125 protein-coding genes and 1 pseudogene (2 of these 126 cut by a window edge) are annotated in these 115343 nt (G+C 43.1%); 31 read left to right on the forward strand and 95 right to left on the reverse strand.

Annotation, left to right across the window (positions count from 1 at the left end; genetic code table 11):
• Both ACE198_RS01940 and ACE198_RS01945 read left to right on the forward strand, forming a co-directional pair.
• On the forward strand, positions 1–398 hold the 3' end of the coding sequence (locus tag ACE198_RS01940) for an L-cystine transporter (RefSeq protein WP_098571442.1). 985 nt of this gene lie to the left of the window's left edge; the window shows 398 of its 1383 coding nt (coding positions 986–1383); its start codon lies off the left edge, out of view; it ends in the stop codon at positions 396–398.
• A gap of 511 nt (positions 399–909) precedes the next feature.
• Complete coding sequence (locus ACE198_RS01945; protein ID WP_375374541.1) at positions 910–1632, forward strand: DUF421 domain-containing protein; 723 nt, start codon at positions 910–912, stop codon at positions 1630–1632.
• Positions 1633–2056: 424 nt separating this feature from the next.
• Here the strand turns inward: ACE198_RS01945 and ACE198_RS01950 are convergent, their stop codons facing one another.
• Both ACE198_RS01950 and ACE198_RS01955 read right to left on the reverse strand, forming a co-directional pair.
• Positions 2057–2653 (reverse strand): class D sortase, encoded by a 597-nt coding sequence (locus tag ACE198_RS01950; RefSeq protein WP_375374542.1) that lies wholly within the window; start codon positions 2651–2653, stop codon positions 2057–2059.
• The gene (locus ACE198_RS01955; RefSeq protein ID WP_375374543.1) at positions 2653–3801 is read right to left on the reverse strand and encodes a processed acidic surface protein; all 1149 of its coding nucleotides are present in this window, start codon (positions 3799–3801) and stop codon (positions 2653–2655) included. Before ACE198_RS01955 ends, ACE198_RS01950 begins: the two co-directional genes overlap by 1 nt.
• A gap of 375 nt (positions 3802–4176) precedes the next feature.
• On the opposite strand from ACE198_RS01955, the gene ACE198_RS01960 reads away from it, so the two are divergent.
• Positions 4177–5661: an aldehyde dehydrogenase family protein gene (locus tag ACE198_RS01960; RefSeq protein WP_375374544.1), complete on the forward strand. Its 1485-nt coding sequence runs from the start codon at positions 4177–4179 to the stop codon at positions 5659–5661.
• 202 nt (positions 5662–5863) lie between these two features.
• Here the strand turns inward: ACE198_RS01960 and ACE198_RS01965 are convergent, their stop codons facing one another.
• From ACE198_RS01965 to modA, 4 genes are all read right to left on the reverse strand, one after another.
• Positions 5864–6418, reverse strand: a complete 555-nt coding sequence (locus ACE198_RS01965; RefSeq protein WP_375374545.1) for a DUF4865 family protein — start codon at positions 6416–6418, stop codon at positions 5864–5866.
• Between the two features lie 127 nt (positions 6419–6545).
• Positions 6546–7124: a hypothetical protein gene (locus ACE198_RS01970; RefSeq protein WP_375374546.1), complete on the reverse strand. Its 579-nt coding sequence runs from the start codon at positions 7122–7124 to the stop codon at positions 6546–6548.
• Positions 7125–7422: 298 nt separating this feature from the next.
• Positions 7423–8079, reverse strand: coding sequence for a molybdate ABC transporter permease subunit (gene modB / locus ACE198_RS01975; RefSeq protein WP_375374547.1), 657 nt, complete (start codon positions 8077–8079; stop codon positions 7423–7425).
• Between the two features lie 3 nt (positions 8080–8082).
• The gene (gene modA, locus ACE198_RS01980; RefSeq protein ID WP_375374548.1) at positions 8083–8874 is read right to left on the reverse strand and encodes a molybdate ABC transporter substrate-binding protein; all 792 of its coding nucleotides are present in this window, start codon (positions 8872–8874) and stop codon (positions 8083–8085) included.
• 126 nt (positions 8875–9000) lie between these two features.
• On the opposite strand from modA, the gene ACE198_RS01985 reads away from it, so the two are divergent.
• Positions 9001–9927, forward strand: a complete 927-nt coding sequence (locus ACE198_RS01985; RefSeq protein WP_375374549.1) for a substrate-binding domain-containing protein — start codon at positions 9001–9003, stop codon at positions 9925–9927.
• Between the two features lie 230 nt (positions 9928–10157).
• On the opposite strand, the gene ACE198_RS01990 is transcribed toward ACE198_RS01985, so the two are convergent.
• From ACE198_RS01990 to ACE198_RS02005, 4 genes are all read right to left on the reverse strand, one after another.
• Positions 10158–10649 carry a CBO0543 family protein gene (locus ACE198_RS01990; RefSeq protein ID WP_375374550.1) on the reverse strand — a complete coding sequence of 164 codons (492 nt, stop codon included), beginning with the start codon at positions 10647–10649 and terminating at the stop codon, positions 10158–10160.
• A 92-nt stretch (positions 10650–10741) separates the two neighbouring features.
• Positions 10742–11320, reverse strand: coding sequence for a CBO0543 family protein (locus ACE198_RS01995; protein ID WP_375374551.1), 579 nt, complete (start codon positions 11318–11320; stop codon positions 10742–10744).
• A 56-nt stretch (positions 11321–11376) separates the two neighbouring features.
• A complete protein-coding gene (locus tag ACE198_RS02000) occupies positions 11377–11553 on the reverse strand; it encodes a hypothetical protein (protein ID WP_180229960.1) in 177 nt (58 codons plus the stop codon).
• A 422-nt stretch (positions 11554–11975) separates the two neighbouring features.
• Positions 11976–12119, reverse strand: a complete 144-nt coding sequence (locus ACE198_RS02005; RefSeq protein WP_251459459.1) for a YwzD family small protein — start codon at positions 12117–12119, stop codon at positions 11976–11978.
• Positions 12120–12415: 296 nt separating this feature from the next.
• On the opposite strand from ACE198_RS02005, the gene ACE198_RS02010 reads away from it, so the two are divergent.
• Positions 12416–13627: a C40 family peptidase gene (locus ACE198_RS02010; RefSeq protein WP_375374552.1), complete on the forward strand. Its 1212-nt coding sequence runs from the start codon at positions 12416–12418 to the stop codon at positions 13625–13627.
• A gap of 70 nt (positions 13628–13697) precedes the next feature.
• Here the strand turns inward: ACE198_RS02010 and ACE198_RS02015 are convergent, their stop codons facing one another.
• A complete protein-coding gene (locus ACE198_RS02015; protein ID WP_375374553.1) occupies positions 13698–14513 on the reverse strand; it encodes a putative protein N(5)-glutamine methyltransferase in 816 nt (271 codons plus the stop codon).
• Between the two features lie 47 nt (positions 14514–14560).
• Here ACE198_RS02015 and ACE198_RS02020 point away from each other — a divergent pair, with 47 nt between their 5' ends.
• Positions 14561–15064, forward strand: coding sequence for a DUF3231 family protein (locus tag ACE198_RS02020; protein ID WP_375374554.1), 504 nt, complete (start codon positions 14561–14563; stop codon positions 15062–15064).
• A 41-nt stretch (positions 15065–15105) separates the two neighbouring features.
• Here the strand turns inward: ACE198_RS02020 and ACE198_RS02025 are convergent, their stop codons facing one another.
• Positions 15106–15627, reverse strand: coding sequence for a GNAT family N-acetyltransferase (locus tag ACE198_RS02025; RefSeq protein WP_375374555.1), 522 nt, complete (start codon positions 15625–15627; stop codon positions 15106–15108).
• 131 nt (positions 15628–15758) lie between these two features.
• Between ACE198_RS02025 and ACE198_RS02030 the strand changes: the two genes are divergently transcribed.
• Complete coding sequence (locus tag ACE198_RS02030) at positions 15759–16271, forward strand: GNAT family N-acetyltransferase (RefSeq protein WP_375374556.1); 513 nt, start codon at positions 15759–15761, stop codon at positions 16269–16271.
• A gap of 48 nt (positions 16272–16319) precedes the next feature.
• Here ACE198_RS02030 and ACE198_RS02035 read toward each other — a convergent pair whose 3' ends face one another.
• From ACE198_RS02035 to ACE198_RS02055, 5 genes are all read right to left on the reverse strand, one after another.
• Positions 16320–16841 carry a hypothetical protein gene (locus ACE198_RS02035; RefSeq protein ID WP_375374557.1) on the reverse strand — a complete coding sequence of 174 codons (522 nt, stop codon included), beginning with the start codon at positions 16839–16841 and terminating at the stop codon, positions 16320–16322.
• A gap of 17 nt (positions 16842–16858) precedes the next feature.
• On the reverse strand, positions 16859–17314 hold the full coding sequence (locus ACE198_RS02040) for a hypothetical protein (RefSeq protein ID WP_375374558.1): 456 nt from the start codon (positions 17312–17314) through the stop codon (positions 16859–16861).
• 9 nt (positions 17315–17323) lie between these two features.
• Positions 17324–17845 (reverse strand): CBO0543 family protein, encoded by a 522-nt coding sequence (locus ACE198_RS02045; RefSeq protein WP_375374559.1) that lies wholly within the window; start codon positions 17843–17845, stop codon positions 17324–17326.
• Between the two features lie 310 nt (positions 17846–18155).
• Positions 18156–18503, reverse strand: coding sequence for a hypothetical protein (locus ACE198_RS02050; protein ID WP_375374560.1), 348 nt, complete (start codon positions 18501–18503; stop codon positions 18156–18158).
• A gap of 77 nt (positions 18504–18580) precedes the next feature.
• Positions 18581–19048: a GNAT family N-acetyltransferase gene (locus tag ACE198_RS02055; protein ID WP_375374561.1), complete on the reverse strand. Its 468-nt coding sequence runs from the start codon at positions 19046–19048 to the stop codon at positions 18581–18583.
• A gap of 873 nt (positions 19049–19921) precedes the next feature.
• On the opposite strand from ACE198_RS02055, the pseudogene ACE198_RS02060 reads away from it, so the two are divergent.
• Positions 19922–20005 (forward strand): annotated as a pseudogene (locus ACE198_RS02060) (YjcZ family sporulation protein); the annotation flags it as partial.
• A gap of 117 nt (positions 20006–20122) precedes the next feature.
• Here the strand turns inward: ACE198_RS02060 and ACE198_RS02065 are convergent.
• Together ACE198_RS02065 and ACE198_RS02070 are read right to left on the reverse strand one after the other, a co-directional pair.
• A complete protein-coding gene (locus ACE198_RS02065; protein WP_375374562.1) occupies positions 20123–20914 on the reverse strand; it encodes a hypothetical protein in 792 nt (263 codons plus the stop codon).
• Between the two features lie 130 nt (positions 20915–21044).
• Complete coding sequence (locus ACE198_RS02070; RefSeq protein WP_251459468.1) at positions 21045–21641, reverse strand: YitT family protein; 597 nt, start codon at positions 21639–21641, stop codon at positions 21045–21047.
• Between the two features lie 204 nt (positions 21642–21845).
• Between ACE198_RS02070 and ACE198_RS02075 the strand changes: the two genes are divergently transcribed.
• Positions 21846–22466, forward strand: coding sequence for a DUF47 domain-containing protein (locus tag ACE198_RS02075; protein WP_375374563.1), 621 nt, complete (start codon positions 21846–21848; stop codon positions 22464–22466).
• Between the two features lie 32 nt (positions 22467–22498).
• Here ACE198_RS02075 and ACE198_RS02080 read toward each other — a convergent pair whose 3' ends face one another.
• Together ACE198_RS02080 and ACE198_RS02085 are read right to left on the reverse strand one after the other, a co-directional pair.
• Positions 22499–22729 carry a hypothetical protein gene (locus ACE198_RS02080; protein WP_098571463.1) on the reverse strand — a complete coding sequence of 77 codons (231 nt, stop codon included), beginning with the start codon at positions 22727–22729 and terminating at the stop codon, positions 22499–22501.
• Positions 22722–23585 carry a ParM/StbA family protein gene (locus tag ACE198_RS02085; RefSeq protein WP_098571464.1) on the reverse strand — a complete coding sequence of 288 codons (864 nt, stop codon included), beginning with the start codon at positions 23583–23585 and terminating at the stop codon, positions 22722–22724. The genes ACE198_RS02080 and ACE198_RS02085 overlap by 8 nt, the downstream gene beginning before the upstream one ends.
• Before the next feature lie 239 nt (positions 23586–23824).
• Here ACE198_RS02085 and ACE198_RS02090 point away from each other — a divergent pair, with 239 nt between their 5' ends.
• Together ACE198_RS02090 and ACE198_RS02095 are read left to right on the forward strand one after the other, a co-directional pair.
• Positions 23825–25360 (forward strand): multicopper oxidase family protein, encoded by a 1536-nt coding sequence (locus tag ACE198_RS02090; RefSeq protein WP_375374564.1) that lies wholly within the window; start codon positions 23825–23827, stop codon positions 25358–25360.
• A 120-nt stretch (positions 25361–25480) separates the two neighbouring features.
• Entirely contained in the window at positions 25481–25912 is a 432-nt protein-coding gene (locus ACE198_RS02095; protein WP_375374565.1) for a hypothetical protein, read from the forward strand.
• A 268-nt stretch (positions 25913–26180) separates the two neighbouring features.
• Here the strand turns inward: ACE198_RS02095 and ACE198_RS02100 are convergent, their stop codons facing one another.
• Positions 26181–26600 (reverse strand): hypothetical protein, encoded by a 420-nt coding sequence (locus ACE198_RS02100; RefSeq protein WP_375374566.1) that lies wholly within the window; start codon positions 26598–26600, stop codon positions 26181–26183.
• Between the two features lie 119 nt (positions 26601–26719).
• On the opposite strand from ACE198_RS02100, the gene ACE198_RS02105 reads away from it, so the two are divergent.
• From ACE198_RS02105 to ACE198_RS02135, 7 genes are all read left to right on the forward strand, one after another.
• Positions 26720–26857: a hypothetical protein gene (locus ACE198_RS02105; RefSeq protein WP_180229963.1), complete on the forward strand. Its 138-nt coding sequence runs from the start codon at positions 26720–26722 to the stop codon at positions 26855–26857.
• 168 nt (positions 26858–27025) lie between these two features.
• Positions 27026–28657, forward strand: a complete 1632-nt coding sequence (locus tag ACE198_RS02110) for an SWIM zinc finger family protein (RefSeq protein ID WP_251459473.1) — start codon at positions 27026–27028, stop codon at positions 28655–28657.
• 112 nt (positions 28658–28769) lie between these two features.
• Entirely contained in the window at positions 28770–29063 is a 294-nt protein-coding gene (locus tag ACE198_RS02115; protein WP_375374567.1) for an RNA polymerase alpha subunit C-terminal domain-containing protein, read from the forward strand.
• 265 nt (positions 29064–29328) lie between these two features.
• A complete protein-coding gene (locus tag ACE198_RS02120) occupies positions 29329–29508 on the forward strand; it encodes a hypothetical protein (RefSeq protein ID WP_375374568.1) in 180 nt (59 codons plus the stop codon).
• A gap of 225 nt (positions 29509–29733) precedes the next feature.
• The gene (locus ACE198_RS02125) at positions 29734–32706 is read left to right on the forward strand and encodes a DEAD/DEAH box helicase (RefSeq protein WP_375374569.1); all 2973 of its coding nucleotides are present in this window, start codon (positions 29734–29736) and stop codon (positions 32704–32706) included.
• Complete coding sequence (locus ACE198_RS02130; RefSeq protein ID WP_180229964.1) at positions 32703–32906, forward strand: hypothetical protein; 204 nt, start codon at positions 32703–32705, stop codon at positions 32904–32906. The genes ACE198_RS02125 and ACE198_RS02130 overlap by 4 nt, the downstream gene beginning before the upstream one ends.
• Positions 32907–33051: 145 nt before the next feature.
• Positions 33052–33198 (forward strand): hypothetical protein, encoded by a 147-nt coding sequence (locus ACE198_RS02135; protein ID WP_180229965.1) that lies wholly within the window; start codon positions 33052–33054, stop codon positions 33196–33198.
• A gap of 334 nt (positions 33199–33532) precedes the next feature.
• Here the strand turns inward: ACE198_RS02135 and ACE198_RS02140 are convergent, their stop codons facing one another.
• From ACE198_RS02140 to ACE198_RS02155, 4 genes are all read right to left on the reverse strand, one after another.
• On the reverse strand, positions 33533–34585 hold the full coding sequence (locus ACE198_RS02140) for a hypothetical protein (protein ID WP_375374570.1): 1053 nt from the start codon (positions 34583–34585) through the stop codon (positions 33533–33535).
• A gap of 130 nt (positions 34586–34715) precedes the next feature.
• Positions 34716–35480 carry a class I SAM-dependent methyltransferase gene (locus ACE198_RS02145; protein WP_375374571.1) on the reverse strand — a complete coding sequence of 255 codons (765 nt, stop codon included), beginning with the start codon at positions 35478–35480 and terminating at the stop codon, positions 34716–34718.
• Between the two features lie 273 nt (positions 35481–35753).
• The gene (locus tag ACE198_RS02150) at positions 35754–36584 is read right to left on the reverse strand and encodes an aldo/keto reductase (RefSeq protein WP_375374572.1); all 831 of its coding nucleotides are present in this window, start codon (positions 36582–36584) and stop codon (positions 35754–35756) included.
• Between the two features lie 47 nt (positions 36585–36631).
• The gene (locus tag ACE198_RS02155) at positions 36632–37891 is read right to left on the reverse strand and encodes an MFS transporter (protein ID WP_375374573.1); all 1260 of its coding nucleotides are present in this window, start codon (positions 37889–37891) and stop codon (positions 36632–36634) included.
• A gap of 195 nt (positions 37892–38086) precedes the next feature.
• Between ACE198_RS02155 and ACE198_RS02160 the strand changes: the two genes are divergently transcribed.
• Positions 38087–38458, forward strand: coding sequence for a winged helix-turn-helix transcriptional regulator (locus ACE198_RS02160; protein ID WP_098571473.1), 372 nt, complete (start codon positions 38087–38089; stop codon positions 38456–38458).
• Positions 38459–38629: 171 nt separating this feature from the next.
• Here ACE198_RS02160 and ACE198_RS02165 read toward each other — a convergent pair whose 3' ends face one another.
• The 5 genes from ACE198_RS02165 to ssb all read right to left on the reverse strand — a co-directional run bounded on the left by ACE198_RS02165 (position 38630) and on the right by ssb (position 43384).
• The gene (locus tag ACE198_RS02165; RefSeq protein WP_375374574.1) at positions 38630–40315 is read right to left on the reverse strand and encodes a hypothetical protein; all 1686 of its coding nucleotides are present in this window, start codon (positions 40313–40315) and stop codon (positions 38630–38632) included.
• Between the two features lie 423 nt (positions 40316–40738).
• The gene (locus ACE198_RS02170; RefSeq protein ID WP_375374575.1) at positions 40739–41878 is read right to left on the reverse strand and encodes a 3D domain-containing protein; all 1140 of its coding nucleotides are present in this window, start codon (positions 41876–41878) and stop codon (positions 40739–40741) included.
• Positions 41879–42007: 129 nt separating this feature from the next.
• Positions 42008–42436 (reverse strand): hypothetical protein, encoded by a 429-nt coding sequence (locus ACE198_RS02175; protein WP_375374576.1) that lies wholly within the window; start codon positions 42434–42436, stop codon positions 42008–42010.
• A 353-nt stretch (positions 42437–42789) separates the two neighbouring features.
• Positions 42790–43014, reverse strand: coding sequence for a hypothetical protein (locus ACE198_RS02180; protein ID WP_142332953.1), 225 nt, complete (start codon positions 43012–43014; stop codon positions 42790–42792).
• The gene (gene ssb, locus ACE198_RS02185) at positions 43007–43384 is read right to left on the reverse strand and encodes a single-stranded DNA-binding protein (RefSeq protein ID WP_375374577.1); all 378 of its coding nucleotides are present in this window, start codon (positions 43382–43384) and stop codon (positions 43007–43009) included. The genes ACE198_RS02180 and ssb overlap by 8 nt, the downstream gene beginning before the upstream one ends.
• A gap of 246 nt (positions 43385–43630) precedes the next feature.
• On the opposite strand from ssb, the gene ACE198_RS02190 reads away from it, so the two are divergent.
• Positions 43631–44065 carry a YwpF family protein gene (locus tag ACE198_RS02190; RefSeq protein ID WP_375374578.1) on the forward strand — a complete coding sequence of 145 codons (435 nt, stop codon included), beginning with the start codon at positions 43631–43633 and terminating at the stop codon, positions 44063–44065.
• 52 nt (positions 44066–44117) lie between these two features.
• On the opposite strand, the gene ACE198_RS02195 is transcribed toward ACE198_RS02190, so the two are convergent.
• The 5 genes from ACE198_RS02195 to spoIIID all read right to left on the reverse strand — a co-directional run bounded on the left by ACE198_RS02195 (position 44118) and on the right by spoIIID (position 47681).
• Positions 44118–44456: a hypothetical protein gene (locus ACE198_RS02195; protein WP_251459481.1), complete on the reverse strand. Its 339-nt coding sequence runs from the start codon at positions 44454–44456 to the stop codon at positions 44118–44120.
• A gap of 138 nt (positions 44457–44594) precedes the next feature.
• On the reverse strand, positions 44595–45029 hold the full coding sequence (fabZ, locus tag ACE198_RS02200) for a 3-hydroxyacyl-ACP dehydratase FabZ (RefSeq protein WP_098571481.1): 435 nt from the start codon (positions 45027–45029) through the stop codon (positions 44595–44597).
• Between the two features lie 74 nt (positions 45030–45103).
• Complete coding sequence (locus ACE198_RS02205; RefSeq protein ID WP_375374579.1) at positions 45104–45802, reverse strand: DNA-directed RNA polymerase subunit beta; 699 nt, start codon at positions 45800–45802, stop codon at positions 45104–45106.
• Between the two features lie 418 nt (positions 45803–46220).
• On the reverse strand, positions 46221–47222 hold the full coding sequence (gene mreB, locus ACE198_RS02210; protein WP_098571483.1) for a rod shape-determining protein: 1002 nt from the start codon (positions 47220–47222) through the stop codon (positions 46221–46223).
• Between the two features lie 186 nt (positions 47223–47408).
• Positions 47409–47681, reverse strand: a complete 273-nt coding sequence (gene spoIIID, locus ACE198_RS02215; RefSeq protein ID WP_088090148.1) for a sporulation transcriptional regulator SpoIIID — start codon at positions 47679–47681, stop codon at positions 47409–47411.
• Between the two features lie 646 nt (positions 47682–48327).
• On the opposite strand from spoIIID, the gene ACE198_RS02220 reads away from it, so the two are divergent.
• Positions 48328–48648: an MGMT family protein gene (locus ACE198_RS02220; RefSeq protein ID WP_251459483.1), complete on the forward strand. Its 321-nt coding sequence runs from the start codon at positions 48328–48330 to the stop codon at positions 48646–48648.
• Between the two features lie 53 nt (positions 48649–48701).
• Here the strand turns inward: ACE198_RS02220 and ACE198_RS02225 are convergent, their stop codons facing one another.
• The 3 genes from ACE198_RS02225 to spoIIQ form a co-directional block, all read right to left on the reverse strand.
• Positions 48702–51542 carry an Ig-like domain-containing protein gene (locus ACE198_RS02225; protein ID WP_375374580.1) on the reverse strand — a complete coding sequence of 947 codons (2841 nt, stop codon included), beginning with the start codon at positions 51540–51542 and terminating at the stop codon, positions 48702–48704.
• Between the two features lie 223 nt (positions 51543–51765).
• A complete protein-coding gene (locus ACE198_RS02230; protein ID WP_375374581.1) occupies positions 51766–53763 on the reverse strand; it encodes a penicillin-binding transpeptidase domain-containing protein in 1998 nt (665 codons plus the stop codon).
• A 282-nt stretch (positions 53764–54045) separates the two neighbouring features.
• Positions 54046–54903, reverse strand: coding sequence for a stage II sporulation protein SpoIIQ (gene spoIIQ / locus ACE198_RS02235; RefSeq protein ID WP_375374582.1), 858 nt, complete (start codon positions 54901–54903; stop codon positions 54046–54048).
• A 149-nt stretch (positions 54904–55052) separates the two neighbouring features.
• Here spoIIQ and ACE198_RS02240 point away from each other — a divergent pair, with 149 nt between their 5' ends.
• Positions 55053–55469, forward strand: a complete 417-nt coding sequence (locus ACE198_RS02240; protein ID WP_098571488.1) for a VanZ family protein — start codon at positions 55053–55055, stop codon at positions 55467–55469.
• 322 nt (positions 55470–55791) lie between these two features.
• Here the strand turns inward: ACE198_RS02240 and spoIID are convergent, their stop codons facing one another.
• Entirely contained in the window at positions 55792–56829 is a 1038-nt protein-coding gene (gene spoIID / locus ACE198_RS02245) for a stage II sporulation protein D (protein WP_251459487.1), read from the reverse strand.
• Here spoIID and ACE198_RS02250 point away from each other — a divergent pair.
• Complete coding sequence (locus ACE198_RS02250; protein ID WP_375374583.1) at positions 56828–57097, forward strand: hypothetical protein; 270 nt, start codon at positions 56828–56830, stop codon at positions 57095–57097. The two genes, spoIID and ACE198_RS02250, sit on opposite strands and share 2 nt — an antisense overlap.
• 179 nt (positions 57098–57276) lie before the next feature.
• Here the strand turns inward: ACE198_RS02250 and murA are convergent, their stop codons facing one another.
• The 5 genes from murA to ACE198_RS02275 all read right to left on the reverse strand — a co-directional run bounded on the left by murA (position 57277) and on the right by ACE198_RS02275 (position 60560).
• Positions 57277–58587 carry a UDP-N-acetylglucosamine 1-carboxyvinyltransferase gene (gene murA, locus ACE198_RS02255; protein WP_251459488.1) on the reverse strand — a complete coding sequence of 437 codons (1311 nt, stop codon included), beginning with the start codon at positions 58585–58587 and terminating at the stop codon, positions 57277–57279.
• Between the two features lie 32 nt (positions 58588–58619).
• Positions 58620–59399: a YwmB family TATA-box binding protein gene (locus ACE198_RS02260; protein ID WP_251459489.1), complete on the reverse strand. Its 780-nt coding sequence runs from the start codon at positions 59397–59399 to the stop codon at positions 58620–58622.
• A gap of 174 nt (positions 59400–59573) precedes the next feature.
• Positions 59574–59816, reverse strand: coding sequence for a DUF1146 family protein (locus ACE198_RS02265; RefSeq protein ID WP_026568263.1), 243 nt, complete (start codon positions 59814–59816; stop codon positions 59574–59576).
• A gap of 162 nt (positions 59817–59978) precedes the next feature.
• Positions 59979–60161, reverse strand: a complete 183-nt coding sequence (locus ACE198_RS02270) for a hypothetical protein (protein WP_098571492.1) — start codon at positions 60159–60161, stop codon at positions 59979–59981.
• 78 nt (positions 60162–60239) lie between these two features.
• The gene (locus ACE198_RS02275; protein WP_375374584.1) at positions 60240–60560 is read right to left on the reverse strand and encodes a YflT domain-containing protein; all 321 of its coding nucleotides are present in this window, start codon (positions 60558–60560) and stop codon (positions 60240–60242) included.
• 196 nt (positions 60561–60756) lie between these two features.
• Between ACE198_RS02275 and ACE198_RS02280 the strand changes: the two genes are divergently transcribed.
• Positions 60757–61011: a GlsB/YeaQ/YmgE family stress response membrane protein gene (locus ACE198_RS02280; protein WP_098571494.1), complete on the forward strand. Its 255-nt coding sequence runs from the start codon at positions 60757–60759 to the stop codon at positions 61009–61011.
• A 114-nt stretch (positions 61012–61125) separates the two neighbouring features.
• Here ACE198_RS02280 and ACE198_RS02285 read toward each other — a convergent pair whose 3' ends face one another.
• From ACE198_RS02285 to ACE198_RS02300, 4 genes are all read right to left on the reverse strand, one after another.
• A complete protein-coding gene (locus ACE198_RS02285; RefSeq protein WP_375374585.1) occupies positions 61126–62583 on the reverse strand; it encodes an alpha-amylase in 1458 nt (485 codons plus the stop codon).
• Between the two features lie 27 nt (positions 62584–62610).
• Positions 62611–64110, reverse strand: coding sequence for a cardiolipin synthase (cls, locus tag ACE198_RS02290; RefSeq protein ID WP_375374586.1), 1500 nt, complete (start codon positions 64108–64110; stop codon positions 62611–62613).
• Positions 64111–64232: 122 nt separating this feature from the next.
• Entirely contained in the window at positions 64233–65237 is a 1005-nt protein-coding gene (locus tag ACE198_RS02295; RefSeq protein WP_375374587.1) for a CheR family methyltransferase, read from the reverse strand.
• Entirely contained in the window at positions 65234–67942 is a 2709-nt protein-coding gene (locus tag ACE198_RS02300; protein WP_375374711.1) for a CHASE3 domain-containing protein, read from the reverse strand. Before ACE198_RS02300 ends, ACE198_RS02295 begins: the two co-directional genes overlap by 4 nt.
• A 290-nt stretch (positions 67943–68232) precedes the next feature.
• Here ACE198_RS02300 and ACE198_RS02305 point away from each other — a divergent pair, with 290 nt between their 5' ends.
• On the forward strand, positions 68233–68691 hold the full coding sequence (locus ACE198_RS02305) for a Dps family protein (RefSeq protein WP_251459494.1): 459 nt from the start codon (positions 68233–68235) through the stop codon (positions 68689–68691).
• A 292-nt stretch (positions 68692–68983) separates the two neighbouring features.
• On the opposite strand, the gene ACE198_RS02310 is transcribed toward ACE198_RS02305, so the two are convergent.
• The 4 genes from ACE198_RS02310 to ACE198_RS02325 form a co-directional block, all read right to left on the reverse strand.
• Positions 68984–70126: a PP2C family protein-serine/threonine phosphatase gene (locus ACE198_RS02310; protein ID WP_375374712.1), complete on the reverse strand. Its 1143-nt coding sequence runs from the start codon at positions 70124–70126 to the stop codon at positions 68984–68986.
• A 95-nt stretch (positions 70127–70221) separates the two neighbouring features.
• Entirely contained in the window at positions 70222–71016 is a 795-nt protein-coding gene (sigB, locus tag ACE198_RS02315; protein WP_375374588.1) for an RNA polymerase sigma factor SigB, read from the reverse strand.
• Positions 70982–71464 (reverse strand): anti-sigma B factor RsbW, encoded by a 483-nt coding sequence (gene rsbW, locus ACE198_RS02320; protein WP_098571500.1) that lies wholly within the window; start codon positions 71462–71464, stop codon positions 70982–70984. Before rsbW ends, sigB begins: the two co-directional genes overlap by 35 nt.
• Positions 71464–71793: an anti-sigma factor antagonist gene (locus ACE198_RS02325; protein ID WP_375374589.1), complete on the reverse strand. Its 330-nt coding sequence runs from the start codon at positions 71791–71793 to the stop codon at positions 71464–71466. The genes rsbW and ACE198_RS02325 overlap by 1 nt, the downstream gene beginning before the upstream one ends.
• 262 nt (positions 71794–72055) lie before the next feature.
• On the opposite strand from ACE198_RS02325, the gene ACE198_RS02330 reads away from it, so the two are divergent.
• Positions 72056–72217, forward strand: coding sequence for a hypothetical protein (locus ACE198_RS02330; protein WP_375374590.1), 162 nt, complete (start codon positions 72056–72058; stop codon positions 72215–72217).
• 87 nt (positions 72218–72304) lie between these two features.
• Here the strand turns inward: ACE198_RS02330 and ACE198_RS02335 are convergent, their stop codons facing one another.
• Positions 72305–73234, reverse strand: a complete 930-nt coding sequence (locus ACE198_RS02335) for a magnesium transporter CorA family protein (protein WP_375374591.1) — start codon at positions 73232–73234, stop codon at positions 72305–72307.
• A 160-nt stretch (positions 73235–73394) separates the two neighbouring features.
• Between ACE198_RS02335 and ACE198_RS02340 the strand changes: the two genes are divergently transcribed.
• Together ACE198_RS02340 and ACE198_RS02345 are read left to right on the forward strand one after the other, a co-directional pair.
• Positions 73395–73667 carry a hypothetical protein gene (locus ACE198_RS02340; protein ID WP_375374592.1) on the forward strand — a complete coding sequence of 91 codons (273 nt, stop codon included), beginning with the start codon at positions 73395–73397 and terminating at the stop codon, positions 73665–73667.
• A 55-nt stretch (positions 73668–73722) separates the two neighbouring features.
• Positions 73723–74448 (forward strand): TrkA C-terminal domain-containing protein, encoded by a 726-nt coding sequence (locus ACE198_RS02345; protein ID WP_375374593.1) that lies wholly within the window; start codon positions 73723–73725, stop codon positions 74446–74448.
• 205 nt (positions 74449–74653) lie between these two features.
• On the opposite strand, the gene ACE198_RS02350 is transcribed toward ACE198_RS02345, so the two are convergent.
• Positions 74654–75949, reverse strand: a complete 1296-nt coding sequence (locus tag ACE198_RS02350) for a hemolysin family protein (RefSeq protein WP_375374594.1) — start codon at positions 75947–75949, stop codon at positions 74654–74656.
• 69 nt (positions 75950–76018) lie between these two features.
• Positions 76019–77524 carry a mechanosensitive ion channel gene (locus tag ACE198_RS02355; protein ID WP_375374595.1) on the reverse strand — a complete coding sequence of 502 codons (1506 nt, stop codon included), beginning with the start codon at positions 77522–77524 and terminating at the stop codon, positions 76019–76021.
• Positions 77525–77764: 240 nt separating this feature from the next.
• Between ACE198_RS02355 and ACE198_RS02360 the strand changes: the two genes are divergently transcribed.
• Genes ACE198_RS02360 through ACE198_RS02370 form a run of 3 tightly spaced genes read left to right on the forward strand, consistent with a single transcriptional unit; the run spans position 77765 to position 78851 of the window.
• On the forward strand, positions 77765–78055 hold the full coding sequence (locus tag ACE198_RS02360) for a hypothetical protein (RefSeq protein ID WP_375374596.1): 291 nt from the start codon (positions 77765–77767) through the stop codon (positions 78053–78055).
• Positions 78056–78082: 27 nt separating this feature from the next.
• Positions 78083–78253 (forward strand): CsbD family protein, encoded by a 171-nt coding sequence (locus ACE198_RS02365; protein ID WP_098571507.1) that lies wholly within the window; start codon positions 78083–78085, stop codon positions 78251–78253.
• A 37-nt stretch (positions 78254–78290) separates the two neighbouring features.
• Positions 78291–78851, forward strand: a complete 561-nt coding sequence (locus ACE198_RS02370) for a general stress protein (protein ID WP_375374597.1) — start codon at positions 78291–78293, stop codon at positions 78849–78851.
• Between the two features lie 330 nt (positions 78852–79181).
• Here the strand turns inward: ACE198_RS02370 and nuoN are convergent, their stop codons facing one another.
• From nuoN to rho, 39 genes are all read right to left on the reverse strand, one after another.
• The gene (gene nuoN / locus ACE198_RS02375) at positions 79182–80696 is read right to left on the reverse strand and encodes an NADH-quinone oxidoreductase subunit NuoN (RefSeq protein WP_375374598.1); all 1515 of its coding nucleotides are present in this window, start codon (positions 80694–80696) and stop codon (positions 79182–79184) included.
• Between the two features lie 6 nt (positions 80697–80702).
• On the reverse strand, positions 80703–82211 hold the full coding sequence (locus tag ACE198_RS02380; protein WP_375374599.1) for an NADH-quinone oxidoreductase subunit M: 1509 nt from the start codon (positions 82209–82211) through the stop codon (positions 80703–80705).
• Positions 82208–84079, reverse strand: a complete 1872-nt coding sequence (gene nuoL / locus ACE198_RS02385) for an NADH-quinone oxidoreductase subunit L (RefSeq protein ID WP_251459515.1) — start codon at positions 84077–84079, stop codon at positions 82208–82210. The genes ACE198_RS02380 and nuoL overlap by 4 nt, the downstream gene beginning before the upstream one ends.
• 69 nt (positions 84080–84148) lie before the next feature.
• Positions 84149–84463 carry an NADH-quinone oxidoreductase subunit NuoK gene (gene nuoK / locus ACE198_RS02390; protein WP_026568243.1) on the reverse strand — a complete coding sequence of 105 codons (315 nt, stop codon included), beginning with the start codon at positions 84461–84463 and terminating at the stop codon, positions 84149–84151.
• The gene (locus ACE198_RS02395; RefSeq protein ID WP_098571512.1) at positions 84460–84978 is read right to left on the reverse strand and encodes an NADH-quinone oxidoreductase subunit J; all 519 of its coding nucleotides are present in this window, start codon (positions 84976–84978) and stop codon (positions 84460–84462) included. The genes nuoK and ACE198_RS02395 overlap by 4 nt, the downstream gene beginning before the upstream one ends.
• Positions 84975–85394: an NADH-quinone oxidoreductase subunit NuoI gene (gene nuoI, locus ACE198_RS02400; RefSeq protein WP_251459517.1), complete on the reverse strand. Its 420-nt coding sequence runs from the start codon at positions 85392–85394 to the stop codon at positions 84975–84977. The genes ACE198_RS02395 and nuoI overlap by 4 nt, the downstream gene beginning before the upstream one ends.
• A 115-nt stretch (positions 85395–85509) precedes the next feature.
• Entirely contained in the window at positions 85510–86514 is a 1005-nt protein-coding gene (gene nuoH, locus ACE198_RS02405) for an NADH-quinone oxidoreductase subunit NuoH (RefSeq protein ID WP_251459519.1), read from the reverse strand.
• Positions 86514–87614 (reverse strand): NADH-quinone oxidoreductase subunit D, encoded by a 1101-nt coding sequence (locus ACE198_RS02410; protein WP_375374600.1) that lies wholly within the window; start codon positions 87612–87614, stop codon positions 86514–86516. Before ACE198_RS02410 ends, nuoH begins: the two co-directional genes overlap by 1 nt.
• 3 nt (positions 87615–87617) lie before the next feature.
• On the reverse strand, positions 87618–88940 hold the full coding sequence (locus ACE198_RS02415) for an NADH-quinone oxidoreductase subunit C (RefSeq protein ID WP_375374601.1): 1323 nt from the start codon (positions 88938–88940) through the stop codon (positions 87618–87620).
• Between the two features lie 3 nt (positions 88941–88943).
• On the reverse strand, positions 88944–89456 hold the full coding sequence (locus ACE198_RS02420) for a NuoB/complex I 20 kDa subunit family protein (protein ID WP_088090195.1): 513 nt from the start codon (positions 89454–89456) through the stop codon (positions 88944–88946).
• Complete coding sequence (locus ACE198_RS02425) at positions 89447–89821, reverse strand: NADH-quinone oxidoreductase subunit A (RefSeq protein ID WP_098571517.1); 375 nt, start codon at positions 89819–89821, stop codon at positions 89447–89449. The genes ACE198_RS02420 and ACE198_RS02425 overlap by 10 nt, the downstream gene beginning before the upstream one ends.
• 612 nt (positions 89822–90433) lie before the next feature.
• Positions 90434–90838, reverse strand: coding sequence for a F0F1 ATP synthase subunit epsilon (locus ACE198_RS02430; RefSeq protein WP_375374602.1), 405 nt, complete (start codon positions 90836–90838; stop codon positions 90434–90436).
• Between the two features lie 21 nt (positions 90839–90859).
• A complete protein-coding gene (atpD, locus tag ACE198_RS02435; RefSeq protein ID WP_098571519.1) occupies positions 90860–92281 on the reverse strand; it encodes a F0F1 ATP synthase subunit beta in 1422 nt (473 codons plus the stop codon).
• Positions 92282–92479: 198 nt separating this feature from the next.
• Positions 92480–93337, reverse strand: a complete 858-nt coding sequence (gene atpG / locus ACE198_RS02440; protein ID WP_098571520.1) for an ATP synthase F1 subunit gamma — start codon at positions 93335–93337, stop codon at positions 92480–92482.
• Positions 93338–93438: 101 nt separating this feature from the next.
• Positions 93439–94950, reverse strand: a complete 1512-nt coding sequence (gene atpA / locus ACE198_RS02445; RefSeq protein WP_251459528.1) for a F0F1 ATP synthase subunit alpha — start codon at positions 94948–94950, stop codon at positions 93439–93441.
• Positions 94951–95157: 207 nt separating this feature from the next.
• Complete coding sequence (locus ACE198_RS02450) at positions 95158–95694, reverse strand: F0F1 ATP synthase subunit delta (protein WP_098571522.1); 537 nt, start codon at positions 95692–95694, stop codon at positions 95158–95160.
• The gene (locus ACE198_RS02455) at positions 95691–96221 is read right to left on the reverse strand and encodes a F0F1 ATP synthase subunit B (protein WP_098571523.1); all 531 of its coding nucleotides are present in this window, start codon (positions 96219–96221) and stop codon (positions 95691–95693) included. Before ACE198_RS02455 ends, ACE198_RS02450 begins: the two co-directional genes overlap by 4 nt.
• 99 nt (positions 96222–96320) lie before the next feature.
• Positions 96321–96545: a F0F1 ATP synthase subunit C gene (gene atpE / locus ACE198_RS02460; RefSeq protein WP_026568218.1), complete on the reverse strand. Its 225-nt coding sequence runs from the start codon at positions 96543–96545 to the stop codon at positions 96321–96323.
• A 75-nt stretch (positions 96546–96620) separates the two neighbouring features.
• The gene (atpB, locus tag ACE198_RS02465) at positions 96621–97334 is read right to left on the reverse strand and encodes a F0F1 ATP synthase subunit A (protein WP_098571524.1); all 714 of its coding nucleotides are present in this window, start codon (positions 97332–97334) and stop codon (positions 96621–96623) included.
• Between the two features lie 22 nt (positions 97335–97356).
• A complete protein-coding gene (locus ACE198_RS02470) occupies positions 97357–97731 on the reverse strand; it encodes an ATP synthase subunit I (protein ID WP_098571525.1) in 375 nt (124 codons plus the stop codon).
• 2 nt (positions 97732–97733) lie between these two features.
• Positions 97734–97958, reverse strand: coding sequence for an AtpZ/AtpI family protein (locus tag ACE198_RS02475; protein ID WP_098571526.1), 225 nt, complete (start codon positions 97956–97958; stop codon positions 97734–97736).
• Between the two features lie 360 nt (positions 97959–98318).
• Positions 98319–100535 (reverse strand): S8 family serine peptidase, encoded by a 2217-nt coding sequence (locus tag ACE198_RS02480; protein ID WP_375374603.1) that lies wholly within the window; start codon positions 100533–100535, stop codon positions 98319–98321.
• Between the two features lie 294 nt (positions 100536–100829).
• Positions 100830–101459, reverse strand: coding sequence for a uracil phosphoribosyltransferase (gene upp / locus ACE198_RS02485; RefSeq protein ID WP_098571528.1), 630 nt, complete (start codon positions 101457–101459; stop codon positions 100830–100832).
• A gap of 134 nt (positions 101460–101593) precedes the next feature.
• Entirely contained in the window at positions 101594–102835 is a 1242-nt protein-coding gene (gene glyA, locus ACE198_RS02490) for a serine hydroxymethyltransferase (protein ID WP_375374604.1), read from the reverse strand.
• Positions 102836–103118: 283 nt separating this feature from the next.
• Positions 103119–103685, reverse strand: a complete 567-nt coding sequence (locus tag ACE198_RS02495) for a TIGR01440 family protein (RefSeq protein ID WP_375374605.1) — start codon at positions 103683–103685, stop codon at positions 103119–103121.
• Between the two features lie 49 nt (positions 103686–103734).
• Positions 103735–104181: a ribose 5-phosphate isomerase B gene (gene rpiB, locus ACE198_RS02500; protein WP_098571531.1), complete on the reverse strand. Its 447-nt coding sequence runs from the start codon at positions 104179–104181 to the stop codon at positions 103735–103737.
• A 172-nt stretch (positions 104182–104353) separates the two neighbouring features.
• A complete protein-coding gene (locus tag ACE198_RS02505; RefSeq protein WP_375374606.1) occupies positions 104354–104791 on the reverse strand; it encodes a low molecular weight protein arginine phosphatase in 438 nt (145 codons plus the stop codon).
• A gap of 69 nt (positions 104792–104860) precedes the next feature.
• Positions 104861–105418, reverse strand: a complete 558-nt coding sequence (locus ACE198_RS02510) for a manganese efflux pump MntP (RefSeq protein WP_375374607.1) — start codon at positions 105416–105418, stop codon at positions 104861–104863.
• Positions 105419–105635: 217 nt separating this feature from the next.
• The gene (locus ACE198_RS02515; protein WP_375374608.1) at positions 105636–106679 is read right to left on the reverse strand and encodes an L-threonylcarbamoyladenylate synthase; all 1044 of its coding nucleotides are present in this window, start codon (positions 106677–106679) and stop codon (positions 105636–105638) included.
• Between the two features lie 184 nt (positions 106680–106863).
• Entirely contained in the window at positions 106864–107310 is a 447-nt protein-coding gene (locus tag ACE198_RS02520) for a GNAT family N-acetyltransferase (RefSeq protein ID WP_375374609.1), read from the reverse strand.
• A 131-nt stretch (positions 107311–107441) separates the two neighbouring features.
• The gene (gene spoIIR / locus ACE198_RS02525) at positions 107442–108401 is read right to left on the reverse strand and encodes a stage II sporulation protein R (RefSeq protein WP_375374610.1); all 960 of its coding nucleotides are present in this window, start codon (positions 108399–108401) and stop codon (positions 107442–107444) included.
• Positions 108402–108526: 125 nt separating this feature from the next.
• Positions 108527–109441: a peptide chain release factor N(5)-glutamine methyltransferase gene (gene prmC, locus ACE198_RS02530; RefSeq protein ID WP_375374611.1), complete on the reverse strand. Its 915-nt coding sequence runs from the start codon at positions 109439–109441 to the stop codon at positions 108527–108529.
• On the reverse strand, positions 109434–110507 hold the full coding sequence (prfA, locus tag ACE198_RS02535) for a peptide chain release factor 1 (protein WP_375374612.1): 1074 nt from the start codon (positions 110505–110507) through the stop codon (positions 109434–109436). Before prfA ends, prmC begins: the two co-directional genes overlap by 8 nt.
• A 165-nt stretch (positions 110508–110672) precedes the next feature.
• Positions 110673–112187 carry a DHA2 family efflux MFS transporter permease subunit gene (locus ACE198_RS02540; RefSeq protein ID WP_375374613.1) on the reverse strand — a complete coding sequence of 505 codons (1515 nt, stop codon included), beginning with the start codon at positions 112185–112187 and terminating at the stop codon, positions 110673–110675.
• A 20-nt stretch (positions 112188–112207) separates the two neighbouring features.
• A complete protein-coding gene (locus tag ACE198_RS02545) occupies positions 112208–112831 on the reverse strand; it encodes a TetR/AcrR family transcriptional regulator (protein ID WP_098571539.1) in 624 nt (207 codons plus the stop codon).
• A 128-nt stretch (positions 112832–112959) separates the two neighbouring features.
• Complete coding sequence (locus ACE198_RS02550) at positions 112960–113469, reverse strand: hypothetical protein (protein WP_375374614.1); 510 nt, start codon at positions 113467–113469, stop codon at positions 112960–112962.
• A 363-nt stretch (positions 113470–113832) separates the two neighbouring features.
• Positions 113833–114450, reverse strand: coding sequence for a thymidine kinase (locus tag ACE198_RS02555; protein ID WP_375374713.1), 618 nt, complete (start codon positions 114448–114450; stop codon positions 113833–113835).
• A 110-nt stretch (positions 114451–114560) separates the two neighbouring features.
• Complete coding sequence (gene rpmE / locus ACE198_RS02560; protein ID WP_026568199.1) at positions 114561–114776, reverse strand: 50S ribosomal protein L31; 216 nt, start codon at positions 114774–114776, stop codon at positions 114561–114563.
• A gap of 241 nt (positions 114777–115017) precedes the next feature.
• Positions 115018–115343, reverse strand: partial view of a transcription termination factor Rho gene (gene rho / locus ACE198_RS02565; protein WP_375374615.1) — the final stretch only. Its footprint extends 940 nt past the window's final position; only the last 326 of its 1266 coding nucleotides appear in the window; its start codon lies beyond the right edge, outside the window; it ends in the stop codon at positions 115018–115020.

Here is a 115343-nt window from a genome sequence, read left to right on the forward strand (position 1 = left end):
GGATTGCAAACTTTGCCGCATCATTCGGGCTTTCCATCGGCCAAAACGGATGTGCTGGTATTTACCCAGCGATGCTAGCCGTGATGGTTGCGCCTTCTGCAGGCATCAATCCGTTCAGCCCATCGTTTATTATTACGCTTATTCTAGTAGTCGCGATTAGTTCATTTGGGGTTGCTGGTGTTGGCGGCGGCGCTACATTTGCTGCATTGATCGTTCTATCCGTATTAAACCTGCCAATCGCGATTGTCGGATTATTAATCTCTGTTGAGCCGTTAATCGATATGGGCCGTACAGCCTTGAATGTCAGCGGAAGCATGACCGCCGGCGTGTTAACTGGTAAAATCACAGGTGAATTAGAGAATGAAGTCTACCAACAGCCTCGAGCAATCGAAGCTTAATAGAATTCGCTCATTGGATTGATAGATTCGCTCATTGAATGCGAAGATTCGCCCAGTGAATTGATATATTCGCTCATTGAGTGCAATAATTCGCTCATTAAGATGACTGGATAGCCTTAACAGGGCTATCCTTTTTTTGTTTATAGGGTACGATGTCCGTCCCCGTGGTTTTTTGGACAGTAATTTTTAGCGGAGGGGTTATACTAAACTATTAATTTCCATGGATTCGCAACGAAATAGTGCAGTTTTCACAAATAAGCTCTCTCTTTTTACGAATATGAGGGCTAAAAGCGGATAAATTTAACCACCTAGGAATTCTATCAGCGAATAATTGAAGTTTATCAGCGATTATTACCATTTTATCAGCGAATTCTCAGATTCTATCAGCGAATCCCTCATCCTACGATAAATAGTAAACGATGGGGACTCTCCTTTATATAATTTCTAAGTTTATTCTCGCTTAGACTAGGAATAATGGTAAGGAGGGTTTTAAGGAGGCTAAGCTTATAAAGTGACGTTCTTAAATGATTATTTATGGACACCTTTTATGGTGTTTTCTTTAGGATTTTTATTGGTGAAATTTGCTGGAAAGAGGTCAGTCGCACAAATGACAGCCTTCGACCTGATGTTTATACAGATTATGGGCACTGCCATCACTGAACCTATTGTTTCAAAAAACAATTGGTCCGCTGCTTGGTATTCTTTTTCAATTGCACTTTTATATATCATTTTATCCAGACTAGCACTGGTCAATAAGTTGAAGTATTGGATTTCACACAGCCCTACCGTTTTGATTCGCAAGGGGGATATTGACGAACATGGGTTAGCAAGAGTTCGATTAACGGTGAATGAACTTCAGGGTATTCTCAGGACAAAGGGATATACAGATATACTAGATGTGGAGATAGCGGTGATGGAGGAATCTGGACAGGTCAGTATCATCCCAAAGTCGGATAAAAGACCCTTACAGCCCAGCGACCTAAATATTCAACCCAGCCCTACTTTTATATCGATTCCCTTAATCATGGACGGGGATATCATTCAGCATAACTTAAAGTTTGTGCATAAAAGCCTAGATTGGCTGTATTCTCAAATGATGATCCATCAACTCGGGAAAGAAGATCTACATAAAATCACATTAGCTACCTATAATCAAAAAGGTGACGTTGAGTTTGATATTAAAAAGGAACATGATAAGAGTATTAATACCTACAAGCCAGGGAATGAAAACTAAGAAGCGGTTAGGGGGTCAGGTTGAGTTCGCGGGCCGGGTAAATAGACGGAGAAATTCCGCTTATTTTGTAATTTTGATTAAAAAAGGCATAAATAGACGGAGAAATTCCGCCTATTTACTCGAAAAGTTCTAAAATGGGGAATTTTCCTTTGCATAACCGGAAAATTTCCGCTTATTTCCCCCTGAAACGAGCTCCATTTTGCATTTAGCCGGAAATTTTCCGCTTATTTTCCTTTTGCTGGCTACTCGATTAAAGACAAGGCATCTTATTTAAAAGAGAGTGAGGTTTTCGTAGTCCTAATAAAGAAACTCGCCAATTTATTTCAATGGCGAGTTTAATCTTTTTATATACCCATACGACTGGGCGGAACCCTATTGCATGCTATCTTTGCCCTTTTATTTTCCGTTCTCATTTATAGGAACATTACATAGAGCTAATTAAATCTGCTATTAAAATATAGCGCTGCGGTGCGTCTCCAATGTATGAAAATGGATAACAGGTCGTAACCGTCAGAGTAGCCCTCGGTTTAGGGACAATCACAGTCCGATCATCGGCATCAACAATTCGTGTTCTTCTGACTTTATAGGTAAACTTGCCCGCAGATGTCCTTACAATGAGTAAATCACCTTTTCCGACTTTCCCCAGTTGTCTAAACACCGTATCCCTGTGTCCTGAAAGAACAGAATTATCCTTTTCACCAGGCAGCACGCTACCTGCAAAATGGCCGACTCCTTTTTCCAGTTCATCTTCATTTGCCCCATGAAAAATCGGCAAGGTCTTAGAAAGCTTCGGGATGTCCAAGTCTCCAATCCGATCCCCTATGTTGTAACGGATGGAATAAAGAGGCTTCGAACCAACTTTTTCTTGTACTACTTTGGGTGCCATTTTTTCCTGTTTGTGTTGGAATTGACCCTCATTTGTTTGTTGAAAAAAGGGCTTGATGTTTGATAACACTATCCCTAATCCTACTAGGACTAGGAAGATGCTCATCCACTTTCGAGCCGGGATTTTCCTTTTCATTAGGCTTGCTCTTTCCTCTGACGGTAAAAAGCGGCACCTACTAGAACCAATAATGAGCCAAACAGTACCCACTCGATATAATGGCCGGCTGTATTCGGAAGTTTACCACCTTTAATCGTTCGTGGCTGCTTTACCTTTGTACCTTTTACAGCGGTTTCGATCTTTTTTACATCCTTTACCGTTTCATCAATTAATTCCGAATTAAGCATGTCTGCAAGGAATAATACATCTGCAAGAAACTTACCCTTATTATTATAAAGCTCGATCAGCAAGCCATAACCTTGAGCATCTTCCATTTGAATAAGCTCATTCATGGTAACGGGTTTCTTTTTACTGTCCTTTACTAGATAAAACTTCGGCTTTAATTCAACGATGTTAAAGATTTCGTCTACAATGCTGGCCAACTCGGCGGCCTGTTCATTTGTCAGCTCGCTAGCCGTTTCTAACTCAATAAATGGTTCAAGACGTTTCTGAAATGATTCCATTTTTTCTTGAACCACCGCTTCATCTAGTTTGAGGCTTTCAAAATGGGCCATCAATGCCATGATTTCTGTTTCTGTAATGCCTATTTCAGAAACAATATCCTCTATTCCATTTCCGCCGCCCAAATACAAAGCTACAGCCATATCCAGATCTTCAATCGTTTCATAATCGTCCAGTGAATCGTCATTCTTTTTCAATAAATCCTTCAATTCCTGAAGGGTCAGATCATAATCTTCAAGCAGTTCATTGAGGTTTTCATCAGTAATCGGGGTGCCGATGTCTTCTGTATAATAATAAATAGTTTCCTCAAGGGCATTCATATATCGAAAGACATCCTTAATCGTTTCACCCTTTTCCATTTCCCCATTTTCAATTAGGAAAGCAACAAGGTCTGCTTCATTTTGAAACTCGTAATCTTTTATAAATTTTTGTAGATTTTCTTCAGTAATCGGCTCACCTAGTGTTTCTTTTAATTCATCAATCGTAGAAAAATCTTTCAAACTCAAATCATAGAAATATTCCAGATAGGAATCTAACTCTTCTTCTGTCCAATTATTTTCAGTTAGAAATGCATTTAGCTGGTCTGGTGCGACCGCATTACCAACAGCTGGAAAACAACCAAACAGAAGGACGACTGCCAATAAAATCCTTTGAAATTTCTTCACTTTTTTATTTCCCCCTATATTTTTGTAGAAAAAAAGTGTTCCAACTTTTTATTTTAGAGGAAAGATGAGGGGAAAAATAGTGTTTTTTTGATGAAATATAAGGAATTAAAGTAGAAGATTGTAAAAGAGGTTTCCTCACTTTCTGAATCTATTATGTTTTTTTGTTTAGTTCTGTAAAGTTTTGTTGATATTTATCCATATATGGAGAGTTTTGGCGGTTAAATACGCCCCAATTGACTGTTTTTATCAAAAATTATCAGAATATTTATGTAATTAATAGTTGTTTTCATATTTTCATAGTGTTATCATTTTCCATGGGAACACTTTCCATTCCATCCGTTAAGCGAAAAAAACTTATTTTTAAGGAGGAATTATATGACTCAATTAGCAGTAGCTTTAAAAGAAAAGGTAGAAAAGTTCCTACGCGGGAAGAAAAAATTATTTATTAATGGTGAATTTGTTGAGAGTCAGTCACAAAAAACCTTCGATACATATAACCCGGCCACCGGTGAAGTACTAGCAAATGTTTATGAAGCAGGTGCAGCGGATATTGATCTTGCTGTAAAAGCGGCACGTAAAGCATTTGATGAAGGCCCATGGTCAAAAATGAGCGCTGCGAATCGAAGCCGCCTTATGTACAAGCTTGCTGATTTGATGGAAGAAAACAGTGAAGAGCTAGCCCAGTTAGAGACGTTGGATAACGGGAAGCCGATTCGAGAAACGACTAATGCAGATATTCCTCTAGCAGTCGAGCATATGCGCTATTATGCAGGCTGGTCTACGAAGATTGTTGGACAAACCATTCCTGTTAATGGACCATTCTTAAACTATACTCGTCATGAAGCTGTAGGCGTTGTTGGGCAAATTATCCCTTGGAACTTCCCTCTCTTAATGGCTATGTGGAAGCTCGGAGCTGCACTTGCAACTGGCTGTACCATTGTTCTAAAGCCAGCTGAGCAAACGCCGCTATCAGCGCTTTACTTGGCTGAATTAATTCAGGAAGCGGGATTCCCTGCAGGTGTGGTCAACATCGTTCCTGGATTTGGAGAAACGGCAGGTCAACCGCTTGTTGACCATCCTTTAGTGGATAAAATTGCTTTCACTGGTTCCACTGAAGTCGGAAAAGCAATCATGGCAAATGCTTCTAAAACATTGAAGCGTGTGACACTTGAGCTTGGAGGAAAATCACCAAACATCATCCTTCCTGATGCTGATTTATCCAAGGCCATTCCAGGTGCGCTTAACGGTGTTATGTTCAACCAAGGGCAAGTTTGCTGTGCCGGTTCCCGCGTGTTCATTCAAAAGAAACAATTTGATAATGTCGTTGCTGATATGGCTTCCCATGCGAAATCCATTAGACAAGGTGCCGGAATTCATGCGGATACAGAAATTGGACCGCTTGTTTCATCCGAGCAGCAAAACCGTGTCCTAAGTTATATCGAGAAGGGACTAAACGAAGGTGCACAGCTTGTAGTGGGCGGTGATCGTCCGCAAGAGCAGGGTTACTTTGTCTCCCCTACTATCTTTGCCGATGTACGCGATGAAATGACGATTGCCAAGGAAGAAATCTTTGGACCTGTTATTTCCGCTATGCCATATGACGATTTGGATGAATTAATCAATCGTGCGAACAATAGCGAATATGGACTGGCAGCTGGCGTGTGGACACGCGATGTTGCGAATGCCCATTATATTGCCAACAAACTCCGCGCTGGAACGGTTTGGGTCAACTGCTACAACGCATTTGATGCCGCTTCACCGTTTGGCGGATATAAGCAATCCGGTATTGGACGTGAAATGGGATCCTATGCCCTTAATAACTACACAGAAGTTAAGAGTGTCTGGATTTCCATGCAATAGTTAGTCATACAAAAAGAAGGTGCTGAATTCAGTTAACGGGTTCGGTTGAGAGGTACAACTCTAATTCTCAACCTATTTAACACCTTAATTAGCAAAGTTTTTAACATTAAATTAGCAATAAAAAAGCAATGGAATCATTCTTCCATCGCTTTTTTATTTTCAATTTTTTATTGAACCACAAGAGAGGCAATTAACATTACTTCTAATAAGGAATTTCCTCTTGTGATATATGAAGTATAGAATAAATTTCTCCAGTTAGTGTTCCTAAGTTGTTTAAATCTCTTAAGAAGTAAAACACCTCGTACGTCCATTTGTCTGGATTATAAATAACTATAAATTCTGTATTATCAATCTTTGGAATTTCTTCATCCATTTTTTCTTTTAAGTTATTTAAACTTGCTTGTGGTTGTATTTCCCCTGAGATTTGAAATACATATTTATTCTCTTTGATTTTAGATGTCGTTGTATCAATTAATGGAATTCCGATATTTACCCGTTGCCATCCAAAAGAGTTTAATATATTGTCATAAAATCCATTAAATAAAAACTTGTTTAGACCATTGCTATCTTTCCAAAGATATAATGGGCAATAACTATTTTGTAAATTATTATTAACTCCTTTTTCTGTTACTAAATAAAGTTTAAATTTTAAGTCATCAAATCCGTCTGTTTTATACCCATTATTTCTTACTCTGTCTTTGATTATATTCATATCATAATCACTTGGTAATATAATCTTATATTGTGTTGATATCATTAATTATTCCATCCCCTGTCTCTTATGTATTAGCACAATTAAAACACAAATTGTCAATTTAGAACCCGTTGGAATTGACTCCATTGCTTTTTCGTTTTATTGTTGCTGTTGTTCTTTTGTAAAAACCCTATCGAATAAAGTCTTTTTTTAAATCAATCTCCTTAAACCAAAACTCTAAGGCATCCATTGGTTCATCCCTCGTATGAGCATAATAGATTTTTACTTCGTGTGGTTTTACGTTTTCTGGGAGAACAAATGAAAAACTAAATTCTTTGGATGTCTCTATATCAAATATTTGTGGAGCTGATACAGGAGGATGTTCATTTTTTATCCATTCTTGAACCGACTCTTCAAAGTAATTCCTGTCCATTTTTTCATAATCCTCAGATCTATTTCGCTTAACATCCGTTACTTCCGCATTATCAGGAACATAAAAAACAATAAAATCAGTGGGAAATCTATAAGCATCTAATGGTTTTTTCCAAACTCCTGTCACTGTATATGATTGATTTTCCTTTTGGACAGTAAAATTCAATGAATCGGGAGTTGTATGATACCAAGAGTTAAAAAACACATATCCGACAAAGAGTAAAACTAAAATTACAGGAGCCAAAAGTATAATTGACACTATTCTTCTGGTTTTCCAAAACCGAACCGCTAAAATAATAACACCAATAATGATAATAATTGCAAGGACAATCGACATTTAGTTGCTCCTTCTATATTTTTTATAGCTAAATTAATTTTATCAAAGAAATCTTACTTTAAGAAAAAGTAGTTCCCATTCGTAGCTCTTTAGCACACATTTTTTGCAGAGGGTCTGCCCCTAGGCAGACTCTTTCCAATTACATGGCTAATTTCTAGCTAAAACAAAATACTCTTATATATCAACAAAGAAAAGAAGCCCATTACTAATACGAAATGGGCTCCCAATGATATTGCTAATTCAATTTTTCTACCATAAAACCGAACCCGTTAGAATTCAGTCACCTTCTTTTTCACCTTCAAGATTTCATGGTGTGGACGAACAGCAACATAAAAAATGAAATACCGATCATACTCAATACCCATAACCACGCCAATTCCATATTGCCGGAATCAATGGCTACGTAAATAGCGGTTGGAATGGTTTGGGTTTTGCCTGGAATGTTTCCAGCAAACATTAAAGTCGCGCCAAACTCCCCTAACGCTCTCGCAAAACTCAATATGGCGCCCGAAAGGATCGCTTTCCGTGCAAGCGGCATCGAAATAAGCATAAATAATTTGAACTCATTTGCCCCGTCCACCCGAGCCGCATGCTCAATTTCTCCATCAATCGCTTCAAATCCTGTCTTAGCCGATTGATACATAAGAGGAAAAGCGACAACAGAAGAGGCAATGACAGCCGCCCCCCACGTAAACATCACAGGTTGGTTAAACAAGTCTTCTATGATTTGTCCGATGGGACTATTCCTTCCAAATATCACAATTAACAAGAAGCCAACGACAGATGGAGGCAATACTAAGGGTAAAAGGAATACCGTTTCCACTAAGGTCTTCCCTTTAAACTTCGTATGAGCCATCACCTTCCCAAAAAATAATCCTAAAATTAATACCCATACCCCTGAAACGGTTGCGATCTCGATGGATAGTTTGACTGGTGACCAAAACTCAGTTGTCATTGTCTATTCTTTTACTCCTTTGAATCCAAACTTCTCGAACGTTTTCATCGCTGCTTCATTTTGAAGATAATCATAGAATAGTTGGGCTTCTTTAGGATGCTTGCTGTTCTTAATCACACCTAATGGATAAATAATGGGAGCGTGAGTATCTTCCGCTGCGGTTGCTACCACTTTTACTTTTTGAGAAACCAAAGCATCTGTTTTATAGACAATTCCTGCGTCCACATTGTTCGTCTCTACATATGTAAGCACCTGTCTGACATCCTTGGCATATACCACTTTGCTCTCCATCGCTTTCCACACATTTACGTTTTCTAATGTTTCTTTCGCATATTGTCCTGCTGGCACTGCTTCAGGGGTACCGATGGAAATTTTATCTGTTTTGGTCAGGTCCTCGAATCCTTTAATCTCTTTTTTTGCATCGTTTGGCACCACTAATACGAGTTCATTTCCAACTAGATCTGTCCCTTTTGACTTGTCGATAAGTCCGTCTTGCACCAGTTTATCGAATTTGTCCTCTGCCGCAGAGAAGAAAAGATCGACAGGCGCCCCTTGAGAAATTTGCTGCGCGAGTGCCCCTGATGCTCCAAAGTTATAGTTTACTTTCACATTAGGGTGTTCCTTCTCAAAGGTGGCTGTAATCTCATTTAAGGCATCTTGTAAACTAGTAGCTGCTGAAATCGTCAACTCCACTTTCTTATCTGAAACTTTTTGATTCTGCTCTTCTGGTTTCGCTGAACATCCAGATAAGACCAGTAATAATAGAATCAATGAGTAAATTAAAGGTTTTTTCACTTTCCCTCTCCTTTTTAATTGATTATATTTAGTTATAACTTATTATAATTAGTTATAACTAAAATAAATAGATAAAGAATCGTTTTTTTATCTGTTTCAGTTAAAATAAATGATGGAGGGATGCAAATGTCAAAGGAACTTTCCTATACGATTGAAGAGGTATCGCAGCTATTAAAGGTTTCGAAATTGACCCTTTATGACCTGGTGAAAAAAGGGCAGCTACCTGCATTCCGTGTAGGCAGACAGATGAGAATTGATTCAAATGACTTGGACAATTATATAAATAATCATAAAACGAATCAGACTACTACCTTCCCACCCTCTGGTGCCGATTCTCATAAAAAGGAATCCCCTAACATTGTCATTAGTGGACAAGACCTCGTTTTAGATATCCTAGGTAAACACATCGAGAAAAGTTCTGCCTATAAACCATTAAGATCTTTTACGGGAAGTTTAAACAGCCTCATCTCCATGTACAATGGTGATGGCGACATCGTTAGCTTACATCTGTTTGATGGGGATACAGGCGGGTATAATCTACCCTATATAAAAAAAATATTAGTGGGCTTTCCTTTTATTTTAATCAACCTTCTTTCGAGAAAAGCAGGTTTTTACGTTAAACAAGGCAACCCTTTACATCTCACCTCTTGGACGGATTTAAAACGAGAAGATGTGAAAATTATTAATCGCGAGAAAGGGTCCGGAGCACGAATCCTGCTTGATGAACAACTCAGAATCAACGAGATTCCTTCTAGGTACATAAAAGGTTATGACCACGAAGAAAGCAACCATTTAAGTGTGGCTTCCGCTGTCTCGACTGGCGCAGCCGATTTAGGCGTGGGAATTGAAAAAGCCGCGAAAATAGTTGGAGTTGATTTTGTTCCATTAATAACAGAACAGTATGACCTGGTTATCATAAAAACCCCTAAAACGGAACCACTAATCCACACAGTCAAGGAAATTTTATCATCGAGTCACTTTCAGTCTGAAATTAACTCTTTAGGGGACTATGATACATCCCAGACAGGGAAAGTTATTTATGAAACCTATTAATATGGGGGCCCGGGGATCAGGCTAAGTACCCGGGCTGATCAATAGACGGAAAATTTCCGCTTATTTTGTTTTTTTTATTAAAAAAGGTAAAAATAGACGGAGAAATTCCGCCTATTGGCTCGGAAAACGTTAAAAATAGGGAATTTTTCTATGCATAAGCGGAAAATCTCCGCTTATTCCACCCCGAAGCGAGCTCCATTCTGCACTTAACCGGAAAATTTCCGGTTATTTTACTTTTCCAGGTTTCGGTCCTCTATTATTTTCCTGTGTAAAGGAAGGAAAAAGCTAAATACCACAAAATACAACGGTATTGAAATGTAGAAACTCCAGCCATGAGGCTTTATATATCCCACTTTCCTCATTCCCCATTCAATTAACGTAGCAATGATGGTAAAAATAATCACTAGAGTCCATTTATTTGTTTTCTTTAAATAGTTTAAATACATAACAGACAGCGCCGAAGGAATGAAACTGTAGCTTAAAAACTCACCTATTCCTGTTACGTTCGGGTGGCCAAAATCAACTAGATCCAACATTCTTCCAATTAAAGAATCACCAATCCAGGCAATATATCCAACGACTCCAAATGTAATATACCATTCTCTCCACCCGATTTCTTTCTTGGGCATAAAAAGAGCAAATAAAAACAACAGCAACGATACACTGATCGGCAGCCAATTCCCTTGAGCATGTAAATCCAGATTCTTTATCAAAGAACTCACACAAATCACCTCATATTTATTATTTCCCAATATAAGGTGATTATTTCCAAGTTTTTGGCCATAGAAAAAGACCGCCACGGCGATCCTTATCATCATTTGTTGAATTTCTTCTGAAGCCATAAAAATACGTTAGTAATCAATTTTGCTGCTATAAATCCTAACACATATATAATCAAAAGATAAAAGTAATTCATATTTCCATACATCCGGAACAATCCTAGCCCGGCAAGCAGCGGTTTAAAAACAAGCGAAAAGAATACTGCTGTGATTATCGAATAAACGTAGAAATTTTTTTTATGATTTAGCGTCCATTGGTATACCAGCATAAAAGTAACCGGCACAATACTTGAATCGATAGAAATACTAGGAAGAAACGGTATTAGTGGAAATGGATAATTCCATTTCCCGCTATTTATCGCAAATAAGTCTATGTACGCAGCTAATACGTGAATGCTATAACCGTAAAATGCGATTAAAAACATCTTACTCTTATCAATTTTGAAGACTAGAAAGATGAGTGGTACCACAAGTAAAGCCACCATTATCCAATATTCTAAAGAGGTATATAGTGCATGGTCTCTCCAATAATCGATAAAAGCATTTGTAGACTCTTCTCTCAGTTTCACGGCTTTATCAAATTGAATGATTCGCGGGTCTGACAATTTTATCATCCTTTTAAATCGGTAATAATGTTTATGATTACCAGTAAAAAAGATAATATGCCTTACTACAAATTAATCCGATCGTTATTATACCTTTCTAATTGTTCTTGTAGTATTAATATATAATTCGTCATTGCCATTCTGACTATCGAGGGATAGTAACGACTGTTAAGTTCTTGCTCACACTCCTCTAAATCCATCTTTTTGACCGCAATGATTTTATTTAATTCTTCTATACTCATTGATCTCCACCCCTACAAAACTAGTTTTATAGTATAAGGATAGACAATAATTTCATAGTTTATACCAATCATTCTTGTTTGATTCCGATCCTAATTTTATCCAGGAAATGTCGTAAGTTTTCTTGAAATAGGTCATAAGTGTTTTGATTTATGTTTTAAATCTTACACCAGGTCAAAAATAATTTCACACAAAAGAAGGCAGTCACCTTCTCTAGCTTTTTTTGCGACTCGCTGGCACCATTCACTTCCTATGGTTACCATTGAGCCCATTTTTTCAGCCTCACGGGCACCATTCGCTTCCTTTGGCTACCGTATAACCATTTTTTCCACCCACCCCCGCGGGCACTTTTCTCCCTAAAACACACAAATGGCCACCGAGATACCCTCGGCGGCCTATATCATTCTTATATTTATCTATATATTTAACCGACCATTAAGTTTTTCAAGTCTGCTTTTAGGTCTGCGATTAGTTTTTCTAGGGTGATTTCATGCTCGTTAACGCCCGTTTCGTAAGCTCTTCTCACGATTTCCGAGAAATTATCTATTTTGGAGCTTTTAGCTTCCATCGACCGATCCACCTATTTTTTCCTCCTTTAGTTTAATCTAATTGACAATTTTACTAGATTAGCAGAAAGATGTAAATGTATTTCCAGCGAATTTTGTTATAATTTAATGAATTTTGTAAGGATTTGTTCTAATTGGTGAAGAAATAGTCGAGTTTCCGTCTTGATTATTTTAATAATTCAGGAAATACATCAATTTTTGCTAACAATTCAGGAAATATTTACATTTTTTTCTTCGTAACACTAGCAAACTATGGTAAAATTAATAAAACTGTGAAAAAAATAGAGGTGATTTGCTAGTGAAGAAAACGATTGTTCGAGCCTTATCGACAGCTGCCCTGCTTTCGACTGTATTTGCAGGCACTGCCATGGCCGATACATATAAGGTTCAAAAAGGCGATACCTTAGGGAAAATCGCACAAAAATACCATACGAGTGTCAAAGAAATCAAAACAGCAAATGGGTTGAAGTCGGATTTTATCTCTGTCAATCAAATGCTCCAGATCACGGTAGCAAGGAAAATGACCCAAGCATCACAACCCACCACTTACACCGTTGTAAAAGGGGATGCCTTGATTAAGATTGCCAACCGTTATCATGTGACCGTGGCAGAACTAAAACAGTGGAACAAACTGAGTAATACGGTGATCTATGTCGGGCAAGTGCTAAAGGTGTCAGCGCCGAAACAAACCACGACAACAACCAAACCGATAACAACGACTCCAGCCAAACCGCAGACAACCACGACAGCGACTAGTGTGTATACTGTCCAAAAAGGTGATTATCTTGGCAAGATTGCCGGGAAACATTCAACCTCCGTGACGAACTTAAAGTCATTGAACAAACTAAAATCCGATATGATTTATGTCGGTCAAAAACTGAAAGTTCCTGCCCAAAAAGCAGCTGTGACTCCAGCAATAACGAAACCTGTGGCAACCACACCGCCGAAAACAACGACGCCCGCAACAACTGTCAAGGGGACGACAGATTACGTCGTTCAAAGTGGGGATACACTGGGAAAGATCGCTGGCAAATATAAGCTGACCGTCAATGAGTTGAAGGCGCTCAATAAACTTACTTCCGACAATATCTTCGTCGCCCAAAGGCTAAAAGTTCCTGGGACAAAGACTGAACCAACCGTTACTACGAATGTCTCTGCGAAGATGATCGAAAGTGCCAAGAAACTGATTGGGATTCCTTATGTCTGGGGCGGCAGCACGCCCAAGGGATTTGACTGCAGTGGTTTCGTCTATTACGTGGCTAATCAAGCTGGGATGAAAATTGGCCGTTATTCAGCGGAAGGTTTCTATGACCGCACCTATTATGTCAACACACCGAAAGCCGGGGACATTGTCTTTTTTGAAAATACATATAAAGAAGGTATTTCACATCTAGGAATCTACCTAGGAAACAACCAATTCATCCACGCTAACGATGGCGGTGTAATGATTTCCAATTTACAAAGCAAGTATTATCAGGACCACTTCGAGAGCTTTAAACGATTTTACTAATAAGATATGGACAGTTCCTTACCAACGTTCTAGGCTGTTCAACTAAGCCGCCTTTTATGGGCGGTTTTTGTCATACAAATGATGTATTAGTCCCAATCACAACAGTAGCGTCCCATTCTACGGCTCTCACTATTTTCGTAGTCAATCCTATATTTGTAAAAATCTCAAAAGATTGTGGTGCCTGCCTTTCGCTCGTCTCGATTAATAGATGCCCTCCCGGCGCGAGCCAGTAAGGGGCTTCTGTTACCACTCTTCGTAAAATATTTAAGCCATCCTCCCCTCCGTTCAGAGCCAGATATGGTTCATAAAGGCGAGCCTCCAGAGGAAGCAGCTCGATCGCATTCGTAGGAACATAAGGTACGTTAGCCACAAGGATATTAATGTGACCTTTCATCCATTGTGGTAAAGCCTTATACAAATCCCCTTCAAAAACTTGACCGCCGAATTTCGTTACGTTTCTTCTTGCACATCGTATGGCAATGGGGTCAATGTCCGAACCATACAACATAATTTCCCCATTGGCCGCTGCCAGTGCGGCACCTATTGCCCCTGAACCACAACAGAGGTCAACGACGATATCACCAGAACAAGCTAGCTCTTGAGCCTGCTGAACAAGAAATTTGGTCCGTTGCCGCGGTACGAAGACTCCTCGTTCCACCTCGATCCGAAGGCCGCAAAACTGCGCCCATCCAATTACATATTCAAGCGGGAACCCATCTGCCCGCCATTCCACCTTTTTCAAGAGGTCCTCTAATGATTGCGCCTCTGACACAAGTATCTGTGCCTCCTCTTCCGCAAAAACACAGCCCGCACTCCGGAGCTTGTTGACTATATGTGTGACCGTATCGTTGTCTACTGTTTTTTCTATTTCAATCACCCTTTTCATTTTGGTTTATCACTACTTCAATGAAATAGAAGAATATCCTGCTTCTCGTGAGTTTTTTGAAGCGGGATACGAAGTCATGCGACACGCAAGTAAGCTCTTTTTTTATTGGGAATTTTTCGATAGATGAGTCTAGTGTTTTTATCCAAATTGCTTTAAACACTTCTAAAGATGATGATGTCGTCAAGTGCTTAAATGAAAGTTTAAAACAATGCCAAACACAAGGTCAGAGGTTTAAAAAATTTATGATTAAAGAAGGCATTCACTTACCACCAACAAGTGAAGAGCGTCCTCTTTCAAATCCAGATGGAGTTCCTTTGGGGACAAAACTGACAGACGATGAAATCATGAATGGATTAAGTATTAAAACGGTTACATCCATTGTCCATTGTGCGACAAGTGCCGCACAATCGATCAGAAATGATGTAAGTGCGATGTTTACTCACGCTATGTTGGAGAAAATGCAATTTGGCGCTTCCCTAAAAGATTTAATGAGAAAAAGAGGCTGGATCAAGGTCCCGCCCTATTACTATCCTCCTGGGGCACCAAAATAATTTATCTGGTGCCTTCTTTTCTGATTCATTCGGGCTATGTATCATAGATACTTTTCCATACGAATATCCGTCCACATTTTTCCTTGCCAATAGGTAAAATTGTCGATGCGGCCAATTTCAGTATAACCCAGCTTTTGATAGAGCTTCTTTGCCCGCTCGTTGAATTCAAACACGCCTAATTCCATTCGCTTCATTCCCTGCGCCTTAACCTGTTCCTCTAAATATCGAATGGCTGCATGACCAATCCCTTTGCCTTGCCCTGCGGATTCACCAATCGTAATGCCCAGCCAGGCGGTTCCCGGCTCTTTTTTGAAGAGGTGCGGCGGATCGATCATATAATTCAATTCCCCCACCAGCTGGTCATCGTGGTAAATTAGATAGATGTGATGGTCTTCCATCCGTTTCGTTACCTCCTCAAGGGACAAGGTTTCGCGGCGATCCAAATCGGCTTGGTTTTGGTTGTGGCGCGTTAACGCAATTATGGCCGGATCGTTTTCCCAGCGATTCATTGCTTCTACAATACTTGCAGTAGGTTTTGTTAATTTTATAAACGTCGTTGTCATTGGCGATCTCCCCTTTGATGTTTCCTCCCATCAGGAGGAACTGACCCTATCATTTGTCACTATCTTCCTTTTCAGAATACATGATATTGTATGATTTAGATAGAATTTCACATGAACTGAGGTGCGTTTTAATGAAAGTAATGGAAACAGATCAATTAGTACTCCGCTGGTTAACACCAGATGATGCCGAGTTTATTCTCGAGCTGTTGAATGATCCCTCGTGGGTGCGTTTCATCGGTGACCGCGGGGTGCGGACGATAGAAGATGCTAGAAACTATATCGTAACAGGGCCGATGGAAATGTACTCCCGACTGGGATTTGGACTATTTTTGACGGAATTAAAGGATGAAGCTAGGACGCCGATTGGGATATGCGGATTGATCAAACGAGATGGGTTGGATGATGTGGATCTTGGCTTTGCCTTTTTAACCATGTTCCAGGGAAAGGGGTATGGCTTTGAGGCGGCGGCCGCCACGCTTGGGTATGCAAGAGATGGACTCGGTCTGAAGCGGGTTGTAGCCATCACTTCTGAGGACAATGTCGGGTCCGCGCGGGTTCTTGAGAAGATTGGAATGAAGTTTGAAGGGATGATTCAGCTGCCGCATGATGCGGAGGAATTGAGGTTGTTTGGGGTTGGGGTGTAATCCAGCCCCTTTTCACCCTCGAGGTAATTTTATCACTCGCTTTACGATTTAGGTATTCTCATTAAATTCAGATTCCATCTTTTTTTTATGCTGAGAAAGCAGGAACTCATAATAAATTAAGAATAGAGATACGACCAGCAAATAGGTAGGAAACGAATAGATCAATTTCCAACCACGGTAAGTAAAGACATTCAATTTTACTAGGACAAACTCAAAACAAAAAGCAAAGAGTGCCCAGCAAAGAATATAAAGTGCAATCTTCAGTTTCTTCGGTCTAAACCATTCATAAAAATACACACAAAGATATCCAAATGGAATATAAACTCCGCTTAATAGAATATCAAATACCTCATACTTCTCCGAATCCGTGATTTGATAGGCATCAAAAGGAGAGATGGCAGCAATGCTATGGTCGATTATATTAGGAATAGCCAGACTTAATAGCACGATTAAGTAAGAAACTTCCGTTGGCATTCTTTTGGGCAGCCTCACCAAGAATATACTCAAAACCAAGGCAATGATTATGAACCATTCATTTTCATCAAAGTGTTTTGGTAAATATAAAAACATGCTCCCCTAAACTCCTCTTAAAAAAATTTTCTCCTAAATTTCGTCCATAAAAAATAAGAAACAAGAAGAATAAAGGCCTTTTCAATAAAAGAATAGTAAATATTCCAATTCAATTTAAGAAGAACTCCCATTTGGATTAAAGCGTATTCATCCATCATTAAAATAAAAATCGCCACAGTTAGAGTGATAAATTTTGCTGTCTTTCGCTCGAACCTCAACGAAATCTCAAAAAAGATGATTATCAGAAGCGGAATAAGAATTAATCGATCAAAAGCATACGTCCAAAAATCCACTAATTTTGTCGATACTTTTAACCACATTAAATTAACATAAATAATCCAAGATAACGGGTGTATGAGAAGCCAAACAACAAGCCAATTAAACATGATTTCAAATAGGTGCATTTTTTTGGGTGCAACACAAAAAGAAATGAGAATTAGTAAAGTGATGGATGATATAACGGATATACTCATAAACTCCCCTTATTTCAACAAGTTATGGGATAAATGAAACACATTCCACAAAATAATGAGCCATGTAATGGAAAAAGCCCAAGCCAACAGTGGTTTATTATGATGAATCCAAAGAATAACAAACATAACCATATCAAAAATCAACGACCACCACATATTCCATCCGTTGTAATGCTTAATCGCATTATAGTGAAAATTAATGAGCTCCATAGTTAAATAAATGAACACCCAAAATAGGATCCAGAAGATTTGCTTACCCTTTTCAAACGGCATCCGCCCAAGATAAATCAAAATGGTAGAGGGATAAATGACCGCCATGACAAGGAGATTGATGACTAGATGGCCGTAAAATATCTCTTCTGCAAATAATGGTTCTTGATATTCCCACATACGATGGTCATGAAGTATCATGTTCTTCAAAAGGTCGCCGCCGATAAAAAATAGGATGGTAGGGTAATACCTCTTCCAATTTCTCCAATCCCCCCATCTTATAGCTGCAAGTAAAAATAGGATTGCAAGGAAAAGATGCATAGTATCCCCCCACTCTTTTTTTCAATATGTTAATTATTTCTAAAAAAGAAAGTCATTAGTCAAAGAAGTTTAAAATAATTACATAACCCTATGGTTTAATCGTTTCCAGTGAAATTTCATCTTCATTAAAGATTTGCAAAAAAATAGCCCTCCAGACTGTTGGAAAACAATCCTCGAGGGCATCAAGTCATATATCAAAGGGGGTCTTGAAAAAAAGATTATCTTTATAATAGTGAATGATTCTTAAGAAAATCTTAACCCCCCGCCCTCTACAGTATATTTCGCCACTTAACTTATTGCTTTTCCGCCACTACTTTTTAAATTTGTCAGTAAATTTGCTAAAGAATGGCGCCATTTCTTTAAATAATGGTTTATATTGTTCGGTTGTTGTCACAATGGTGTCATACGTATCAAATAACAATTCTAGATCCACATTGTTCATGATGTTTTCCACTTTATCATGAAAGGACTGTTCCTGCTGCTTGTGCTCATCCTGCTTTTTTCCGCGCCCAAAAAACCAATTATCGTAACGGTTTGTTCTAGGTTTCGAGCTGTCTTTAGATTGAGATGTGCCTCTTGACTGGCGGTCGCCAAACATTACCTTTGAAAAATGGTCCCTGTCTCTTGTCGACTTTCGCTGCTTTTCATTATCCTCCAATAATTTTCCTCCTCTCTACCTCTCTCTAAATAAGCTATGATACGTTCTGTATCAAAGTGTGGATACATGCCCCAAATTTATAAATAGTAACTCATGACAATCAGCTCACCTTTTCGTCCCATTCGACGTTCGCCTTCGTCAATAAACCCACACTTTTCATATAATGCCTGTGCTGCTTCGTTTCCCACGTTTACCGCTAAGACAATTTCGTTGATTTCATGATAATTTTCTTTTACAAATGCAGGTAACTGCGTTAGTGCTTTCTTCGCAAACCCCTTGCCTTGGTGACGGAAATCGGTTGAAAAAGCTCTTAACAAAATCGCATATTCATTGTCCGAATAGGGTTTGACCCCCTCATTACGATGTAAAACGAAAAAAGTAACGAGTTCATCGTTTTCCATGGCTAAGATGGAAGAACGCTCGGAATCTTCGTTAGATCGTTTAATACAATCCTTTGGCTTAGCCGTAAAACGAAGTTGTTCCTCGTCTAATTGATACTGGTCGATTGCATCCTTGAAGCGCTCATGATAAACATAAAATTGCATTCTAGAATCCCCCCTCGATTGAAATCCCTATTTATATAGTAATTATAATACCTAAATTGAAGATTTTTCCAATGGGAATGGATGTTGTTTTTTCTATTTTATTATTTTGGAAAAATTTTTACCCTTTCTACACGCTTGTCCAGTTCTCTTTTATCAACTTTGCATAGCTTATTAGGGAGAGACAGGAATCTCTCATCCGCTGCCAAGCTAAACATTTTTTCACCTCTGGGTGAAGCGTATGTCCTATACATACGCTTCTTTTTGTTTTTCGTCATTAACCGTTCTTTGTCATCTTTGCTATCTTCTTTAAAGGCCGCCGCATTTTCTAATAAACCTGCTAATCAATAAATGAATTTTATGAAAGGAAGAGCCTATTTTAACTGAATGTTGATTTCGCTGTGTTTGAAAAATAAACGGAAAAATTCCGGTTAAATTGGGAAATACCCGTATTTCCTTAAAAATAAGGGAAGTTTTTCCGCTTATCTTATCCAAAACTTTGGATTTTGTCTTATTTTGAGCAGTTAAGCGGAATTTCTCCGCTTATATCTGCTTCTAAAGCTTCCTCCATATACATTAGCCGGAAATTCTCCGCCTATTGAATCTCAAACCTACTTGAAAATGAACAGAGCCATGGGATAAAAAAATTATAGCCTAGTTTGAGTGGGTTTTCCTGTATCATTCCTTATTCCCAACTTCATACAGTATATTTGCGGATTTTTTGAATGATTAGTAACTTGTCCAATCACCTTCTACAGTAAAAAATATAATAACCTTGAGGATGATTTTTACATCCAAATTATTAGTAAAAGGTGGTGAACATCTATGAGTTGTGGATTCGGATACGGCGGCGGTTACGGCGGCGGCTATGGCGGTGGTTATGGCGGCGGCAGCACTTTTGTTTTAATCGTTGTGCTTTTCATCTTGTTGATCATTGTAGGAACTTCTTTCTGGGGCTAGTCTAACATGCCGCTTGATGGAAGGAAAAAAGGACAGATGGGCGTCATCTGTCCTTTTTCCTATTCTTAACTTGTATTCTCAGCACACCCTCAGATGGTTGGAATCGGGGTTACCTCTCTATTTCTTCCCCAAAAGCATACCATTTTCCAGCAGATGTTTAGCTTTCTGATAATCATCGAAGTCCGCTTTTATATCTGCCTCTAATTTCTCTTTAAAATGGCGGTATGATACCTCCCACTCCACTAAGCTTTCAAAAAGTTTGGAAAAACTAGGTTTCATACTTTCCCAATTGGAGTAAATGTGATTACACCTTTCTAACAAATCTTCACGGTAGTAGAGCTGTTCATCCAACCCCATCCCTTTCGTTTTTTCCATCCCAACGATCTCTTGAGAAGCATTGGTTGCCATTAATTCATCCTGGATTTGTGGCTGCTCCTCCACTACCAAACGGTGGTCTGAACCAACTGCAAGCTCTTCCTGAGTCACATCCGATTCCCATAGTTCACCGTAGATTTCCGTTTGCTCCCCTTTTTCCATGCGATGGTCATAAACAACTTCAAGATCTTCTTGAGTACCGTCCAAGTCCAATAATACGTCGTGGCTTTTTGGCTGCGCCTCCACTACCAAACGATGCCCGGAATCCACATCCATCACTTCTTGAGGGGCATCCATACCTTTGAATTGCTGTTCCCACTGTTCATAAAGGCTTTTTGCTGTCAGATAGTCCTCGAATTCCACGGTTTCATCTTCCTGTAATTTCTCTCGTAATTGGCGGCAAGCCCCTTCCCACTCCTCTACACGATCCGTATCCAAGCAGTCTGAAACATGCGGTTTCACACTATTCCAATAAGAACTAAAGCTATTACACCATTCCAACAATTCATCACGGTATTGTTTTCGATCTTCCATTTCGGCACTTACCCCTCACATCTTTTTTTCTATGCTGGCTTTTCATGACTACAAATTCATCCTATGTTCCATGATTGTCCAGGGTTTAGACATATACCCATATGTAAAAAAACAACATGATTAATTATGATTACTTTCCTCCAATCAAGGAAGTTGTTAGACCAACAGTGGTAATAGCTACACATGAATAAAGAACGGAGTCTAATGATAGTAAAACCAAACTTGCCAAAACAATGAGACCATCAATGGCGATAATGACAAAAGCTATATTAACAGAATAAGTTCGAGAAATAATTTTAGCGAGTAAGTCGGTCCCTCCAGTACTTGTCTGATATCGGAGCATTAAACCAACACCCGTTCCAATGATGACACCTCCTATTAGTGCACTTAAAAGGTGGGAAAGGTAAATTTGGAATCGAAGTGGAGCAAGCAAATCAATGAACAACGAAGAAACTAACAATCCTTGTAAACTACTAAAGAAATACCCCCTTTTATTCATTGAAGCGTATATACAGATGGGGAGACTCAAAGCAACCATTGTAATCCCTGCCTGAAAATCAAAAAAGTAATGAAGGATTAATGCAATTCCAAGGATTCCCCCGTCAATTAAATGGTTAGGCACCAAAAACCCATTTACCCCAATTCCTAACAGCAAGCTGCCAATAATAGTAGCCATTAATCTCTGAAAAATATCCATCACCTTGTCCTGTCTTTTTAATCTATACATATGCCGTCATCTAAAAATTCAGAATTGATGATCATTCACCCTTAGTTATAGGAAACTAAAGTTTGTCGCTTTTTTTGTCGAATAAATAAAGAACATAAGCCGGAACGCCTTGTCCAATTGCTGCATTTAATATAGTAATTGCTTGAAAGTACTTGGTTAAAGGGTTTTATAACCAATAATCGGACAATTTGGGGTGGTAAATTGATGGCAAGGGCAAAAAGAAAAGACAAGTTCTTTAACTATTTACTTCGTATGTCTTTAAATTTAAAAGCAAGTGCGAACTACTTTGCGGATTATAACTTAAAAAGCGTTAGTGATCTTGTCATTTTTTCTGAGAAGATGAAAGAATTTGAGACTTATGGGGATACCATGGTACATGATCTCATTGGTGAACTAAATAATGCCTTTATCACTCCTATTGAACGCGAAGATATTTTAGCTCTTTCCATCAGCATGGATGATATTTTGGACGGGTTATACCATACAGCTGCTCTATTTGAAATGTACTCTATAATAGAAATAGACGAATATATGCTTACATTTGTGGATGAGATCAAAAATTGTGTAACCGAAATCGATGCAGCTATTGAACTCCTATCAGCAAAGAAAATGCTGCATTTAAGAGAACACACCATCAAAATTAAAGAAATGGAGTCTGATTGCGACCACATTCTGCGTGATGCCATTAGGCAATTGTTTACCACCCAGAAGGACCCGATCCGAATTATTAAACACAAACAAATCTATGAAGGTCTAGAAGAAATCGCTAACAGCTGTAAAGCGGTGGCAAATACGTTGGAAACCATCATTATGAAGAATGCTTAGGATTCCAAAAAAAAGACCCCTTATGGGGGGGATCATAGACCGAAACTTTTCAACTTCGATTTGTCGATTGGCTTTTCCTGTTTCATACCCTTTTCATGTTCTTTACGAATGATACCAACACCTTGTTCCATATCCCGTTGGATCAGACGTTTGATATATGTGGCAAACTGAATATACTGGTTACAATGCTCGAGAAGCTCTCTTTCATAGGGATCATCCAGGTTGAAAGGGACTGACTTGACCTTGCGATTCAGTTCATTCATCAGCAAAGACCACTTTCCCCATAGAGTAATATCCGAAAGCGTTGGCATATTGCGGACTGTATACTTTGGTCCCGTTCGCTCGGTAGAGGACGGGTTTGATTAGCTCGATATTTTTAAAATGCCTTTTAATATACGGGTAAAGATATTCAGCAATTCCTCCGCAAAGATAGGTCGGGTCGAACAAGTCCCATTTGCCTCGAATCTCCGCCAAGATCGCCTCTGCCATTTGCTTTTCTGTTATGTCCATATGTGTTTCAGCCCCGAAAGCAAGGGTCCCGCTTTTTCTGTCAATAAAATAACCATCTTCCACTCTTAAATAGTTAAAGGTACTACTTCCAGCGTCGATAATGTTCGCAATGTCATCCGGCCGATCCTCCATGCTGAAGTACGCCCCCGACCCTTCAGGTGCGACCTTCACATCATCGATGAAAAATGTTTTCCTTACATTATTCACCGTGATCGTGTGTGTCCCTTTCAGCATTTTCTCCATCATTTCCCTGTCCTTATCCACCATGCCGCGGATTGGCTGCCCAATCACGATACAATTCCCTCTAATTCTTCCATATTGATGAACGGCCACCAGTACTCTGATCTTTGTTTCTTCATGCGCTTTCGAAATATCTCTCGGCTCTCTTATGGCATGGCATTCCCGCCAAGCAATATTCCCCAAGAACAACTTCTCGTCTTCATACTCGACGATGTAGTCCCCGGCTTCCATTTGGTTGGCTTCCCCATTCACCAAATGGAGATGGCGGTAAGGTCCTACTGTTGACCTAAACTTAAACACCTGGTCCCTCGTTCTCCCTTTCACCTCGTAGGCGCCTGCATCGATCGCTAAAATCCATTTGTGCTCCATTTTCCCTACCCCTTTGAACAATATTGTGATGATGCCTATATGTGTCATATATCTAACCCAATTTCAAACCTAGTATATGTGCGGAGTACCACATGTGACACACTCGTGTCATACAAACTAATCATGTTATGCTTTTTCCCTTTTGGATTAGGCCATTTCTGCCAATTTTGATATATTCTCAAAATCTGCGTCATAAATTACTGTGATGACAACCTGATTAAGTGAAGGGAGTGTATCTTTTGAAAAATCTCTCTAAATTTATCGACGAACTCCCAATTCCTCCGATTTTAAGACCCCGATGGAAAGGGCCGAACTATACGTATTATGAAGTGAAGATGACGGAATTTAAGCAATCACTCCATCGTGAATTGAATGATACAACCGTTTGGGGCTATGAGGGCAGCTATCCAGGTCCGACGATTGAGGTGGAAAGCGGCGAAAATGTGTATATCAAATGGATCAACGATCTCCCAGATAAGCATCTCCTGCCGATCGACTACACGGTTCACGGCGCCCATAAAGATGTGCCGGATGTCCGCACGGTCGTCCATGTTCACGGAGCTTGCGTGGAATGGGAAAGCGATGGCTACCCGGAGGCTTGGTTTACTAAGGGATTCGAAAAAGTGGGGCCTTATTTTAAAAAGCAAGTCTATCACTATACGAATTGCGATCATGCCTGTACGCTTTGGTATCATGACCATACCCTGGGGATTACGAGGCTTAATGTTTATGCCGGATTGGCCGGATTTTACTTAGTCAGGAGCCAGCGGGAGCGGTCATTGAATTTACCAAGCGGCAAATTTGACGTGCCGCTGCTGATTCAAGACAAGACTTTCCATCACGATGGTTCGCTTTTTTATCCAAAGCAGCCGAAAAAACCCGTCCCGGGAGTAGAAACATCGATCGTTCCTGAATTTTTTGGCGATACCCTTTTGGTGAATGGCAAAGTATCTCCTTTTTTAAACGTAGAGCCCCGTAAATATCGCTTTCGGCTTCTCAACGGCTCTAACAGCCGCTTCTATCGATTGAAGCTGGATTCGGGCCAGCGCATGTATTTGATTGCGGCCGAGCGAGGTTTGATGGAGCAGCCGATGGGGGTCAACGAAATCCTCTTAGCCCCGGCCGAACGGGTCGAGGTGATCATTGATTTCACCAATCTGGAGGGCAGGAAGATTATCATGACTAACGATGCGCCAGCAGCCTTTCCAAGCGGCCATCCAGTCAATGAGCAAACGGGGAGCGTGATGCAGTTTCGAGTAACCCTCCCCTTGTCTAGTGTGGATACAAGTGTGATTCCGGCTTATCTGATGCCCTATCGGTTGATGAATGAACAGGACGCTTCCAAGTCACGATACTTAACTTTGAATGACAGTATGGACCAGTACGGTCGTCCATTGATGTTATTGGATAACAAGACATGGGATGACCCGATTTCTGAAAATCCGAAGCTGGGCTCCACCGAAGTATGGTACCTGATTAACTTATCTCCGGATTCCCACCCGATTCATTTACACTTAGTTGAGTTTCAGGTCTTAGATCGGCGGGGGTTTGATGTTGACAGGTATACCAAGGAGAAAATAATCCATTACACTGGACCAGCGATACCGCCCGAACCCCATGAACGCGGCTGGAAGGATACGGTTCGTGCGGACCCGAATCAGGTCACGCGGATAATGATGAAGTTTGGTCCTTTTACCGGGTTATATGTCTGGCATTGTCATATGCTGGAACATGAGGATTATGAAATGATGCGGCCATTTATTGTGCTCCGCTGAGCTGAGGCAGTGTGTATTTTCCACACTGCTTTTTGCATGCTTGCAAGCAAAATTGATGAATTTTTTAAGGGCATTCCCCCAGTTATTTGCATAAGGATATAGTGAATGGAGTGAAATACATTGAATGCTCAATCAGAAAAGGCAAAGGCAGCCATGGCCAAGGAAAATAGTCAATCTGATAATGAAGAAGTGATTGCACAACTTGAGAAACAAGTTTCCATTGCCGTCTGGATTCAATTTATTGGTCAAATCATGGAGGCATTTTATTTATCTAAGATCATGTTGGTTAGTGAGGAAGTCAGAGAGAATGCCAATGAAAGACAGATTTTACTGGGGGCATGGATTCAAACCGCAGGACAACTTTTTGAAGGTGTGGGTACCACTCAACAGCTGTATACGGATGAAGAAAAATCGCTCACGTTGGAAGCGCAGCGAGTCACCAATTTCGGGGATTGGCTGCAATCGGTAGGAGTCGCTTTGGAAGCAAATGCAGGTACACAAATCATTCTTGAGGAAATAAGGAAAGCGGAAGAAGAGGAGTACATTCCCTAGCCTTAAACTATATTGTAAAAAGGAAATGGTTATGAATGAATTCATTGTTATTTCAAGCAAATGATGTCAGACGGATATTTTTACGGCCTCATCTTTTTGGTTACCATCCTTTCCATTATGGAAGCCCCTTTTTCCTAGGGGGATGGTATGGCAGTCCGTATTCATTTGGTTATGGTTACCCTTATTATGGGTATGTTTATCCATATTATTAGTGGGAGTCTCTAAAAATCCAGGTGTTCTGAACCTGGGTTTTTAGAGGTAAACTGAATCATTTTTTAAAAAGTTTATTTAAAAATCTCTTCGCCAGCAGGAACACCCACGCAATGGCTGCGAAAGCGATGAAAAATACGACGTATCCCCATAATCCAACAATCGCATCTTGGAATTCCATGTTTCCTCTATTGGTGATCGCTTGTTGTATTTCGATCGCAAAAACTAAAACGACCATAAATGTAAACGTATAGAGGAATGATAGAATCGTAATCCCAAACCGCATTTTAGAGACAATTTTTGAAAAAATAAGGACAACCCCAAATACTAAAATGCCGATGATCCCCATAATCCAAAAGTGTAAGTCTTTATCATCTAACCCAAGATTTAAATAATCATTTGTATATAATTGAATAAAATCATGGATATTATTTAATAGCTCTGTAAGCATGAGAATGATGTCTTTCAATGTAACCACTCCTTCCCTCCATTGTAGAACACTATTAATTTCAATGCTAACCCATATTTTTTCCAGGTATAAGAGAATGATAGTTTGGCCATAATGATGATAGATTCAAAATCGAAGGGGGAACGAGGATGAAGGAGAATAAATTACTATTATCAGAGTTTGCCAATGAGGATGGTTTCGAACTTAACCGCTATATAACGCACTTATTTGAATATTTTTCTAGTTTATCCAAAACTGAAGTGGCAAAGATCGAGCCAACCCCGTGATTGTGAGGGGTGGCTCTTTTTTTGGTGATGATTCTTTTTGGATGTCCATTTGGTGTCAGGCACCATGTGAAATTTTCACATGGTGCCTGACACCGATTTTTTGGGTATAATAGTGGAATATGGTTTTTTATTTATAATTGACTGGATTTGGTAAAGGGGGTTGTGGCTTTGGAGTCGACGCCTGCAAGTGAGAAGATTGAGCTTTTTGGGGATCAGGTGCGGGAATTGCTGCACCCAACAGTGACGGAGGATGCCCGGCTGGTTCAGAAGGGTTTGATGTTGTACCGGCAAGGGCTGGTGAAGCAGGTACAGATATGGGAGAAGCAGATTACGGCGATGGTTCAGGATGTGACGCCGTGTTATGTGAAGTTGAATTTTGAGTATTTGTCACAGAGTGAGTGTACGTGTCCAGCGGAGGGCTTTTGCCGGCATCAGATGGCGGTGTTTTTTGGTGCGTATGCCAGGGTTGGTAGTGTGACTGATTGGGTAGCCGAGTGGCGCGAGCCGATGCAGGAGTCGAAGTCATTTTCTGACTGGGGGTTGCAGACGGCGAAGGATTTGATTAAAGCGAATGGGTCATCAAAGCCAGATTATGGGCGCTGGGTTCATTCGTTTGAGGTCAGTTTTGATACGCTGCTGGCAACGAAGAAGTACACGAGTCCATATGTGATTCCGGAGTTGTTTGGGATTTATGAGCGCCGGATTCATGCGAGTGCCCCAGTGGAGCAGGAATGGCGCTTGCTTTATGAGTTGGTCGGGATTGTCGTTTCGTTTCGGAAGTTGGCTCGGCTGAGTGATCAGCTCGATCATGATGATGATACGGTGAAGCGGGCTTATTTGCATTTGTTCCATAATTTGATGGACGATGCCGAGGAGCTATCGATTAAGATTGGCACGCAGTCGCTGCCATTTGATTTTGATGAGTTTGTTGACAAATTGCGGGCGGACACGTTTGAACTGCTGACCTGTACACAGGGGTTGGAGTATGAGCGGATTTTCTTGTACCGGCTGTTGTGGATTCATTTTTTCAAAAAAAAGGCGTGGCGTGAAGAAGAGTTGGTGAAGATTCAGGCACGGCTGAAGGAGCTGCAGGATTGGGAGAGTCCGGCGCCAATGATGCTGGCTGGGATTCATTTGAATTTCTTGCTGGGGGATGATGAGGCGGCCCTGAAGTTGGTCCGGCCATTTAGTGATGCCGAGATTGCTCCCTATCTGGTGTATTGGATTGAGTATTTATCGGGGCAGAAGGCGTGGAAGCGGGTCGGCGCGGTGGTTGAGTTATTTCTGCAAAAAGTGAAGGGATATTTGGAATGGCTTGGCGGTTATCATAGTTGCGCGACGTTTGTGCGGAGTGCGCTGCGGGCGGTGGCGCCATATTGTGCGGAGAGTGACCGGGTGGATTTATATGAACGGGCACTGCTGGCAATGCTTCCCTATAGTTTTGGCGATTATGAGCATGTATTGTTTGAGCGGAAGCAGTATGACCGCTGGGGCGAGCTGCAGGCGTTTATTGGTTTGGATTATTATGAGTTGCCGAAGGACCGGTTGAAGCTGATTGAGAAGGAGCGGCCCGAGGTGCTGCTCGGGATGCTGCATCAGACGGCGCAGAAGGAAATCGATCAGAAGAACCGGGCCAGTTACCGCTTGGCCGTGCGGCACTTGAAGAAACTACGGACGCTTTATAAGAAATTGAAGCGGGTCGATGATTGGGAGTATTTCTTGGAAACGTTACTGGAGCGGACGAAACGGCTGCGGGCGTTTCACGAGGAGTGCAAGCGGAGCAAGTTGATTGAGGGGTAGCGGAAAGAAGGTGCCGATTCCTGCTGGCACCTTTTGTTTTTGGATTAGTTCTTTCGGATTCGCATGATTTGAAAAACCAACCGATATTCCATGAAAAAGGAGACATTTTACAATGGCCACTTCCGAAAAAAGTTTAAGGACTTGCGATCAAGGACACAAATTTTATAAAAGCAGTGACTGTCCGACCTGTCCCACATGTGAGAATGAACGCAAACCTGCAGATGGATTTCTTTCCGTATTCTCCGCACCAGCAAGGCGGGCATTAGAAAACAATGGGATCACTACTTTGCAGCAACTATCAACGTATACCGAAAAAGAGATTTTGCAATTTCACGGTATGGGGCCAGCTTCTTTACCTAAGCTTAGAGCTGCTTTGAAGGAACATGGGTTATCATTCAAGGGGTAGTATCGCAACAGGTGCTGGATTATTGACATATCGCCATGCCTTGATGCATATATGAGCTCGCCGCCAATGTGCTGCGGGCTTTTATTTTGTTTTTATTTACTAGAGCTATGCTTCGGTATCACCTTAAAGTGATCTATTTTAACCCCGCGCCTCCCGCTTGCAAGATAATTCAGGCATCGCCCTCCTCTAACCACACATTTTTGGGTATAATAAAGGAATATGGATTTTTCTGTGAAAATTATTGGTGCCCCCTTTGTGACATTAGTTGGTCATTGTTGGTTTCATTGTTGGCGTCATTGTTGGTGTCATTGTTGGTGTCATTGTTGGTGTCATTGTGGGTGCCTTTGTGGATGTCGTTGTGGGTGTCAGGCACCGGCCGTGGACATTTCTCGTAATTTTGTCCATATGTCACGGACGTTTTCTGGTTTTTATGGATTTTATTTAGGATTATGGATATTGATTTATATATTATTTTTGTTTTGTGCAGTTTCCGTTGGATTTAGTGCAATTTTATTTTAGTTTTGTACGAAATTTAGGGGCTTTTGTGCAACTTTTTATATGTTTTGTACGATTTTTAAGGGGTTTTGTACAATTAGACATTATTTGGAAACCAACAGCTAGTAAAATAGCCTATGATGTTCTCTCCCCCACTAAAAGGAGTTTTGTATCGATGCTTAAAACAAGGTTTATGAAATTGCTGACAACTAAAATCGGGGAAGGGCGTTTTCTTCTTACTGCTGAAGATGAACAAGGTCGTGTGATGAGCCCATTTAGGTGGAAGAATCTCGTTTTCAGCAGTCATGAGGAAAGCTTCTTTGGTACGCTCCTTGAGACGGAGACTATTGATGGTGTCGAAGGTGTCGTTGTGAGCAGTTGGCATTTGGTCTCGCTTTTTGCCAAGGAGTCATTTAATCGATTTATCGAATGGGATTGGAATGAACAATCTGAGATTTGTCTTGCAGCCAGCCTTGCGCTTTATGAAGGGATTCTCGAAAAAGATTGGCTGCCGGACTTTTCGGTTTGGGAGCATGGCGATTTCCGCTGGAAACTTCCTGAGCGCGTCAAGGACGAGTTCGACTCATCGTTTTGGGAGCAAATGATTGAAGAACCCGATATTGATGATGAATCGACCGATCTCAACCTTGGGACGGCCGGTTCCCCTCTTGGAACAACGAAAAACTACATTTCCGATTTGTATAATGATGCCCTTGATGGCTACTTGACGCGGAATGCCGCGATGAAGGAGCTATTTGGACCGAAGCTCGACTTGCTCCGCAAGCAAAATATTTCCGGCAGCGAACTCGCTCGTTATTTTGATGAAGAAAGCTGGCTGGAATGGGTCGGGATTAAGGAAAGCGACACGCCGTTTACTATTGGGCTCCGACTGGATGAGCCACTGGATGGTGAAGGCGCATGGAGCCTGGATTTATTTTTACGAGGAAAGAAAAATGTTGATGATGTTTATGATGTTGAGGGTTCCGCGAAGATCCCAGCGAAGTGGCGGCCATTTTTGGAAAAAGTAGACCGTGAGCGGGAACGCTGGGTCCGCCTAATTCCGTGGTTAGGCGAAGACGGCTTTTTCAAAACGCATCTGAGTGAGGAAGAAGCGTGGATGTTTTTGACGGAGGCGAGTGAGACGCTGGTAGCCTTGGATGTCGAAATTCTCCTCCCTTCTTGGTGGCAGGCGATGAAAAATGCCAACTTGAAGGTGAAAGCATCGCTGAAAGGTACTTCGAGCCACCGGCCATCCTTTGTCGGACTTCAAGCCATGCTTGATTTTAACTGGCGCTTTTCGATGAATGGTGTCGACTTGTCCGAAGATGAGTTTGGGCAACTTGTCGAGGAGAAAAGACGACTTGTCTTTATTCGAGGGCGCTGGGTGAAGCTGGATCCGCAGTTTATTCGACAAATTCAGGATATGATGAAACGGGCCGAAAAGGAAGGCTTGCATGTCCGCGATTTGCTTGAACAGGAATTGATGGAGTCAGAAGCAGTCGAAGATGAGCTCGAGAATCCAAAGGCCTTTGCCAAAATTCAAATTGAGTTGAACCGCCAATGGAAGCAGATGGTCAAACAGTTGTCGGAAGTGAACGAAATTCCACTCGAGGATGTGCCGTCTGGTTTGCAGGGTGAACTCCGTCCATACCAGCAGCTCGGTATGAGTTGGCTCTGGTTCCTGCGCCAGTACGGATTTGGCGCCACCCTAGCGGACGACATGGGACTCGGGAAAACCGTCCAGCTCCTCTCCTATTTATTGAAGGTGAAAGAAGTGGCCGGGGATGAGTTGACGTTGGTGCCTGACACCCAAAAAGAGGTGAAAAAGCGCCGCAAAAAAGAGGAAGATGCCACTGCCGCGCCTGTTACGGCGAAGGTTCCGACCAAAGCGGCGCTGATTATTTGCCCGACTTCTGTGCTTGGAAACTGGCAAAAGGAGATTGAGCGGTTTGCGCCGGAGATGAAGGTGTATCTGCATTACGGGTCGAATCGTCTGAAGGAGGAAGCTTTTGTCGAGAAGGCGAAAGATGCCGATATTGTTTTGACTTCATATGGGCTGAGTCATATCGATTTGGCGGAGTTTGAATCGCTGATTTGGAGTTCGATTGCCATCGACGAGGCACAAAATATTAAGAATGCCCAGACTAAGCAGTCAAAGGCTGTCCGCAAGCTGCGCGGACGCCACCACATTGCTTTGACAGGGACACCGATGGAAAACCGTTTATCTGAGCTGTGGTCGATTTTCGATTTTACCAATCATGGCTACCTTGGCAGTTTGGGGCAGTTTCAGAAAAAGTTCGTGATTCCGATTGAAAAAGATGAGAAGAAGGAAAAAGTGCAGCAGCTGCAATCGTTGATTCGGCCATTCTTATTGCGCCGCACGAAAAAGGATGAGGAAGTTGCGTTGAATCTCCCTGACAAGCTGGAGCAAAAGGAATATTGTCCGCTTACGGCTGAACAGGCGTCGCTATACGAGCAGCTGATCCATGATACGTTTGCAGAAATTGAGAAACTATCTGGCTTTGAGCGTAAGGGGTTAATTTTACAAATGTTAAGCCGGTTGAAGCAGTTGTGCAACCACCCTGCCCTCTATCTGAAGGAAAAGTCGGCTGGACGCGAACTGCTTGAGCGTTCGAATAAGTTGGAAAAGCTTGTCGAACTGATTGACGCGGTTTTAGAACAGGGAGAGAGCTGTTTGATTTTCACCCAGTATATCGAAATGGGTGAAATGATTCGAAGCGCGCTAAAGAAGAAATTTGGCATCGAGGTGCCATTTTTGAACGGTAGTGTACCGAAGGCGAAGCGCGACGAGATGATTGAGCGGTTCCAGAACCAGGAATTCCCGGTCTTCTTGCTGTCACTGAAGGCCGGTGGAACCGGGCTGAATTTGACGGCAGCCAATCATGTCATCCACTATGATCGCTGGTGGAATCCAGCCGTTGAAAATCAAGCCACTGACCGCGCCTACCGGATCGGGCAATCGCGTTTCGTCCACGTGCATAAGATGATTTGTACCGGAACACTTGAGGAAAAGATCGACGCAATGCTCGAGAAAAAGCAATTCCTGAATGACCAGATCATCCAAAGCGAAAACTGGATCACCGAATTATCGACCGATGAACTTAAGGACTTGGTGTATCTGGGGTGATGTTAGTGGTGGTGTCAGGCACCGTTCGTGGACATTCCACCCTTTTGTCCATGCTGGGAGGACAACTTGATGGTGTCAGGCACCATTTGTTTGTTGAGGATAGTGACAATAATGATTTTGGTGTCAGGCACCACTACTATGTTATAAAGAGGATAAGGCCGCAATGGTTTTGTCCTTTTTTTGTTGGTGTTTATGCTTGAAACGGTGGTAAGATATTTACCTAAACTCTCTCATTTTTCTATATAATTTTGCTATTCCGTGTATTTTGTAACCGCTTTTATGTGAATAGATTCACAAGTATAATAGAGACATAAGAATCCAATAACCCAATCTAGGGAGGAAAAAATGATGCTTACGGACTTTTTATTTGAACTCAAAAACTGGTGGTTTGGCGAGTCATTTGATGAAGTTGAGGAATTTGAACGACTTGAGTCGAAGCATACCAGGGTTCACCATGATGAGAATATTTATGAAATCATTCGTGTTCATTAATCCAGCTTAAACGGCAGCGAAGCCCTCTTCCAAATAGAGGGCTTCGTTTTATTTTTCCGAATTTCAGGTGCGAAAGTTGAAATTCCACATTTAACTATTTCGCTGAATCTTAAAAAATAATAAATCTACTAAAAAGAAGCAAGAAAAAGCTCCAAGACCAAAAAATAAGAGGTTCGGTGCAGGAGATTTTACAAAAGAATAAACCACTATTGTGCATAATAGGAGAAAAATTGTTGAAATAATTGACTTTATTAAAGCTCTTTTAACGATACTCTTCCTTTGATTCACCAGTTATCACCTATCCTATAAAAATTAAGAGACTAGTAAACCATAATCACTTTTGGATTTTATTCGTGAGTGCTTGATAGAATTTCTGTGGTTCATCGAGACGGAGATGTGCCTTACTTACTTTTTTCTTAAAGCCATAAATGAAGCTTGCTTCGATTGGATGATAAAACTCCACTTCAAACTGGGGTTTTTCCTTGAAAAAATCTGTTAGGACCGCGTCGAAAATAAGTTTTGACTCCTCTTTTGTTATTGTTTCAGGTCCATCATACGGGTGAATTTCTTTAATTTCCTCTAGCGGCACGATTAACTGTTTCATGATACCAACCTGCAGATACAGATGCCGGTCCGTGATCATGATTGGGCAATGCCGAATTGCTTGGATTTCTGCTAGAAAGAATAACAAGGTATACACATTTAATACGAGCGCGATGATGGCAACCAAAGGACTCCACGAATGAAGGAGAAAATGAAAACCAACAGATTCCAAGACCAGTGCATGGATCAGCATGACGTATAACGTAATTGTGCCGGTTTTTTTATGGCAGGTGTACATACGTTCATCAAGTGTGGCTGGTTTTCTATGCCAAGAAACTAGACTGTAATAATACATCTTCACGTCAGAGAAAAAGATTTCTTGGGCCTTGGATGGCTTGAGGTGCTGATCCCATGCTTGTTTCATTCGATACGAGAAAGTAGGAATTTCGCTCTCATACTTACGGTAACTTTTGACGATCGCAGGGATTTTTGCCAGCAATTGAATGACGACGTATAGCTCGAGCAGGAAAAAAGCAGCCTCACCGGCCAATAAAATATATTTTACAAAGGAATACGCCGACAGGAGTTGATGCGGAATGACTAGGACCGCGACGCCGTATCCGGCAATCATCACGGGGAGTATATATTTTAGGGAGTATCGTTTTCTGATGATGAAGAAGTACACGAGTAATGGTATGGTGATGATGAAGTCAAATAAGGAGCCTAAGGCCATTCCTGTTGGGGGTGGTCCTAAACTTTCAAGACGGTAAATCAGGAAGTTGGAACATACGACTAAGGTGAGAATGAAGCTGAACCAAAGCCATTTATTTTTTAGTAGAGTCATCTTTTCTAACCTCCTTTGCTGATTTTGTTTTAACATAAATATCCATTTCCAAAGGTTATTTTGCATCATAAATATCATGAATATCTATGGAGCTCAAAGTAAAAAGGACCTTTTGCTGGCCCCCTCGCGATTACTCTTTTATCCCTACTACCCGAATCCGCTTATAATCCGCGATCCATGCACCGTTATGGTATAAAACTTCTCTTAAATTTTGGGTGGATTCTGTGATGATGCGCTCTTTGGCCTCGGGTGTGAGGCCGTCCAACATACTCGTGGCGAACATCTCGATCCAGTTACGCAACCCGTTTTCTCCGTTTAGTGGAGTTGGGCGATCAAAGTGTTGGGCGTGAGTGACTCGAAATCCAACTTGCTCCATCAGAGATGTGTATTCACCGATACTGGGGTAATACCATGGAAATTGCTCAGATTGATAGCTCGTTCCTAATTGTTGAATTAGTTCGTCGGTGATTTTTTGGACGTTGCCTTTCCCTCCGAATTCTGCGATAAATCTGCCACCCGGTTTTAAGGCTTGGTAAATGGATTGCAGGGCTTGTTTCGGAGTTTTCACCCAATGCAATGTGGCATTAGAAAAAACGGCATCGAATTCGTTCCTGTAATTCAGGGCTACAACGTCCTGCACCCTAAAGGTAAGTCCAGGATACTTATGTTGTGCCTGCTGGACCATGTTTTCGGATTTATCAATCCCAATTATGGCTGCTCCCTGTTGATTCATTTGGTTGGCCAGATCCCCTGTTCCACAGCCAAGATCAAGAATTTTTTCACCAGGCTTTGGTGCAAGCCATTGGAGCAGCGCCCCGCCAAAATGAGAAACAAATCCATGTTCCTGATCATATAAATCAGCATTCCAATTATCTTTCTTTACTCTACTGGACAACCTTCTCCACCCCTTACTTTCAATTTTTTAATAATTATAACAAATCATTGGGAAAAATAACTGTAAATGTGTCCATGCGCGGTGCCTGACACCAGGTTTCGGTAAATGCAGAAGGGCTCAATTTACCGTTAATAAACGATTTTTCCCTTGAACGGGAAATGTAGCAGGGCTCCTTTTACCGCAAGAGACGACTTTTCCCCTAAAAGGTAAATGAGAGAAAAAAACGACCAATTTTCGAATGAAAATTGGCCGAATGGCAATAGTTCTCTATGATTAGAAACCAAAGTTGTCGGGGTCTGGACCGACGCGGTGGTATTGGTTTAGCTCGTTGATCTGCTGCATGTCCTCTTGTGTTAGTTCAAAGTCGAATACTTGTGAGTTTTCGATGATCCGGTGTTCTTTTGTTGATTTCGGAATGGTGACGACGCCGTTCTGCAAGTCCCAACGCAAGATGATTTGGGCAACTGATTTATTGTATTTAGCAGCAATATCCACTAATGCTTCATTGTCCAATAATTGACCTTGCATTAATGGTGACCAAGCTTCCATCTGGATTCCGTTCTCGCGGCAGAATGCTTGGACTTCATTTTGAGTTAAGCGCGGGTGATATTCGACTTGGTTCACCATAGGCTTGATCTCTGCATCCTTCAAAAGGTCTTCCAGGTGGTGGACTTGGAAATTGCTGACCCCAATGGCTCTCACCCGTCCTTCTTTGTAAAGAGTCTCTAACGCTCTCCACGCCTCCTTGTATTTTCCAGCTACCGGCCAGTGGATGAGGTAGAGGTCTAAGTATTCCAAACCTAGCTTATCTAGACTTGTTTGGTACGCTGCCAAGGTTGATTCGTAGCCAAGGTCGGCATTCCAAACCTTTGAAGTGACGAATAAATCTTCTCTAGCGATGCCTGATTCCTTAATCCCTTGTCCTACTCCCTCTTCGTTTTCATAAATGGCCGCCGTGTCAATGCTCCGGTAACCATGTTTGATTGCCATTTTCACCGCGTTCACCAACTCCGGTCCTTCCTCTACCTTAAAGACACCCAGACCAAACCATGGCATTTTTACTCCGTTATTTAAAGTTGTAGTACTTTGTAAATTGTTTAACATTTTTTTATCCTCCAATTGTTTTTAGTTTAATCACACAACCGTCCTTCTCAAGAGGACATTTGTGTTTTTGTGGTGCCTGACACCATTGATTCCATTGATTCCATTGACTCCATTGATTTCATTGATTCCTGGTCTTTCTTTTCGAGCGCTCGGCTCACCCCTGTTAGGATGGCCGCGACTAGGACCATTAATGCACCGATCCAGGTGGTGTGAATGAGTCCGATTGAATCAGTGATGGCGCCTCCTAGGTAGGAACCGATGGCGATTCCTGCATTGAAAGCAGCAATGTTGATGGCGGATGCTACATCGACGGCACTTGGGACGTATCGTTCAGCAAGGATAACCACGTATACTTGAAGTCCTGGCACGTTCATAAAGGCTAGCAGTCCCATAAAAATAATAGTGATTAAGCCCGCGATTTTGAACGGCGCGGTGAACATTAGGACAAGCAGTACAACAGCTTGAACGATAAACATATAGAATAGGGATTTAATCGGGTTGCGGTTCGACAGCTTGCCGCCGACCGTATTTCCAACGGCGATCGCCAATCCGTACACAAGTAAGATAATTGCAATCGAACTCTCGTTAAATCCTGTTATCTCCTGTAGTAATGGTGACAAATAAGTAAAGACAACAAATGTGCCGCCATACCCTAGGGCCGTGATGATGAATAAAAGTACGAGCCGGCCATTGGTCAGGAGCTTGAATTGATCTCGAACGCTGGTCTGGTTCCCTTTTTTCAATAAAGAAGGTATGAGAATCCAGTTGGCGATGAAGCCGATGATTCCAACGATGACGATGAGGATGAAGGCAAGCCTCCAGCCATATTGTTGACCGATGAATGTTCCAAATGGTACGCCGGTGACGGTGGCCACGGTAAGGCCGGAGAACATGATTGAGATAGCGCTCGCGCGGCGGTTGGCCGGGACGAGATCGGCAGCGATGGTGGAACCGATTGACATGAAAACACCATGTGCTAATGCGGAAATCACACGGGCTGCGAGCAGGACGCTGATCGTTGTTGCGCTTGCGGCGATTCCGTTACCGATGATGAAGACAATCATGATCCATAGTAATAGAGTTTTCCGTGACATGCGCGATGTCATTGATGTCAGTACTGGCGCTCCAACCATTACCCCGAGGGCGTATAGGGAGACGGTCAGTCCAGCAGTGGTGACGGGTATATGCAAGTCTTGGGCGATGAGCGGCAGCAGGCCGACGCTGATAAATTCAGTGGTTCCGATTGCGAAGGCGCTGATGGCTAAGGCCAGTAGTGCGAATGTGCTTTGCTGTTTATTTAAAGACATAAATTTTCCTCCTCATTTGTGTAGGTTTATTTAAAAAGGTATGATTATTTTCATCCGGCAAATGTTATTATGGAGGATATACAGAATTATCGGAAGTACGCACTTTAAAGTTATATAGGTACCTAGTAGTGCTATAGGTACTTTTTAGTGCCTATCTCCTGACTGTCAGTTTGTGAAATGAGGAGGAAGATATAGATGGAGAAGAAAAAATATAATATATCGGTTGAGGCGACGCTTGAGGTAATCGGCGGGAAGTGGAAGTGTGTGATTCTCTGCCATTTGACGCATGGGAAAAAGCGGACGAGTGAATTGAAGCGCCTGATGCCGAATATTACGCAGAAGATGTTGACACAGCAATTGCGAGAGCTGGAGGACGATGGTGTGATTAATCGGATTATTTATAATCAGATTCCCCCGAAGGTAGAGTATGAGTTAAGTGAGTACGGCCGGAGTCTGGAGGGAATTCTGAATTCGCTTTGTACATGGGGAGAGCATCATATCGAGAAGGTATACGGAGACAAGTTCTCTGTCCTCGAGGAAAATGTTTTGAATGATCATCTGAAATAGATAGTGGCAATAGTGTTAATGGTGTCATTTTATGGTGTCAGGCACCATTTGCCCACTAACCCCAGTGGCAACAGTGTTTTCGGTGTCAGGCACCATGGACCATTAACTATTGACCACAGCACTCATAAACACGCCAAAGGCCGCATTTCTGCGGCCTTTGGCGTGTGTTTTTTATGCTTGAATATGCGGTCGGTCTTTTAGATGGTCGGTGTGCTCCAGCATGTGCATGTGAAAGAGTTCGTAGCGGACCCAGCGGAGTGGGAATGAAAACGCGACTTCATTTTTCTTGTTGTAGATGAGAACGTGTTTTTTGTTATGTTCTACTTTTTTGATTTCATGCAAGCCGATAGTGTGCTGCTTCGATCCGTTTTCCATCACAAGCTGCTGGCCAACGACTCTGATTTTTCTTTTCTTATTTGCGGTAAGTTCATAAAGACACATCCCAGCGCCGATAATGGTTAATGCTACTAAGAAAAGAATCCCGTCTTTCGGAAATCCTGTTACCGCCTCTTTAATCCAGTGAACCACCGCGAGGCTCAGGAAGAACCAGGCACCTCGACTTAGCGACGGCGAGCTTTCAAAGTAGATACTGGACTCATGTTCTTCCTTTTCCTCTGCTCTCTTTTTGAAAAAAGCTGCTTTATGTTCTTCGATGCTGAGTGAGTCCCATTCAACAAAATCAGTATAGCTGCCATCCCATAGTTCGGCCGTATCGTCTCCATCCTCAAGCGCATAGCCGCCTGCCCAGCCCGCGTATCGGGTCCCGATATGCACGAAACTCAGCAAATAATAGCGTATCGGCTGGCGATATGTGTTTTCGGTTTCGACTGTATCGATGATCTGGATGTCCTCCGGATAGCGGATGACTCCCTCCTCTTCCTCTGGCAGGTTGATAATCGTTGAAAAGAGTCTCGTCTTCGCCAAATGCGGCTGCTTTCCTTCCGTGATGGGATACAGATGCTCTAAATTTCTCGCCCTTAACTCCCAATAAACCATTTCTGCACTCTCAATATGCTCCGCTGCTTCTACGAGTGTGTTCTGTTGATACGGGAGGTTTTTGGCCACACATACCAACAGCGCCTGCGTTTTTATCAACGGATCGCGGAAGTTCATGGCCTGCTCCAGCTCAGCACCGATGTCGGCTGAAAAATAATATTCCATCAAGCTAATAAATAATTTCATTTTTGTTCGAACGGCAAAATAGCTGTCCTTCCAAGCCGTATAAACATATTTGCTTGAAAAATCGTCGTCAAATTTCAGATACTCCAGTTTCTCTATGTGATAATCGTTGAGCAATGACGGGAGGATGACGTCTTTCCTATAACCTTTTTCTATACCGGAGTCGTTCAGCGATAATACTAAATGATAAAACAACCATTTATAATGCTCTGTATGGAGCTTGTCGAGGGTTTTATCAAGGATTCCCTTAATCAGCATTGGATAGGGTTCCAGGTCATTGACGGGAATATGGAATTCTTCGGTCTCGATTAACTCGACGATTTTTTCCTCGAGTACATAAAAAATATCCTCATCTTCTGTTGTGAGCAGCATTTCAATTGCCCGCTCTTTGGCCTGCAAGTCAAGGCCGTCAAAATGCTTGATGAGCGCTTCCACCACTTCCGGCATTGGAAAATCACAGACAAAGTCAATAAGATAAAAGGAGGGGTTGTCCCAGCGGTCGACAGGCTCTGGGAATCCGGATGCTGCCGTTTTGATTATATCCTTTAACACATCAATTTGAATCTCGAGTCCCTCGTCCTGCTTATATTGAAAAAGCTGGTCAAGCGCTTCAAATCTCTTTTGCGGAATTTCACTTTTTACCTGCTTTAAAATCGAACGCAGTTTTAATTCAATCACTAAACCGATCCCTCTCTCATACTACCAATTTGTAACAATATGAATTTATTTTATTTCATAAACACAAAATCATCAACGTGTCAGAGGAAGAAATTTGGGGTGTTGGCACCATTGGTGGTTGTATAAATCCTGTAGCTATAGTGCTTTGGGTGTCAGGCACCATTTGCTGTATAAATCCAGTAGCTATAATGCTTTCGGTGTCAGGCACCATTTGCTGTATAAATTCAATAGCTATAGTGCTTTCGGTGTCAGGCACCATTTTCCATATAATTCCAGAGGCTATAGTGCTTTCGATGTCAGGCACCATTTGATTAGCCCACTGACAATATTGCTATAGTCGCACCCGCACTGCACCGAACCACAACACACCGCACCGAACCCGACAAAAAAAAGACCTAACAGTTTCCTGTTAGGTCTTGAGAATTAGTCTAATACGATGATTTTTACGGTTTTTCTGCCCCACTGGATGCATTTGGATGTGGTTGGCATTAATACGTCGATTTTATGGCCTTTGATTGCGCCGCCTGTATCGCCTGCGATGGCTACGCCGTATCCTTCAACCCAGACCTTTTTTCCAAGCGGAATGACTCTTGGGTCGACGGCAATCAATTTCATATTTGGATGCTTCCCAATATTGTAGCCTGCTGCCGTGATATTCCCTGACTCTTCCGGGCTGTATGCTGTCGCGGTCACATACATTTCCTTCCCTTTGACGGCACCAGTTGTTTCGTTATTTGAAGATGGCGCCGGCGCCGGTTTTGCTTTTGAAGCTATAGGACGCGGCTTCGCGGACTTCGCCTCTTCTTGTTCACTTTTCATTTTCGCTTGAATAGCATTCAATTGTGATTGGATGCCTGCCTTTTCCTGTTCAGCAAGCTCCATTTGTTTAAGAATTTGACTATATTTTTGTTGCATTACGGTTAAGGTTTGTTGACTTTTTTGTCTGTTTTGATCAAGTGTTTGCTGTTGTTTCGCAAGTTCACTTTGATCTCCTAATAAAATTTGTTCTTGTCTATCAATCTCTTTTTTATCTTCTTCAATCTGCAGCAGATCTGCCTTTTGGGACGTCAAAATATCTTTATCCGCATCCATAATGGTTGAAACCGCACTTGCGCGTTGAATAAACTCTGAGATACTATCAGACTCGAAGAAAAGATTGACGATTACATTGATGTTGTCATTTTGTTGAAGTGAGACAGCTCTCTGCTTCATAATTCCTTTGCGGGCAAGAATTTTGTCTTCTAGGACGACTATTTCTTGCTTCTTTTTTTCAATGAGTTGGTTCGTAGCATCTATTTTTTGTTGCGTTTTGGCCATTTCTTCTTTGTTTTTTGAAATATTACTGTTCAGGGCATTCAATTCTTGTTGAATTTTTGCAATTTCTTGATTAACATTTTGCTTTTCTTGCGCCTTTTGCTCTACTAAACTTTGTTTTTCAGCTAGTTCTTCTTTAGCATTATGTAGGGCTTCCGTGCTTGTTTGTGCATATGTAACCATAGAACCTGATACCGATAATACGATTGTAAGTAACATGAGAATGATACGCTTTCTTGTCGTTTGCATACACTTTCTCCTTTCCTTAGTACTCTATTTATACCAGAAGAATGTGCCAGTAATGTTACAAAAAGATTAAAAGTACATCACTTTTTGTCATATTACACATATTAGTGTCAATTCTGTGGCATAACAGCGTCAATTTTTTTGGGGTGGAACGTCACATTTCTCCTCCATTTTCTTACTTTCTGCCAGCGTACCGCTTGGTTTGGACTTTGCTCGTCTTTTTTTGCCATTCGGAAAGTCCGCTAAAAAAGACACCCTGTTCCCTTCTTTAATGGCAAAGCGGGTGAGAATCTCAAAGACTTCTTTCTCGGTTAGATCATTGTTTTCTTTATAGATTTGTAAAGAATGCTTCTCGTACATAATATGAATGTCAGAATTAAAACTAAGGATAGGAATAATTGCTTTTTTATGAAATGGAATCGATTGATAAGGCGTAACTTCATATGTTTGGAGTGACCGAGTTGAGAGCTGTACTGCATCAAAAAAACTTGGTTTGTAGTTGAACCTCTTTTTCCTCCTGCTTGATGGATTGACAATGAATATTATTGAGTTTTCCTCCACAAAGATACAAACCTCCATAAAATACAATAATTTACATACTCTAACATTATTCGACGATAATCTACAATTTCCTTTAATGTTATTTTATGCCACCCTAACTTTTTTTTGGGACGTTCACTATTTTTTCATAAATGATTATTTCACTTATAAATCAAAGAAGCCGCTGATGAGTTCAGCGGCTTCTTTTAAAAAAAACAGGGGGGTTTTTCTATTAGTTTACCCCGGTGGAATATTTTTATACGTGTCAATCAAAAAAAATTCCGGCAAGTAACTGCCGGATAAACGGAGATCAATTCGGAGATGGCATTGATTTTTTATCATAAAGGCAGTTGCGGGGATAAATTTTTGAAAACCTATAAACGAAATGGAGTAATTGATGAAGGTTCTTGTGAATGGGAGGAGTAAATTCTGATGAGGTCGTCTCTTTCCTTGATTTCATGCTGCTGTTCCTTAATGATCCATTCCAACTGGCTGACACGTTTTTGGAGGCCGTCAAGATTTTTATTTGAATTTCCAACCATTTTGATTAAACTTTCCAGTAATTGCTCGAGGTTTCTAGTCATTTCATTGTTAGACACCAATCGTCACTTCCTCCTTTTTTAGAGGAGTTTCCACTTCATGCGGCTGCGGTTTGGAGCTTAGGAACTGGACCGTTTCCGCGACTACCTCTGTGACATATACCTTTTTTCCTTCTTTGTTCTCATAGTTCCGCGTCTGCAAACGCCCCGTGATTCCGATGACTGCACCTTTCCGGCAGTATTGACACGTATTTTCAGCTGCTTTCCGCCAAAGGGTACATTGGATAAAGTCAGCCTCTATTTCGCCGTTTTGGTTCCGAAAGTGACGCGACACAGCCAGGGTAACTTGGGTTACAAACGTCCCTTCTGTCGTCTGTTTTAATTCCGGATCCCTTGTTAACCTGCCAACCAGTGTGACTTGATTGATCATACCTTCATCTCCTTCTTTGTTTGACGGTATTAGCATAGCCTTACGGTGTCCTCGTTGTAAAACAGGGAAACAACCATTATTCGTCTGCTTTTTAGGAGATAAACGGTTTTTCAAAGGCATTTTTGTCAAAAAAGGCGTGTAGATTTTCGGAAAAAACTTATCTTCTAAATTTCGACAAAAACTTTTCGACATTTGCTTTACGTGCACATATGTTATAATTTTGAAAAAGGAAATCAGGAGGTTATGATGAAATCTTTTAAGTTGTACTCATTAGATGTAGTGGAAGATGATGCTTCGATTGAAGTTCCGTTAGTAGATGGCTTAATTCTCAATAAGGAAGACGAGCGCTCCACATGGCTGCTTGAGGCGTATACAGATTTATCCCTCTATGATTATTTCAAAGCAATCTCTGAGCAAAATCGCGACATTATTGTTGAGGCTGTGATTACCAAGAAGGAAAACGCACCTGCTTATTTTCAAACCAAAATTGTCTCGTTAACTAAATTTGAAAAGCATATTAGCGTTTTGTTCGAGGGAAAAATCCGCCGGAATAAAAGCGACTATTCTGAGCTTTTGCTCGAAAGTCTGCTTCAAAAAGGATTAGAAGGCTCCGCGCTGCTCAACGAATTTAGAGAAAAGATCCAAAGCAAACCGAAGTTAAAAGTGAAGTCGAACAAATAAATCATGCGTAAAGGGACAGGCTAACGGCCCGTCCCTTTTTTATTGCTGTGCATTACTCGTCTTTATTATCCGCGTCTTTTCTGTCAATATCATCTTCAATTATCTCTTCTTTTTTGGTATTGCTATCCTTCATTGGGTCTTTGTCGGTATCCGTATTTTTGTCCTCTGTGTTTGGATAATGATTGTTTCTGTTGTCTAAATCAAGGTTGTCATTATCATACTTGTTTAAATCGTTACGGTTTAAATCGTTGTCATTTAAATCATTATCATTTACATTGTTATCGACGGCTGGCGGCGGCGGATTTTGGTCATCGTTATCATTATTACATGCTGTTAACATTCCCGCGGATAAAATCGATCCTGCGAGCATAAGAAATAACTTTTTCTTCAAGATGATAAACCCCTTCCAAAACAAATTTTGACCTACCTATGGGTCTAATTTTAGGATGTCCAATGTGTATCGAATGATGGCTAGCATTTTTTTACATAAAAAAACGACCAGAAATTCCTTCCGGCCGTTTCGTTTCGTTTATTCTTTTTTCTCGCCTAAGGCAAAGGTGATTTCAGCTTCACAGGCCACTTCGCCGTCAACGGTTGCAACGGCTTTTCCTTTGCCAACTGGTCCGCGCAGACGGATGATTTCTACTTCCAGACGAAGCTGGTCACCTGGTTTGACCTGCTTTTTAAAACGGCAGCCATCAATTCCAGCAAAAAAGGCTAAGCGGCCGCGATTTTCTTCTTTTTTCAACATGGCGACAGCCCCAACCTGTGCGAGAGCTTCGACGATTAATACACCAGGCATGACTGGGTAATCAGGAAAATGGCCATTAAAGAACTCTTCATTGGCACTAACGTTTTTAATCCCAACTGCGCTCTTTCCTTCTTCTACTTCTAAAATTCGATCCACCAAAAGGAATGGGTACCGATGTGGGATGATTTCTTTAATTTGTTCGATATCTAACATGGATTAGTACCTCCTACTAGTAACAAGTATTTATTTCTTATTTTACTACTTAAGGTATACAAAAAGGAAGGGATTTACCTCCCTTCCTCCACTTTTCTTTTTCCTTTTTCAACTAAATCAACAATATGTGTCCATGTGGATTCCTTGAAAACATCTTTAACGTTCCCGCCGCCAAGGACCCCATATCCAATCATAGCGCCTAGCGATATGCTTATGAAAGCAAAGATCACTAAAAGAATCAGGCGCAGCCAAATGGGAATGAGGCGAATTCTGACTCGTTGATGTTTTTCAGAGACATTCTTTTCTTTGTCTCTCTTGGTGGCATTTTTCGTTTTTTTTGCCTCACGGCTTTGGTTCTTCACCTTGGATTTCTCCTGTTTTTCACGTTTATCGGCTTTCGCTTGTTTGGCAGCATCCCTTGTACCTTTTACGGCTGCTTTTGCTGGTTTCGCTGCGGTCTTCGTGACTGCTGATACTGCTTTTACCGCACCCTTTGCGATGGCTACCGCAGGTTTTGCCGTGTTTTTTGTTCCTTTAACAACTTCCTTGGCTTGGATCACAGGAGCATCCTTTATTTGCCGTCCCTCTCTGTTGGCCGTGCCCTGTGTTCTGTGTGCTTCGTCCCCGGAATGGTTCGCTGCGTCCTGTGCTCTGTGAGATGCGTTATGGGATTGTGTCGGAGCGTCCTGGGATTGTTTCTGCATCTCGGCCGCCTTGGCCCGTTTGTATTCTTCTCTTGTTCTATATTCTTGGTTTGGATTATTTACAGACATTTGTTAATTCCCCTTTTACTGACGTCCGCCCATTTATGTTTATCTGCATGGGAGACCCCGGACTCAGTGAATTATACATATTATATCCAATTTTTCTGTTCAACTCTTATAACTGGATATTTGGATTTATTTTTACAATACGTCATTCATTATTCTATTATAAAAAATAAATTCAAAATACTCATCAATTTTAACAGGAAATAGTACTAAAAGGTAGAATTTACTATATCCTAAAGCTTTTTAGGAATTGTAGTCCAAAGAAAAAAGCCCAATGACTGAGGCTTGTCCCGCCTGCTTCATTAGACTTTTTGTATCCTGCTCTTTTAAGGTATGATGTCTTACAACACTAGACCTAAAAGGGCCGCTCAGATTCTTTGTCAACTTCATTCCACTAGCAGGGACAATTTTTCAGAAAGGATCATCCAAACTTCCGACTTGGAATCTTGTCGATATTGTCAAGCATGATTCCTGTTCCAATTGCGACACAATCCATTGGATTTTCGGCCACTAGGACGGGAACTTTTAATTCGTCCGCGAGCAGCATGTCGATGCCGTGCAGTAATGCACCGCCTCCTGTTAAAATAACGCCGCGGTCAATAATGTCAGCTGATAGTTCTGGAGGAGTACGTTCCAGCACGCTTTTTGCAGCCTGAACGATCACCGCAACTGATTCACGTAATGAACCTTCGATTTCTTCCGAACGAACTGTAATGGTGCGCGGCAGACCGCTTACCATGTCACGTCCGCGGATTTCCATTTCTTCCGAGCGTGAACCTGGGAATACAGTCCCGATGTTGATTTTAATATTTTCTGCTGTACGCTCACCGATTAAGAGCTTGTATTCGCGCTTAATGTAGTTGAGAATTTCCATGTCGAACTTGTCACCGGCCATTTTGATGGAGGAAGAAGTCACGATATCGCCCATTGAAAGAACTGCTACATCCGTCGTTCCCCCTCCGATGTCCACTACCATGTTTCCACTCGGTTGGAATATGTCCATTCCCGCACCAATCGCTGCCACCTTTGGTTCTTCTTCTAAGTAAATCTTTTTCCCGCCGCTCTTTTCAGCTGCTTCTTTGATTGCCTTCTGCTCCACACTTGTAATATTCGTTGGGCAGCAAATCAGAATGCGCGGCTTCGATAAAAACCCTTTAACATTTAACTTATTAATAAAATGCTTTAACATTGCTTCGGTTACATCAAAGTCAGCGATCACGCCATCTTTTAGCGGGCGGATCGCGACGATGTTCCCAGGTGTCCGACCAACCATACGGCGAGCTTCTTCACCAACAGCAAGTACGCGATTTGTATTTTTGTCAATTGCCACTACGGACGGCTCATTTAATACGATTCCACGGCCTTTTACGTGAATTAGCACGTTAGCCGTTCCTAAGTCTATCCCAATATCTCTTGCAAACATTCTCTTTTCTTTCCTCCTTAAAACGGAATCCACATACTTTTCCTAATTGTATATTGTACCACACTCATTAAGATTTCCATACTTTTAGCATAGAAAAGTTGTAAAATCTTGCAGATGGATGTCGGATAGGAGGATTTCCAGAGAATGCCTTGATGCCTATTCTTTTTTCAGTCGATTCATGGATGTTTATTTTACAGTTTCACCTTCCTTCTCTTCTTTCTGATATTTCATTTTTGTTGCCTCTCCCCCTCGGAGATGACGGATTGATTTATGATAGTCTAAAATACCTTTAACCTCGTTTGCCAGCTCTGGATTAATCTCAGGAAGTCTCTCTGTAAGATCCTTATGGACTGTACTTTTGGATACGCCAAACTCCTTCGCAATTACGCGAACCGTTTTCCTCGTCTCCACGATATACTTTCCAATCTTGATAGTTCTCTCTTTGATGTAATCGTGCACACTCTCGCCCTCCCTAAATTGGATGTGAGAAGTGTGAAATGAGACCCGCTTATCACTTCGACGAATTCTGCTTCCGTTTTGGTGTCTGTTTTGGGCTGCTTTGGTGTCAGGCACCACTAAAAGACATTTGTCCATTAGTGGAGGACACTTTCCTTGATGGTGTTAGGCACCAAACGGCAGAAAGTAAGTTACCTTCTGTCTATACGATGAATAATCATGTCCCCGACTGAATGTCCGCTAACTTCAAACGACTCTTCACCTCAAACACTCTCTTTGTAAAGGTTTGTAACCATTTTATTAGCTTGGATACGGGAATATGCTAGAAATACTCAATCGGGACAAGGTGTTAGTCAAAGTTTTTTGATAATTGGACTTCTTACTTTTTTTCGACAGACGCGCGATCGGTCCAGAATCCCTTCGTTATGCGGTTTTGAATTGGAAATATCCGGAGCTTGATTTTATTTCCCAAGAAATTTGTCGATAAAAAAATTATTCAAAAATGGCGATTATGATTGGAATGGAGGTTAAAAAGTGGTTTGGAAGCCAGTACTTTGCATCATTTGGGACAGTTTTTTCTAAAAGTATTGTTAAAATTATTATATCTTTGATACCTTTTTGATATGTGTTTTTTGAAAGGAAGGTACCTATGACACCTTTTACTGAAAATGTGGTGGAAATTATTCGCAGCATCCCCGAAGGTAAGGTGGCGACGTATGGTCAAATCGCTCGGCTTGCTGGAAGCCCGCGTGCGGCCCGCCAAGTCGTCCGCGCCCTACACTCTATGAGCAAGAAGTACCACCTCCCTTGGCACCGCGTCATCAATGCTAAGGGGCAAATTGCCCTTCAGGATGACGAATCGTATCAGGAGCAACGGTTGTCGTTGGAAGCGGAAGGCGTGGAGATCGGCTTGAATGGAGTAATTGATTTGGAGAGGTATCAGTGGAAGCCTGCCCCAACCTCCACCTGAAGAAGAACAAAAGAAAAAAGGGGCGATCCGCCCCTTTCCCACTTTTATAAAGTTTAATACACTTTTATCGTTCGGATAGCACTAATGAATCCTTTAGCATTCTTTGCCGTTACCGACACCTTCGTTCCTCGTTTTTGCCTCGGGATCCTTACTTTAAAACTCCCATAACTATTTGCCTTCGCCGAATAGGTTTTCGTTCCAATCTTCACCTTCACGACGGCCAGCTTTTCTGTTTTTCCAGTAACAGAGGTTGCGGTATATTTGACCGCATTCACAACAGGAAGATTAGGGGCCACACGTGCGACCGTGAGTGATTTTGCATTGCTTACCTTCCCAGCTGTATCTTTTGCTGTAATTTTGAGCGCTGTCCCGCTGTTTTGAATCGGTATCGCCACCTTGAAATTACCGGCGCTATCGGCCTTTCCACTATAAATCTTACTACCAATTTGAACAGCAATACGCGCATACTTTTCCGACTTGCCAGTTACCACCGCTGATTTGTTATTAACGGCATTGACCACTGGGATGTTAGGAGCCACTCTCGTCACCTGTATTGTCTTTGGTGCGCTCGTTCCCCCTGCATCCGTCGCAGTCACGCTTAAGACCGTTCCGCTGTTTTGGGCAGGAATTGTCACCGTAAACTTTCCATTCGCATCGGCATTACTTTTATAGGTGGTTGCTCCTGCTTTTACCGAAATCACAGCGGATTTTACCGTTACACCTGTCACGGTAGTAGCTTTATTACTAACAGGATTCACCGTCGGGCTATTGGGCGGTACTTTTCCGACCACGAACTTTTGTAAACTTCGATTTGACGCGCCATCTACGATCGTCACGTAAAAAGTGGAACCTGGTGTTGGCGGTGTAATCTGAAAGGAAAATTTCCCGTCAGGACCCGCATAACCGAAATAAGTATGGCCAACCATAGCAATCGTCACAGAGGCGCCGGCTTCGGTTACACCAGTAATTTGGGTAGTTCGATTTGTCACTGTATTTATCTTAATTGGCGGCGGGGTTATGTCAATGAATTGAACCTCTACAGGTGCGCTGAGATTATTCGCAGCATCCGAAGCGATCACACGCAGATAAGTGCCTGACACCTGCTTGCCTATCGGAATCGTAAATTGGCCATCCACTGAGCTGGCATCGCCCTCGGCAATCAAGACGCTCCCATTAAAAATAGAAATATGAGCACCTGCTTCTGCCACGCCGGTTATTTCTTCCTTTGTCACCTGATTTGGCGTGTCCAGTAAGAGTTTCAGCGATGGAGGGGTTACATCTTGTACCGTAAAGAAAATCGATTCCCCTTGATTCTTGGAGGCATCTTCTATCCTAACTTCGATTTTCGTTCCTGCAGGCTGCTTCTCAAAAATAATCCAAAAATAATCGGAAGACACATAGCATGAACCGAGGATGGTTTGTCCTGACATCACGCGAATGAGTGCCCCTTTTTCTGCGTATCCACTTATAGAATCCGTCTGGTCCGTGATCGAATCTTGATTTAACTGCGGTGCGGCGGGCGCTGTTGTGTCCGCCACTATGACTGTCGCAGCTGGACTAATGTTTCCTGCTACATCCGTAGCGGTGATTTGAATCATCGTTCCTGCAGTCTGTTTTTCAATTCCGATTGAAAAATGGCCCTGTTCATCTGCCGTGATTTTTCCAAGGGAAACGGCTGTTTTGGCCTCAACCGTGGAAAATGGTTCGGCAATACCGGTGATGACTTCCGAATGCTCGGTCACTGCATCGACAACAGGCACTTCAGGCGGGATTTCATCCACAACCGTGACAACGGTCTCTGGACTGATCCGGCTGTAGCTATCCGTTGCCTTGATTGTCAGCTCCACTCCACTTTTTTGCGGAGGAATTGGAATCTGGAATCTTCCTGTTTCGCTCGATGCGCCTTCACAAATTTTCTCGGCTCCCCGGTATACCTCCACCTGACTATCCCGGTCGGTAATCCCACTCACCGTTGTATCCCGGTCACTTATTTTTTCAACCAACGGCTTTTCTAGCGTTCCAAGTGGATAACTGTTTTCAAACGGTTTATAGGCCACTGTACCAATGTCTAACTTCCCCAAGGAGTTACTGTAATCGTTCCCGTCCGTAATTCCACGCTCGATTCGAAGGGGGTCGGTTACACCCCAATAATTATCATTCGCATCGAAGAGCAAGCGATTATATCCTGAGACCTGCACCATCACTTTCGTGTGCGGCCATCCAAAGAAGTTATTCTGATTAATGTGGATATTGGGAATCCCGCCATCCCCATAGTCACCTCTTACGGTCAGATCATAATAAGAGTCGATTGGATTCATAAAGGTATTCTTTTTGATAAAAATTTCCCCTGGTCCATTCGCAACACTTAAGTCCGCTTTTTCACTAAAAAAGTTATGTTCAATAGTTGTCTCCAATGGCGATGAGGAGATAGAAATTGAGCCATTTTTGTATTGGTTATGGCGGAGGATGGCATTTTTGCCCATGGTCGTCACAAGAAACCCGCCATTGGACTTTGGTTGACGATAATGGTCCGCATATTCAATTTGAATCAAACTTCCATTAAATGTCGTTCCTTGTACATACACATCCTGCAAACGGATGCGTTCTTGCTCGGTCCCAACCGCCTTCAATTGGCCTCGCACCGTAATCCATGATCCATTTTGCCCAATCAACTCTACTCCCGGCTCAATCGTAAGGGTGACGCCTGAATTGATTTCGATCATACCCGTTTGATAATAGGGGGAGTCTTCTTTGGTTAACACTCTATCTTCACTAATTACGCCTGATATCGTGCTGCCGCTGCTAGTAGATTCCGCGTGGTTCTTCATCGGGAATAAGGTAAGCAATAAAAGGGTAGATAGGAAGATTTGCAGAAATTTCTTGTAAAATATCATCCGATTGGTCTCCATTAATAGTTTTATACTAATCATTATCATGGGCAGTATCCGAAATTACAATATCCTTTTTCTACTTTCTTTATAGTAAAATCAACAAAAAAAGACCACAAAACAAAAAAACACACCAAGCCCCTTGGTGTTAACTCCCAACTATTTATTGTGGTGCCTTTATTGTGGTGCCTGACACCAACCCCGGTGCCTGACACCACACAGTACTCATCTACCGTACCAACTCAAAAACCTTTTTCACTTTCTTAACCGGGATCTGCGACCCGCCCCGCTTCTGGACATTCTCGACCATCATGGCAACCATTAGACTCGGTGAATTTGTGTTATATCCAATGAACCAGCCATTTTCCGTGCCGGTTTCACCTTGCTTTTGTTTAATCTCCGCTGTTCCCGTCTTGCCCGCCAGCGGGTTCTCCTTCATATCGGCAGCATGTGCGGTTCCGGCGGCATCGCTAACCACCTTCCGTAAATCCGCCGCAATCACTCCGGCATGTTCCGCGGAGACCACGGACTCCTTCCACACCTGTCCTTGCTGTTCATCCGTTAAGAGGATTGGCTTAATCATATTGCCATTATTGATAAATGGTGTGTATGCTGACAGCAAATGCACGATGCTCATTTGAATCTGCCCTTGACCATACCCCGTATCGGCAAGCGATATATCTCGGTCCAGCGCGCCAATCGTGGATTTCTCGAGCGGGAAAGGAAACGCCAGCTCTTCTTCAAAGCCAAATTTCTTCAGCCCATCCGCGAACGCGGCTTTCCCCGTTTTTAACGCCGCTTGGGCAAAATAAATATTATCACTAAATACGAATGCCTTTTCCAGATTAACCGGAGCTGAACCGGCGTGGACTCGCGTTACAAAATAACCGCCCCACGACTTATCCTTTTGCCACTTCTTCCCTACTATCGGTACCGCCTGCTCCGGCGTGATCGCTCCGTTTTCCAATGCTATCCCTGCCGTGATTGCCTTCATGACAGATCCCGGTGCAAAGGTTTGTTTAAACCGCGTTGAGAGGGGCTTTTTCTTGCTTTCCTGCAGTGCCTTCCATTCAGCCGCCGAGAAGCCGAGCATCGCTTGATTCGGGTCAAATGAAGGCGTGCTGACAAGCGCCAGCGTTTCCCCCGTCACCGGGTTCATAGCGGCTCCCGTGCCCGCTTCCTTGCCAAGTTGGTCATAGATTGCTGTCTGAACATCCACATCAATCGTCAGCTTCACTGCTTTTCCATCCTCCACTGGCTTTTCAGCGAGCACCTCCTTGCCGCCATTCTTCTTGTTAATGGTAATTGTTACCCCAGGCTTGCCCCTTAACTGCTCGTCATACACTTGTTCAAGTCCTCTTTTGCCAATCATATCACTGCTTGTGTATCCCTTATATTTGAGTTTCTCCAACTCATCTGCCGTGATCGCCCCAACATATCCAATAAGCTGTGCCGCGGCTTTGCCATACGGATAGATACGTGCTTCCACCTTTCGCGTTTGCACCGGCTCGAGGGCAATCAACTGGGCAATCCGGGCCTCATCCTCCATCGACACCCGCTTCAACGGCACGAACAGCTCCGGCTTTACCCAACTTGCACTTATTGCCTTCTTAATCTGATCAGGGCTCATTTTTAATAGCGAGGACAGTGGCTCTAGCATCTGGTCCGTCACCTTCCCTGCCACCACACCGACCTCGTACACTTGGCCGTTCACAGCCAGCCCAATCTCATTGCGATCGAAGATCTCTCCTCTTTTTGGGGCAGTCGTATTAATGCCAATTTTATCTCCTTCTTGCAATTTCGGAAAAATGTACCCTGTATTCCAGTCTATATACCAATTCTTCTTGTCGGCTCGCTCTTCTTTCTTTAAGTTAGCTTTGTGGGTGAATTGAATCGGACCCGCCACGCTATTCATGCTTGCCTTAAATGAATATTGGGCTTGTTCCTTTTCCCCCTGTTTATCTTCTTTTGGTTTTTTAAAGTCAATCTTGAGGTCTGTTATCTGAAGATCTTTGTAGATTTTTTGATAGCGGCTTGTAAATTCCTCTTTGGTGATTTTCTTCTTCGCATTAGTAGAAAGATAATCATACATCTGATCAAACTTCTGCCCATTCCATAACGCTATGTACTTCGCCAAACGATCCTGCGGCGTCGGCTCCTTACTACAGCCAGCCAGAACCGCCATCATCAGCAGCACCACCAGCATGGCCCCTACTAACTTCCTCAACAAAATCCCTCCCTTAAAAAGTTTGGTTTACGGTGTCAGGCACCACCCAAAGACACTTTCTCCATTTTGTACACCAGTGGCGGACACCACTATTAATTACTTTTGGTGTCAGGCACCAATAACCAATATTTATTATTATACCTTGAATATACAGAAAATGGTGTTGTGCCCATTTATTATGAGTAGAATAAAGTGTGAATTAGTTCGAGCTTGTGCGAATTAATGTGAAATGAGTGCAAAAAAAAGAGGAAAGAATTCCCCTTCCCCTTTGTAACGTTATAATTATGAGTTTGTTTTTTCTGTTGAGTTAGTAGAATTGTCATCCGCATTTTTATCTTCGTCGGAAGATTTTTCTTGATCAAGGGAATTGTCTGGATCCTCAATCATTTGCTCTTTTTCTTTCATTTGTGGAGTTTCTACTGATTCGCTTGCATTTTCATTCGATAGTTTTGCTTCCTGTAAAGTGCTTAACGATTTGTTAAAATAGTCACTAGGGTTTACAGCAATACCATCTTTACGAATTTCAAAATGTACATGTGTTCCAGCTTTTTCATTGAACAAGCTTTGTCCAGCCTTGGCAATCACTTGTCCCTGTTTTACCTCGTCGCCAACCTTGATCTTTATGTCTTTAACGGATTGATATTGTGTTACAATACCTTTGTCGTGTTCCACTTCAATGACGTTCCCAAGGACTGCATCTTCTTCAACACGTGTAACAGTACCGCTTAGTGATGCAACAACATCAAACGATTCGCCGTCTTTCACGGTCACATCGATACCAGTATTTGGTTGGTAAGTATTGTTGTAGAATACCAAAGCCGCTTCCTGGTCTTCTGTTTTTCCATTGAAATCATAGAATTTCGTTTTTACAACAGCTGCATCCGCATTTTCCACTGGCATTTTGAAGTCTTCAAATGTTTTGCTTACTTCAACAGCTGGTTCTTGACCCTTTTTACCAGCAATATCCGTGGATTTGTAATCGTACTTGTCTGTTGCGTTGTTGCTTGTTTGATACCATAGTACCGCGGTCAAAATGATTGCTGCACTTGCAATATAGATGGCTGGAAATACCCAACGCTTTTTGAAAAAGCGTTTTACGCTGGAACTTTGAGAAGATCGTTTGTTTTCTTCCTCTCTCATTTTCATCACCTCAGCAATCATTCTGAACAGATAAGTAGAATTATATACACTAGTGAAAAAAATTTTTTTGAACTTATTTTTCAACAATGATTTAATTTTTATGCATGAAGTTGGAAAAAATTTTTTCGAGCATATTGGGAGGAATTTATATGAAAATTTTTAAATGGGTATTGCGGGTGCTCCCGTTTGCCTATATGGCGGCCATTTTTATTATGTCGAGCTTGCCTGCGGACCATTTTGTGAAACTGCCTGATTCCAAAATCGACCACACCATTAAGGAATCGTTACATTTAATAGAGTTTGCCATTTTGTATGTATTGCTCGTGCTAGCGATGTTAACCCGCCGAGGGGCGTTCACGCCTGCCTTAAACATAACCTGCGCTGTTATCGCTGGCCTCTATGGAATCAGCGACGAAATCCATCAGTCCTTCTACGCCTACCGCTCGGCGTCCTGGTTCGACTTAGTCAAAGACTTCACCGGGATCTTGGTTTGTTTTTACTTTATCCGAGGGGCATTGTTTAAGGGGAAATTTAAGGGACTTGGGAAGGTACTAGGCCGTGTATAGTTTTAGGAAAATAAATTCTTCCCGTAAAGGTTAAGTTCATAGATTTAAGAATTTGATTGGCACTTTTAGGGGATTCAATCCCCTGATAACGTCTCAATTCTGAGTTTGTAATCGAGGGCTTGATTACAAGAAAATATCGTGATAGCTTGGATATGGGCTGTTTTTGATTTGCACTCGCAATTCGGGCACACCCATGTTCCGTACATATTTCATGCCGCTAAACAGTTACATGCTGGACAAGGCACAACTGGGAGGAGATCATTATTGTATCCTCCCAAAATACAAAAAAACCAGGCATCTCAGCCTGGTCCATTCATAACTACTATTTCTTCGCCGTAACCGTATCAAGCATATGATCCGCCGCTGTAATCTTCACGCCCTTGTAGTAATGCTTCACGATCTCCTGATAGTTCTTTCCTTCTTTAGCCATCCCATTCGCCCCATATTGGCTCATTCCGACGCCATGGCCAAATCCCTTCGTCGTAATCACAATATTGTCGCCCTTGCGCTTCCACGAGAAATCAGACGAGCGCAGTTCCAGTTTTTCACGAATTTGTATCCCTGATAGGACTTTCCCGTTGAAATCGACCTTACCCACACGCTTACCAGCCGTTCGGTCCACTATCTTGCCAATTGTTGATCCGGAGCCAAGGTTCACACCAAGCCGTCTTTCAAACTCATGAACAGACATCACTTTTTGACTGTTATATTTCGGGGACTTTTTATCCCACGGACTGGATACACTTCTTAAATAAGGAAATTTTCCTTCCCAGACATCTTCCGAATTTTCCGTATAGCCATTCCCTGTGGAGAAGAACAAAGCATCGATTGGCTTGCCGTCATAGGTCAATATTTGACCCGCAGTAGCCCGAACAGCATCTACGATCTTCTTCTTTTTCCATTCATAATTTGCGCCCCAATCCCGCCTCTGCTCTGCATCATTCATATAAACTTGGTGGATAACGGTGTCCGTCACCTGAGCACCTTTGGGAACGCCCAGTGTATCTTTATTAATTAATCGGTTAACGATATACGTTCTCGCTGTTAATGCCTGGGCCTTGAGTGCTTCCTCTTTGAAATCAACGGGCATTTCAGCTGCCACCACGCCAACGAGGTAATCTTCTAATTGGACACTTTCAATGGTTGATCTTGCAGTCCGGAAGACGGCGACATCCACATCAGGGTCAGAAGAAGCCGGCACCACTTTTGCTTCTTTTGCGGGGGTCTTTGTTAAATCCTCCCCTAACTTTCCGCTCGCTTGATGTTCATCAGAAAACGGTAAAACAAGGACTGCGGGAATAATCAGTGTCAAGGCAATAAGGACTGCTGCTGCTACGACGAATGGTTTGATTTTTATCATGATAGTGCCTCCAGTTTGCAAATTCACAGCCACACCAAAACATACAAAGGCGGGATGCGTCTCAATTAATACATATGGAGGCGGACAAGCATTTATTACGGATTTTTGCAGAAAACTGAACAGGGTAGTAAACGTGGTGTCAGGCACCGCCCGTGGACAAATCATGGTTAAATGTCTTTTTGTGGTGCCTGACACCATCCGTGACACCATCCGTGGACAAATCATGGATAAATGTCTTTTTCTGGTGCCTGACACCACCAATCCATAGACAAATGTCTTTTACTAGTGCCTGACACCATCAAAACTACACACCAGTCACCACAAAAAAAAGCCACTAAACGCAAAAAAAGGCCCAATTCTACATCAGGGCCCGTTGTTTTGCGATTGCACGTTGTTACGTGGATTTCAGACTTTCCTGATTGGAAAATCAATCAGATCTGAAATCATTTACGCATTCATATCCGATACAAGGTTCTGAACTTCTGTGAACGTTTCGTCAGCTTCGTTGATTCGTTCGATGTCAGCGCCTAGTCTTGCTAGTTTGCCGTGGAAGTCTACATAGCCGCGGTCTAAGTGTTTCAACTCAGTCACGCGAGTCATGCCTTCAGAAACTAAACCAGTTAAAATTAATGCAGCGGCGGCACGAAGATCTGTTGCTGATACTTCTGCACCTTGTAAGTTTGAAGAACCATTTAAAATAACAGAACGGCCTTCAATCTTGATGTCTGCGTTCATACGGCGGAATTCCTCGACATGCATAAAACGGTTTTCGAAGACCGTTTCAGTTATCATCGAAGTACCATTGGCACGAAGCAGCAATGCCATCATTTGTGATTGCATATCTGTAGGGAAACCAGGGTGCGGCATCGTCTTGATGTCAACAGCCTTCATACGATCGGTTCCAATGACACGGACGCCATCTTCTTCCTCACGAATCGTGATACCCATTTCTACCATTTTTGCAATCAAAGATGATAAATGTTCAGGAACAGCGCCTTTTACCAATACATTACCACCCGTAATCGCTGCAGCTACCATAAAGGTACCAGCTTCGATTCGGTCAGGAATAATATTGTGGTCTGCACCAAATAACACGTCTACCCCTTCAATACGAAGAGTTCCAGTGCCGGCGCCGCGAACTTTAGCGCCCATTTTGTTCAAGAAATTGGCAAGGTCAACGATTTCCGGTTCTTTTGCCACATTCTCAATAATTGTCGTACCTTCCGCAAGAGTGGCAGCCATCATGATATTCTCAGTGGCCCCAACACTTGGGAAGTCTAAATAAATCTTTGCACCTTGTAAGCGGCCGTTTACTTCCGCTTCAATAAAACCGTTTCCTACCTTAACCGTTGCTCCCATGGCTTCAAAGCCCTTGAGATGCTGATCGATAGGACGGGATCCAATGGCACAGCCACCCGGTAAGGCCACACGAGCACGGCCATTACGAGCGAGTAATGATCCCATGACAAGCACAGACGCGCGCATTTTTCGAACGTATTCGAATGGCGCCTCATCTTTTAACGCTTTGGATGCATCTACTTCGACTGTATTGTTTTCAAACGACACTTCAGCATTTAGGTTGCGTAAAACTTCATTAATTGTGTATACATCGGAGAGTGTAGGTACATCACGTAATACACTTTTTCCGTCACTTGCTAATAATGTTGCAGCGAGTACAGGCAGAACGGCATTTTTTGCGCCTTCAACTTTAACCGTTCCATCAAGCCTTTTTCCGCCGCGGACGATGATCTTTTCCAAGAGTATTCCCCTCCGCGTCCATTTTCTCTATATTAATATTCAATCGTAATGATTGGTGTGCCAACTACGATGGTAGTTTTAGCGCCCAATCCTTCGGAGCGTATGCCAATTTGTAAATTCATGTTCTCTCGTTGATTCTCTATGGAGCCTGTAAACATCGGCGAATTCGCCGAAACAGACATGAAAGTCTCCTCTTTTAACGCTTCGATTTCTTTTGCTTTAAATCTTGACATCATTTGATTCATTGTCTTAGGTAAAGACTTATCAATCTTATCACCGACTGTACCTTTCATACAAGAGAAAACTGTTGGATTTCCTCGAAATATGTCAGTTAGCCTAGTTTTAAATTGACTAGTAGTGAAAAAGGCCTTTGTCGCCGAATTCCACTCCTTACCAGAGATACTATATACTATATACGCATTAACAGGTTGTTTTGTGTGGGTTGCCATAATTTGAAGCATTTCGTTGTGGTGTTTAGATGTTGGAGATACTGCTGTTAATTCCCATTTTTGGCTGGTATTTTTAACAGACCATTCCCAATCAGGAAACTTAGCTTGAAGCTCTTTAGCGTAGTCCTTTACTTCCTGCAAACTTTCCATGCCATCCAAATGCTCTCTTGCATAAAAAGTCCATTCATCGAGCAAAATATTTTCGGCTTGTAACATCGAGCCGATTTTAATTAAGTCCATTTCTTTTTCAAAAAAGGAACTAGTTCCGCCGCTATTTGCTTCACTTGTTTGGTTCCCCATAACAACCAAAATTACACTAAGTATGATAACTACGCTCAAAAGGATTTGACTCTTTCTCTTCATCTCTACTCCCCCTTACTACCATTGTTACCAGGTAGAGGAGTAGCATACTTGGGAAATGTCGTCACTTTTAGACAAAGTTCCATGCTTTATTGATGTTATTTTTTCCACACAAAGACGATTGTACTCAATTTCTAGACAAATAGGAACATGTACGAAGAACTAAAATTTTTCCAATTAACTATTTTGCATGATCAAAGGCAGTTGTCTAGACCATTGGAGATAATCAAGGAAAAAGTTACTAACAGATGAACCAATGATGATGGCTAATAATATGTAAAGTAACCGCGCCTGAAAAACATGACCCGCTTTCAGCAATTGATCCAACCGAATCGCTTGCAGGGCCCACCAGGAAATCGCTATAAAAATTAAATGTGACACAATACTTAACAATGCCATTTGACCAAAATCATTTATCACCCTACACCCTCCTTTTTTCACACAATGTTTATTCTATCACAAACTTCACCTTAATAGTTTCCTTTTCTATCCATTTTTCAAAAAATACTTTTTAATAAAAAATTCGCCTTCCACTGCACTATTAGAAGGCGAATTTTAGGCTGACACGACCCACATATTTAACTAATTAACCTGATTCCAAACCCTGCCGATATTTAATGGGACATATACCTTGTCGCCGTGTATTTGCTTGTGCACGATTGGATTTTCAAAGTTGGTATCAGGACATTGTTCCTTTCGCACTTTGCGGCGTGCTCGAACGTTCCCTCCAAAAAAATCAGCCAAGTTCACTTTTGAAATTTTCATCACCTTAACTCCTTTCCATTTGTTGTATGTAAGAGAAACAAAAGGAGATCCTTTTGTCCCCCGCCTGAAGCTTGAATTTTATTTGGCTGCTACAACCACGACTCGACCTTTGTCTAATTCCTTTTCAAATTGCTGCGCTTCTGTATCGGATAATCCTAATGATTCCATTTTTGAACGAAGCTCGTCCCCGCGGGAACGAAACACATTTGCGATGGAATCCAAGAATCCTTGTTCGCTTACCCCGATCTCATTGGTTTCCAGCGCCTCCGACAAATCCTCGGAACGTTCTTTGCTGTGAGCCAACAAGTAAACTTCATCTTTACTGAACCCTTGATTTAATAATTGTTCAATTTCCTGTTTGGCTTGAAGACCATTTTCCACTAGTTTGACCTGTCTCATTCTAACTACCTCCTAAATAAATTTCGTTAGTAAGTTGAAATGCTGCTTGATGTTAACTGGGTGTATAACCCTTTTTTAAAAATTGAAACCTTTATGCTGAAAAAATGATTTTTTTATCAAAAAATGTTTGGCCATTGCAGGAGCGGGTATTACATGATTAAGTTCCACATTACTTATTAGAAAGGGATGAGTTTTCATGGGATTTATTTGGTCTTTAATTATCGGAGGAATTATCGGGTGGTTAGGAGGTCTCGTCATCGGACGTGATATTCCAGGAGGTGTCATTGGAAATATCATCGCTGGATTTATTGGAGCTTTTCTCGGATCCTTGATATTAGGAGATTGGGGTCCGGAAGTCGGAGGATTTTATCTGATTCCAGCCATCTTGGGCGCGATTCTACTCACATTAATCGTCGGCTTCCTTATGAAAGGCATGAGACGGGAAGCTTAAATAATTGGTTCACTCAGGGAGACTGCCGCCACGCAGTCTCTTTTTATGTTTTTCCCAAAAGAAAAACACCTCAAAAAAACAAGGTGCCTCCGGTCCGACTTTATTTTAAAATAGCTACTCTTCCGGTTGTGCCCACACTGACACGCTGCCGCCGTTAACAAGGAACGTCGCAAATCCATCTTCTTCTATTTGAATAGGCTCGTCGCGTGATCCGGTGAGATCCACCCACACTTCCCCTGCCCGGTCTTCACCGACGAACATTCTCTTTTCACCATCATCCTGATTTGAAATGAGGACCGCGCAGCCTGAACGCTCCAGTTCCGCCTGGCCGCGACGGACCCAGCCAATCAAATTGGCGTCGTCGAAATAATCTTCTTGTTCGCCATAAGCTTTATGAAAACGAGCATATAGCAGCGGATCGATCGCCACCCTCTTTCCTTCAATAGGCTCTTCTCCCCCAATGCCAAAATAATCTCCGTAAAAAATACATGGATGGCCATCTTTGCGGAGCAGAATCAGCGCATATGCAGACTGCTTAAACCAATCCTCCACCCAGGATTCCAGAGCCTCGTTTGGCTGGGTGTCATGATTATCCACAAAAGTGACTGCATGTTCCGGATTCGTTTGAACCAACGTATCATCGAAAATGGTCGTCAAATCAAAATCAGCCCCGGCCATTGCTGCTTCATGAAATTTATAATGAAGGGGAACGTCAAATAACTGGAGCTTGTGCTCAACATTTTTCAAAAACGTTTGGCAGGCAGAAAGCTCCGCGACCCAAAATTCGCCTAGAAAATAAAAGTCTTCTCCTTGCTGCTTCCGAACAGCATCGATAAATTTTTTAATAAAACGAGAATCAATATGTTTAATTGCGTCTAAGCGGTAACCGCTGCATTGTAAAGTATCGGCAAGCCAGATTCCCCACTGGATCATTTCTGCCTGTACATCTGGTTGATGGTAATCAATATTGGCATACATTAAATAGTCGTAATTACCAAATTCCTTATCGACATGGTCATTCCACTTTTTATCCTCGCCGACCATCCGAAAAATTCCGGTTTTCTTCGATTTTGCATCATAGTCGATACCATTAAAATGTTCAACTCCCCATTTGAACGCTGAATACTTTTCCTTCCGATTCGGGAAGGTGAATTTGGTATACCCCTCTATTTCAAACGGCTCAGAAATCTCTTCGGTTCGGTCCTCCTTGCTCACTTCAACGACTTGAAATCTCTCGGTCTTATCCGCCCCGCCTTTATGATTCATGACCACATCTGCATAGACATGAATCCCATGCGCAGACAATGCGGCAATCGCGGCTAGTAATTCTTGCTTCGTTCCATATTTCGTCCGAACTGTCCCTTTTTGATCGAATTCACCCAAATCATAAAGATCGTATACCCCATAGCCCGTATCTTCTGCCGATTGACCTTTCGTTACGGGTGGAATCCACACCGAATCGATTCCTATCCTCTTTAGCTCAGGAGCGATCTTTTTCAGGCGTTTCCAATGGGTACCATCGGCTTCAATATGCCACTCAAAGAATTGCATCATCGTCTGGTTTCGTTTCATGGTTTTTCCCCCTTTATCTTGGCTATTTTATAAAACACCGGAAAATAGGCGGGCAAAGGATTCCTTTACCCTTTCAGTCAGTCCTCTTTTGTAAAATTCCACTGGGCGGATTCTCAGACACTCCTTCAAGTCTTCTTCATAATGCGCCACTAGGTCTTGGATGGATTTCGCCCCGATTAAAAATAAATTCACCTCAAAGTTGAGACGAAAGCTGCGCATATCCATATTGGCTGTGCCAATCGTGGCAAGATCGCCATCCACAATCATCACCTTCTTATGAAGGAATCCCTTTTGGTACGCATAAACCTCGACGCCGGCACGCAACAATTCCGGCAAATAAGAACGCGTTGCATATTGGGTGAGAAAACCATCATTGGTGTCAGGCACCATGATTCGTATTTGAATCCCTTTATGTGCGGCAATCCGCAATGCGGTTCGAATGGCTGGATTGGGGACGAAGTACGGCGACGCTATCCAAATGGATTTTGTGGCGCAGGAGATCATCGCATAATAATGGTCACTCATCCGTTTTGTTTCTGGGCCGGTCGCGACGACATGGACGAGACCATCGCTGGGGGCAGGGTTTGGTTTCATATAGCGTTCATCCGTCACCAGCATCTCCCCGCTCACATACCGCCAATCTACTAAAAACACGGCATGCAAGGTTTGGACTGCTTCCCCTTCAAGAAGGACATGGGTATCACACCAGAATCCAATATTCTCGTCTTCCCCTAGATATTCGACTCCAACGTTCAGTCCACCGACAAATCCGACTTTCCCGTCAATGACAATGATTTTACGATGATTCCGAAAGTTAAACTTTTGATTAATCAGACCGCTTTTCAACGGCAAAAAAGGCTGGACCTTGATTCCTGCATCCTTCATTCTATTTATTGCTCCGCTTGAAAGTGTGATACTTCCCACCGCATCGTACATCAAACGCACTTCTACCCCTTCTTGTGCTTTATCCGTTAAGATGTCGATGATCTCATTCCCTAGCCGGTCATCTCGGAAGATGTAATATTCGAGGTGGATAAAGTCCTTAGCTTCGATTAGTGCGTTTTTGATTTCACGGAACGTTTCCTCACCATTTTTTAAAATTTTGGTTTGAGTATGGGAATTCGTAGGTGTGGAAGTCGCCCGATCCAAATAGTGTGTAAAATGGTGCTGGTGATAATTTAACTGGGAAAAATCGATCTTCTTGTGTTTTTGACTCATTCTTTCAAACACTTCACGATCCTTGATTCGCTTACTTTTAAAAAGATAGCCTTTTAATAATAATTGTCCTGAATAGACATAAATGATATAGCCAAGGATGGGCAGGAACACTAAAATATAAATCCATAAAAGCGTGTTTTGTGCGGTCCGATTTTCAAGCATTAATGAAAATACAGTAATCAAGATCATTCCTCCGTAGAGCGCGATGGAAATCACTTTCGACAGGAACGGAACGTCGGTAAAAAACACTATATAGGCTAGCCCAACCATAAAAATGATAAAAACCCATTCCATTCTCCGTTTTTTCATCACATCGTTCTCCCCCCAAATTTATCTAGATCCCCATATGGGGTAATACCCGATTTATCCGGATATTAATCATACTGATATTAAAAAAAAAGGTGCCTGACACCCAATGTGGGTGTCGGCACCTATGCTTTTCTGTATATTCGTTCATGTGGATTAAATTCTTGGTATTGCTTGCCCTTTGGCATAAACAGGATGGATTCTTTACTGCCAAGGCCGATGAATCCACCTTCAGCAAGACTGTCGTAAAATAGGCCATGGACTTTCTGCTGCAAATCATTGTCAAAATAGATCATGACATTACGGCATAAAATCACATGAAACTCATTAAACGAACGGTCGGCCACCAAATTATGCTGAGCAAAGATAAGGTTCTCTTCTAATTTAGGAGAAAAATAAGCAAACTGGTGATCCGTCGTATAGTACTCGGAAAAGGCCTTTTTTCCACCTGACTTTAAATAGTTCTTCGTATATTGCTGCATCTTCTTGAGAGGAAACGCTCCTTTTTGAGCAGCAGAAAGGGCTTTTTCATTAATATCAGTTGCGTAGATGGTTGTTTTTTTCGCGAGCCCTTCTTCCAGCATCAAAATGGCCATCGAATAGACCTCTTCCCCCGTCGCGCACCCAGCATGCCAAATCCGAATCTCTGGAAGCTCGCGCAATAATGGAACGACCTGGTTACGAAAGGCAGCGAAAAAAGTAGGATCTCGGTACATTTCCGTCATCCGAATCGAGAGATCATTCAATAATCGCTCCAAATACGCTTGATCGTGAAGGACTTGTTCCAATAAAGCCGTGATCGACGGAAGCCGCTCTGCTTTCATCCGATTCAAGACCCTTCTCGTTAAAGAGGCACGGACATACCCCCTGAAGTCATATCCGTACATTTGATATAAACCCTCAAGCAGCAAATTGATTTCGATATTCTGCAACTCCGTTGGCACTATTGTTTCTGTGAGTACATTGGAATCTTGCGGGTTTACCGGGTTTACCGGGTTTACTGGGTTAACTGGGTTTACTGGATTCACTGGGTTCACTTGGTTTACCGGGGGCACCGGTTGTATCGGGCTGGTCGGGTTCATCGGGTTTACCGGATTTACCGGGTTTACCGATTTTTTCATGCTCGTCAATCCTGATCCACCTGCTCTGTCAACCACACCCGCATCAATGAGAATAGCTGGTCGATTTTTAATGGCTTCATAATATAATCAGACGCACCTGCCTCCATACACTTATCACGTTCTCCTTTCATGGCTTTAGCGGTCAGCGCAATAATGGGCAGACTTTCCATCTGCAGGTCATGACGTATCGCCTTCATGGCCTCATACCCTCCCATCACCGGCATCATGATATCCATGAACACCAAGTCAAAGTCGGCTTGTTCTTGTAAAATTTCAATGGCGCGCTTTCCGTTCTCAGCCACTTGGACCACCACTCCTTTTTTCTCAAGCGTTGTCACAAGCGCATATACATTCCGTCCATCATCCTCAACAAGAAGTACCTTTTTCCCTTTAAACAAGCGTTCATCCGAAGTTTCAGCCTCCGTTCGATCAACGCGCGGCGGTTCTGATTCTTCTATAAATTCCTGTTCCTCGGTCAGCTCACTGGCACTTGCCGCCACTTCCTCCAACGCCAAGACTTCGAACAAATTATGGCTGACAGGCGCAAGACGGCTCGGTATATATAAGGTGAACGTACTTCCCTTATCTTGCTCGCTTTCGACTTCAAGCAGCCCGCCAAGCAAACGGGTAAATTCCCGGCAAATCGATAACCCCAGTCCCGTTCCGCCATATTGCCTGTTTGTGGTCCCGTCGACCTGTTGGAAGGCATCGAATATAATTTGCTGTTTATCTAATGGAATGCCAATTCCTGTATCAGTGATAGCGATGGCCAGCACGACAGCATCCTCTTGCAGGTCAGGCAATTCCGCGACTTTTTCAAGCGGAGCAAATTCAATTCGTACCGTAACGCCGCCCTGTTCCGTAAATTTAAAGGCATTGGATAATAAATTTTTCAAAATTTGCTGCAATCTTTGTCCATCCGTCGAAATGACCGGAGGCACATCTGGATGTGTGATCACATCAAAGGTCAAATTCTTTTTTCGCGCCACTGGCTCGAACAGATTTTTGAGCGTCTGTGGAATTTCTGTTACGTTGACTTCGTCCGTCAAAATTTCAATTTTTCCTGCTTCAATTTTTGATAAATCGAGAATATCATCAATCAGCCGCAGCAAATCTCCGCCAGCCGTATGGACTACACCCGCGTATTCTTCTACTTCTGACATGGTTAACTCATCATTATTCTCCATCAGCATTTGCGACAGAATCAGAATGCTATTCAATGGCGTGCGCAGCTCATGAGACATATTTGCAAGAAAATCCGTCTTGTATTGTGAACTCATCTGGAGCTTTCGAGAATAGTCTTCCAATTCATCCTTCGCCTTTTTGAGTTCCAGCGCTCGTTGCTCGGCATATTGCTTCTCCTGTTCCAAATACCCATTGGCCATTTGGAGCTGATCTTGCTGCATTTGCAATTCTTCCGATTGCGCTTGGAGTTCTTCCGATTGCGCCTGAAGTTCTTCTGTTAAAACCTGCGATTCTCCTAGCAGCCTTTCGACTTCCATTCTTCCTGTCACATTGGTAATCGCCGAACCGAACTTGTCTTGGAGCAGGTCGACTAAGGTAAGGTGCTGTGAGAGGAACGGCTGAAGCGCAGCAAGCTCAATCACAGCCTCTACCTTGCCATCTACTAAAATTGGAGCAATTAATAGATTCCTTGGGGAAGAAGCACCTAAGCCAGAGGTGACTTTGATATGTTCCTTGGGCAGTTGGTCAATCAGAAAGATCCGTTTATCGACAGCAGCTTGCCCAATCAGCCCTTCCCCCAATCGGAAACTCGCCCGGGCAGCTCCCTCATCGGCAACCGCGGCATAACCTGCCGCTTTGACGTAATAGACTTCGCCCCCTTCATTTTTGCGAAGATATACCACACCAAAAGAAGCTTGAAGTAATGGAGCCAATCTAGAAATAAACGATTGCGTCAATTCGCTAATATCCGTAATCCCTTGATACAATGTTGAGATATCCGCCATACTTTTCTGAATCCAACTCTGTTTCTCCAGACTGCTGAGGAGACTGTTCATGGCCTCCGCAAGCTCCCGGGTTTCGTCACGCGTATTCACTTTCATCCGTGTCGTCAGGTCGACATCTGAATCAGAATCGGTAATTCCTTTAATCGTTTTTACCACTTGATTGATGGTTCGAACGATGGAATTAGACTGTAACAGCGCCGCCGCGATGGTAATGAGTGTTACCAAACCAATCAGCGCGTACAACGTCACTTTTAAATTTTGATTGTTTTGCTTGAGTTGACTGATCCGTCCTGCCATCAGTTTCTTTTCACTGGCCAGAAATGAATCAAACTGGGTGCGGAGCTGGTCGGTTAATCTTTTTCCTGTACTTTTCTTAAAATGCTGGTCTAAGGCCGATTGATTATTGGCTTTTTTAGCATTGATGACATATTCCCCGGAATTAGTCATCCAACTCCTAATCAGCGGTTTTATTTCTTCTAAACTGCGCTGCTGCCTGTTGTTATCCTCTAACAAGGAATGAAGTTTATTGTAGTTATCCAGCCAGTTCCTGCTCCCTAGATTATAAGGCTCCAGGTATTCCTCATCTCCAGTGAGCGCATACCCTCTCATTCCGGTTTCCATGTCGAGAACATTTTTTTGAATTTGGTTCGTCAGATCGTGTACCTCAATATCATGTCCCGATATGAAGTCCACCTCGTTCTGTAAATCGGCCATTCGATTAATCACGATGAGCAAGGAAATCACCAAGCAAATCAAGATGGAGAAGTATCCGGTAATAATTTTCGCACGAATGTTGTAGTTAAAGCCTTTTATTGTAATCCCCTCCTGGCAAAAGTGGTCTATTAAAATATCCTTATTCTACCATAGCACTATATTTATTTGAGATTGAAAATTTCTACCTAAATACTTTTTATTACCCGAATCTATTATTCTTGAAACCTCTTTGGAAAAAAATTTTTTTCAAGGTTTCAACCGATAAAGTCCAGGGTAATGAATAAATATCAACACTATTCCAACAAACGGAGGTAATAAACATGGCAAAAGTAAAAGAGAAGAACAACTTAGTAACAGAGACTCTTAACACACAGGTCGCTAATTTTTCCGTGCTTTATATGAAACTGCACCACTACCACTGGTATGTTAAAGGAGAGAATTTCTTCACGCTGCACCCAAAATTTGAAGAATTGTATAAGGAAGCGGCGCTGCATCTTGATACCATCGCGGAACGAATGTTGTCGCTTGGAGCATTGCCAACGGCAACATTGAAGGAGCAATTACAAATCTCTTCCATCAAGGAAGGCGAGGGCGACGAAAATGCGGAGGGAATGATCAAGACACTCGCTGAGGATTTTAACACCGTCTGCACCGAACTGACGGAAGGAATCAGCCTAGCCGAGGACAACGAAGACCAACCGACAGCAGATCTGTTCATCGCCGTTCGCACATCCTTGGAAAAGCATAGATGGATGCTCGAAGCATATTTGGCGGAGTAGAATTTGACGGGGGGACGGGGAATTGTTCCCGTCCTCTTTTAAAAAGCGGGTTGGATGGGCAGCACAATTAATGGCTAATAGTTCCCTTCTCCTTCTATAAGGGAGGCGGATGGGCACGATTAGCACCTATTTGTTCCCATCTCCTCCTAAAAAACAGGCTCGCGGGCACGATTAGAACGCCCCCTTCACAACCAGCACGCTGCCTTTTCCTCAGCAACCATTTTTCCAGCAAAACCCGACCCACCAATTAGTAAACAGGGTGCCAGCTCTTCCGCTGACACCCTTTTATTTGTTAGCCATTCGTCGAAATCATCACCAAGCAAAGGTCGTCCTTCGGGGCATTGTGCGGCTCCAGACTTGGCTGCAGCTGGTGAAGAAATGCATCAGGAGTGTCGATGTCTTTCGCTTGTAAGGTGCTGATGAGTTTCGCGATCGCATCCTTATAATCCTCCTCCAGCCATTCCGACAGGCCATCGGTAAAGAGCAGCGTCCGCGCACCACGCTTGTAAGGAATGACGCCTTTGGTTACATCGATTTCTTCAAAAAAACCAAGAGCACAGCACCCGTCCGTTAATAGTTTCACCTCATCATCCACGATGGCGATTCCCGCTGGATGACCGGCATTGACGTACTCGATCGTTTGCGTTTCAGTGTCGAGCACTAGGTAAATCGCGGTGAAATAATAGTTAATCAAATGATCAGGCATCTTCAGCTGATACATGCGCCGATTCAGTTCTCTCATGACCCGCTCTGGATCACACATCCCCGTAATCGTATCCTTCAATGCCGAATATATGTACATACATACGAGTGAGGATGAAATTCCATGCCCCATCATATCAAGCAAAATCACGCCATACCGATGTTCGCTGATTGGATACCAGGCATACAAGTCTCCAGCCAGCTCAAAGGAAGGCTTATAGATAGCCGAAATCGTTACATCCTCTTCTTCGATCGGATCACTTAGAATGCTTCCTTGCACCTGCTTCGCCAGGTCCAACTCATATTGGAGCCGTTTATCCCGTTCCTTCCGTAAGTCCTTCTCTTGCTTTAATCGAAGGACGGAACGCATCCGCGCCAGCAGCTCCACTTTATTAATGGGTTTCAGGACATAATCAAGGGCACCTGCATCCATCGCCTCGGCCATTTTGTTGGAATCTCCCATAGCTGTAACGAAGATGATCGGCAGGTCCGCATACCGCTCATCCGCAAGAACCTTTCTGCATGCTTCCATTCCGTCTATTTCCGGCATCATCAAGTCCATTAGAATTAAATCGAACGGAACCTCCTCGGCATCTTCCGCATCCAGCTGCAAACATTGATATAACTCCTTGGCAGATGTCAGCAGAACCAACCGATTATAACCAGCCTTCCGCAGAATTTTCTCGATAATCATCAGATTAGTTTGATTATCGTCAACCACCGCAATTTTCATGGCCATAGCGATTCCCCCTTTCCCAAGCGTCAGTTCATTTACCTGGTGCCTGACACCAGGTATCTACTTTGCGGTGTCAGGCACCAGGTATCCTATCAAGCATCGTTGACTCCTTGATAGGCGTCACACAAGAGTGCCTTTCGTAACTTCTCGATCGCCTTTTTTTGTAGACGGGACACGTGCATCTGCGAAATCCCCAAAAGCTCTCCGGTTTCCCTCTGACTTTTATTCGCGACAAACGTGAATTGGATAATTTCCTTTTCTCGCTCTGAAAGAACATGCATCGCACTCTCGAGCAGGAGCTTTTGGTCGACCTTTTCGAAGCCCTCATCGTCGGATCCGATAATGTCCAGGGTCGTCGACGTGCTTCCATCTGAACCCGTTTCAATCGTTTGATCGACAGACGCTGTTTGATAACTTTTCCCCATCTCCATCGCTTCCAATACTTCCTCTTCGGAGATCTCTAAATAATCCGCGATTTCCTCGACCTTCGGTGAACGCTGATATTGATTGGTCAGCTCGTCCGCTACCGTTTTAATCTTTGGCCATAAATCTTTGATCCGTCTCGGCACATGGACACTCCAGGTTTTATCCCTGAGAAACCGCTTAATTTCGCCAATAACGGTTGGAATTAAATACGACTCGAAAGGTTTGCCCATGTCTGGGTCAAATCTTCTGATTGCTGCCAATAACCCAATCATCCCTACTTGCACAAGGTCCTCATGGAACGATTTCCCCTTTGAATATTTTCGTGCAAGACTCCCGATCAGGGCCGAGTAATGTTCGACTAAAATGGTTTGCGAAAGCGGGCATTCGTTCTGCTGAAACTCGACGATCAGGGCATCAATTTCATCTCTAGTTCGTTTCTTGGGTTGAGATGGTTGTGTCATGATTTTCACGCTCCCCACTTAGATACTTCACCATGAAGACCGTTACCCCGGAATGATTCGCCACACTCACTTCATCCATAAGCGTTTCGATTAAATATAGCCCTAACCCTCCCTCTGCCAGCTGCTCCACTGTACTTGCTTCCGTGTAGGGGCCTAATTCATTTTTCTTCTGGGTAAAATTAAAGCTCTTTCCACTATCAGATACCATCGTTTCTAACTTGTCCTCATAAATGCCAAACCCGATAATCACCTCTCCGCCTTCGTCCTTGGGATAGGCGTGATGGACAGCATTCGTACAAGCTTCACTTACCGCAATCTTAAGATCTTCAATTTCCTCATATGTAAAACCCATCCGGCTGGCAATTCCCGATAATGTCAATCGAATCACGCCCACATACTCCGGCTTGGCAGGAATTTTCATCTCGATATAATCCATCACTTGGCTCATCATCTTCCCTCCTCAGTCGTAGCAGAAATGTTCATGACCTTACTTAGGCCAGTAATTTCAAACAGCCGCTTTAGTCGATCCGATAATTGAATCAGCTTTAATTCGCCGCCCTTTTCCTTTAGCTGTTTGAATAAACCTACAAACACCCCCAGACCGGTACTATCTAAATAGGACACATCCTGTAGATTAACGGTAATCGACTTATTTCCCTCTTCTGCCAGCGCCAATAATTCCTCTCTAAGTTTTGGTGCCGTGTACGCATCAATTTCTCCCGCCACAAGCACTACGATTTCCTCATCACGTTGTTGTTTATCTATGGTTATATTCATTCTCATCATCACCCCTGAAAGATTTATAGTGTATATACCCCTATTTTCAAAGTCTAAACCTTTCTTTATAAAAAATTCTATTAAACTAGGCTGTTTGTGGTGGTGTCAGGCACCATGTGAAGAATTCACATGGTGCCTGACACCAGTTCTAGTCCCAATATTATACCAAAATATTCAAATTAGACGAATCGACCTATCTACCTGTTAGGTTTCATTTTTTAAATAACGGGGTATGACAGGATTACAAAGGAGAGGTGTTCACATGGAGACTAAAAAAAGAGATTTAAAGGAGAAAGTTGAGAAATCCAACAATAGTTCGATGGCACAGAACCTAGAGGAAATAAAGAAGCTCGGCAAGGAAATGGAGGAGGAGAAAACCGGTACGGAGCTGAAGAAGGAAGAAAAGCAAACTCCCGATCCGTAGCAATAGCAGCCGATAAGACGTAACGGCCCTTTCACAGGGTCGTTATTTTTATGAAAAAAACCGGCTGCCCTTGGACAAGCCGAATCATTACTTAAAATAGGAATCTTTCTTTTTTCCTTTTAACAGATCGCCTGTCCAGCCTTTAAACTTTAAATAGCCATAGAGCAGGAGTGTCGAGATCACGATAAAAATGGCCGAAAGAAGATAGCCGTACCGCCATTCGAGTTCAGGCATCTGCTTGAAATTCATTCCCCATAAAGCCCCAAATGCCATAATCGGGGTAAACAGGATCGTGATCACCGTTAAGGTTTTCATAATTTCATTGCCGCGATGGGAAGAAATGACCTCTTCTAAATTAATAATCGAATCCAGTTCATGCTCGTACTCATTGAGCAGGCCGGTCATTCGTTCAATCCGTTTAACAAGAAACGTAAAAATCTCCTCTCTGCTGACTTCATTCAGTTTCACTTCCTCAATCCCTATTTTTAACTCGTTAATCGGAATCAATAGACTCTTCCAAACCAGCAGCTCATGCCTGCGCATATAAATTTCTTCAAGAATGCTCGTTCCATTCCGCTTTCGGATACTCCAGATCAGTGTTTTCAGCGCTTCTTCAAATTGATCGATTTCAACTAACATTTCATGCATCAGTTCGCCTAGAAGCATAAAAAATCCATCCACCGCGTTTTCAGCTTTCTTTATTTGCTTAAAAAGCGGCTCAGGACGGATATGTTTTAAGTTGGAAAAATTAAGATCGACCGTAATCAGCTGCTCCTCTGTTACATAATAATGGAAAATTTTGTAGTCCCCTTCCTCTTCAAAATTTTGCTTATAAATAAGCGAACCCGTCACCACTTTTTCCCCTGAATCAAGAAGCTTTATCCTTAAGGAATTGGTTTTATTTTTGCGCACTTTATTCAGCCATTCGTTACATCTAGAACGATTTTGTTCGAAAATTGGTTGGATACGCTCATCCTCATCTTTCTTAACTTGATACCATTTCCAATCGATAGCCATCGGATCTCCTTTCACAAAAGGTTTTCTACCTATATCCCCCAATCCGGAACTAATGAAACTTCGGAAATATGGTTTGAGAGAAACGGAAGCGGGTATTACAACTAGAAATAGAACTTTTTTAAAAGTGCTATTTTAAGAGAATCTAATAGGAGGTTTTAATATGAAACGTATGGTACCTGTTACATCGATTATTGTCGCCGCTGGAATGGGAGCTTCGGCTGCGATGTGGCTATCATCTAAACCGAATCGATTAAAAGCGGAAAGTGTACTGAGAGACTGGAAACGAAAGATTAAACCTACCCCTTTCCATAAAAGTGAAGAATTGCCGATAGAAAAAGGAGGGCATCCACACCCGCGTGATCTAGAGGATAATAACATGGTCAGTGAAGGGGCCATGTATTCCGTTCAATTTTATAATGAGAAGATGCAGTAATAAAGCAGTTGGGGCAGGTGACTACCCCAACTAATTTTTTGAGGTGGCTGGTTGGATGAATTTACTTTTTTTACTCGTCTATTTCATCATCATTACAGCGGTTATCGAAATTTACGTTGTTTTATTTCGATTAACGGGGCTCAATTTAAAGGTGTCAAGGTTTCAGGTCATTTCGTTGATGACCGGCACGGGCTTTACAACGGAGGAATCGGAACTTATTTTAGGCCACCCGATTCGCCGGAAACTCGCTACATTCCTGATCCTATTTGGGGCCTTCTCCCTTGCCGTCATTATTTCAACAATCAGTAATTTCCTTTCCGACGATCTGCGGATGATTCATATTTTTTACATTGCAGGCGGCGTCATGCTTGTTTTTGGCGTATTAAAACTCGCCTGCATTCAAAACCTGTTATCAAAATTATTTCATAGAGAGATGAAGCAGCAGATGGAACTCGGCGATTTGCCGATTCGGGACGTGTTTTTAACGGAAAAGAACGATTTTCTGCTCAATCTGCATATCTATACCGACTCTTTGCTTGTCTATAAAACAATTAACCAGCTGTTTAATGACCAAGAGCGGCCAGAGTTTATCGTGCTTTTTATTAAAAGAGGTCAATCGAAAATACGGTGCAATATCTACAACGAAAAAATACAGGAAGGGGATCAGCTGCTATTATATGGAGATAAAGAGGTTATAACCAAGCTCTTCCAGCATGATATTCTGATCATGAAGAAAAAGCTGAAGAATCAGCATCCGACAGCGGCTGTTACTGGCGGATGATGGTCAGTTACTGGCGGATAGCGGTCGATTACTGGCTCATGGCCGCCGTTTACTGGCGGACCGGCCAGTTTCTGGCGCATAACCACCGTTTACTGGCGCATAGCCGCCACTTTCTGGCGGATAGCACAAATTTACTGGCGCATAACCACTTTTTACTGGCGAAGTAGCCACGAAAAAAAGCCTCGACCTACGAGGCTTTTTTCGTCTATATCTTCTTCACTTCCACATTCAAAATATGATATCCCTTACTGGCAATGGCCTGGAACACGTACCCTTCTGATTCCACTTTACTGCCGATTGGCGCATCAGAGTTTTGCGTCAGGTACCAGCCGCCGATGGTATCAATACCCGGGTCGGCTAGGTTGACCCCTAGTAAATCGTTCACGTCCTCAAGTAATAATTTCCCATCGACAACATAATGGTTCTCCTCGATCTTTTGAATCTCGGCCACTTCATCGACATCGAACTCATCACGCACTTCGCCAACGATTTCCTCAATAATGTCCTCCACCGTAACCAAACCCGAGGTCCCGCCGTATTCATCCATAAGAATGGCCATATGTGTCCGTTCAATTTGCATTTTCACCAGTAAGTCATGTATGGGGGTAGTTTCCATCACATGAATCACGGGACTGATAAAGGAACTTACCTGCAACTCATCCAGATTATCTGTATGCAACATAAACGACGTTAACAGCGATTTCACGTTAATAATGCCGATGATGTGATCCTTATCCCCATCCATGACTGGATAACGGGTAAAATTCTCATCCCTCACCCTTTTTAAGACTTCATTCACCGTCGCATCCATTGGTATGCTGCTTATCTCGGGCCGCGGCACCATAATTTCCTTTGCCACTCTCTCATCAAATTCAAAAATATTGTTCACATAGCGTAATTCATTCTGATTGATCTCACCACTTTTATAGCTTTCTGACAAGAGAATTCGCAGCTCTTCTTCCGAATGAGCTCCTTCGTGTTCCGATGAATGCTTTATGCCAAACATCCCCGTTAGCAGCCGGGCCGAACCAATTAAGAGCCAAATAAACGGAAACATGATTTTGTTAAACCAGATAATTGGTACAGCGAAGAAAAGCGTAATTGCCTCTGCTTTTTGAATCGCTACCGTTTTCGGTGCCAATTCCCCTGCTACTACATGGAAAAAGGTAACCAACGCAAAAGCCAAGCTAACCGATAAAATATGTGCCACGGATTGATTGAGGTCTAGTGCCGTTAGGAATGGGTGCAATAGTTTTTCTACGGTCGGTTCTCCCAACCAACCCAGGCCCAGTGCGGTCACGGTTATCCCTAGTTGACAGGCAGATAAATATTCATCCAGATGGGTGACCACCCTTTTAGCCGAAATAGCCCCCTTCTTCCCTTCCGCCATTAACTGATCTATTCTCGATGGACGGACCTTTACCATCGCAAATTCGACCGCAACGAAAAATCCGGTTAGTGCGATTAATACCGCAATTAAAAGTAAATGGATGGCCGTCAAGTGAAGCTTCACTCCCTCTCTTTTTTTAAAAAATAACAATCCGAAAAGTTTCGGATTGTTATCCATCGTTTATTCGATTATTTTCTTGTCTAACTTATTATCTAACTTATCAAGATATTTGCTGGCGAATTCCTTTCCTCCGAGACCAAATGCCAGTCCAAATGCTAAGGCTGCTCCCCCTAAGACGAGAATAAAGGCAGCATTAACAATCGAATGGGCAACTCCAAGCTGGTCTAATGCCATAAAGACGGTGATTGCGAAGACCGCATATTTCCCTACAGCGGCTAGTGTTCGGGAGTAGCTGTTCTTTAACACATTTTGTAAAATACGCTCGACTAAGTGACCTACATACAAACCAATTCCTAAGATCACAAGTGCAGCCAGTAACATCGGTAAATAGGCAATCACGCCAGTTGCTAGAGTGACTAAGAACTCTAGGTGAACAATTTGTAATGCTTCCACTGTAAATAATAGGACAATTACAATTTTTGCAATCATACCCACGATTTGCGAAAGATTATACTTGGATTGCTCTGGATTTAACGACCCAATCCCCATATGGTGAAAGATATTGTTAAATCGTAAACGCCACAGCATTTGCGACACCATTTTTTCAACCCATCTACCAATCCATACGCCCGCTAAAATTAAGATGACCGCGACGGCGATGTTTGGAATGAGCGCGAGCACATGATGAAGCATCGAAATGGCTGGATCAGAAATTCCTTTTAGATCAAGCTTTTCTAGCGCTGTAATAATCGTAGGAATTAAGATTAAGATAAACGCAATGTTCCCAATCATACTCGAAAGACTGGTTCTCTCTCCTGCCGTGTTTAGACCGAAACGTTGGCCAAGCCGCTCCGTACCGACGCTGCTTAAAAAGTTTGTTAAAATATCGCGGACCATTTTTGCAATCAGCCAGCCGACAAACACAATCAGGGCCGCAGCAAATAACTTAGGGATAAAGGCTAGCAAGGTTGATAGGGTGTTAGCGAAAGGTTCTGATACGCCTTCCATTTGCAGTGCATCCAATACCCCCGGTAAAAATAGTAAGAACACAAAGTAGAAAAGCACTTTGCCGATACTGTTAACCTTACGTACGGCCTCCGCTTCATTAGTTGCCATCTTCCATTTTACTAAGAGACGCTCTCCATGAATCATCGCTGTCCCTTTTTTAAACAAGAGGCGCAGCAGCGAGGCAACTCCCCATGCAAGCAATAAAATCAGAGCCGCTTTTAGAACATTAGGAACCGCGGCCGTAATCGCCGATAACATTTCCACAAGCGGTGTGGCAATAAAGCTTAAGTTCAGCATATTGAAAAAGATAATCCAAACAAACACGAGTAAAATATAATACACGATTTTTCCGATTATCACTTCAGATGAGTATTTCCTCTTTCCTAGGTTGGAAAACAGCCGGTCATCAAAGCTTGTTTTCTTTAAAAGGGACTCTACACCTTTTCCAATAAATTTAGCGATGAGCCAGCCAACCAATAATACCAATAGAGCAAACAGCAAGGTTGGCAGCTGTTGAAAATATGAGTACCAGCCAGTCATCATGTGATCCATCTCCATCCTATCAAACTCCTTTTCGTGATTTTTCAGTTTTTCTATAGGATATATAACCTGTATTTTTGAATCGAAACCTAGTTTTTAAAAATAATATTTTTTCAAAAAAAGCATTTAATAGTAGGAACACAACGGAAGGCCCTCTTAGGAAAAAATGAGGTTTCAAGTCCTTATCAGCGGGAATATAACCAATATGCAAGGCAGACTTGCACTTCTAAACAGTTCAATTAGAAGGAGGAGCTACCAATGCAAATGAATTGGAAGAAACGATTACTAGTTGGCGGATTGGCTGTATCGCTGACATTCGGCGGGTTAGCTGGATGTGGAGATGGGGTCGACCAGGATAACGGGATCAGTGATGGACAACAAAAAGATGCAGTAGACACTGATACGAAAAAGGAAGCCAACGCAACAATGGACGATGCAAAGCAGAATATTGAAGAAGCAGTGAATAATGTGGAGGAAAAATTAAAAGAGGACGGTGTTGGTGATGGAGTAGATCAAGATAATGGCGTTAGCGATGGCGAAAAGAATTAGATAACTAATATTAGGAGGCTAAATAATATGAATAAAGATAAATTTTCAGGCAGTATTGACCAAGTTAAAGGTGAAGCGAAAGAGCAATGGGGCCGCTTAACAGATGATGATTCAAAGGTGGTAGAAGGCAAAGTCGATAAAGCCAAAGGTAAAGTAAAAGAAGGCGTAGGCGAAGTGAAAGATAAACTATCAAAATAGCATTTATCCAACCTATTAAATTAGAGGAGGAGAAAAAATGGACAAGCACGGGAAGAATATTGTAGGTGTGTATCAATCAGAACAAGAGGCGATTGCCGCCATAGAGGACCTGATAAAATGGGGATACGATAAGTCGGAAATCAGTGTAATTGGTAAGGACCACAATCACTTAGATACAATCACCGAAGAAACGGGTACTGTAGTTGAAGACACAGCTGCCACTGGCGCGCTAACAGGTGGTGCAATTGGTGGTGCAACCGGATTATTAGCCGGACTTGGCGCTCTAGCCATCCCAGGTATTGGCCCAATTGTCGCCGCAGGTCCTATCGCATCAAGCATCTTGGGAGCCATAACAGGAGCTGGTGTAGGCGGACTAGCAGGCGCACTGATCGGCCTTGGAATTCCAGACGATGACGCCAAATATTATCAAGAGTCGGTTGAAGAAGGAAAAATTCTCGTCCTGGTTAATAAACGAGATCACTCTGATAAGGATATGGTGCAAGAGGCTCCAATAGATGTGGAACCGACACCTGATAAAGAAGAATCACGATATGACACCATTCGAGATCGAAATCCAGCCTTGAATACCAAGTTCTAATACACAAGCTGCAGCAACGATTATGTTGTTTGCAGCTTTTTGGCATTATTGGGTACTGCAATCTAGGGATTTCCAATTCATATCCAGCAAATGTCGTAAGTTTCGCAAAATGTGTCATAAGTGTCCAGAAATATGTTATTAGTTCTCAATATGATGTAGTAAGTCTCCCAAAATATGTGATAAGTTCTCAAAATGATATAATAAACACCTTTTAAAAGCCAATAAAAAAAGAAGAGGCTCCCCCAGCCTCTCCTTTTTCATGTATGAATACCCCTTTAATTTAACAGGATGCTTCCCCCAAAGCATCCTGCTTTTCCGACCGCACCTAACCTAACTGAAAAAGTCCGAAAGGTTATTCAAGTTATTTTGCATAAAGTCTAGCGCAAAATTCGGCATTACACCAAAAAGTATGGAACCGACAACTGCAACCACCAACACGATTAAAATCCCCGCTGGAATCTTAAACTTGCTGTCGTCACTCGCCGGACGGAAAAACATTTGTGTCATCACACCAAAGTAATAGAAGTACGATACCACCGTCGTCGCAATCATCACTGACGCGAGCACATAATGTGGTGTCTGACCAGCAAATGCGCCGATAAAAATGTTTAATTTTCCAATGAAACCGGCTGTGCCCGGGAAACCTGCCAGCGATACAAGCAAGATCCCCATAACGACCGCAAGCACAGGTGAACGGCGATACAAGCCAGCAAAATCAGCAATCTTCGCTGAACCTGATTTTTCGGTAACGACCTGGATGATGGCAAACGCACCCATGTTCATGAGTAAGTAAGCGAGCAGATAAAACCAAATCGAGTAAAAGATGTTCGAGTTCAGTGTAGTTAGTGCCACGAGAATGTAACCGGCATGTGCGATACTAGAATACGCAAACATCCGTTTAATGTTCGACTGCTTCAATGCCACGACGTTCCCGATAATCATCGTTACTCCAGCGATCAAGGCCAAGTAATCCTGCATTTGCAGTAAAATTGGCTTTTGTGGATCATCGACCGAAGCAGCGGCGAGAAAGACGGTTAATAAAATCCGAAGTACAATCACAAAACCAGCTGTTTTTGAAACAACACTTAGAAATGCCGTCACCGGTGTTGGCGCACCTTGGTAGACGTCGGGTGCCCACATATGGAATGGAGCTGCTCCCAATTTAAACGCTAACCCCACAGTTACCATTAAAAATGCCAATGTTAACAGGTACGCCTGTTGACCGTCTGCCACTTGAGTTAGGCTAGTGGCAATCTTCACTAAGTTGGTTGAGCCGGTTAAACCATAGATATAGCTCATCCCAAACAACGTGATCGCTGTGGAAATTCCGCCATTGATGACGTATTTCATCGCAGATTCGTTCGACTCTAAATGATACTTGCGTATCCCCGCTAAAATATAAGAAGAAACAGTTAACAATTCCAAGCCGATGAACAGCGTAATTAAATCGCCGCTCGATGTCATAATCATGCCGCCGAGCAAGGCAGATAAGAACAAATAATAAAACTCGCCGCGATATTCCTCTAAACCATCCTTGGCTGGGTAGCTGACGGCCAAAAGCATAACCAGACCTGCCCCTACTAGCAGTAATAATTTAAAGCCCATCGCAAAACTATCTAAGCGGAATGAATCGTCCAAAATCGACCTCACAGGTCCGCCCACTAAACTAAGCACGGACACGGTTGCAGCGATAATGGCAACAATTCCGATCCAGCCGAGAACTCTTCGGTCTTGATTTTTCGGCATAAATAAATCTAAAAGTGTAAGAAGTGCGGATACACCAAGGATGATGAACTCTGGTGTCATGGCACTCCAATGAAATTGCTGCAAGGTATCAAGACTCATCCTTCATCACCCTCCTATCCCCAGCATGATGGTCTCAAGTGTAGTTTTTAATGGCGCGCTTAGGACACTTGGGTAAACACCAATTACTACGATTAACAGCATGAGTACCAGCACAGGCACGAATTCGACGCCCTTTACATCCAGGATGCCTGTAAATTCACGATGTGCCTTGCCGTACGTGATTCCTAAAACCGCGCGAAGCAAGTAAGCCGCCGTCATAATAATGCCGAGCGTACCTACCGCTGCAATTACCGGCATCTCTTTGAATAGTCCGAGGAAAGCCATAAACTCACTGACAAATCCAGACATCCCTGGCAAGCCAAGCGACGCCATCCCGCCAGCCAACAAGAAGCCAGCTGCAATCGGCATGCCCTTCGCCATTCCGCCGAGGTTCTCGATGAGTGACGTATCGGTGCGTTCGTAAAGGATACCGACCAAGAAGAACAACAGCGCGGAAATCAATCCGTGCGAAATCACTTGGAAAATCGCCCCTTGAATCCCAGCCTCATTCATGGCAGCCAGTCCGATTAACACAATTCCCATATGGGAAATCGAAGAATACGCTAAAACCATTTTAAAATCTGTTTGAATGAACGCTAGATACGCCCCGTAGAGGAGGTTAATCACTCCAAGGACAGCTATCAGCGTCGCAAGAGTCCCAAATTGCTCAGGAAAAATGCCCATTCCAAAACGAATTAATCCGTACGCACCTATTTTCAGAAGTATCCCTGAGTGAATCATAACCACGGATGGCGGTGCTTGAACGTGGACTTTTAACATCCAGCTGTGTAATGGGAATATCGGCAATTTGACACCAAACGCTAGCAAGAAGCCAATGAATAAGCCCATTTTCAGATCGCTAGAAAGCGGTGCTTTTGGATTCGCCATTAATTCGGTTAAATAGTTAATATTGGTTGATCCTGTTTTTGCAAAAAGAATCATAATCACAATTAATAGAATCGCAGAACCTAGTCCATTATAAATTAAGAAACTGTAGGCTGCTTTTTCTTTTTCAAAATAACCCCATTTTCCGATTAAGAAGAAGGTCGGAATGAGCGTGATTTCAAAGAAGATGAAGAACAGAATTAAGTTTTCGGCCGTAAACACGCCAAGCATTCCTATCTCTAGGAGCAGGAACAGCATGAAATAGCCCTTCCACTCTTTTTTCACAAACTTTGCTGCAGCAATCGCCGATAGCGTCGCAACTACCGCTGTCAGGACAACGAGCAGAAGCTGAAAACCGCTTAAGCCAAGTTCATAGTAAACGGAAAAATATGGTTCAGGTGCATTGATCCCATGGAATTGGATCCATTTGGCTGTAATCGTAAAGTCGGCTAGATCCTTACCAAATTGAAAATGAAGGTAAGCAGCCAGGGCCAGCAGCAAGGCCGGCAAGGTCGCCAGAAAGCCGACCGCTTTGATTGGTTTTTCTGCCGTTTTCGGCATAAACGCTAAAAGCACGATACCTAGTAAAGGGGAGAATACTAGGAGTGAAAGAACAGATGTTAAATTCATCGTAAGTACCCCCCTGTTAATGCAAAGATGACGACGAGAACCGCGAGTCCGACAAAGGCCACCGCACCGTACGTTTGAACCTGTCCGGATTGCAGTTTCGACCCTGCGGCGCCAAGTCCTTGAACAATTCCGACCACGCCTTTGACGAGTCCTTCAACAAGGAACACATCAATGAAACGTAAGAAGTAGCTGACACCTTTTGTGAAGGCCACCACTGTCAGTTGATAAAACTCGTCAACGTAATACTTGTTTAATAAAATCGTATGCAGCGTATCGCCCGATCCGCTTAACCAGTCGCGGGCGATGGAACGCTTGTTATACATCAAGTAGGCAAGGAAAATTCCTGCTAAGGAAACGACCGTTGCTGCAATCATAATCCAAGCTGGCCCTTCCACGTGGCCTTGGTGTGCCAACGCTTCGTTGCCATCAACGAGCCAATCGCCAAGGAATGTTCCAAACCACGGTGTATTGACATAACCAGCGATAATGGCTAGAACGCCCAGAACGACCATTGGTAAGGTCATATTGGATGGCGATTCATGGACATGCTGTTGGTTGCCGCGTGCTTTACCCGTAAAGACTAGGAAGAACAAGCGGAACATATAGAATGCTGTCATGAAGGCCGCCGCAAGGGCTAAGAAAAAGAGAACAGGATGTCCGCCTTCCCAGGCCGCTACTAAAATTTCATCTTTTGAGAAGAATCCGGAAAGCCCTGGGACACCGCTGATTGCCAGTGTTCCAATTAGGAATAGCGGTCCAGTAAGCTTGAGCTTTTTCCAAAGTCCGCCCATTTCTTCGATGTTTTGAGTATGTACCGCGTGAATGACAGAGCCGGCTGCCAAGAACAGAAGCGCCTTGAAGAAGGCATGTGTCATCAAGTGGAATACCCCTGCCACATAGCCCGCAGACCCTAAGGCCAGCATCATGTAGCCAAGCTGTGAAACCGTTGAATACGCGAGTACCCGTTTGATATCGGTTTGCACAAGACCAATGCTTGCGGCGAAAATTGCCGTAAATGCACCAATCACAGCGATCGTAAGGAGCGCCGTATGGCTCGCCTCAAACAATGGAAATAGTGCCGCAACCAAATAAACCCCAGCCGCAACCATCGTCGCCGCGTGGATTAACGCCGACACTGGCGTTGGACCTTCCATCGCATCCGGAAGCCACGTGTGGAGCGGGAACTGACCTGACTTACCAACCGCCCCGATGAAAATCAGGATCGCGGTTAAGGTAATCATGGTGCCTGACACCGCACCGGCATCAACCGCCGCGAAAATTTCACTATATTCAAAGCTTTTGGTTTCCCAGAATAGCAGAATCATGCCGATAAATAAGCCTACATCCCCGATCCGGGTCATGATGAATGCCTTTTTAGCCGCAGCTTTGGCTTCGTCTTTGTAAAAATAAAAACCGATTAATAGGAAGGAACCGACACCGACAAGTTCCCAGAAAATATAAGTTTGCAGCAGGTTAGGCGATATAACTAGGCCAAGCATCGCAAACGTAAATAATCCTAAGTAGGCATAGAATACCGGAAACCGCTCGTCTCCTTGCATATAACCTTTGGAGTAGGTATGTACTAAGAAACTTACGAGCGATACGATAAACAGCATTAATGCATTTAATTGATTCACTTCAAAGCCCGCTGTTAGATGCATATCTCCTATCGTGAGCCAGTCGAATTTCGTGACATAGGTCGGCTCTTTGAAGCGCTCGAATAAAACCAAAATCGAGTAGACAAGTGATGCCAGCGTGAGAAGAATCCCCACATAGGCACTTGCTTCCTTCAGTCGCTTCCCGAAAAGAAGAAGGATCAAAAACGATAATAGCGGGAAAAGCGGTATGAGCCATGCATTCTCCATCATTATCACTATCCCCTTTCGAATGATACAAACATCACCATTCGAATTTTGTTGAAAGACAATTTCTTGTGTCTAGTTTTTCATTGTGTCCATTTCATCGATGTTGACGGTTTTTCTAGCGCGGTAGAGCGAGATTAAGATCGCTAGACCAACGGCTGCTTCAGCCGCTGCCACGCTGATGGCGAACAGAGCGAAGATTTGGCCCGTGATCGACGGTGCCATTCCATATTTGCTGAAGGTGACGAGATTAATATTCACGGCATTCAGCATTAATTCAATCGAGATCAGGACGATTACGGTATTTCTTTTTGTCAGTGCACCGTATAAACCGATGCAAAACAAAATGAGTGCTAGTGCCAGGAAGGCTGAAGCGGGAACGGAACTCATTTATCATCCGCCTCCTTCTTCTCGTTTTTCGCTAAGATAATCGAACCAACTAGGGCGACTAATAGTAAAACAGACGTTAACTCAAATGGAATGATGTATTTTGAGTAAAGTGCTTTACCAATTTGCATCGTGTTATTTTCATGCAATGTGGTCGGAACCTGTTCGATATTGAAATCGTAAATCCCAAGATAAACAGCAAACGCAAAGCCTACAATCCCTAAGAAAACAAGGATTTTTCTCCATTTGCCTGTTTTCGGTTCATGCTCATCATTATGCTTCGTTAACATGATTCCAAATAGCATAATGATTGTAATGGCACCGGAATAGATTAAGATTTGCACTGCGGCCACAAATTCAGCGGACAGGACTACGTAAATACCAGCGATTGCTACAAAGGTGAAGATCAGTGAAACGACCATATGCACAACCTTGGTAAGGTTTAAAAGCAGCACACCGCCGATAATGGCAACAAGTGCGAGCCCCATAAATGCAAGGAATTCCCCCGAAATGGTCATGGTTTATTCACCTGCCGTATGTTTTCATCGTTTTCATCTAACCATTCTAGGTTTTTAAATAACATGTCACGGCTGTATTCAGCGAGCTCGAAGTTATTGGTCATGATGATTGCTTCTGTCGGGCATACCTCCGTACAAAGGTCACAAAGGATGCAAATTTCAAAGTTGATATCATAGGTATCAATGATTTTCCCTTTTTTCGCAGGGTCCGGATGCTTTTTACCCGTTAAATTAATACAATCCGTCGGGCAGATATTCATGCACTGATTACACACAATACACTTCTCCGGATAAAACTTTTGAATCCCGCGGAACCGGTCTGGCAGTGGAATCGGCTTATTTGGATAATCATAAGTAACCTTTTCGCGCGTCAAGTTCTTAAGGGTATATTTCAAGCCTTTTGCTAATCCAAGCACGTTTTTCACCCCTTTTACATTTTAAAGATTGTTATTGGTGTCAGGCACCATTTATGGTGTTGCCACCATTTCTACTGTCTACACCTTGCTTGGTGTCAGGCACCAGTAAAGCCCATTAAAAGAATAGTGACTTAATTAATGCAGTTAAGAATATATTCGCTAGTGCGATTGGCAGGAGGACTTTCCAGCCGAATTCCATGAGTTTGTCGGCGCGGAAACGCGGTAAGGTGGCCCGCAGCCAAATATATACAAAGACAACGACGCTGAATTTAACCGCGAACCAGACTGCACCTGGGATAAAGTCCAAGAAACTGAATGGCGCCAGCCAGCCGCCGAGGAAGACGACGGTAATCAAGGCAGACATTGCGAATAAATACACATATTCTGCGAGCATAAAGAAGGCCCAGCGGAATCCAGTATACTCGACGTGGTATCCCGCAACTAGTTCGTTTTCCGACTCCGGCAAGTCAAATGGTGTCCGGTTTAATTCGGCAATCGAAGCAATAAAAAAGATGATAAAGCCAATTGGCTGTAAAAGAATGAACCAGCCATGCTTTTGTGCTTCGACCATATCATTTAGATTTAAGCTTCCTGTTAACAGGATAACACCCAATACAGACATAACTAACGGGATTTCGTAGGAAATCATCTGGGCAGATGCACGCATGCCCCCTAAAAGGGCGTACTTGTTATTCGAGGCCCAGCCGCCAAGCAGCATGCCGAAGGTGGTTAATCCGCTCACTGCGATATAGTAAAGTAATCCAACGCCGATATCAGCGAACTGAAAGGCATCCGTGAACGGCATCGTGGCCAGCACCATAAACGAAGGTGCGAAGGCAATGACCGGCGCAATGATAAATAATGGTTTATCAGCTGCTTTCGGAATGATGTCCTCTTTTAGTAACAGCTTAAGAACGTCAGCAACGGTTTGTAAGAGTCCCCATTTACCGCCGACCTGGTTTGGACCATGACGCAGCTGCATGTAACCCAAGACTTTCCGCTCTGCTAAAATTCCGTAGGTAACGAATCCTAATACAATTAAAAGCAAGACAGCGCCGAGTAAAAAGAAAATTCCAAAGTTAGCCCAACCCGGACTTGACTGGAGCAATTCTTCTATCATTAGCCGTCAACCTCCCCAAGGACAATATCCACTGCCCCTAAAATAGCGATCATGTTTGCAATATTTTCACCCTTTAATAGTTTCGGGAGAATTTGCAGGTTATAGAAGGACGGTCTTCTAAACTTTAAGCGGTACGGCTCTTTTTTACCGTCGCTATAAATATAGCAGCCAATCTCTCCGCGCGGTGACTCAATTCGGACAAAGGCCTCTCCCTTAGGTGCCTTTATGATTTTCGGCACTTTCGCTAAAATTGGTCCTTCGGCTGGGAATTGTTCCACGGCCTGTTCAAGGATATTCAAGGATTGTTCAATCTCAGCCAGGCGCAAATGGTAGCGGGCCAAGCAATCGCCTTCTTCTGAAGTTGGCACATCAAATTCAAAACGATTATAGACAGAATATGGTTCATCTTTACGGAGATCCCATTTCACTCCGGTACTGCGAAGATTCGGACCGCTCAATGAATACTGGAGCGCCTCTTCCTTCGTGTACCTGCCAATGCCTTTTACCCGGTCAAGGAAGATTTCATTTCCGGAAACCAGTTCGTGATAGCCTTTCAGCTGGCCGCGCAGGTAAGGAACAAAGCTGCCTACTTTTTCAATCCAGCCTTCAGGTGCATCCCACTTCACACCGCCAACGCGCATATAGTTGAAGGTCAAACGTGCCCCTGATAATTCATTCAGCATATTGATAATCATTTCACGGTCACGGAAGGCATAAATGAACGGGCTGGTTGCACCAAGGTCGAGGATATAAGTTCCCCAGGCAACAAGGTGGCTGGCAATCCGGTTCAATTCCATCGCAATCACGCGCAAGAAATCAGCTCGCTCAGGCACTTCAATCCCCATCATCGTTTCGACGGCATGACAGATGACATAGTTATTGGTCATGGAGGACAAATAGTCCATCCGGTCTGTATATGGAATAATCTGCGTATATTGCAGATCTTCAGCTAATTTTTCTGTCCCACGGTGTAAGTAACCGATGACAGGCGTTGCTTCGGTAATAATTTCCCCATCAATTTTAACGACGAGACGGAACACTCCGTGTGTACTTGGATGCTGAGGACCGACGTTTAATATCATTTCTTCTGTTCTGATCATTGGTTACACCTCCACGTCGTACGGCTCGTAATCTTTGCGCAGTGGATGGCCAACCCAATCTTCGCCAAGCAGGATACGACGTAAGTCCGGATGTCCTGGAAACTTAATTCCAAGTAAATCATAGGCTTCGCACTCAGGCCATTCTGCCCCTGCCCAAAGCGGCTGCAAGGACTCGATTGTTGGTTCGCTGCGGTCAATCTTCACTTTAAAAGCAACCGATTGACGATTTTTGTATGAGTATAAGTGAACATATACTTCCATATGTGTCACAAAGTCTGTCCCATGAAGTTCTGATAAATAATCAAACCCTAACTGCTCATTGTACTTTAAAAATTGAGCTACTTTGAAATAGGTATCAGGCTTCACCACAAGGGTGGGAACATCCTTAGAAAGTTTATTAATATAAGAATCTTCTAAAACATCTGCACCTAGGTGCTCAGTTATGACCCTCACATACTTGTCTAGGTATGGCTGGTTTGGTGATGGCTGCTCTGCAGCTGCTGGTGCTGCCGTGTCATCCGCTTTTCCTGCACCTGTTGCTTTTGCCTTGGCTGCTGCCGCTGCTTTCGCCTTCGCTTTGGCGGCTGCGATCGCTTTTGCTTTCTCGTCATCGCCACCCGCTGCGTCTGCTCCAGCTCCGCCAGCTTTAGCTTTGGCCGCCGCCGCTGCCTTTGCCTTGGCTGCCGCTGCTGCTTTCGCCTTGGCCGCTGCTGCCGCTTTCGCCTTGGCATCGTCACCAGCTGGAGCATCGGTTTCTTCGGCTGGAGCTCCACCCGCAAGTTCCATCGCTTTTTTCTTTGCCGCCGCCGCGGCCTTCGCTTTCGCTACCGCTGCTGCTTTTTTCTTCGCAAGATCGTCGCCATCTTCTGCTGCTGGTTCCGCTGGCGCCGCTTCTTCGGCTGGAGCTTCTCCACCGGCAAGCTCCATCGCTTTACGCTTCGCTGCGGCCGCAGCCTTCGCTTTCGCCACCGCTGCCGCCTTTTTCTTCGCGAGGTCATCGCTATCGTCCGCTGCTGGTTCTGATGGTTCTGCTGGCGTGGTATCTTCCGCTGGAGCTGAAGTGCCGCCTTGCTCCATCGCCTTCCGTTTCGCTGCGGCCGCCGCCTTCGCCTTCGCAACAGCCTCGGCCTTTTTCTTCGCGAGATCATCTGCGTCATTTGCTGGAGCTGGAGCTTCAGCTTCAACTGGTTCGGCCGGCTTTTCTTCTTGCTTTGGAGCGGGTGCCGCTTCCCCAGCAGCCTTTGCTGCTCGTTTCGCTGCCGCCGCTGCCTTTGCCTTCGCAACCGCTTCCTTCTTTAACTGTTCCAGATCTTTTTCCCCACTCATTGGTTAGATCACCTTCTTCCCAGTCTTCGCTTCATAGCGAATCTTTTCCTTTAATTTATTGATTCCATAAATTAAAGCGGCTGGGTTTGGAGGGCATCCAGGTATGTATACATCGACAGGAACGATTTGATCGACTCCCTTAACGACTGAATAAGATTTTACATACGGCCCACCTGCTGTTGCACAAGAACCCATCGCAATGACCCATTTCGGCTCGGGCATTTGGTCATATAATCGCCGCAAAATTGGCGCCATCTTCTTTGTCACGGTGCCCGACACAATCATACAATCCGACTGACGCGGCGACGTCCGGAAAAATGAACCTGAACGGTCCAAATCATAGTTTGCTCCACCCACACCCATCATTTCAATCGCACAACAAGCCAGACCAAATGTCACTGGGTAGATCGAACTGCTCCGGGCCCAAGCTTTAATTTGCTCTAGCGTAGTCATAAATACATTTCGCTGTAACTCTGCCATTTCTTGTTGTGAAATGCCATCTAGTTTTAATTCCATCGTAGCACCTTCTTTTTCCAGGCATACACAAGGCCAATTAATAACATAATAACAAAAATTAACATCTCGATTAGCGCAAAAATCCCTAATCTATCATAGGCCACCGCCCAAGGATATAAAAACACAGTTTCTACATCAAAAATAACAAACATTAGGGCAAAAATATAATAGCGGACATTGAACTGTACACGGGAATCGTGAAATGGATCAATACCACTCTCATATGTGGTATACTTCGCCTCACTCGGTTTATGAGGACGCAGAAGCTTACCTAAATATAACGCCACCACAGGCAGCAGCACCCCAAGACACAGAAATGCAAAAACAATCAGATAATTATTCTGATATACATTTAGAAGTTCCATGTCTATCCCCTCCAATGTTGTAAATTTTCATACTAGTAAATATTGTAACCGAATTCATTATAGCATTGTTACAAACCCATGTCGACAAGCCGCCTTCATAAAAATTGGGATTCTATCCGCCGCGAAATTCCCGGTTGAAAGGCTCTTGAGTGGCCGCTGTCAAAAGAGACCTTCAAGCGGGAATTTTGCAAGTGCAGTTTGAGCAGAAGATGTCGTGCCAACTAGAAGTCCCCAGTCAAACACCTAATAAATTCGACAACAACCTCTATTTAACAACAAAATGTGAACAATGTCAGTGAGATTTGTCATAAAGCGTATATCTCATCTCTCTTTTTCAAATTTCCCTTTTATTCTTCTAAAAAAGCAATTTTTCTAAAACAAGTAACATGTCCCTCTACCATCATATTCACAAGCTTCCATTTCATGCAAATATTCCAATATCGAGCAGTAGTCCAGCTGAACAAAACGGTCAATGGACTATTCAAATTTCCGGGAAATACCTTATAAAATCCCTATTTTTAGAAAGATTCCCCAGAATAAAGTACAACCACAAAAAACCCCTCCAGCAACAATTTCGGAAAAATTGCCGCCAAAGGGGTTTTAACTATACTATTATCTTCTTTCCGATACGGCGAGGCGATTGATGGCACGCTGTAAAGCAAGCTCCGCACGTCTGAAATCGGTATGCTCAGCTTGATGATCTCTCATACGCTGTTCTGCACGTTCCTTCGCTCTTACGGCACGTTCCACATCAATTTCAGAAGCAAGTTCCGCTGATTGAGCTAAAATCGTCACTTGATCAGGACGGACTTCTAAAAATCCACCACTGACCGCAACATAATCCGTGTGACCGCCTTTTTTAAGACGAACAGACGTAATCTCCAGCGGGGCAACTAAAGGCATGTGACCAGGAGAAATCCCTAGGTCACCACTTGTTGCCTTGGTACTAACCATTTCTACATCTGATTCATACACCGGGCCATCGGGAGTAACAATACTGACTTTAATCGTCTTCATTTTTTACCCTCCAGGCTCAGTTTAGACCTCAACGCCCATGCGTTTTGCATTCTCAAGCACATCTTCGATACGTCCAACCAAACGGAACGCATCTTCTGGAAGGTGGTCATACTTACCTTCAAGAATCTCTTTGAAACCACGAACTGTTTCTTTAACAGGTACATAAGAACCTGGTTGGCCAGTAAACTGCTCAGCAACGTGGAAGTTTTGAGATAAGAATACTTGGATACGACGCGCACGTTGTACCGTTAACTTATCATCATCACTAAGTTCATCCATACCAAGGATCGCGATGATATCTTGTAACTCTTTATAACGTTGTAATGTTGATTGAACTTGGCGAGCTACATTGTAGTGCTCTTCGCCAACAATATCAGGTGACAATGCACGAGATGTTGAAGCCAAAGGATCCACCGCTGGGTAAATACCCATCTCAGAAAGCTTACGCTCAAGGTTTGTTGTTGCATCTAAGTGAGCGAATGTTGTAGCCGGAGCCGGATCCGTATAGTCATCGGCTGGTACATAAATCGCTTGGATTGATGTAACTGATCCCAAGTTTGTAGATGTGATACGTTCTTGTAATTTACCCATCTCAGTTGCAAGAGTTGGCTGGTAACCTACCGCTGATGGCATACGGCCAAGTAGCGCGGAAACCTCAGAACCTGCTTGCGTGAAACGGAAGATGTTATCCATGAAGAACAACACGTCTTGTCCTTGCTCATCACGGAAATACTCAGACATGGTCAAACCAGTTAAAGCAACACGCATACGTGCGCCTGGCGGCTCGTTCATTTGTCCGAATACCATCGCTGTTTTTTTGATAACGCCAGAATCCGTCATTTCGTGGTAAAGATCATTACCTTCACGTGTACGCTCACCAACACCAGCGAATACGGAAATACCACCGTGCTCTTGTGCGATGTTGTTGATTAATTCCTGGATTAATACCGTTTTACCTACACCGGCACCACCGAATAGACCGATCTTACCACCCTTAATATAAGGAGCAAGTAAGTCTACTACTTTAATACCAGTTTCAAGAATTTCTACCTGAGTAGAAAGGTTTTCAAATGTTGGTGCTTCGCGGTGAATGGAATCACGGCGCTCGTTTGCTGGAATTGCAGGATCAAGGTCAATTGTTTCTCCTAATACGTTAAATACACGACCAAGAGTCACATCACCAACTGGTACCGAAATTGGTGCACCAGTATCTTCAACTTCTATTCCACGAGTTAAACCGTCAGTTGTTGACATCGCAATTGTACGAACTGTATCATCACCTAAATGAAGAGCTACTTCAAGGGTAATGTTGATATCAACTTCGGAAGCATTACTCGCTTTACTTGAAATTCTCAACGCATTATAAATCGCAGGCAGATGACCGCTTTCGAACTTAACGTCAACTACCGGACCCATAATCTGAAGAACGCGTCCTTTGCTCATCGTTTTCCCTCCTAACTTACTCTTACGCGAAAACCACCCCTAAGCATTTTTGAAAAATGACCTCAGTGTGGCCCGCGCGCATTGTTCTAAACTGAACAAAATGAGTCGGGAACGGTATGATCGTTCCCTGCTCAAAGTCTAAATGGTTAAACTGGTGTCAGGCACCAGATTAGAATTATTTTAAAGAAACTACATGTCCTATTCTAAAGCTGCCGCACCGCCGACGATTTCTGTGATTTCTTGTGTAATCGATGCTTGACGGGCACGGTTGAAGACTAGTGTGTAGTGATTGATTAGTTCTTTTGCGTTATCTGTTGCATTTCTCATTGCTGTCATCCGAGCAGCGTGCTCACTCGCTTTGCTGTCTAGGAGAGCGCCAAAAATTAAGCTCTCAGCATATTGAGGCAGGAGAACTTCTAATATTTCTTCTGCAGATGGCTCGAATGTATAGGAAATCGTCTTTTGAGTAGTCGTTAAATCCGTAAGTGGAAGAAGCTTCTTCTCAAGGACTTCCTGTGAAATCGCACTTAGATAATGACTGTAATAAATATATAGTTCATCGAATGTGCCATCGGCAAACATTCCAACGGTTGCACGGGTAATGTCTTGAATGTCAGCAAAGTTTGGCTGGGCCGGGATCCCGATTGTCTCAAGGACCACATTCATGCCGCGCTTGACAAAAAAGTCACGAGCTACACGTCCGATTGCAATAATCGCGAATTCATCATTCGATTTATGACGTTCTTTAATTGTTTGACTCACACGACGGAGCACGTTGCTGTTAAATGCACCAGCAAGTCCTGAGTCAGAAGTCATTACAACATAACCGGTTTTCTTAACAGGTCGACTTGTCAGCATGGGATGATTTACTCCGCCTGAGCCAAGCGCGATTGACGCCGTTACCTCTTGGATTTTTTCCATATAAGGAACAAATTGCTTTGCATTCACGACGGCACGATTCCACTTCGCAGCAGAGGTCATTTCCATTGCTTTCGTAATTTGACTCGTCTTTTTCGTTGAATTAATACGAGTTTTTATCTCACGTAATGAAGCCATAGGTTCTCACCACCCTTTTTCAAAGAATGTCTGGAAAGCGCGCGGCATCATGTGAAATCTTCACACAGTGCCGCTCACCTCACCGTACTAAATGTCAGACCCTATTGTTCGGAAACTGCAAACGTCTTTTTGAAGGCGTTGATTGCAGAAGCCATATCGTCATCAGAAGGAAGATCCTTCGTTTTTGTAATATGGTCTAACAACTCTTTGCGGTTGTGGTCTAACCAATTAAGGAATTCTGATTCAAAGCGACGTACATCCTCTAATGGAATATCATCAAGGAAGCCGCGTGTTAATGCGTAAAGGATTGCAACTTGCTTTTCAACTGAAAGCGGCTTGTGCAGGTCTTGTTTAAGAACTTCAACCGTACGCGCCCCACGATTCAATTTCGCTTGCGTTGCTTTATCTAAGTCTGATCCAAACTGAGCAAATGCTTCTAATTCACGGTATGATGCAAGGTCAAGACGTAGGGTACCAGATACCTTTTTCATCGCCTTGATTTGTGCAGATCCACCTACACGTGATACGGATAGACCAGCGTTGATCGCCGGACGTACACCGGAGAAGAATAAGTCAGATTGTAAGAAAATTTGTCCATCAGTGATTGAAATAACGTTTGTTGGGATATACGCTGAAACGTCACCCGCTTGAGTTTCAATGAACGGAAGCGCAGTGATTGAACCAGCACCAAGTGTATCGTTAATTTTCGCTGCACGCTCAAGTAAACGGCTGTGCAAGTAGAATACATCCCCTGGATATGCTTCACGACCTGGAGGACGACGAAGCAGCAAGGAAAGCTCACGGTATGCAGCTGCTTGTTTAGAAAGATCATCATATACGATCAATACGTGTTTGCCAGCATACATAAACTCTTCTGCCATTGAAACTCCTGTATATGGAGCTAAATAAAGCAATGGAGCAGGTTGTGATGCAGATGCAGTAACAACGATTGAGTATTCTAATGCGCCGTATTTACGTAGTGTTTCAACGGCGTTACGAACTGTAGATTCTTTCTGACCGATCGCAACATAGATACAGATCATGTTTTGACCTTTTTGGTTCAAGATTGTATCGATAGCAACAGATGTTTTACCTGTTTGACGGTCACCGATTACTAATTCACGTTGACCACGTCCGATTGGCACAAGGGCGTCAATCGCTTTGATACCTGTTTGTAATGGCTCATGAACGGATTTACGAGCCATAACGCCTGGAGCCACCGCTTCCACTGGGCGTGTTTTTGTCGTGTTGATTGGACCCATACCATCAACTGGTTGTCCAAGGGAGTTAACCACGCGACCAATAAGTTCCTCACCAACCGGAACCTCCATGATGCGTCCTGTACGGCGAACCTCGTCACCTTCTTTGATTTCAGTGAAAGGTCCAAGAATGATAATACCGACGTTATTAGCTTCTAGGTTTTGTGCCATACCCATAACGCCATTTGAAAATTCAACAAGTTCTCCAGCCATGACATTGTCTAGGCCATGAACACGTGCGATACCGTCACCGATTGAGATAACTGTACCAACATCCGTTACTTGAATTTCCGCCTGATAGTTTTCAATTTGCTTTTTTATCAGGGAACTAATTTCTTCAGCTTTGATGCTCATGAGTTTCACCCCTAATCTACATTTACATAAAATGTCGCAACATGCGACTTCGATAATTGTCCAGCTTCAGCTCCCAGCGACTAGTGTACTTCGTGTTCCTCCCTGCGATAAGTCAACATCGAATCGCTAACGCTCTTCGTGTTTCCTTTATCTCAGTCGGACCACTCCAGTCCATACGTCGCTAAACGGTCGCTTCCGCTTTTCGTTCTAACTTAACAATTTACGTTCTAAACGATCGAGTTTACCTCTTAATGACCCGTCATATATACGATTTCCAATGCGGAGGCGGATGCCGCCAAGCAGGTTGGAATCTACGATATTTTCGATTTTTAGTGACTTTTTGCCAATTTTAGCAGCAAATACAGATGAAATCGCTTCGCGTTCTGCATCCGTTAACGCACGTGTGCTGTAAACTTCAGCTTCGGCAATGCCCATTTCTTCATTTGCCAGCTCTAAAAATTCATTCGCCAAATCAATGATTTGGTCTTCACGGTGGCGGTCGATTAAGATCAACAGTGTATTGAGTACATTTACATTAACTGATGCGAAAGCAGTCTTAATAATTTCTTTTTTCTTTTCAAGTGAAAGCTTAGAAGAATTTAAGATGGCTTTTAATTCAGGATTGTATTGTACAACTTCCTTCACTACACGAAGTTCTTCTTCAATAACTCCGAGCGAATTCGTCTCTTTTGCAATATTTAGAAGAGCCAACGCATAGCGCTTAGCTACCATAGAGTTGCTCATCGCTCTTCTCCTGCCTCTTTAATATATTCGCTAATCAGTTGGTCTTGGTCTGCTGCTGTGATTTGTTTTTCAATTACTTTAGAAGCAATCAATACAGACAGGGACGCAACTTGCTCACGAATCGCGGCAACTGCTTTTTCTTTTTGCTGCTCAATTTCAAGCTTCGCTGATTCTTTCATACGATCAGCTTCCGTGCGGGCTGCTGCGATAATCTCTTCACGCTGGATATCGCCTTGCTTCTTCGCACCTTCAATTAGGTTTTGAGCATCATTACGAGCTTCTTTTAAAAGATCGCGCTGCTCTTGTAAAATCTTTTGTGCTTCTAAACGGCTGTTTTCCGCCGCACTAATTTCGTTACCAATATGCTCTTCACGCTGTTTCATGATGCCCATTAATGGACCCCAAGCAAACTTTTTGAGCAAGGCTAACAAAACAATAAAAACGATGAGCTGGAAGAAGATATCTCCAGTATTAATGTGGCCGCCGCCTTCCGCAGCAGTCGCTAATACAAAACTGTTTGTTAACACCCTCGGTTCACTCCTTTCAAGAGTTGCTTAACGATAGAAAAAACGCATAAATGAATGGCGAAGATTTGTTGATCATCGCCAATGTGAATTTGCCTAAAATTATTTATTTAATACCATGAACGCGATAACTACCCCAATAATCGGTAATGCTTCAACTAACGCAACCCCGATAAACATTGTTGTTTGTAGTAAACCACGATGTTCTGGTTGACGAGCGATACCTTCTACTGTACGTCCTACGATAAGACCGTTACCAATACCTGCTCCTACTGCTGCTAAACCGATTGCGATTGCTGCTGCTAAAACACCAATTGATCCTGTCATTACTTTTTTTCCTCCTTAAATGTATGAAACATAAATTATTTTTTTATAGTGTTCATAAAAATGAACGGTGTATTATTAATGGTCGTGACTCACTTTATGAGCCAAGTAAACCATTGTTAACATTGTGAAAATATAAGCTTGGATCGTACCAACGAAAATAGAGAACCCTTGCCATACCATTGTCAGCGGAATCGCTGCGATCGTACCGGCAATACCTTGATGGGCTAATCCTGCTGCTAATAGTGATAAAAGCAACTCACCAGCGTAAATGTTACCATATAGACGCAGACCAAGAGTCAGCGTATTGGCAAATTCCTCAATAATTTTCAAAGGGAATAAGAATTTCATCGGAGCGAAGAACCCTTCTCCATAACCCTTTGCACCTTTTAACTTGACGCCATAATAGTGGGATAGTCCCAATACCATAACGGCCAATGTCAAAGTAATGATTGGGTCGGCTGTTGGTGATTTCCACCAAAGCTTATCATCAACCACGATTGAAAATGGAAGGCCTAACATATTGGATACAAAAATATACATAATTAATGTAATTCCAAGGATGTGAAATCTTCCGCCTTCTTTCCAGTCCATCGTGCTGTTAATGATCCCTTTTACAAAGTCCATTACCCATTCAAAGAAGTTTTGCATCCCTGTGGGTTTCATTGCTAACTTTCGTGTAGAAAGGACAGCTATTAAGAAAACGATTAAACTAGCAATCGTAATCATCAGCATATTTGCGCCATTAAACCAAAGACCCATAAATTCAAATTCTGGAGCCTCATGATGCATGTAAACTCACCTCGCTTCCGCTTCATTTATGTACATGCAAAGCATGGTAAAAATAATCTATCATAATGACAATATAGGATGTCATCAATCCTACCACTAAGGAAATCATATTGAATTGCTCTGGATATCTCAAGGCGATTAACGCGGCAATTCCAGCCATCGCCATTCTCGAGAGCGACCCTAAGGATTTAGGCTTTTTGCCCTCAGTTACTTTTTTATCAAAACTCTCCGTCTTTCTAACCAAGAACCAAAGGTTCAGATAACTGAAGCATGTCCCAAGAATCAGTCCTAAAAATACGGTTTGATAAGATGTGAAGCCCCAGCCTAGAACATAAATGGACAACAAGTAAAAAATCCATTTGCGCTGCCTGTTGTACATAACTCTGAAATCTGGCATAGTTATTTTTCTCCTGAATAGAAATGGCGGATGGATAAAAGCATGGAATAGGTGCCCGCTGCAAGACCGATGAGCAGTCCGATTATTAAGAAAATTGGCTCGGTGCCCCACTGACGATCTAGCCATCTGCCTGAGAAAATACCTATTAGAATGGAACCTACTAATTGGGAGACAATTGCGGACATTAAAGCCATAGCTTGAAATGGATTGCGGTTGTTTTTACGCATATAAACACATCCTCACTCTGGAGAGAGAGTCAAGCGGGCAATGGTAAAATTCATAGCCAAAATACTATCTTCAGATAGATATTTTTACATGAAAACCCTATCATTTACACCCTTTGTTAGCATACAATAGCACCCTGTCAATGTCAATGAATTTACGTGAATTATACCACAAAGTATTCGCTGAATTATTTTCCATTCCAGAACTTTATCCAACATCCCTATTGTATTGTAAATTGTGAAGGATATATGCCTATTTTGTGTCTATTTTGTGAACGTTTAGAATTATACTAAAGGTACAATTTTATGAACTTTTATTATGGTACATAAATATAGAAGGCATTTCCCCTATAATGGGCATGATTATTCATCTGGTGTTTTCTCAATTGTAATCATACGTTCGAGAAAATCCTCTTTATTCGCTTTTTTCGCAAAAACTTTCACCAGATACGATCCTTCCCGTGGAAGTTTTTCCTTCGGTATGTCCCTATGAATTAGTCCTTTTTTCACATTGGTAATCGTATCTAAAAAGCCGACAAAGCGATAATCCTCTGGGTTAAACAACGCTATTCCAAATTCCTCTGCCCCACCCGGCAAATACACCTCATACCGATACTGCCCAGGTCTGTCGCCATTTGTAAAATCAAAGCCCATCACGCGCGGGTAGTTCGGCTCCTCCAGGACATAGAGATACGGAATTCGAACGGTTGCGGTCCCTGCATGGAGCTTGAGGAAGCCGTCTTGTATTTTTCCCATAAACACGTTCGGGTCAACCGTTAACTCCACAGTGATGTCCTTTGTTTGTTTCGGTTCGAGCGTAAACGATAACGGGAGCCGCCAGTGGAGCCCATCGACGTGCGGCGGGATATCGAACGAATAAGTCTGGGTATGCGAACCCGTATTTTCCACAGTGAGGGAGACTTTCTGGACATCACTCTGCTCGGTAAATTTCCCAAAGTGCATACTGCTAGGCGATACGAGTGTGCTCGTTTTGATTGCTTGATCCACTTGAATTCGGCCGGCTCCCTGTTCAAAGGTGCGGTAATAACTCTGTCTAGGATTCGTTGCCGTGCTTGATTTAGCCAGTGGTATTGCCGTATTCATCAGCGCTGCTTTGATCTGCTCCGGGGACCAATCCGGATGGGCCTGCTTGATTAGCGCACAGGCCCCCGCGACATGCGGTGCAGCCATACTCGTCCCCTGCAAAGACAGGTAGCCGCCCGGAATCGTCGAATTAATGGCGACCCCAGGTGCAACAATATCCGGCTTAATTTCCCATGAGCCTGTCACAGGGCCGCGCGAGCTGAAGTCGGCGAGCTGATCCCGCTCTTCGCTAACCACCACCCTTGCCGCGGTCGTTTGTTTTTTTATTTCTTTTTGTAAAATAACTCCGTCACCCTTCGCAAGTGCTCCGACAGGGATGGTCAGCTGAGAGTCCAGGTTTCCCATGAAGCGGCCCCCGCTGACATTATTGTAGATCAGCACCGCTTTTGCCCCCGCCTTTTGGGCATTTTCTGCTTTTTGTGTGAACGTTAGGACGCCTCGTTCGATGAGGGCAATTTTCCCATCGACATGTTTCAGTTCATCAGGTCGGCCGAGCCCTCCATCCGCTACGTCTATGGAACGATCAAGATTCCACGTGGCCGAGCCTTCCATCGGCTCAATTTGGAATTGTTCCCGACTTCCTACTATAGATATATATGGAGTCTCGAGGGTAGGCGTTGATGCCCCCACCGAGATTGCTTTCGAGGCCGTTCCTGGTGAGCCGACGCTCCACACATTGGGCCCAGAATTCCCCGAGGCCGCCACCGCCACGATGCCGCGGTCGACCGCACGGTTAAGGGCAAGGCTGATCGGCAGGTCTGGCCCGTTGATATCATTTCCGAGGGAAAGATTAACAATATCAACTTTATCCTTGATGGCTTGGTCTATTGCTGCCAGCACCTGCTCTGTCGTTCCGCCCCCGCCCGGTCCAAGCGCCCGGTACGCGACAATTCTTGCCTCCGGGGCGACGCCCTTGATTTTTCCATTGGCCGCAATGATCCCTGCGACATGGGTCCCATGGATGGTCGCCTTACCGAGGGCAAGCGTCTCCATCGGATCACGGTCATTGTCGACCAAATCGCGGCCGCCGGCATAGTTTCGCTTGAGATCCGGATGTGTATAGTCGACGCCAGTATCAATCACCCCAACCGTGACTCCTTTACCGGTAAGTCTTTGATTTTTATTATCGAAAAATCTGCGGACTTCCTCCCCGCCAATAATCTCCACACTTTCCTCGGTCTCAGCCTGATACTGTATGACCGGTGAGACATTGGTGATTTGTTTCTGGCTCGTCGCTGCAAGTTTTGCGAGGGAGGCGGCGCTGCCTTGGACAGAGAAACCATCCAGTGCCTCGTGATATATTCGGCGCAGCTTCACGCCTTTGTAAGGTTGTAGGAGCTGTCGGATTTCCTCTTCGGTGTGTGGTTTGTCCAGAATAATAATCGCGGTGGTTTCCTGCATGCTTTCGGTAATGGAAGGATGAATGAGTATTTTAGGAGTTTGAAAAGCTAGCAGTAATGCCAGTAGAAGTTTCATCAGCAGATTTCCCCTTTTTCCATATCGTTTTCATTGAGGGGGGAAAGTATGCAAAAATGGATATTTTTTAAATTCGCTCATTGACGCAATAAATTCGCCCATTACTTCCTAAGATTCGCTCATTACACTCTAGAATTCGCTCAAAAGGTATCAAACCTTCGCCAATAAAGAGTGATTCGTTCATAATCCAACGATGACCTATTATTAAAAAGCTGAAATTTTATATGGATATCGGATTTTTAGCAAAAAAACAAAAAAAGCCGAGTAATTTCTCGACTTTTTTCAGGAAGGATCCTATTTCGTACCAAACAACCGGTCCCCGGCGTCACCTAAACCTGGGACGATGTAGCCGTGGTCATTCAATTTCTCATCTAATGCCGCAATATAGATATCGACATCAGGGTGGGCTTCCTTGACAGCCTCTACGCCTTCTGGTGCTGCAATTAGACACATAAATTTAATATGTTTTGCGCCGCGCTTTTTCAAAGAGCGAATCGCTTCCACCGCTGAACCGCCAGTTGCCAGCATTGGATCAACCACAATGAAATCTCTCTCTTCGACATCGCTTGGCAGCTTAATGTAATATTCAACCGGCATCAAAGTTTCCGGATCACGGTATAAACCGATATGACCCACTTTTGCAGCTGGGATTAATTTTAAAATACCATCGACCATACCGATTCCTGCACGTAAAATCGGCACAACGCCCATTTTTTTACCCGATAATACCTTGGATTTCGTCGAACAGACAGGTGTTTCGATATCAATATCTTCAAGCGACATGTCTCTTGTGATTTCAAATGCCATCAGTGTGGCAACCTCATCGACAAGCTCGCGGAATTCCTTTGTTCCTGTGTTTTTATCACGTATGTAAGTTAGCTTATGCTGAATTAATGGATGGTCGAAAACGAATACCTTGGCCACAATAATCGCCCCTTTTATTAAATTAACAAACACTTCGTCTCATTTTACAGAAAAACAATCCAATGAGCAAATCAGAATAACTAGTTAGATTTTTCAAAAAAAATCGGCCTGCTAGGAGGCCGATTCTTAGATGTTTAATATTCCGGATATAGGGTAAATTTGCCTGTTAAAGCTTCGACACGTCCCGCCGCTTCCTCAAGCTTTGCTTCATCTTCATGATTTTTCAAAGTAAACGCGATAATTGAAGCAATTTCGTCCATTTCTGCTTCCGCAAAGCCACGGCTTGTAACTGCCGCCGTTCCGATACGGATACCGCTTGTTACGAACGGGCTTTGTTGATCAAATGGAATCGTGTTTTTATTCACTGTGATTCCAACTTCATCAAGGACCTTTTCAGCAACCTTGCCAGTTAATCCAAGCGTCGTTACGTCCACTAATAAAAGGTGGTTGTCCGTACCGCCGGAAACTAACTGCAAGCCTTCCTTTTGAAGACTATCAGCCAGTCGCTGAGCGTTGGCAATAATTTGGCTTGCATAATCTTTAAAGCTGTCTTGAAGTGCTTCGCCAAACGCAACGGCTTTAGCTGCGATGACATGCATCAATGGACCGCCTTGGATTCCAGGGAAGATAGATTTATCAATCTTCTTGCCAAATTCCTCTTTGCAAAGGATCATCCCGCCGCGTGGACCGCGCAATGTTTTATGCGTTGTTGTAGTCACGAAATCTGCATATGGAACTGGGTTTTGGTGCAAACCTGCCGCAACAAGGCCGGCGATGTGCGCCATATCAACCATTAAGTACGCGCCGACTTCATCAGCAATCTCGCGGAACTTCGCGAAATCAATCGCACGCGGGTAGGCACTTGCCCCAGCAACAATCATCTTTGGCTTGTGTTCAAGTGCTTTGGCACGAACATCATCATAGTTGATGCGTTGAGTTTTTTCATCTACGCCATATTCAACAAAGTTATACTGAACACCACTGAAGTTAACCGGACTGCCGTGTGTTAAGTGACCGCCGTGGGATAAGTTCATTCCAAGAACCGTGTCGCCTTGCTCAAGCACCGTGAAGTATACTGCCATATTGGCTTGGGCACCTGAGTGCGGCTGCACGTTCACATATTCCGCACCGAAAATTTCCTTCGCACGGTCGCGGGCCAAATCTTCAACAATATCGACATATTCACAGCCGCCATAATAACGACGGTTAGGATAGCCTTCTGCATATTTGTTCGTTAACACAGAGCCTTGTGCTTCCATGACTGCTTCGCTAACAAAGTTTTCTGAGGCAATTAATTCAATCTTAGAGCGTTGACGACCTAATTCTTTTTGAATCGCTTGAAAAACCTGTTCATCCGCTTGAGGCAAATGCTTCATGACAAAAAATCCCCCTTGTATGTGAGTGACTACTATTTACATTTTCAAAAATTCTTTTTTATTTTAGCATGAAACACTCATAAATTAAAAGAGAAACATTTTTCGTATTTTAATTATTTTTTTCACCCAAAGCGAGCGTTTCTATGCACTCCAACCTTATTTTACGAATAAAAATATTTTTTCTAACAGTAACGTTCGTGTTTTCAGCAATATACTAATTATTCTATCATAATTTGCCATCGTATATAAAAGCTTGAATGATGGTGCCTGACACCTATGTCTTTTATGAACAGCTTGAGTTTTCTTGATTGCGCTCATAGACAGCGCGCGCCCCGCCAATTAGTTTCGGACGTACTTTGGCGAGCGTTACATGTGCTTGTCCAATCTTTTTTTGGGTCACGCGGACAGGCACGGCTACATGTTTTAGGTGCATGCCAATCAAGGTATTGCCAATGTCGATTCCGGCATCTGCCTTCACAAACTCCACCACGACTGCATCTTCCAGCTCCCCAAAGGCATAGGTTGCCATTGCCCCGCCTGCTTTTCGGACAGGGACAACCGAGACCTCATCAAAGCGTTTTGCATCTGCCACCGTCCGTTCAACAACCAAGGCTCGATTTAAATGCTCACAGCACTGGAACGCCAGATCAATCCCTGTGTCCACTTGAAGTTTTTTCAAGCCGCGAAAAATCATTTCCGCGACTTCGACTGTCCCAGAGGTTCCAATTCGCTCCCCAATCACTTCACTGGTACTGCAGCCGACCACAAGCAGCTGTCCCGGTCTCAAATTGGCCTGTTCTTTGAATTCTGCTAAAACTGCTTCCAGCTCTTTTTCACTTTCTTGAATCATAAGCCTTACCCCCTAACAGATTTCGCGTTCGACTCTTGATCTAAGTGAATTAAAGGTGCTTATCCTCGTATTCGCCAATTTTACCGACCCGGCCAGCATGGCGGCCGCCTTCGAATTCACCGGTCAGCCAAACTTGGGCAATATCACGGGCCAAGCCAGGACCAATGACGCGTTCGCCCATCGCTAAGATATTGGAATCATTATGGGCACGCGTTGCTTTCGCACTAAAAGTATCATGAACCAATGCACAGCGAATTCCTTTTACCTTGTTGGCCGCAATGCTCATGCCAATCCCCGTCCCACAAATCAGGATGCCGCGGTCAAATTCACCCTTCGCCACTTTTTCAGCGACCGGCAGTGCATAATCAGGATAATCGACCGAAGTTTCACACTCACAGCCAAAATCTTGGTATTCAATGCCCAGCTCTACGAGTAGGCTGGCAATTTCTTTGCGAAGATTAACCCCGCCATGGTCTGATGCTAAAGCTACTTTCATGAAAAATCCCTCCTGTTTTCCTTTTGCTATTATGTATGTCCCAGCGCAGGCCCAACAACAAATGGACACTTCCGCTCTCCTGATTTATTTTGACATACCCTCGCTGAAATAGAAAGTTCCCTGTTCAAAAATAAAAGCCCTCTTCTAAAGAAAGAGAGCATTCCATCAAGTATTACTTTAGTTTTCCAATGGCCTTGTCAATTAATTCATCTAGTTCACGAAAGGTTTGCTCATACATCGCCAGGGAGCCGCCATAAGGATCGACCACATCTGAATTGAAGCCTTCCCCGCTGTATTCCTTTAAGGTAAAGACCTTATGGCTCACCTCTGGGTATTGCTGGAGAATCGCCATCTTGTGTGAAGACGTCATAGTGAGGATGAGGTCGGCCCAATTGACTTCGACACCGGTTAACAAGCTGGAACGGTGATTATGCGCGATCCCATTGTCCTCGAGCACCTTTTTCGCATGTGTGGATGCCTCACTACCGTTCGCTGCATAGATTCCTGCGGACCTCACTTCAATCTCGTCCATTTGTTTATTTTTCAAAATCGCTTCCGCCATTGGACTTCTACAGGTATTTCCTGTGCATACAAATAAAATGCGCTGCAATGTGTGTGCCTCCTTTTTGCATGATTCTTATGTAATGATTTTACCATAGGTACACAAAGGATTTCCTCCTTACAAGAACGGAGCAAGCAGCTTTATCCCAAACGCAAGGAGAATCGCGCCGCCAAGCGCTTCACTATAGGCCCCCACCCAGCCCTGCATCTTTCGGCCGAGCAGTAATCCTAACCATGTTTGCACGGTTGCCATGATGCCAAAACAGATAATCACCATGATTGTCTTCGCACCATAAATACCTAAAGTAAGGCCAACAGAAAAACTATCCAGACTTACACTCAAGGCAAAGATCAACAAGCCAAAGCCAACCGGGGAAATGACCTTCTCGTCCCCCTTTTTAAGGGTTGACCAGACCATTTGTATACCGAGCAAAATCAGCAGAAAACCGCCGATAAAGGTAGCAAACGCACCAAACTTATCCGATAAAAATTTCCCAGCAAGCAACCCTAAAAGCGGCATCCAAACGTGGAACAGGCCTATTGTTAGGCCGATATTGAATATTTTCTTAAGCCGAAGTTTGTACATTCCCATGCCAAGCCCGACTGAAAATGCATCCATCCCTAGCGCAAACGCCATTAACATCAAAGTTATCAATTCACTAATCATCTCAGACATTCGGACTCCGCCCCCTTGGACTAACTAAACTAAGCATATGCACGTCCAAACAAATTTAGAAGTCAAGCTGGGAAAGCGGAACCTTCGTCACATATGGTGCCTGACACCCTTTCCATCGTCTTCATATGATTAATGGTGCCTGACACCAAAAATGACACCCCAAAAAAGACACCAAAAAACCACCAGTCCCCTATTAAGAGAGAACCTGGTGGCTGTGTTATTCTGTAATCAATTTATTTCCCGCAGCTTTCTGAAGGCGGTTCATGATGGCATGTCCGACACCTGCGTTCGGAAAGATTTCACTAAAAATAACGTCGACCTTTTCCTGATTAAATCTTCGTAACGTGTCATAAAGTGCGGCGGCCACTGTTTCCAGCTCTGCTCGCTTCCCGCACGCAAGCACCACATCAGCCTCGAACAACCGGGCATTCTCTTCCGTCGTCAGCACTCCGACCCGCAACCCTTCCTGCCGCTTTTCTTCTACTAAACCTTGAAGAAATTCCGTGGTGCCTGACACCATAAAAAGTGGGGCATTCGGGGCGTAGTGACGGTATTTCATACCTGGTGCCTTCGGCCGTGCCGCTTCATCGGTTAACGCAGCATCGACATGAACCACACCCACAACGGATTCGAGTTGTTCTTTCGTTACCCCGCCTGGCCGCAAAATCACCGGTATGGACTCCGTACAATCAACCACTGTTGATTCCACGCCAATTCCTGTGGCACCGCCGTCAATCACACCAGCAATTTTTCCATTTAAGTCGTCCAAAACATGATCCGCGGTCGTTGGACTCGGCTTGCCCGAACTGTTCGCACTCGGCGCCGCAATCGGCAATCCACAACTTTTCAACAGCGCCAGCGCAACAGGGTGGTCAGGCATCCTGACCGCAACCGTCGCTAAGCCTGCTGTTGCTGTTTCCGAAAGGACGCCCTCTTTCTTTTTAAAAATAATCGTCAACGGGCCCGGCCAAAAACCTTCTATTAATCGCTCCGCTTTCTCCGGTACCTCAGCCACAAACTCACTCAACTGATTTTTTTCCGCAATGTGGATAATCAGTGGATTATCACTCGGTCTGCCTTTCGCGGCAAAAATCTTTTCCACTGCCGCATCACTTTTCGCATTCCCGCCCAGGCCATAGACTGTCTCCGTCGGCAAAGCGACCACTTCGTTATCCCTTAAAAAATTCGCTGCATCCACAACTTGTGGATTATTTTCAAGTTTATCCACATATTTATCCACTTTCCAAACTTTCGTGTTCATAGTTATCCACCTTTATCTCAAGCGAGTCTACTAGCGAAATTTGGCGAATTTAGTCACCTAGACTCATATTTTTCACTTAATACGTTTGAAAGTATAAAAGAAGCTGTGTATAAATACAAGCCTTATCCACAAATTGTGCACAACTTCCGTGAAAAAGTGGATAACTTTGTGGATATATCCACAATTACAATGAAAATTTTAAAAATAATGAGTTATCCACATTTAAAACGTGTCGAATATGTTCTGACTGATAAAATTCGCTAGGTAATTCCTCCCGTTCAACTCTCTGAAAGCCCATTAACTCAAAAAACGGTAAAGCCACACTCTTATTTGTTGCCAAAAACAAATCTTTCATCCCCTTTTCATTCGCCAATTGGACCATTTGATCAAACAGGATGAAGATTTCCTTCTCCGCTTGTCCAGGTGCCACCACAAGGGAACGCAATAGTCCAAATTCCGTGTACGCCTCCATCCCAAGCGTCCCCTTTAATGTTCCATCTTCATTCTCTAACAGCAGAAAATAGTCAATCGAGTCGTCATTTAATCCATCCGTCCCCAGCCCCGCCCTCGATAAAAACGCCTGTAAAATGCCCAAGTCCTCTTTTTTAGCCCTGCGAATCAATGCCTGCATCCAATCATCCACCTCTTTTTAAGATTCTACTCTATGAATATGGATGAACTAGAACAAATAGAACCGCTAGATTCAGGAATCTAGTAAATTTATTCATAACACAAAAAACCAGTTCCTCGATTGGAACTGGTCTAGTTAAACATCTTCTCCCACATCTCTACTACGAAAAACTTCACTTCTACCGGCTTTTCATCTTCGGAAGTATACACAGGCGCTTCCTTCTTAGCCACTTCCACTGACTCTCCCTCGTCCTCAATCATAATCTCATTGAACACAGGCTTCTCTTTTTCAATCAGCCTTTCCGGCTTTTTCACGACTTGATCTTTTTTCTCAACAACTTTTTCTTTCTTCTCTGCAACAGGTTCGTGCTGCACAGCCGCTTTTTCTTCCTTTACCACGGTTTCCTCGTTCACCTTAGCCACTTTACTCACCGACTCATCCTTAACCACGACCACTTTTTCTTCATCATCCGTCTCGTTTGCCTTTTCTTTCCCCTTTTCCACCTTTGCCTGCGGCTTTTCCGCTTTCACTGTTTTTGCTTTCACTGTTTTTGCTTTTGCCTTCTTCTCTTCAAACCCATCACTTACAGCTACACCATTTGAAAAGTCAAGGAAGCATAATGGAGGATAAAGCACGCACCACCAGTTCGCACCTTCACCTTCACCTAATGTAATTAAAATCGCTTGATATTCTCCTGCTGGGTATAAAAATTGACCATATAATTTCGTTGGAAACTGAACCTTACCAAATTCGACTTTCACCGACTGCGTCGACCCTTGGTCACGAACCACCTTTTCCGAAATGGTTTGAATCTCAGGAAGCTTCGCATTAATGACCTTTCTTGCCTCTTCCATCGACGTTAAATCCTGTACCCACAGTGTAATCTGCGCATTCACTGCATCGCGTACCTTCCGCTTAATCGCTTGATCCTTTTCAAAATCACTATTCGCTAGAATTCTGAGCCGAATCGCTTCCCCGGGAATCACAATGGATTCCTTCTGAGCTGCTTCCGTCTTTGGCATATATAAATTCAACATCGTTCCTAATGATAAAACGATAAGATATCCCCAAACAATCATTTTACTTTTCAATTCTAGCACCGTCCCTTCGATATCTTCATTTTGGACAAAATGCCAGAATCTTAAACTATTAAATTTTAATATATTTATGTGATTCGTGTAGGCAATTTTCATGACCTAAAAAAAGGCTTCGGAGCCTAAGCCCCGAAGCCAATCTCCGCAAACACCATCCGATCCCTGCCATTAATATCATTCACGATCTCCACTTTCGAGCCTTCAAAGGCCTTTCGCAAAAGCTCCGCTACCGCTTCGCCCTGACCGGCCCCAATCTCGAAACCAACCAGCGCACGCGTTTCCAACACTTGCGGCAGCTCAACCATAAAGCGGCGGTAAAAATCCAAGCCATCCGTCCCCGCAAACAATGCCCGGTGCGGCTCATGCTCCGTCACAACCTCCGACATCGTCGTGATATCCCCGAGCGGAATATAAGGCGGATTCGAGAGAACCACATCAAACCGGGTCCCACTCTCCAAAAACGGCCCCAGCAAATCCCCCTGCAAAAACTCCACCTCAGCCCCAAGCCGCTCCGCATTCTCCCGCGCCACAGCCAAAGACGCCTCCGCAATATCAGTGCCTGACACCATTAACCCTACTTCCGTAGTTCTATTGGTGCCTGACACCACCCTAAGTTCTGCTTCTTCCAGTTTCATGGTGATGGCGATGGCGCCGCTGCCGGTTCCGATGTCGGCCAGCTTGATGGCTTGTTTCGTGCCGCCAAACAGCCGCTTGATGCGTTGGAGGGCACCGTAGACGAGTTCTTCTGTTTCCGGTCTCGGAATCAGTACCTCTTCATTGACAAGAAACGGCCGTCCGTAAAACTCCTCTGTCCCGATAATATACTGGACCGGCACACCCTTCACATGGTCAAAAACCGCTTGTTCAAAATCCTCCCACACACCCGGCGCTAACTCATCACGCATATTCGCAAACAACTGCGCCCGGCTCATCCCAGTGAAATGGCGCAGCAAAAGCTCACCCGCATTGGCATCCCTACCCGCTGGACCTAAAAAAGAAGAAGCCCATTCAAGAGCTTCGAATACTTTTTTACTCATTTGAGGAATCTTCCAGCCTGCGCGCTTGATCATCCATAATCAGCGCATCGATGATATCATCGAGCTTGCCTTCCAAAATTTGATCAAGCTTTTGAATCGTTAAGCCGATGCGGTGGTCCGTCACCCGGTTTTGCGGGAAGTTGTACGTGCGAATCCGTTCTGAACGATCACCCGTACCAACCGCTGATTTACGCACAGAATCATACTCCGCTTGTGCTTCCTGCTGGTACTTATCATAAATGCGGGCACGTAGTACCTTCATCGCCTTATCCTTATTCTTATGCTGCGATTTCTCATCTTGGATCGAAACAACAATCCCCGTCGGAATATGCGTTAAACGAACCGCTGACATCGTCGTATTAACGGACTGTCCGCCGGCGCCGCTCGATGCAAATGCATCAAAACGGATATCTTTATCATTGATTTCTACGTCTACCTCTTCTGCTTCAGGCAAACAAACCACTGTCGCCGTTGACGTATGAATCCGGCCGCTTGATTCCGTCTCCGGAACACGCTGCACACGGTGTGCGCCGTTTTCAAACTTCAATTTCGAATAAGCACCCTGGCCGTTAATCATAAAGCTGATTTCCTTGTATCCGCCAAGACCAGTCGGGCTCGCATCAAGTACATCAATCTTCCAGCCTTGCGCTTCCGCAAAACGGCTGTACATGCGATATAAATTTCCAGCAAACAAAGCCGCCTCGTCTCCGCCCGCTGCACCGCGGATTTCAAAGATAACGTTTTTGTCATCGTTCGGATCCTTCGGAATCAACAAGATCTTCATCTTCGCTTCCAAATCCACGATTTGCGCTTCCAATTCGTTAACTTCTTCCTTCACCATTTCACGCATCTCAGCATCCAGCTTTTCATCCAGCATCGCTTTCGCATCCTGAAGCTGCGCGCGCGCCTCTTTATATTCACGATACGTTTGTACTGTTTCTTGTATATCAGATTGTTCTTTTGAATAATCACGTAGTTTTTTTGAATCATTAATAATCTCTGGGTCGCTCAAAAGTTCATTCAACTTATCATAGCGATCTTCCACCGATTGAAGACGATCAAACACAGTCAATTCACCTCAATTTTTTGTCCATAACATTCTAATTATAGTATAGGTGAAAACAACCGTCAAAACCAAATTCTAGGGAGATATTTTAAAAAAAGAGATTTTTGCATCAAAATATAAAAGACTGGCTTACCGTCATTATGATAAGCCAGCCTAAAAAAGTCACTATTGAAGGGCTGCAGGCTTCATTTGGTTGTTTTCTTGCTGGTCTAACTGTTTGACCACTGCTTCACTTGTATCCACACGTTTAACGAATAAGGCTAATACAAGCGCGACAATATTAATGGCAAGAGTAACATAAAATGAATATTGAATACCAGCTAATAATGCTTGCTTAGTTAATAGAGCAGTAGAAGCTTCTGTCAGCGTTGTCGGATCGACCCCGGCCATTAAGCTGGTAGCCTCTGTTTTTGTCACAGAATTCATGATCGTAATCAGAATAGCGGTACCAATCGAACCAGACACTTGCTGCGCTGTATTGTTGATCGCTGTCCCATGTGGGTTTAAGCGTGTTGGTAATTGATTTAGCCCGTTTGTCATGATTGGCATCATGACCATTGACATACCGAACATCCTTAATGTGTAAACTAGAACAATATAGGAGTAACTAGAATCAATTTGTAAGTTTGCTAGCATGTAAGTTGAAATCGCTGTAACCACAAGTCCGACTACCGCTAGAATACGAGGACCAAATTTATCAAACAGTTTCCCTGTAATTGGCATCATAATCCCCATCACAATCGCACCAGGCAGCATCATTAAACCTGAATCAAGTGGTGAAATCCCCCGTACATTTTGAACATAAGCCGGTGTTAAAATCATACCAGAGAACATGGCAACTGCGTTCACAATCGCAATAACCGAACCAAGTGCAAACATTGGGTACTTGTATACACGCAAATCTAATAATGGCTCTTTCATTTTTAATTGACGAACAATGAAGGCTAGGAGCGCGATCCCACCCACGATTAATGTAGTTAACACAATTGTATCAGTCCATCCATCTGAACTCGCCGAACTAAAGCCGTATAGCAAACCGCCAAATCCAATACTAGATAATACCACAGAAATATAATCAAGTTTTGCACTTTTGTTTTGTTCCATTACATTTCCAAGTTTCCAAACAGCCAATAATAAACTAATGACCGCTAACGGTAAAATCATTTCGAAAAGAACGCGCCAGTCATAGTACTCTACAATGTAACCTGATAATGTAGGTCCAATTGCCGGGGCTGTAATCATAACTAATCCAAAAATACCCATTGCCGTCCCACGCTGTTCACGTGGAAAACTTACTAACATAATATTCATTAATAAAGGTCCCATGACCGAAGAACCCGCCGCTTGAATCATTCGCCCTGTGAGCAGCAGTCCAAAGTTTGGCGCAAAGGCCGCCACTGCAGTCCCCAGGGTGAAAATGGCCATCGATGTAATAAATAAGCGACGATTTGAAAAACGTGTTAATAAAAAGGCAGATGCAGGAATTAATATCCCACTGACCAGCATATATCCTGTCGATAACCACTGAACCGTTGAATAATCTTTTATTTTTAAGTCCACCATAATCGATGGCAGCGCTACATTTAAAAGTGAGTTATTGAGAAAAGAAACCATGGCCCCAATAAATAAAATAGCGATCATTAAATATGGCGGTTTTCTTTGTTGTAATGTTGTATCCATCTATCCTATCCCCTTGTCCTTTATTTAGATTCTTTTTTATAAAATCCTCTTTTTAGTAAGTCCATTTGCTCTCTATAATTCCTCAGCGCTTCTTCATCCGTCCATTCCTTTACAATCATTTGGATCAAATTTTGAAAGGTTACCGCACCCATCATTTTTAAAATATGGTGTAGTTCTTCATCACTTTCGACGTTTAAATTTTCTCTATTGATGAGGCTGACTGTATTTAAAAACTGAGTTTTTTGATTTTGCTCATAAACATGATTGGCGAAAGTTTTCTCTACTTTATAATTCATATTTAAAAACGCATATTTAAAAAAGTTTTGGTGTTCTTGATTTTTATGGAATGTTATCAAAAATTGAAATGACTCCATAAAGGTCTCAAATAGATCCCCATTCTTTTCTTTAAGGATGCCAATAAATCGATCACTATTTTTTTGCGCAAGTTGGTTCAACAAGAAATAATAAATATCCTCTTTATCCTCAAAATATTGGTAAAAGCTCCCTCTTGGAATTCCCGCACTTTTGATGATATTTGCAATTGATGCTTCATGTAATGGGACTCTGGAGAATTCCTCTTTAGCCGCTTCAATTAATTTGTCCTGCTTATCTTTCGGTAAGTGAAAGTAGGTTTGTTTTGGCATTGCTTCGCTCCTATACGCATGTGACATCTTGTCATAAACTGATTATATATGACACCGTGTCACGTGTCAACAAAAAAGTGACAGTGTGTCATACTACTAAAAAAACATGCCCTGAAATTCAGAGCATGCTACCTACGATCTTCCTTTACGCGTACCTCTATTTTATAGCGCGGCAAAGCCTGAATTAGTTTGTGATGAAGCCGGGCCTCCGCCTTCACTTTTCCCTGCTCAGACTGTATTCCCTTTTTATAAACAGATACCCACATCCGGTCACCATTGACCCAGACCGAATCGGCCGTAAATTCCTTTGAATTAGCAATCACTTGTTTTGCCTTGTTGATATCTTCGCCTGTGTCTTTTCCGCCGCCCGTTTCAGAGCCGCTCCCCGTCCGATTCAAGTTGAGGAAATTAGGATTTTGGTTGGTAATATCATCTTCCACCGTCCGCTGCTTATTTTCACCGCGGTTGGACATATTTGCCGGCGTTTTGCCGTCACGGTTGGACGTATAATTTGGTGCAGACCGGTCATTCTTAAGGTCATATGCCGCTTCATTGCCATGATTCCCACCTTCATTCCCATTACAGCCGCTGACTAAAAACATCATACATAATGAGAGAAACAACAAAAACTTTTGCATCTTACACCTCCCATTACTATCATGCCCGGAGTTTGCTGCAACTGGACGAGTGAAATCTTTCCAAGCAGTAAATTTCGGCTGAATTTGAATGGGATTTCGCCGAACCTGTGCTGAATTTCGCCAACCTCCATCGGAACCTCGCCGAACACACCCGAGATTTCGCCCAACTCAAAGACATTTTCGCCAACCCACCCAACAATTCCGCCAACGCCCAAAAATCACACCAAAAACCAAAAACCACAATCCCTAACCAAACAAAAAAACTGCCCGAGAATCCCCTTCTCAGACAGTTGTAGTTAATCATAGTGTTTAGCTCATTTACGGTGTCAGGCACTAATTATGAAAACTGACGACACCCTGATACTAATTTGTTGCTTCTTGCTCGATGCTTGTCCGGGAGACTGCAGTCTTTGGGACTTCGTGGTGATGGCGGCAGCGTGGCTCGTATGCTTCAGAGGCGCCCACTAAGATGACTGGGTCATGGTAAGAAGCTGGATGTCCATCAATCAAGCGCTGCGTTCGGCTTGATGGTGAACCGCACACCGAACAGACTGCCTGCAGCTTCGTCACTGATTCAGCAATGGCCATCAACGCTGGCATCTGACCAAACGGCTCGCCGCGGAAATCCATATCCAGACCGGCACAAACCACACGATGGCCGCTGTCAGCCAGCTGCTGCACAATCCGCACAATTCCTTCATCAAAAAACTGAACCTCATCAATCGCAATAATATCGATATCGGCTTCCACATGGTGGAGAATCTCCATCGAATGAGCAATTGGCTTCGCATGAAAAGAAGAACCATTATGGGACACAACCTGTTGATCGTGATAGCGATTATCAATTTTCGGCTTAAACACAGCAATCTTTTGTTTAGCGAACTGAGCCCGTCTCACACGGCGGATCAATTCCTCCGATTTTCCAGAAAACATACTGCCACAGATAACCTCAACCCATCCGCTTTGCTTCATTAAATACATAAAACGGCGTCTCCTTCCTAACAAAACCATAAAATCTATTTCAAAAAGTGAATTTATTTAAATAAAAAACAGGCAAGTAAGTGTTGCTTCTTGCCTGTACTGTTTTACAATTATTGTTGCTGTTGAGTTTTGATGCCATATTTCTTGTTGAAACGGTCAACACGTCCGCCAGCTTCAGCGAATTTTTGACGACCAGTGTAGAATGGATGACATTCTGAACAAGTCTCAACACGAATTTCGTTTTTAACAGAACCAGTTTCAAATGTATTACCACATGCACATGACACCGTTACTGTTTTATAATTTGGATGAATTCCTGCTTTCATTCTTTTCATCTCCTTCCGCCCTGAATCATTCGAAACAGAGTTATATAAAGCACCTGTCCGAAGACAAGCACTGAAATACTAAAAACACACTGCACCCATTATAACAAGGGCATCCTATTTTTGCAAGTTGGGATTTGTTGGTTCTTTTTTTAAAAAGGAACCTATCCAAGCCCCTCTACCAGGCTTGTCCTCTACGAAGTTAACTAGGTCCGGCTTATTTGCCAGCCCTCCGTCAAGCAGGCTACGAGCGTCTCGATTTCAGCTCTTCCCCTAATTGGGCAAAGAACTCCTCATTCGACTTGGTTTGGCGTAATTTTTTCAAGAAACGCTCCGCAAAATCGGGTGAATCGGACATGGATTTACGGATGGCCCATAATTTATCCAAATGATCCTTCGGAATAAGAAGCTCTTCCTTACGAGTACCTGAGCGGCGGATATCAAGCGCAGGGAAAATACGGCGCTCTGCAAGCGAACGATCGAGATGCAGTTCCATATTACCTGTCCCTTTAAATTCTTCATAAATGACGTCATCCATCCGTGAGCCGGTATCGACCAGCGCCGTCGCTA

Origin of the sequence: Neobacillus sp. KR4-4, from assembly GCF_042136325.1 — a bacterium.
GTDB lineage: Bacteria > Bacillota > Bacilli > Bacillales > Cytobacillaceae > Neobacillus.

Coding starts and splice junctions, on each gene's coding strand:
- ACE198_RS01950 (WP_375374542.1), bottom strand. CDS start 2,653: ATGAAAAGGAAAATCCCGGCTCGAAAGTGGATGAGCATCTTCCTAGTC.
- ACE198_RS01960 (WP_375374544.1), top strand. CDS start 4,177: ATGACTCAATTAGCAGTAGCTTTAAAAGAAAAGGTAGAAAAGTTCCTA.
- ACE198_RS01965 (WP_375374545.1), bottom strand. CDS start 6,418: ATGATATCAACACAATATAAGATTATATTACCAAGTGATTATGATATG.
- ACE198_RS01970 (WP_375374546.1), bottom strand. CDS start 7,124: ATGTCGATTGTCCTTGCAATTATTATCATTATTGGTGTTATTATTTTA.
- modB (WP_375374547.1), bottom strand. CDS start 8,079: ATGACAACTGAGTTTTGGTCACCAGTCAAACTATCCATCGAGATCGCA.
- ACE198_RS01985 (WP_375374549.1), top strand. CDS start 9,001: ATGTCAAAGGAACTTTCCTATACGATTGAAGAGGTATCGCAGCTATTA.
- ACE198_RS01995 (WP_375374551.1), bottom strand. CDS start 11,320: ATGATAAAATTGTCAGACCCGCGAATCATTCAATTTGATAAAGCCGTG.
- ACE198_RS02000 (WP_180229960.1), bottom strand. CDS start 11,553: ATGAGTATAGAAGAATTAAATAAAATCATTGCGGTCAAAAAGATGGAT.
- ACE198_RS02005 (WP_251459459.1), bottom strand. CDS start 12,119: ATGGAAGCTAAAAGCTCCAAAATAGATAATTTCTCGGAAATCGTGAGA.
- ACE198_RS02015 (WP_375374553.1), bottom strand. CDS start 14,513: ATGAAAAGGGTGATTGAAATAGAAAAAACAGTAGACAACGATACGGTC.
- ACE198_RS02025 (WP_375374555.1), bottom strand. CDS start 15,627: ATGACAACGACGTTTATAAAATTAACAAAACCTACTGCAAGTATTGTA.
- ACE198_RS02030 (WP_375374556.1), top strand. CDS start 15,759: ATGAAAGTAATGGAAACAGATCAATTAGTACTCCGCTGGTTAACACCA.
- ACE198_RS02035 (WP_375374557.1), bottom strand. CDS start 16,841: ATGTTTTTATATTTACCAAAACACTTTGATGAAAATGAATGGTTCATA.
- ACE198_RS02040 (WP_375374558.1), bottom strand. CDS start 17,314: ATGAGTATATCCGTTATATCATCCATCACTTTACTAATTCTCATTTCT.
- ACE198_RS02045 (WP_375374559.1), bottom strand. CDS start 17,845: ATGCATCTTTTCCTTGCAATCCTATTTTTACTTGCAGCTATAAGATGG.
- ACE198_RS02055 (WP_375374561.1), bottom strand. CDS start 19,048: ATGCAATTTTATGTTTATCATGAGCGCTTCAAGGATGCAATCGACCAG.
- ACE198_RS02065 (WP_375374562.1), bottom strand. CDS start 20,914: ATGGAAGATCGAAAACAATACCGTGATGAATTGTTGGAATGGTGTAAT.
- ACE198_RS02070 (WP_251459468.1), bottom strand. CDS start 21,641: ATGTATAGATTAAAAAGACAGGACAAGGTGATGGATATTTTTCAGAGA.
- ACE198_RS02075 (WP_375374563.1), top strand. CDS start 21,846: ATGGCAAGGGCAAAAAGAAAAGACAAGTTCTTTAACTATTTACTTCGT.
- ACE198_RS02080 (WP_098571463.1), bottom strand. CDS start 22,729: ATGAATGAACTGAATCGCAAGGTCAAGTCAGTCCCTTTCAACCTGGAT.
- ACE198_RS02085 (WP_098571464.1), bottom strand. CDS start 23,585: ATGGAGCACAAATGGATTTTAGCGATCGATGCAGGCGCCTACGAGGTG.
- ACE198_RS02105 (WP_180229963.1), top strand. CDS start 26,720: ATGAAGGAGAATAAATTACTATTATCAGAGTTTGCCAATGAGGATGGT.
- ACE198_RS02115 (WP_375374567.1), top strand. CDS start 28,770: ATGGCCACTTCCGAAAAAAGTTTAAGGACTTGCGATCAAGGACACAAA.
- ACE198_RS02125 (WP_375374569.1), top strand. CDS start 29,734: ATGCTTAAAACAAGGTTTATGAAATTGCTGACAACTAAAATCGGGGAA.
- ACE198_RS02135 (WP_180229965.1), top strand. CDS start 33,052: ATGATGCTTACGGACTTTTTATTTGAACTCAAAAACTGGTGGTTTGGC.
- ACE198_RS02140 (WP_375374570.1), bottom strand. CDS start 34,585: ATGACTCTACTAAAAAATAAATGGCTTTGGTTCAGCTTCATTCTCACC.
- ACE198_RS02150 (WP_375374572.1), bottom strand. CDS start 36,584: ATGTTAAACAATTTACAAAGTACTACAACTTTAAATAACGGAGTAAAA.
- ACE198_RS02155 (WP_375374573.1), bottom strand. CDS start 37,891: ATGTCTTTAAATAAACAGCAAAGCACATTCGCACTACTGGCCTTAGCC.
- ACE198_RS02160 (WP_098571473.1), top strand. CDS start 38,087: ATGGAGAAGAAAAAATATAATATATCGGTTGAGGCGACGCTTGAGGTA.
- ACE198_RS02170 (WP_375374575.1), bottom strand. CDS start 41,878: ATGCAAACGACAAGAAAGCGTATCATTCTCATGTTACTTACAATCGTA.
- ssb (WP_375374577.1), bottom strand. CDS start 43,384: ATGATCAATCAAGTCACACTGGTTGGCAGGTTAACAAGGGATCCGGAA.
- ACE198_RS02190 (WP_375374578.1), top strand. CDS start 43,631: ATGAAATCTTTTAAGTTGTACTCATTAGATGTAGTGGAAGATGATGCT.
- fabZ (WP_098571481.1), bottom strand. CDS start 45,029: ATGTTAGATATCGAACAAATTAAAGAAATCATCCCACATCGGTACCCA.
- ACE198_RS02205 (WP_375374579.1), bottom strand. CDS start 45,802: ATGTCTGTAAATAATCCAAACCAAGAATATAGAACAAGAGAAGAATAC.
- mreB (WP_098571483.1), bottom strand. CDS start 47,222: ATGTTTGCAAGAGATATTGGGATAGACTTAGGAACGGCTAACGTGCTA.
- ACE198_RS02220 (WP_251459483.1), top strand. CDS start 48,328: ATGACACCTTTTACTGAAAATGTGGTGGAAATTATTCGCAGCATCCCC.
- ACE198_RS02225 (WP_375374580.1), bottom strand. CDS start 51,542: ATGATATTTTACAAGAAATTTCTGCAAATCTTCCTATCTACCCTTTTA.
- spoIIQ (WP_375374582.1), bottom strand. CDS start 54,903: ATGAGAGAGGAAGAAAACAAACGATCTTCTCAAAGTTCCAGCGTAAAA.
- ACE198_RS02240 (WP_098571488.1), top strand. CDS start 55,053: ATGAAAATTTTTAAATGGGTATTGCGGGTGCTCCCGTTTGCCTATATG.
- ACE198_RS02250 (WP_375374583.1), top strand. CDS start 56,828: ATGATAGTGCCTCCAGTTTGCAAATTCACAGCCACACCAAAACATACA.
- spoIID (WP_251459487.1), bottom strand. CDS start 56,829: ATGATAAAAATCAAACCATTCGTCGTAGCAGCAGCAGTCCTTATTGCC.
- ACE198_RS02260 (WP_251459489.1), bottom strand. CDS start 59,399: ATGAAGAGAAAGAGTCAAATCCTTTTGAGCGTAGTTATCATACTTAGT.
- ACE198_RS02270 (WP_098571492.1), bottom strand. CDS start 60,161: ATGAAAATTTCAAAAGTGAACTTGGCTGATTTTTTTGGAGGGAACGTT.
- ACE198_RS02275 (WP_375374584.1), bottom strand. CDS start 60,560: ATGAGACAGGTCAAACTAGTGGAAAATGGTCTTCAAGCCAAACAGGAA.
- ACE198_RS02280 (WP_098571494.1), top strand. CDS start 60,757: ATGGGATTTATTTGGTCTTTAATTATCGGAGGAATTATCGGGTGGTTA.
- ACE198_RS02285 (WP_375374585.1), bottom strand. CDS start 62,583: ATGAAACGAAACCAGACGATGATGCAATTCTTTGAGTGGCATATTGAA.
- cls (WP_375374586.1), bottom strand. CDS start 64,110: ATGAAAAAACGGAGAATGGAATGGGTTTTTATCATTTTTATGGTTGGG.
- ACE198_RS02305 (WP_251459494.1), top strand. CDS start 68,233: ATGGCAAAAGTAAAAGAGAAGAACAACTTAGTAACAGAGACTCTTAAC.
- ACE198_RS02310 (WP_375374712.1), bottom strand. CDS start 70,126: ATGAAAATTGCGGTGGTTGACGATAATCAAACTAATCTGATGATTATC.
- sigB (WP_375374588.1), bottom strand. CDS start 71,016: ATGACACAACCATCTCAACCCAAGAAACGAACTAGAGATGAAATTGAT.
- rsbW (WP_098571500.1), bottom strand. CDS start 71,464: ATGAGCCAAGTGATGGATTATATCGAGATGAAAATTCCTGCCAAGCCG.
- ACE198_RS02325 (WP_375374589.1), bottom strand. CDS start 71,793: ATGAATATAACCATAGATAAACAACAACGTGATGAGGAAATCGTAGTG.
- ACE198_RS02330 (WP_375374590.1), top strand. CDS start 72,056: ATGGAGACTAAAAAAAGAGATTTAAAGGAGAAAGTTGAGAAATCCAAC.
- ACE198_RS02335 (WP_375374591.1), bottom strand. CDS start 73,234: ATGGCTATCGATTGGAAATGGTATCAAGTTAAGAAAGATGAGGATGAG.
- ACE198_RS02340 (WP_375374592.1), top strand. CDS start 73,395: ATGAAACGTATGGTACCTGTTACATCGATTATTGTCGCCGCTGGAATG.
- ACE198_RS02345 (WP_375374593.1), top strand. CDS start 73,723: ATGAATTTACTTTTTTTACTCGTCTATTTCATCATCATTACAGCGGTT.
- ACE198_RS02355 (WP_375374595.1), bottom strand. CDS start 77,524: ATGGAGATGGATCACATGATGACTGGCTGGTACTCATATTTTCAACAG.
- ACE198_RS02360 (WP_375374596.1), top strand. CDS start 77,765: ATGCAAATGAATTGGAAGAAACGATTACTAGTTGGCGGATTGGCTGTA.
- ACE198_RS02365 (WP_098571507.1), top strand. CDS start 78,083: ATGAATAAAGATAAATTTTCAGGCAGTATTGACCAAGTTAAAGGTGAA.
- ACE198_RS02370 (WP_375374597.1), top strand. CDS start 78,291: ATGGACAAGCACGGGAAGAATATTGTAGGTGTGTATCAATCAGAACAA.
- nuoN (WP_375374598.1), bottom strand. CDS start 80,696: ATGAGTCTTGATACCTTGCAGCAATTTCATTGGAGTGCCATGACACCA.
- ACE198_RS02380 (WP_375374599.1), bottom strand. CDS start 82,211: ATGAATTTAACATCTGTTCTTTCACTCCTAGTATTCTCCCCTTTACTA.
- nuoL (WP_251459515.1), bottom strand. CDS start 84,079: ATGATGGAGAATGCATGGCTCATACCGCTTTTCCCGCTATTATCGTTT.
- nuoK (WP_026568243.1), bottom strand. CDS start 84,463: ATGAGTTCCGTTCCCGCTTCAGCCTTCCTGGCACTAGCACTCATTTTG.
- ACE198_RS02395 (WP_098571512.1), bottom strand. CDS start 84,978: ATGACCATTTCGGGGGAATTCCTTGCATTTATGGGGCTCGCACTTGTT.
- nuoH (WP_251459519.1), bottom strand. CDS start 86,514: ATGATAGAAGAATTGCTCCAGTCAAGTCCGGGTTGGGCTAACTTTGGA.
- ACE198_RS02410 (WP_375374600.1), bottom strand. CDS start 87,614: ATGATCAGAACAGAAGAAATGATATTAAACGTCGGTCCTCAGCATCCA.
- ACE198_RS02415 (WP_375374601.1), bottom strand. CDS start 88,940: ATGAGTGGGGAAAAAGATCTGGAACAGTTAAAGAAGGAAGCGGTTGCG.
- ACE198_RS02420 (WP_088090195.1), bottom strand. CDS start 89,456: ATGGAATTAAAACTAGATGGCATTTCACAACAAGAAATGGCAGAGTTA.
- ACE198_RS02425 (WP_098571517.1), bottom strand. CDS start 89,821: ATGGAACTTCTAAATGTATATCAGAATAATTATCTGATTGTTTTTGCA.
- ACE198_RS02430 (WP_375374602.1), bottom strand. CDS start 90,838: ATGAAGACGATTAAAGTCAGTATTGTTACTCCCGATGGCCCGGTGTAT.
- atpD (WP_098571519.1), bottom strand. CDS start 92,281: ATGAGCAAAGGACGCGTTCTTCAGATTATGGGTCCGGTAGTTGACGTT.
- atpG (WP_098571520.1), bottom strand. CDS start 93,337: ATGGCTTCATTACGTGAGATAAAAACTCGTATTAATTCAACGAAAAAG.
- atpA (WP_251459528.1), bottom strand. CDS start 94,950: ATGAGCATCAAAGCTGAAGAAATTAGTTCCCTGATAAAAAAGCAAATT.
- ACE198_RS02450 (WP_098571522.1), bottom strand. CDS start 95,694: ATGAGCAACTCTATGGTAGCTAAGCGCTATGCGTTGGCTCTTCTAAAT.
- atpE (WP_026568218.1), bottom strand. CDS start 96,545: ATGACAGGATCAATTGGTGTTTTAGCAGCAGCAATCGCAATCGGTTTA.
- atpB (WP_098571524.1), bottom strand. CDS start 97,334: ATGCATCATGAGGCTCCAGAATTTGAATTTATGGGTCTTTGGTTTAAT.
- ACE198_RS02470 (WP_098571525.1), bottom strand. CDS start 97,731: ATGCCAGATTTCAGAGTTATGTACAACAGGCAGCGCAAATGGATTTTT.
- ACE198_RS02475 (WP_098571526.1), bottom strand. CDS start 97,958: ATGCGTAAAAACAACCGCAATCCATTTCAAGCTATGGCTTTAATGTCC.
- ACE198_RS02480 (WP_375374603.1), bottom strand. CDS start 100,535: ATGAAACTTCTACTGGCATTACTGCTAGCTTTTCAAACTCCTAAAATA.
- glyA (WP_375374604.1), bottom strand. CDS start 102,835: ATGAAGCATTTGCCTCAAGCGGATGAACAGGTTTTTCAAGCGATTCAA.
- ACE198_RS02495 (WP_375374605.1), bottom strand. CDS start 103,685: ATGATTCAAGAAAGTGAAAAAGAGCTGGAAGCAGTTTTAGCAGAATTC.
- rpiB (WP_098571531.1), bottom strand. CDS start 104,181: ATGAAAGTAGCTTTAGCATCAGACCATGGCGGGGTTAATCTTCGCAAA.
- ACE198_RS02510 (WP_375374607.1), bottom strand. CDS start 105,418: ATGTCTGAGATGATTAGTGAATTGATAACTTTGATGTTAATGGCGTTT.
- ACE198_RS02515 (WP_375374608.1), bottom strand. CDS start 106,679: ATGAACACGAAAGTTTGGAAAGTGGATAAATATGTGGATAAACTTGAA.
- ACE198_RS02520 (WP_375374609.1), bottom strand. CDS start 107,310: ATGCAGGCATTGATTCGCAGGGCTAAAAAAGAGGACTTGGGCATTTTA.
- prmC (WP_375374611.1), bottom strand. CDS start 109,441: ATGAGTAAAAAAGTATTCGAAGCTCTTGAATGGGCTTCTTCTTTTTTA.
- ACE198_RS02540 (WP_375374613.1), bottom strand. CDS start 112,187: ATGGATACAACATTACAACAAAGAAAACCGCCATATTTAATGATCGCT.
- ACE198_RS02545 (WP_098571539.1), bottom strand. CDS start 112,831: ATGCCAAAACAAACCTACTTTCACTTACCGAAAGATAAGCAGGACAAA.
- ACE198_RS02550 (WP_375374614.1), bottom strand. CDS start 113,469: ATGCAAAAGTTTTTGTTGTTTCTCTCATTATGTATGATGTTTTTAGTC.
- ACE198_RS02555 (WP_375374713.1), bottom strand. CDS start 114,450: ATGTATTTAATGAAGCAAAGCGGATGGGTTGAGGTTATCTGTGGCAGT.
- rpmE (WP_026568199.1), bottom strand. CDS start 114,776: ATGAAAGCAGGAATTCATCCAAATTATAAAACAGTAACGGTGTCATGT.